This window comes from Variovorax sp. GW821-FHT09B05 (genome assembly GCF_059418265.1).
This window is the reverse complement of sequence record NZ_JBWKPN010000001.1, coordinates 284,638-397,368: the sequence shown is the minus strand read 5'-3', so window position 1 is coordinate 397,368 and position 112,731 is coordinate 284,638. Positions and strand designations below refer to the sequence as shown.

Below are 112,731 nucleotides of genomic sequence, written 5' to 3'. Positions count from 1 at the left end.
CAGGCCGTCGGTGGTGCCGCCGTAGGGCATGACCAGGCCCGCGGCGCTGACGGAGGTCACGCTGCCCGGCCGCAGCACCACCGTGGTGTCGTCCGTGGCCTTTTCGTTCAGCGGCGCCCCCAGCGGCGACGGACTGTCGTTGATGGTGATGGTGCCCAGCGGCGCGCGCAGCGTGCCGCCCTGGTCCACCGTGCCGGCGCGCAGCAGCAGCTTGCCGAACACCGAGGCCGGCATCGGCGCGTCCTGCCCGCTGGAGCGAAGGGTCAGCGTGCGCCGCGAATCGAGTTGCTCGATCGGGTTGCCGAATGCGTTCGGCACGGTGATGCGCCCCGCGAGGATGGTCGCGCTGGCCCCGCTCATCGGATAGAGCTGCGCCGACTCGATGGCGATGTCGCCGCTCGCGTACAGCCGGGTGTTGCCCAGCCGCACGTCGCCCGATGCCTTCAGGTTCAGGCTGGCGAAACCCGGCAGGTCCACGGGTCGAGACGGCACGTTCAGCAAGCCCCCGCCGTCGCCCTGGATCCCGCCCGTGCCCGAGAGCAGGGTGTCGTAGAGGTCGATCAGCGAGGCCTCGATGGTCAGCGCGCTGGTGCCGCTGACGCTCGACGCCATGAGCGCGCCGTCCTTGTTGATCAGCCCGGGCGAATAGAAGCCGACCGAGCCGGCCCATGGCTGGTCGTCGGGACGGATCGGGTAGCCGCCGTCCAGGCGCACATAGGGCGCGCGCAGGTTCACGCGGGCGTCGGGCGTGGCGGCGTCCACGGTGTAGACGCCGCCCTTGAGATTCAGGCTGCGGCCCAGCGACAGGTCGATGTCGCCCTGGAACACGAACAGGTCCTGCGTTCCCAGGGTCAGGGCGTCGAAGCCGCCGGCGACGACCTGGTCCATGCCCAGCCGCGTGTCGCCGACGGCGAGGCTGCGGTCGGCCTGGCCCGGTGCCAGCTCGGCGGGCAGGCGGCTGCCGGGGCGGACCTGCGTCAGCGTGATGTCGTGCATGTGCTGCACCGCCTCGGGCAAGGTGCCGGTGGCGTCGTAGTCGGCGCCGCTGTAGGCGCGGCCGTCCATGAGGAGCGTCAGCGCGCCGCCGGCCGCGCCGGCGCCGCCGGCCCGGGCGCGCAGGTCGCCGTCGATGTAGATGCCCGTGTTCGACTCCAGCGCGATGCTGCCGCCCGCGCCGGCCAGCACGGTCGGTTGCGCGATCGCGCCGGGGCCGCTGCCCGCGGCCAGGTCGACCGTCGCCTGCGCACCGGAGGCATCGAGCAGCGCCCCGGCACGGATGACGACAAAGTCGTCGGTGGGCCCGAGCGTGATCGAACCGCCATCGGGCGCGACGCCGTAGGCGCGGCCTTCGCTGTCGTGCGCCACGTAGGCGCGCGCCGCGGCATCGAGCACCGCATGCTCGCCGACCCAGATCGACCGGCCATCGACGAAGCTGCTGGCCGCGCCGTGGAAGAACGGGTAGCGCGTGTTCACCGCGATCGCGCCGCCCCAGGCGTTCACGCGGCCCTCGAGCGTGACCTGGCCGCCGCTGCTCAAGAGCGAGATGGACCGGCCGGGATCGACCGACAGCGTGGAGCCCTCGCCCAGCACGATCGGCGAACTCGCGTCGTACGCGGAGCCGGCGAGCAGCACCAGGTCGGCGCCGAGGCGCTGGGCGAGCCGTGCGCTGTCGGGATGTTCCTCGTACAGCGGCGGGGTCCAGCGCTGCAGGGCCTGCGCGGGGTCGGTGCCGGTGGCCGGCGCCTGCCGGCTGCCGTCCCAGCGGTAGACCGGCATGGCCACCTCCAGCGTCGCGCCGGCGGGCAGCGTCACGCCGTCATGGCCGTGGATCTCGTAGTGGGAGAAGCCGCTCTCGAACAGCGCGCCGCGCAGCGTCAGCACCGGCTTGACCGCCACGTCGACCGGCAGCGTCGTACCGGGCTGCAGCAGCGTGCCGGCCGCGATCACCAGCGGCTGCGCGACGATGGCGCCGGCCGCATACACCGTCGTCACCGGCTTGACCTGGATGCCGTCGGGAAAGGCATCGGCCGCCACCGTGACCGTGGCGCTGCCCGCGAGGTTGAGGGCCGTCATGACCGCACCCTTGGGCACGCGCGTGCCCGGTCCCGCGAAGAAAGGCGCGGTGCTGAACTGCGCCGAAGCCACGCCCGGCGGAATCACCCAGTCCGCCGCCAGCGTCAGCGGGCTCTGCGCGGAAATGATCGGCACCAGGGGGCCGCCGATCTTCTGCCCCGGCGCGACCCGGGTCACGGTCGCGGAGAAGCCGAACGGGATCGCGCTGCCCGCCTCGACCAGGTAGTCGTTGGCCAGCCGCAGTCCCGCGGACGAGGCCTGGCCCGCCGGCAGCGTTCCATCGCTGCCCACGGGCGCCAGGCCCAGGCCGATCGCCTGCGCGGCCTCGATGGTCAGCGTGCCGCCGCCGTTCACGCCATAGGCGCGCACCTCGCCGTCCACGCGCAGCAGGCCGCCCGGCCCGGCCGCGGCCGCGTTCACCACGTAGCCCGCGGCCAGCGTGACGTCGCCGCCCGTGCCGCCTTGCAGGCTGCCGTCGGCGCGCAGGATCGCGCCCGACGAGACGTCGATGACGCCGCCGGCCTGCAGCGTCACGTCGCCCGTGTTGCGCACGGCCACCGTCCCGCCGTCGAGGTAAGGCAGGGAGCGCCGATCGTCCGCGTCCTGCTGCAGGTTGCTCCAGATGCCGCGCGCGTCCAGCGTGACGCCGCCGCCGATGACGACGCTGGGCGTGGTGCCCGCGGGCGCGCCCAGCTGGGCATCGCTCGAGATGCCGTTCTCCGGCGACACCATGGGCACCACGTCGCCCAGGAGGATGCGGCCCGAGCGCGCCGTCAGGCCGGCATCGACCTTGACGGTGGGCGCGTACAGCGCGATCTGTCCGCCGGGCGTCACGGCGAGCGCGGCCTGCACCGCGATGTCCTCCTTCGCGCTGCCCACGATGGCGCCGAGGCCCATGCGCGTCAGTCCGTCCGCGTCCAGCCGCAGCGTGCCCTGCGGGTCGGCGGCCGCGCCGTCCGGCTCGGCGTCGAACACGATGTGCGCCAGCGTCGGCGTGAGGTTGTGGAACAGGCCGACGGGGCCGTTCTTCGCATCGGTGTTGAGCGCCGAGTCGTAGCGGCCCAGGATCAGCTGGCCGGCATGCGCCACCGCGTTGTGCGACTGGTCGTAGCCGTCCTCCAGCCCCGCATCGGCCTTCTGCGCCTGGCGTGGGCCCTGGAAGGCATCGGCCGTGATGTCGCCGCCGAGCGTCGCGGCGCTGGTGGCAATCACCAGCCGGCCCGCGTCGCGGCCGACCGTGTAGCCGCTCTCGAGCCGCTGCTGCGGGCCGATCAGCGGGTTGTAGAAGAAGCCCGTGGCCTTGTCGCCCCAGCGCTTGTGCTCGTCCTCGAAGCCCTTGTACAGGCCCGTGTAGCTCAGGTCCGCCGGCGCTTTCGACACCTCGTACAGGCGCCCGTCCGCGCCCTTGAGCCAGCTCTGGCGGATCGTGCCGGTCTGCACGTCGAGCGTGCCGCCCGACAGGTTGATGTTCGAGCCGCGCTGCGTGGCCACCTCGCCGCCCGTGAAGCTCACGCTGCCGCCCTGCGCGGACCATTCGCCGATGCCGTGGCCCTGCAGGCCCAGATAGCCGCCGACCTCGAGCAGGCCGCCCGCCGTGTACCAGCGCTCCTTGTCGTAGCCGCCCACGCCGGCGGCCACGTGAACCAGCTGGCGGCGGTCGATCCACACATTGGCGTTGTTGAGCCAGGTGGTGTCGCGGTTGAGCGGCGCATCGCGCTGCTCGTTGCCCTGGATGTTGATCTCGATGTTGTTCGAGGCCATCGCCACCTGCACGCCGACCGCGCCCGAGACATCGAGCCGCGCGCCGTCGGCCACCGTGCTGCGGCCGCCCGCCGCTCCGCTGCTGACCGCGAGCTGGCCGCCCGTGGCCAGCGTGGTGGAGCCGCCCTCGAACAGCACGCCGCCGCCCGAGACGATCTCGATGCGCGACTGGTCGCGCCGGTCGTCCTGCAGCGACAGGTTGTCGAACACGCCCTGCGCTGTGGTCCGGCGCGCGAAATCCAGCTTGGCCGATTCGGCGATCAGGGCATCGCGCTGGCTGTCGAGCGCGGTGCGGCCGTTCTGGTCGTCGAGCAGGATCGCGTTGAGCGCCTTCTGCGTGACGGTGATGCTGCTGTCCTTGTCCGAGGCCGAGGCCAGCAGATGGATGGTGCCGCGCGTGTCGACCGTGGTGGTGGCCACCGCGACGCCGTCCTGCACCACCTTGCGGCCCGTCAGCGTGATGTCGCCCTCGGGCGCTCGCAGCAGGCCGCGGTTGGTGACGGTGCCGGCCGTGCTGCCGGCATCGAACAGCGGCGCCACTTCGTTGCCGCGCGTGGTCGAGGACTGGTTGGCATCGGTGCCCTGCCCCGCGCGAACCACGAAGGCATCGCCCGCGGCGAGCTGCACCTGTCCGCGCGGCGTGGTGAGGGTGCCGGCGTTGTCGACCTCGGCGCCCAGCAGCAAGGCATAGCCGCCGCCGCGCGTGACCGAGGCGGGCGTGCGGGTCGTGAGCTGCGCGCCCGCTTCCACCTTCACGGCCCCCAGTGCCTCGGTGAAGCTCGGCGTGTAGGCGCCGCTGGCCTGTTCGCTGTAGATGCCGCGTGCCTTGAACTGCTCGTCGCCGATCTTCGCTGCGGCCGCCACGAGGTTGCGCGTGTCGGTCTGGCTCGAGCCGCTGAACACGATGCCGTTGCGGTTCGCGATCAGCACCGTGCCGTCGCCCTTGATCTGCCCCTGGATCTGCGAAGGCCGCGCCTGCGGATCGTTGATGCGGTTGAGCACCGCCCAGTCGGCCTGCTGCCTGAAATCGACCGTGGTGCGCTTGCCGACGTTGAAGCTCTCCCAGTTGAGGATCGCGCGGTCGCCGGTCTGCTGGATCGTGACCGTGGTGCGGCCATCGCCGCCTTGCGATTGCACGGGTGCCTGGGCATTGAGCCAGCCCGCGGTCAGCGAATTCGTGTCGACCTTCAAGCCGCCATCGGCCAGGCCATCGGGCACCGACGAAGGATCGTCCAGCGCCGCCTGCCGCGCGGCCGCCTGCGCGGCCTGCTGCGCCGCGATCGCCTGCGCCGCGAGGTTCAGGTTGCCGATCGAGCGCTGCAGCTGCTCGCTGGCGCGCTGCTGCTGGGCCTGCGGGCTCGTGAGGTTCGACGCCGGCGTGCCGTTGGGCAGGCGACCGGTCGCGATGGCGATGTTCTGCGCCATGTTCTTCTGCGCCATCCAGCCCGCGCTGAAGGCGCGCTGCGCATGGGCCGGCGGCGCGACCGCGGAGGCGGCGCCCGCCAGCGCGAGGGCCATGGCCTGCGCCAGCGGCGAAATGCGGAAGTTCCTCGTTCGCACCACGGCCGGCTGGCGGCTGCGGTGTCCCTCGTGTGTGTTCATCTGGCGCCCGATAAGAAATGCAATGCACTGGCATGGCTGGAATCCATGCCTCTCACAGGACAGACCGGGCAACGCAAACAAAACCGCTAACTTTCTCAAACCTGATCGGACGCGGGGGCCAATCAAGCTGTCACACGACTCAGCTAAGCAGCAGCACGCCACCCGGCAGGGCCCGCGCGCGCAGGTCGTACGAACGCTGGATCTGCACCAGCACGGTGTCGAGCGCGGCGATGGCGAAACGCCCGTTCACCGCGCGCTCCGAGAGGCCGCGCGCCAGCAGCAGCACGCGGCCCGGCCGGTAGCGGTTGATCTCGGCGATCACGCGCGACAGCGGCGTCTGGCGGAACACCAGCACGCCGGTGCGCCAGGCCGAGGCGTCGGCATCGCGGATCGCCTCGGGCGCACCGATCGAGCCCGCGTCGTACACCAGCTGCTGGCGCGGCTGCAGCACCTGCGTTCCCATCGCGTGCGCGACGCGCACGCTGCCCTCGACGCAGCTGACGCAGGCGCTGCCGTCGAGGTAGCGCACCTCGAAGCGTCCCGCCTGCGCCTCGACGCGGCCCGCGCCGGCCGTGACGCTGAAGCCCGGACCCGCCGCGGACAGGTCCACCGCCGTCTCGCCCTCGATCAGCGCGATGCCCACCGTGCGGCCGTCGCGCATGCGGCGCTGCACGCTGGTCTGCGTGTTGAGCACCAGGTCGACGCCCTCGGACAGCGCCACCGTGCGCTGCTCGCCGGTGGCGGTGCGGAAGTCGGCATTCCATTCGCCCAGCGCGGGCCACAGCCCGAGCGGCGGGTACACGGCCAGCGCCACACCCGCCGCGCCGGCGGCACCGACGGCCGCGCCCAGGAAGGCGCGGCGCGGCAGCGCGGGACTGCGCGCGGGCTGGCCCGAGGCCTGGCGGTGCGCGGCCAGCAAGGCGGGATGCTCCGACATCATCTGGCCGATGGCGGGGTCCAGCGCCTTCCACAGGCGCCGCGCCTCCGCGAAGGCCTGCGCATGCACGGGGCTCGCGGCCTGCCAGCGGCGCAACCCTTCTAGATCGCGCTGCGTGGCCGCGCCGGAGGTGAGCCGGCGCAGCCAGGCCTGCGCTTCGCGCTGCGGCTGATCGGCGGGGCCGGACTCGGCGGGAATGTTCATATCCATAAGACGGCCAGGCGCGCGGCGAACCGCGTTTTATTTTTCATGCGAAGCCTTCGGTGCGAGCGCGCGCCCCATGCGGGCGGCGCAGAAGTCGTGCGCATCCTTGAGTTCCTTCTCGACCGTGCGCAGCGAAATGCCCAGCCGCGCCGCGACCTCGCGCTGAGGCAGGTGTTCCCAGCGCACCATCACCAGCACCTGGCGCCGGCGCGCGGGCATGCGCGCGATGAGCGCGGCGAGCGCCGCCATCTCGGAGCGGTCCTCCGCGATCTGCGCCGGGCCGGGCGCGGGGTCGGGCGCCTCGTCGAGCAGCGCCTCGATCTCCTCGGCGCTGGCCAGCCGGCCCTGCCGGCCGAGCTGGTCGTAGGCCAGGTTGACCGCCACGCGCAGCAGGTAGGAGGCCGGGTCGCGCACGCCGTCGATGTCGTCGCGGCTTTCGAGGCGCAGCCAGGTGTCCTGCAGCGCGTCGCCGGCCTGCTCGGCATTGCCGAGCCGCCGCGCGAGCCGCTGCTTGAGCTCGTCGTAGCGCGAGACCAGGAAGTTGCGCAGCGCCGGCAGCGCGTTCTCGGGCACGCTCATCGATCGGGCCCTGCGTGCCGCCCGGGGCACTCGAGCCCGGGTGTCTGCGCGCGCGGCAGGATCAGCATCGTCAATGGCTGCGCCATCTCGGGCGGCGGCGCGCGGTCGATGCGCACCTGGCGCAGCGTTTCCAGGATCGCGCCGTCGCGCGCGCGGTCGCCGCTGGTGTGCAGCAGGAAGGCATTGGCGATGCGCCCGCTGCCGTCGACCACGAAGCGCATCGCCGCGCGGTAGCCGCCGGGCAAGGTGCGCGGATTGCCGCAGAAGGCCTCCCAGATGCGCGTCTGCACCAGGCCGTCGTAGCCGGGCTGCGTGTCTGCCGGCGCGGCATTGGAGGCCATCGCGCGCTCGCGCGAGGCCGCCTCATCGGGCAGCGGCTTGAGCACGAAGGCGGCGCCGGGCCCGGTGCCCGCGTAGTCGGCGACCAGGCCCGTGCCCTGCAGCAGCAAGGCGAGCGCCTCGGCCGGCGTGAGCACGGCCTGCACCGGCGAGGCGTCGCGCCCCGCCACCAGTTCGGCATCGAAGAACACTGGCAGGCCGGTGCGCAGCCCGTACTGCTCCAGCGCCGCGGTCAGCGGCTGCCGCGCGATGTCGAAGCGCATCGCCTCGGCCTGCGCGCGCGCGCTCACGGCCGCAAAGGCCATGCACGCCGCGAGCACGCAGCTTGCCAGGGAGGAAGGAAGAGGAGGTGCATGCCGCATGAAATCGATACGCCCGGCGAAGGCCGCCGCCCGGGGGGCATGTCGAGGCGGATGCTAGGAATGCTTCGTGACGTTCAGATGACGGCGCGCGTCGCGGCCGGCCCTTCGCGGCCGGGGTTTTGAGGCCCTCGGGTAAAATCCGCCCTGGGTGGCATGCCGTTTCGGGCATTCCAGGATTTGCGCAGGTCGGGCCGCCTCGCGGTTTCGCCTCGTCGAGGAATCCCATGTCCCACACCCCGATCCAGTGGATCGCCGCGGCCATCTTTGCCGTCGCCCTGCTCCACACCTTCAGCGCCAGGCAGTTCGAGCGCCTCTCCCACCGCCATCCACGCCATGCCGGCCTGTTCCACCTGCTCGGCGAGGTCGAGGTCGTGTTCGGCTTCTGGGCCATCGTGCTGGTCGTGTCGATGGCGCTGTTCGCCGGCGGCGGCACCGCGCTCGACTATGCCGAGTCGCGCAACTACACCGAGCCGCTGTTCGTCTTCGTGGTGATGGTGATCGCGGCCTCGCGGCCCGTGCTGCGCACGGCGATGTCGCTGGTCGACACGCTCGCGCGCATCGCGCCCGTGCCCACGCCGGTCGCGCGCGCATGGCTCGGTCTCGCGGCGGTGCCGCTGCTCGGCTCGCTGATCACCGAGCCCGCCGCCATGACCATCGCCGCGCTGATGCTCGCGCCGCAGATCTTCCGCCCGCGCGTGCCGGAGGCCGTGAAGTACCTGGCGCTGGGCGTGCTGTTCGTCAACATCTCGATCGGCGGCACGCTGACCTCCTATGCCGCGCCACCGGTGCTGATGGTGGCGACCACCTGGCAATGGGACAGCGCCTTCATGCTCGCCACCTTCGGCTGGAAGGCCGCGATCGCGGTGCTGTTGAACGCCACCGTCTCGACCTATGTACTGCGCAAGCACCTGCAGCCCGCGGCGGGCGACGAGGGCGCCGCGCCCGAAGCGCGCGTTCCGCTGCCGGTGGTCGCGGTGCACCTGGGCCTGCTCGCGGGCGTGGTGCTGTTCGCCCACCATCCGGTGGTGTTCCTCGGCCTGTTCCTGATGTTCCTCGGCTTCGCCCAAGCCTACGAGCGCCACCAGAGCCCGCCGATCCTCAAGGAGGCGCTGCTCGTGGGCTTCTTCCTCGCCGGCCTGGTGGTGCTGGGCGGCATGCAGCAATGGTGGCTGCAGCCCATCGTCTCGGCGCTCGCGCCGGTCGCGCTGTTCCTCGGCGCCCTGGGCCTTACCGCCATCACCGACAACGCCGCCCTCACCTACCTGGGCTCGCTGATCGTCGGCATCTCCGACGAATCGAAGTACATGTTGGTGGCGGGCGCCGTGGCCGGAGGCGGCCTGACGGTGATCGCCAACGCGCCCAATCCCGCGGGCGTGGCGCTGCTCAAGCGCGGCTTCGCCGACGAGACGATTGGCGCGGGCGGGCTGCTGCTGGGGGCGCTGGGGCCGACCGCCGTGGCGGCGGCGGCGTTCCTGTTCCTGTGAGGCCTCGGCGCCCTCAGCGCATGACGAAGGGATTGCCCGTCGCCGCGCCGCTGTTGATCCACACCGACTTGGTCTGCAGGTACTCGCGGACCGCGTCGATGCCGTTCTCGCGGCCCAGGCCCGAGTCCTTGTAGCCGCCGAACGGGGCCATGAAGCTCACGGCGCGGTAGGTGTTGATCCACACCGTGCCGGCCTGCAGCTTCTCGAACATGCGCATGGCGCGGCCGATGTCCTGCGTCCACACCGCCGCGGCCAGGCCGAAGCGCACGTCGTTGGCGATGCGCAGGGCATCGGCCTCGTCCTCGAAGCGGATCACCGACAGCACGGGGCCGAACACCTCCTCCTGGGCGATGCGCATGTGGTTGCGCACGCCCGTGAAGATGGTGGGCTGCACGAACCAGCCCGTACCGCATTCGGGGGCCGTGCCCTTGGCGCCGCCCAGCACGGCGGTCGCGCCCTCGGCGCGCGCGATGTCGATGTACTCGAGCACCTTGCGGTACTGCGGCGGCGTGGTGATCGGGCCGACCTGCGTCTCGGCGCTCATCGGGTCGCCCATGCGCGCGGTGCGCGCCACCGCCAGCAGGCGTTCGACGAAGGCGTCGTGGATGCTGTCCTGCACCAGCAGGCGCGAGCCGGCGATGCAGGTCTGGCCGGTGGCGGCGAAGATGCCCGAGATCGCGCCGAACGCGGCCTGCTCGAGGTCGGCGTCCTCGAACACCACGTTGGGCGACTTGCCGCCCAGCTCCATGGCCGTGTGCTTCAAGAGGCGCCCGGCCCGCTCGTTGATCAGGCGGCCGGTCGAATCCGAGCCCGTGAAGCTGATCTTGGCCACCAGCGGATGCTCGACCAGCGGCGTGCCGACCTCGGCGCCGAAGCCCGTCACCACGTTGAACACGCCCGCGGGAAAGCCGGCCTCCTCGAACAGCTGCGCGAACTCGAGCGTCGAGGCCGAGGTGAACTCCGAGGGCTTGGCCACCACGGTGCAGCCCGCGGCCAGCGCCGGCGCGAGCTTCCAGGCCAGCAGCAGCAGCGGCGAGTTCCAGGGAGTGATGGCGGCCACCACGCCCACGGGCTCGTGGCGCGTGAACGCGAAGTAGCCCTTCTTGTCGAGCGGCAGCGTGCTGCCCTGCACCTTGTCGGCCAGGCCGCCGTAGTAATAGAACCACTGCGGGAGGTAGTCGAGCTGCCCGCGCATTTCCGCGAGCAGCTTGCCGTTGTCGCGGACCTCGGTGGCGGCCAGCCGGGCCGCGTCGCGCGCGATCAGGTCGCCGAGCCTGCGCATCAGCGCGCCGCGCTGCGTCGCGGTCAGTTCCGACCAGGGCCCGCTGGTCAGCGCCTGGTGCGCGGCGCGCACGGCCCGGTCGACGTCCTGCGCGTCGCCGCGCGGGATCTGCGCCCAGCTCTCGCCGGTGAAGGGGTTCTGGGTCTCGAACCAGGTGCCGCCGTGGGGCTCGCAGGCTTCGCCCCCGATGTGCAATGAATAGCGTTGCATGGCGTGCCCGTCAGAAGGGCTGGAAACCCAGCGCGGCGCGGAAGCGATTCTTGATGTAAGAGCCGTCGCGCGGCGGCAGCGCGCGCGGCGGCTCGTTGGCATCGATGAACACCTGCGCGAAGGTGGTCTGCCGGCGCGCGTTGATGCGCTCGGCCAGGTCCTCGCAGGCCTCGGTGCTGTCGACCGAGAACGCATCGGCGATGCCGAAACCCCTGGCCACCGCCACCAGGTCGGCGCCCAGGCTCGAGTGGCTGCGCTGCATGCCGGTCTCGCCGAAATGGCCGTTGTCGAGCATCACGATGCTGAGGTTCTTCGGCTGCTTGACGCCGATGGTGCCGAGGCTGCCGATGCCCATGAGCTGCTCGCCGTCGCCGGTGATGACGACCACCGACTTGTCGCGCTGCGCCAGCGCCAGGCCCAGGCCCAGCGAGGCGGCGCCGCCCATGGCGCCCCACAGGTAGTAGTTGCGCTCGCGGTCGCCGCTGGCGAACACGTCGTAGGAGGCCGAGCCCAGGCCCGTGACGATCAGGGCATCGGGAATGGCGGCGATCAGCCTGGCCACGAATTCGCGGCGGTCGGCGCGCTGCGCCGGGGTCTTGGTGTTCATCACTTGCGCTCCCACTTCTTGCGGCCGATCAGTTCCTGTCCCAGCAGCACGGCGACCTTCTCGCCGGCCTCGAAGGCGGCATCGAAGCCCGCGCTGACGATCTCCTCGACCTCCTCGGGCTTCGAGGCGCGCAGCACATGGATGCCCATGAGCTCGAGCGCGGCCTGCGTGGCCTTGCCCATCGGGCCTTGCCAGGGATTGAACTCGGCGTATTCGCCGCGCATGGTCACGAGCGTGAAGAACGGGAAGTCCGCAGCCTGCAGCAGCGAGAACATGTTCACGCAGTTGCCCACGCCGCTGCTCTGCATCAGCAGCACGGCGCGCTGGCCGCCGAGCCAGGCGCCGCTCACCAGCGCCACGCCCTCCTCCTCGGTGGTCAGCACCACGTCCTCGATGTCGGGGTCGGCGATGGCGCTGCGGATCACGTGCGAATGGCCGGCGTCGGGCACGTAGGCGATCTGCCTGACGCCGCCCGCCTTGAGCACGCGGAAGGCGGCCTGCTGCCAGTCGGGCGCGGGCTGGGTGGTCTGGTTCATGAATCGGGGTGGGTTGGTGAAAGTGCCAGAAATCATAGAATTTGATGCCTGAGAATGTGAAATAGAAATTCGAGATTCCACGATCACGTTTGTGCATGGAGGCAGCCACATGGACCTGAAGCAACTGCGCGCCTTTCTCACGGTGGCCGAGACCGGCAACGTCACGCGCGCGGCCGAGGTGCTGCACCTCGTGCAGCCCGCGGTGTCGCGGCAGATCCGCCTGCTCGAGGAGGACATCGGCGCGCCCCTGTTCGAGCGCGAGCGCCACGGCATGGTGCTGACCGATGCGGGGCTGGCGCTCGTCGGCTATGCGCGCCGCGCGCTGCTCGAGCTGGACCGGGCCCGGGCCGAGATTGGCACCGTCGACAACAGCATCGGCGGGCTGGTGACCTTGGGGCTGCTGCCGAGCACCATCGACATCCTCTCGAGCCCGCTGGTGGCGACGCTGGCGGCCGACTACCCGGGCATCCGCGTGCGCATCGCGATGGGCTACGCGGGCACGCTGCTGCGCTGGCTCGAATCGGGCGAGGTCGATGCCGCGCTGCTCTATGGCGCGGAGCGCTCGCCCAACATCCAGACCACGCCGCTGATCGAGGAGGCGCTGTGGGTCATCGGCCCGAAGAGCAGCAAGCTGCGGCCCGACCGACCGGTGGCGCTGGCCGAGCTCGCGGGCCACAAGCTGGTGCTGCCGAGCGCGCCGCACGGCATCCGCACGCTGGTCGAGCATGCCTGCGCCGTGGCCCAGGTGACGCTCGACCTGTCGGCCGAGACCAACGCGCTGAGCGTGCAGCGAAGCCTGGTGCTCGGTGGCCATGGCCTGACCATCCTGCCGCCGATCGCGGTCGCGGAGGACCTGCGCACGCAGAAGCTCAGGGGCGCGCCGCTGGCCGATCCGGGCATCCGCCGGACCATCGTGCTGGCGCTGCCCGTCAACCGGCCGATCGCGCGCCATGTGCGCTGCGCGGTCGATGTGCTCACGCAGGAGGCGCGGCGCGCGATCGATGCCGGTGCCTGGCCCGAGGGGCGCTGGCTCGGCGCCTGAGGCGCGCTATGCCAGCACGACGCCGCTGATCAGGTTCTCGGCCATCAAGCGGCTCGGCAGGCTGCCCGGCGGCCGGGCCATCTCCTGCAGGAACCGGCTTCTCGGCGGCGCTTCCAGGCGCACCAGCCGGATCGCCTCCGCCGGGTCCACGGCCTGGAAGCGCAGCCCGTCGCCGGGCCGAAGCTGCGACAGGCCATCGAGGTCGCAGGACAGGACGGTGGCGATCTTCGGATAGCCGCCCGTGGTCTGGTGGTCGGCCAGCAGCACCGAGGCCACGCCGTCGCCACCGACCTGTATCGAGCCGCGCACGATCGGCTCGGAGGGAATGGACAGGGCATCCTTCAAAGCCAGTGCCGGCCCCGCGAGGCGCATGCCCATGCGGTCGCGGGCGGGTGTGACGGAGAAGCCCGCTTCGAGGAAAGCGGCTACGGAGGCGGTCTCGAAGCTGTCGGTCTGCGGCCCCAGCACGACGCGAACGAGCGAGCGCGGACCGGCCAGCGCGGGCGCTATGCGGTCGCCCTCGCGCTCCTCCACGACCCGCGTGTTGCGCAGCACGATCTCGGCACCGGGCACCAGGCCGCCGCCGCCGAGGCCCGAGGTCGAGTGCGTGGCGCTGTGCCCGGCCCAATGCCCGCACACGGGCTCGCCGCAGAAGGCCAGATAGGCCCAACTGCCCCAGCGGCCCGGGCGGATCGACAGCGTGTCGCCCGCGCGCAGCGTTCGCACGCACCACGAACCCGTCGCCGCGCCCGAATGGCGGACCTGGAACTCGCCGCCGGCGATGCCGCAGCTCACCTCGCCCGCCTCGCACAGCAACTCCAGCCCGCCCAGCGAGATCTCGATCGCGGTGGCATCCGCCGGGTTTCCGAGCGCGACATGGGCCGCGGCATGCGCGAGCCGGTCCATCGGGCCCGAGGCGGGCACACCGAAGCGCAGCATGCCCGGTCGGCCGCCGTCCTGGTACGTGACCAGCGGGCCGCAGGCGCGCACGCGCAGCCTGGCCTCAGCCATGGGTTTCGTTCTCCAGCCTTGCCTCGTACTGCGCGCGATCGATGCGCTTGAACTTCACGTGGTCTCCCACGCCGAAGAGAAAGGGCGCGCCCTCGTCGCGCGTCAGGATGCGCGTGGGCGAGCGGCCGACGATCGACCAGCCCGTGGGCATCCGCAACGTGGTGACGAGGCACTGCGGCCCCGCGATCAGCACGCTGCCCGCGGCGATGTCGCGCAGGGCCGAGGGCTTGCGCGGCATCTGGATCTCCGTCGGCACGCCCGACATGTAGGCATAACCCGGCGCGAAGCCGTACATGCGCACCCGATAGTCGCCCCGCAGGTGGAGATCGATCACCGCGTCGATGCCCAGGCCACAAGCCCGTGCCACCGCTTCGAGGTCGGGCGCGAAGTCGTCGTCGTAGCAGACCTCGACCTCGCGCGCTTCTCCCGCCGGCAGGCCGGCCGGCGGATCGCGCTGCAGCGTCTCGGCCGCCTCCCGGATCCGCGCGTGATCGGTGACCAGGGGATCGAAGACGACCAGCAGGCTGACGAAGGCCGGGATGCATTCGAGCAGGCCCTCGGGCGGCGCATGGGCCAGGGCCCGGTCGAGCGCGAGCACCGCGGCGTTGGCCGGGTCGGCGATCGTGTCGCCGAAGGACACCAGCAGCGAGTGGTCCGCGACCGGTGTGTAGCGCGGCCATTCGGGGTTCGGCATCGGCGTCCCTACGGCTGGTCGAGGAACGAGGCCAGCACGATCCCTTCGGCCGCCAGCCGCTTGCGGATATGCCGCGCCATCTCGACCGATTCGGCGTTGTCGCCATGGACGCAGACCGAGTCGGCCTTCAACGCGATCGGCGCCGCGCCCTGCACCGGCATCTTCCCGGTTCGCACGAAGCCGATCAGCCGGTCCGCGGCTGCCTCGGCGTCGTGCAGGACCGCGCCCGGCTGGCCGCGCGGCACCAGCTGGCCATTGGGCTGGTAGGCGCGGTCGGCGAAGATCTCCGAGAAGGCGCGCAGACCCTGCGCGCGCGCGGCCTGCTCGAGGCAGGTGCCCGAGATGGCGAGGACCGCGAGCGCGGGGTCGACCTTCTCGAGCGCGGCGACGATGGCCTGGGCCACGCCCATGTCCGCGGCCGCGAGATTGCCGAGCGCGCCATGCGGCTTGACGTAGCGCACCTCGGTGCCCGCGAGCCGGGCCATCGCCACCAGCGCCCCGACCTGCGCCGCGACCATGCGGCCGATCTCGGCGGGCGGCATCGGGATCACGCGCCGTCCGAAGCCCTCGCGGTCGTTGTAGCCCGGATGGGCACCGACGTTCACGCCGCGCTCCGCCGCCAGACGCAGGGTGCGGTACATGGTTTCCGCATCGCCCGCATGGCCGCCGCAGGCGATGTTGGCGCTGGTCACGCAGTCGAGGATCCGCGCGTCGTCGCCCATCGCCCACGGGCCGTAGCCCTCGCCCAGGTCGGAATTCAGATCGATCCGCATGGCCCGCTCCTCGCTGCTATTTGCCCGGATGGTGGGTCGCCCGCGTGAGCAGCGTGACGCCCGCGCCCTCGGCGCTGTCGTAGTAGGTGAAGCCCGTGCGGTTCGCGCGGCGCCCGCGCATCAGCACCGGCAGGCCCAGCGCGGTGGCCTGCGCCTGCGCGGCATCGGCGTCGGGCACCTCGAAGCCGACGTGGAACACGCCCTCGCCCTTGCTGTCCAGGTGCAGCCGCTGCGGCGTCGGCTCGTCGCCGGGCTGGCACAGCTGGAGCTGCACGCTGGGCAGGTTGCACACGCGGTACTTGAGTGCGAGGAAGCCGGGCTTGCTGGGCGCCTCGAGCTCCTCGTACTCGGCCAGCGGCGGGTATTCGGTCCAGGGGCCGATGCCGATCGACTCGTAGTAGGCCTGCGTCCGGTCGATGTCGTGCACCACGATGCAGAGGTGATGCAGCTTGGCGAAGGGATGCGTCATCGCTCAGCCCTTGACCGGGACCACGTAGTTCAGCACGCGCCGGCCGCCGTCCACGTACATGGTCTCGCCCGTGATGTAGGAGGCATCGTCGCTCGCCAGGAAGGCGACCACCGAGGCGATCTCGGAGGGCTGGCCATAGCGGCCCAGCGGCGTGCGCGAGAGGATGGCATGGTTGCCCGCGCTCTGCACGAAGGCGCCGGCCACCATGTCGGTCATGATGGTCCCGGGCCCGACGCCGACCACGCGGATGCCGTGCGGCGCGAAGGCCACCGCGGCGGTCGAGGTCACCTGGTTCATGCCGCCCTTGGAGATCGCGTACGGCGCGACATTGGGATTGGCCAGCCCCGAGTTGATCGAGGACATGTTGATGATCACCCCGCCCTTGCCGCGCGCGACCATCTCGCGGCCCGCCGCCTGGGTGCCGTAGAAGGCGCCCTTGAGATTGACGTCGAGCACCCGGTCGAGCATCTCCTCGGTGACGTCGAGGAACTCCACCACCGGCGCGATGCCGGCGTTGTTCACCATGATGTCGAGGGTGCCGAAATGCCGGACCGCCGCCTCGACCAGGCCCACCACCTCGCTCTTCTTCGACACGTCGGCGCGTACCGCGAAGACGTTGGCCGCCGGGCCGATCTCGGCGGCCGTCTTCTCGAGGGTCTGCGCATCGATGTCCGACACGACCACCTTCGCGCCCTCGGCCAGAAGCCGCTCCGCCGTCGCGCGCCCGATGCCGCGCGCGGCGCCCGTCACCACTGCCACCTTGCCTGCCAGTCTCATGGCGATCTCCTTTTCAGTAAACGATGGATTCGAACAAGGGCGTGGCGCTGCGGATGCGCGCCCAGCCCAGGGGACTCATGTCGATGCTGCGGAACGCGCCCGTCGTGATCAACTCGGCCACGCCGCGGCCGACCGCCGGCGCGTGCATCACGCCATGGCCCGAGAAGCCGGTCGCGAAGATCAGGTTGCCGAGCTCGTCATGCGGGCCGACCACGCCGTTGTGGTCGAGCGTGTTGACTTCGTAGTGCCCGGCCCAGGCGCGTTGCAGCCGCAGTTCCTCCATGGCCGGGATGCGCTTGGCGAGCAGGGGCCAGAACAGCGACTCCATCAGGTCGTGGTGCGGCTCGAAGTCGCCGTCGGCGTCCCCGTCGCTCTCGGCCGGGGGCTGGATGCCGCCGATGAAGCCCTCCCCTTCGGGCCGGACCCAGATGCCGCTCGAATCGAACAGCATCGGAAGCTCGCTCGCCTTGAACGGCGTCTTGAACGAGAACACGGTGCGCTTCTTCGGCACCACCGGCAGCGCAATGTCCAGCAAGGCGGCCAGGCGGCCAGAGAGCGCGCCCGCGGCCAGCACGCAGAAGTCGCAGGCCAGCACCTCGCCGTTCGACAGCTCGACGCCGGTCACGCGCGCGCCACCGGTGCGGAAGCCGCAGGCCGTCGCCTCCACGTAGTCCACGCCGAGCCGCCGCGCCGCGCGGCGCACCTCCGACAGCAGGCTCCAGGCATCGAACCAGCCTTCGTGCTGCACGCCCAGCGTTCCGATGCCGACGTCGCCGAAGTCCACGCCCGGATAGCGCGCGGCCAGCTCGTCGGGATCGAGCACCCGGATGTCGGCGCCATGGCTGCGCTGCATGCGCACGGCCTCCAGCCGCTGCGTGACCTGGTCGTGGCCGCCGAGGATCAGGTAGCCGCGCTCGCGGTAGCCGATGTCGGCCTGGTCGCCGAACACGGCCTTGATGTCGCGGAACATCCGGGCGCCGTACAGGCTCATCCGGATGTTCGCGGCCGTGCCGAACTGGGTGCGTATCGAGGCCGCGGACAGCGCCGTCGACGAGAACTGGTACGAGGCATCCTTCTCGACCACGGTGATCGGGCCCGCGAAGCCGGCCTGGCGCAGCGACCAGGCGCAGAAGCTGCCGATGATGGCGCCGCCGACGATGACGACGCGGGGTGTGTTGGAAGAGGACATGCGGGTTTCCTGCACAAGGGCGGTCAAGCGCCGGACGACGCCGCGAAGGCCGATGCCGAGGCCTCGAAGCTCTGCCCGGCGCGCGGATTCCACTGCACGCCCGAGCGCGCCACCACGCCCGGCTTGAGCCGCTGCGATTCGTCGTAGTCGCCCCAGGGATGGAAGAACAGCGGCTCGATGTGCTCGATGCCGCGCAGGCGCTCGGCATGGGCATCGAGGCAGGCCTGGCGCTCCTGCGGCGACAGCCGCGCGGGCATCCAGGCGGCGAAGGGCGGCAGCACCGTGAAGCCGGTATAGGCCAGGATGCCGTTGTGGATCGGCCAGAGCACGTGATGGAGATCGCCGTCGATGCCGTTCGGCTCGTAGAGCGTGGAGGCGGTGCCCGTAGTGATGCTGAGCATCGCGCGCTTGCCCCTGAAATGCCCGGTCTCGTACTTGCGCCCCGCCGAGTAGGCGAAGCCGCGGCTCAGCACGCGGTCGACCCAGCCCTTGAGGATGGCGGGCATCGAGAACCACCAGAGCGGAAACTGCAGCAGCACGAAGTCGGCGGCCGCCAGCCTGGCCTGCTCGGCCGCCACCGCGGGGTGCTGCGTGTCGGCCGCGAAGGCATGCTCCTGCTCTCGCGAGAGATCCAGGTAGTCGGCGTTCGCGCGCCCGCCCTCGAAATCTGCGGGGCCCAGCGCCGGGTTCCAGCCCATGCGGTAGAGATCGCTGACGACCACCGAATGGCCCATGCGCTCGAGCTCGCGGACCGCGGCGTCCTTCAGTGCGCCGTTGAACGATGCGGGTTCGGGGTGGGCATAAACGATCAGGCAGTTCATGCCGCGAATTCTGAGCGCCGGGCTCAGGCGCAGCTAGAACGTACGGCGCACCGGGTTGCGGTTTTCTGCATAGTCGCGGCGCGAGGCGCGGTACTGCGCCGGCGTCATGTTCGTCGCCACCTTGAACTGGCGCGAGAAGGCGCTGTGGTCGGCATAGCCGCAGGCGGCCGACACCTCCGTGATCGAGGCCGGCGTCTCCTCGAGCAGCTGGCAGGCCTTGTCGATGCGCTTCTTCATCAGCAACTGCTTGGGCGTCACGTGGAAGACCTCGAGCACCAGGCGCGCCAGCGTGTCCATCGACACCGAGGCATGGGCGGCCGCCTCGGCGATCAGCACCGGTCCGTCGAGGCCGGCGTCGATGAAATCGAGGAAGCGCCGCAGCCGCCGGTAGCTGTGGTGGCGCTCGTTGGGGCGCGGCAGGTCGCGCGACAGCCCGGCCAGGCCGACGATGCGCCCATCGGCATCGAGCAGCGGGAACTTGGAGCTCAGGCACCAGTAGCGGTCGCCGCGCCAGGTCTGGTACATGCGCAGCAGCTCGCGCATCGGCCGGCCGCTGTCGATGACCTCGAGGTCCTGCGCCACCGTGCTCAGGCCGCTGGCCGGGAACAGCTGGTCCGCGGTCTTGCCCACCACGCTCTCGCCGTCCTGGAGGCCGGCGCGGTCGATCAGCGTCTGGTTGGCCCAGAGATAGCGGCCCTGCTGGTCCTTGACGTAGAACAGCACGTCGGGCAGCCGGTCGAACAGGGTTTCGATCAGCCCGGGCGTGCGCGTGAGCCACGCCTGCACCTGTTCGTCGAGTCGCATGATGCGTTCCGGCCCGGCGAGGTTCAGGGCGAGGGCCGGAACCGGCTGCCCAGGCTGTAGCGCGAGGCCGGGTTCAGGCAGCGCACCCAGGTCACGGGCACCTCGCGCAGCCAGGTGCGCCGCGTCAGCTGCAGGCAGGGCTCGGTGGGCTTCATCTCGAGGATGCGCGCCTGCTCCGCCGTCGGCATGACGGCATCGACCACGTGCTCCACCAGATCGGCCTGCACCAGCGAGAGCAGGTATTCGCCCGGCGTGATGTCCGAGAAGTCCTGGTCGAGGAAGGCCGGCGCCATCTTCGGGTTGACGTAGCGGTCCTCGAGCTGCACGGGCACGCCGTTCTCGAGGTGCACGCTCTGCAGCCGGAAGATCGACTGCCCCGGCAGCATGTTGAGCCAGGCCGCGATGTCGGGCGCGGCCGCCACCCGCTCGCGCGACAGGCCGCGCCACCGGTGCTCGTGGCCGCGGGCCCGGATCTCGCTCGCGATGTTGGCGATCTGCAGCAGCGTGGACTGCGGCTTCTTCTCCGCCACGAAGGTGCCGACCCCCGCCACGCGCACGATCCGGCCCGCGTTCGCGAGCTCGCGCAGCGCCTTGTTGACGGTCATGCGCGAGACGCCGAACTGCGTGACCAGCTCCAGCTCCGAAGGCAGCCTCTGGCCCGGCTGCCAGGTGCCGTCGAGGATGCCCTGCGTCACATGGGCCTTGATTCGCTCGTGCAGGGTCGTCGTCATTCCCTCGAGCATGCCACGGCCGCCCTCGTCGCCCGGAGCGTCGGAGCGCGGCCGGCGGCCGGCACCACGATCGCTCATCTAGATGCGCTTCGCCTCTCGGATGCTGCGCAGGAAGGAACGGGTCCGGTCCTGCTGCGGCTCGCCGAAGATCTGTTCGGGCGGTCCCTCCTCGCAGACGACGCCGTCGCACAGGAAGCAGACCTTGGACGAGACCTCGCGCGCGAAGCCCATCTCGTGCGTGGCCAGCAGCATGGTCATGCCTTCGTTGGCGAGGTCGCGCACGATGTTGAGCACTTCCGACACCAGCTCGGGATCGAGCGCCGAGGTGATCTCGTCGAGCAGCAGCACCATCGGGTCCATGGCCAGCGCGCGCACGATCGCCACGCGCTGCTGCTGGCCGCCCGACATGCGGTCGGGATACTCCCTGGCCTTGTGCGCGAGGCTGAAGCGCTTGAGCAGCGCCATCGCGCGGTCCTCGGCCTCCTCCCTCGACTGCTTGAGCACCTGGATCGGCGCCAGCGTCACGTTCTGCAGCACGGTCATGTGCGGGAACAGGTTGTAGCCCTGGAACACGATGCCGATGTCGCGCCGCAGCGAGTTGACGTCGACGCCCGGCCCGGTGATGCGGTCGCCGTGCACGCGGATCTCGCCCGCGTCGATGGGCTCCAGCCCGTTGATGCAGCGCAGCAGCGTCGACTTGCCGGAGCCCGAGGGACCGATCAGGCTCACCACCTGGTGCTCCTCGACCGCCATCGCCAGCCGGTTGAGCACCGGCAGCTCGCCGTAGGACTTCGAAATTTCCCTGATCTCGATGAAGGACATGTGTGGGGACTCGGTTTATGCGTTGCCAGCGCGCATGCGGGCGCGATCGCGGCGGGCCATGCGCTCCACGAAGCGCGTCTGCGGGATGGAGATGACGATGAAGAGCAGCGCGACGGTGGTCGCGGCCGACAGGTTGTAGTAGTTGGAGGCCACGATCATCGATTGGTTGAAGGAGTCGACCACCCCGACCACGTTGACCAGCGCGGTGTCCTTCTGCAGCGCGATGAAGGCATTGAGCAGCGGCGGGATGATCTGGCGCACGCCCTGGGGCACGACCACGAAGCGCAGCGTCTGCATGTGCGACAGCCCCAGCGAGCGCGAAGCGGCCGTCTGGCTCCAGTGCACGCTCTGGATGCCCGCGCGGTAGATCTCGGCCACGTAGGCACCGACCGTCAGGGTCAGCGCGATCACCACATAGGTCGTGAGCGACAGGTCCTTGAGGATGGGCACGCCCGTCAACGGCAGGCCGAAGCCGACCAGGTAGATCACCAGCACCGCGGGGATCGAGCGGAACACGTCGACGTAGGCGGTGGCGATGAAGCGCAGCGGCTTGCCGGCCGCCCCGGGCGCGAACATGGCGAGCGCCACGATCAATCCCCAGACCAGCACCAGCACCTCGGCGATCAGGAAGATCTTCACGTTGACCCAGAACGCATCGAGGACCAGCGGGAAGGTCTTCACGATCAGCGGCACCAGGAAGAAGGTCTTGGCGACCGCCTGGTTGTTGGCCAGCAGGAACTGGAAGCCCAGCACCACGATGAACTGCGCCAGCGTGTGGCCGAGCGCGATCCAGCTCTGCACGTAGGCGTCGGAGCGCTCGATGCGCGCCGCCACGATGTCCATGCGCAGCGCCGCCGCGCGCACGCCACGGCAGCGCTGGAAGGCGCGCCACAGCGGCCGGACCACGGCCAGCGACGCGAGCGCGAGGACCCCGGCCCCGGCCGTGATCCACCAGCCGTCCCAGGCGCTGCCCCGCAGGGCCTCGCGCAGGGACTGCAGGGTGTACCAGCTGGCCGCGACGACCAGGATCACGCCCGCCAGCGCGAAGAGGAAGAGCATCAGCGGCACCTTCGGCATGCCTCCGATGTTCAGGCGGCGCTCCTGCCCCGCGACGGGCGAAGGCAGGCCGGCGGACTGCTGCGTTGCACTGTTCATGGTCGGATCTCGGTCTCAGGGATTGAAGACGGGCACTTTGGTGGGATCGGCGCCGAGGCTGGGCGTCAGGTACTGGTTCGCCAGGCGCGCGAAGGTGCCGTCGCGCTTCATCTCGTCGATCAGCTTGTTGAAGGTCGCCATGTTCTGCGAGTCCTTGTTGACGAGGCCGCCCCAGCGCTCGCCCGTGTCGTAGCGGCCGACCACCTCGAACAGGCCGTTCGACTGCTTGGCGCGCGCCAGCAGGTTGGGCGTGTCGTAGAGCACGGCATCGACCTGGCCGGCCGCCAGCGCCGCGTACATCGCAGCCGCCTCGGCGAAGACCTTGGGCTGTTCCACCGGCTTGACGTTGTCGGCGAGGTAGCCAAGGATGGTCGTGCCCTGCTTCACGCCCAGGCGCAGCTTCTTGATGCTCTCCTTGTCGACCTTGACGCCGGCCTTCACGAGGATGCCCTGGTCCGAGCTGAAGTACGGCTCGGTGAAGTTCACCACCTTCTTGCGCTCGTCGGTGATGGTGATCTGGCTCAGCGCGATGTCGAAGCCCTGCGCCTGGCCGGTGAGGATCTGCGCGAACGAGCGGTTCACCACCACCACCTTGTCGAGGCCGGCGCGGTAGGCCATGTTGGCGGCCATGCAGTATTCGAAGCCGTCCTTGATGGTGTCGATCGAGTCGCCGTTCCACCAGCCCGGCGAGGGCAGCACGGGCCGCACGGACAGCGCGCCCGGCACCACGGTCTCGAGCTTCACCGAGCCGCGCTGGCCCGTGACTTCGCACTTGCCGTAGTCCGGTGCCGCGGAAGCCGCGAACGAGGCGGCGCTCACGAGGAGGGCCGCGAGTGCCGAGGCGATCGGCCTGGCGTGGGAGGTGGTTCGCTGGCGCTGGGGGGATGTCATGTCGGGGCTCCGTTGGGTTGGTTGGAATCGAGGGGAAAAAGCGGTCCGGGTGGCGAGAGATGCGTGGTGTTCAGGGCGTGACTTCGATGCGGTGGTCTTGAATGATCCGGCCCCAGCGGGTGGTCTCCTTGTCGATGCCGGCCTGGAACTCGGCCGAGGACATCGGCAGGTAGATCAGGCCCTGCGCGGCCAGCAGCTTCTGGATCTCCGGGGTCTGCGCGGCATCGCCATAGGCCTTGTATAGCTTCGCGACGATCGCGGCCGGCGTGCGCGCCGGCGCGATCAGCGCATACCAGGACAGCACCGGATCATCGAGCAGGCCGAGCTCCTTGAGCGTCGGCACCTCGGGGAACTGCGCGACGCGCTCGGCCGTGGTGACGGCCAGCGGCCGCAGCTTGCCGGCCTTGATGAAGGGCTGCAGGCTCGACAGCGTGTCGAAGGTGGCGTGCACGTCGCCCGCGATGACCGCGGGCAGGGCTTCGTTGGTGCCCTTGTAGGGCACGTGGACGATCTGGATGCCGGCCTTGGCGTTCACCAGCTCGAAGGTCAGGTGCGCGGGGCTGCCGAGTCCGACCGAGGCGAAGTTGTAGGCGCCGGGCTTCGCACGCGCCGCCTCGACCAGGTCGCGCGCCGACTTGAACTGCGAGGTGACCGGCACCACCAGCACCAGCGGCGAGGCGGCGAACATCGCGATCGGCAGCAGGTCCTTCTTCACGTCGTAGGGCATCTGCTTGTAGAGCACCGGATGGATCGTCAGCGGCCCGAGGTTGCCCATGCCGACGGTGTAGCCGTCGGGCGCGGAGCGCGCCACGTCCGACACGCCGATGCGGCCCGCGGCACCGGGCTTGAAGTCCAGCACCACCGGCTGCCCCAGCGCCTGCCCGACGCGGTCGTTGAACGCGCGGGCGATGGTGTCGTTGAGTCCGCCGGGCGGCCAGGGCACCACGAAACGGATCGGCCGGCTCGGCCAGTCCTGCGCCGAAGCCGCGCCGGCCGTGCAGACCAGGAACGCCACGGCCAGCCATCGCATCCATCGATTCATAGAAACCTCTCGAGAACTCATGCAGGTTGCAGAAGGCAGCACTCCTTGGCGAAGGAGTCCTGCAGCGAAGAGAAAGACCGAGAGCCCGGGCCCGCGCGGGCATCGGGCGGCGCGGTGCTGCTTCAGACCGGCAGCGCCGCCGCGGGCTGCGCGATGCCGCCGTGCGGCTTGCCCGAACCGACATCGCCCCACAGCACCGCATGGTCGGGCGGCAGCGCGCGCGAATTGGGCACCGACAGCCACAGCCGCATGAGCATGCGGTCCTCGCCGGTCTGCACGTTGTCCTTGAAGGCCGTGCGGCCGTGGTAGATCACGTGGTTGTTGAGCAGCTGGATGTCGCCGGGTGCGAAGCGCATCTCGAAGCATTCCTCCTCGGCCACCGCCATCAACAGCTGGATGGCTTCGTGCTCGGCCTCGCCGAGCTTGCGCACGTCGGGCAGCATCTGCGCATTCTCGATGTAGGTCAGCGAGAAATGGCTCGTGAGCTTGCCATCGCGCACGCCGAAGATCGGCAGGTCGTAGGCCACGTGCTCGCCACCGGCCTCCTCGCCGAAGCGGCTGCGCGGAATCGGCCTGCACAGCAGTGCATGCAGATCGGGCCGGCGCTCGAGGATGCGGTTGTAGACGGTCGCGCTGCTCGCGAGCTTGCTGACGCCGCCTTCGGAGGCCTGGCGCACGCACAGCAGCCCGACCACGTCGCAGCGGTCGGTGTGGAAGCGCAGCTGTCCCGGCGACAGCGTGCGCGCGCCCGAGGACAGGAACTGCTTGCCGTGCTCGTCGACGGTCGCGCCGTAGAGCTTGGCGCCCACGCCCATCCCCTCGTCCTTGATCTCGCGCATCACCTCGCCGCGGTAATTCTGGTACATCGGCGTGCCCAGGTGCGCGCCCAGCGCGTACCAGATCCGGCGCAGCTGCTCCTGCTGGTAGCGCCCGACCTCGAGGCCGCGGATCTTGACCATGCCCGAGCCGTTCTCGAGCTCCTCGCGCACCTCGTCGAAGAAGGCCTTGGCATCGGGCAGCGGGAAGTTCTGGCGGTCGATCCCGCGCCAGTCGAGGCCCTCGGTCTTTTGCAACGCAGTATCGATTTGATCCAGAACGACGGCGGGAAACTGTTTGACCCACCGATGGTTTTGGCCCATCTCGGCGCCCGACCAAACGCAGGCGCCGCTCAGATAACTCGACTCGGACATGAACTCTCCAGAAAGATGATTGGGCTTTGTCTACTGATGTATAGACAGGTACAGATGTTAGGCAGCCATTCGCTTCCACCGCAACGGGCACGAGGGCAAATCAAGGGGAAATACCTACAAATGGCTCCATGATTGAATTCAGGATTGGATCCAATGTGGGGCGCAAAGCACACATTCGGCGCCTGGTAGGCCCCCTCCGGACTTCGGAAAAACGGCGAGCAAGAAGCGTTCCAGATTGGATCCAATCCAGGATCTAGGTTTTAACCGCTGCGGCCGCCGCCGGCTATACAGGATGTCCCGGGCACCCCCGCCCAAGGGATCCGAAATGGGATCTTCCGTAGAATCCCCCGCAGTTCATGGCGACGACAACAAGGGAGTTCGAATGGTGGCCCAGGCACCGACCGGCGAGCAGATCCTCTCGGCCGATTCCGTCACGGAATCCTTGCGGCAACTGATCCTGAGCGGCGAACTGGGGATCGGCGTGCAACTCAAGCAGCAGGCGCTGGCCGAGCGCTTCGGCGTCAGCCGCATCCCGGTGCGCGAGGCCCTCAAGCGGCTGGAGGCCGAGGGCCTGATCGAGCACCGCGCCCACGCGGGCTCGACCGTGGCATCGCAGTCGATCAAGGACCTGGTCGAGGCGCTCGACATCCGCATCGCGCTCGAGACCCGCGCGCTCAAGCTCGCGATCCCGCACCTGCGCCCCGCGCACCACCGCGCCGCGCGCGAGATCATCGCGCGCTACGACGGCAGCGAATCGCCGCAGGAATGGGCCGACCTGAACCTCGAGTTCCACCTGACGCTCTATCGCCCCTGCGGGCGCGACAAGCTGCTCAAGATGATCGAGGAGAGCGTGCGCGGCATCGCGCGCCACCTGCGGGCGCTGCAGTCGCACAAGGTGGGGCGCAAGTCCTCGCAGTCCGAGCATTCGCAGATCCTCAAGGCCTGCATCGCCAAGAACATCCCGCTGGCGGTGGAACTGCTCGAGAAGCACATCGAGCACACGCAGGCGGCGCTGCAGGAATAGGCGCCCGCGGCGCGGTCCCGGTGGCCGGCGCGATGTAGCGCTAAAGTTCCGCGCCATGAATCTGCGTCAAATCGAAGTGTTCCGCGCCATCATGGCCACCGGCTCCGTGAGCGATGCCGCCCGCCTGCTGCATGTGTCCGTTCCCGCCGTGAGCCGGGTGCTCTCGCACACCGAAACCCAGCTCAACTTTCCGCTCTTCATGCGCATCAAGGGCCGGCTGTCGCCCACGGCCGAGGCGCGGCGCCTGTACCACGAGGTCGAGGACGTCTACCAGGGCGTGCAGCGCATCAGCGACCTCTCGCACGAACTCATGGCGCGCCGCTCGGGCCTGATCAGCGTGGTGTCGAGCCCGGGCATCGGCCACATGCTGGTGCCGATGGCGATCGCGCACTACCACCAGGCCAATCCCGAGACGCGCGTGCACTTCAAGTGCCTCAACCAGGACCTGCTGCGCGAGCGCCTGCTGAGCCGGCACTTCGACCTCGGCATCTCGCTCGAGGCGGTGGACCATCCGAACCTCATCACGATGCCGGTCGCGCGCTGCCGCATCGTGTGCATCTGCCCGCACACGCATCCGCTGGCCGCGCGCAACGCGGTCGGCGCGCAGGACCTGCTGCCCTACGACCTGATGTCGTACCCGCGCGGCACGCCCTTCGGCGAGCTGGTGCGCCACTTCTTCGCGTCGCTCGACGAGGCCCCGCGCACCATGCTCGAGGTGGGCTCGCCGCAGAACGCCTGCGCGCTCACGCACCTGGGCGCGGGCATCGCGCTGGTCGACGAGTTCTCGCTGCAGGCCTGGCCCGACGCGCGCTTTCGCATCCTGCCGGTGGAGGGCATCGAGCCGCTGGTCGCGCACCTCGTGCACCTGCGCACCGACCCGCTCTCGCCGGCCGCCGAAGCCTTCGTGCGCACCCTGCGCAGCGTGCTGATGCAGCGCGGACTCGCCGCGCCGCAAGCGCAGGAAGACTGATCGCCGCCTCGGTCCGGCCCGGCGCCCGAGACCAGGGAATGCCCCAATAGCATGCGCTTCGCACCGCATATAAGCACGCCAAAACATGGCGCACCAGCCCGGGGCCAGGTGTTAACCAGCGCGTAAGGACGCCGCACAAAGCATCAATCGACGCCGCTTTTCTCGCTCGAAATAATTCGTCGCATCGCCACCGCACACCACCGCGGTGCAGTTCGCTCCCCGCGAACCCCGCCGTTTTGATCGCGACTATTTCTGGAGAAAAGCCCATGTTCCGTCACCTCAAGTCCCTGCTGGCGCCGCTGGCCTTCGCCCTCATCGCAGGTGCCGCCGGCACCGCCGCCGCCCAGCCCGCGCCGCTGCGCACCGGCGTCGATCCCAACTTCCCGCCGCATGCCTTCCCCAAGCTCAGCGGCGGCTACCAGGGCTTCAACGTCGAGCTCGGCGAGGAGATCGCCAAGCGCCTCGGCCGCCGCATCGAGATCGAGGGCGCGCAGTACTCGGCGCTGATCCCGGCGCTCAACGCGGGCAAGTTCGACTTCCTGATGGCGCCGACCACGGTGTCGCCCGAGCGTGCGAAGTCGGTGCTGTTCACCGAGGGCTACCTCGAGAACAACTTCACGCTGGTCGTGAAGAAGGAGCGCAACGACATCCAGCGCCTGGAAGACCTCAAGGGCAAGACCATCGCCGTGAACAAGGGCTCGGGCCCCGAGGAATGGGCGCGCAACAACCAGGCGCAGTACGGCTACGAGATCGCCGTCTACGGCACCAACGCCGACGCGGTGCAGGCCGTGATCTCGGGCCGCGGCGACGCCAACCTCGCGGGCGTCACGCCCTCGGCCTGGGCCGTGAAGAGCGCGCCGGCGATCAAGACCACCTTCGTCATCAAGACCGGCTCGGTCTGGGCCATTCCGTTCCGCATCGACGACAAGGCCGGGCGCGACCAGGTGAGCAACGTGCTCAAGTGCATGAAGCTCGACGGCTCGCTGCAGAAGCTGCACACGAAGTGGTTCGGCGCCGAGCCCGCGGCCGACTCGGCCACGGTGGTCTCGCCGGCCGGCCACGGCATCCCGGGCCTGTTCGGCTACGAGGCCACGAGCGCCAAGCCGGTCTGCAAGTAAGCGCGCCCCTGCCCTTCCCGTCCACCCCGTCCCCCATCAGCCGAGCATCGCCGTGACGTCTTCCCCGCTCCTGCAAGTCCGCAACCTGCACAAATCCTTTGGCAGCGTTCCCGTGCTCAATGGCATCGACCTCGATGTGCAGGCGGGCGAGCTGGTCTCGGTGATCGGCCCCTCGGGCTCGGGCAAGAGCACGCTGCTGCGCTGCTGCAACCGCATGGAGGACGCGAGCCGCGGCGAGGTGCGCGTGGAAGGCCACGACATCTATGCGCGCGGCGCCAACCTGAACCGGCTGCGCGAGCGCGTGGGCATGGTGTTCCAGGCCTTCAACCTCTATCCGCACCTCGACGTGCTGGGCAACGTGACGCTGGCGCTGCGCAAGGTCAAGAAGATGGCGCGCGACGCGGCCGAGCACAGCGCCATGGAGGCGCTCGCGCGCGTCGGCATGGAGCACAAGGCGCGCGTGCGCCCCACCCAGCTGTCGGGCGGCCAGCAGCAGCGCGTGGGCATCGCGCGCTCGATCGCGCTGAAGCCCGCGCTGGTGCTGTTCGACGAGCCGACCAGCGCGCTCGACCCCGAGATGGTCGGCGGCGTGCTGCAGGTGATGCGTGAGCTGCGCGCCGACGGCATGACCATGGTGGTGGTGACGCACGAGATGGGCTTCGCCAAGGCGGCATCCGACCGCGTGGTGTTCATGGACGGCGGCGCCATCGTCGAGCAGGGCTCGCCCGCGCAGGTGTTCGAGGCGCCGGTGCATGCGCGCACCGCGGCTTTCATCGCCAGCATCGGCAGCCGCGCGCTCTGAGCGACCGACCGGAAGCGCCGCATGCAGTTCGACAAGCTCGTCTTCACCTTCTTCAACGGCGACATCGCCGCGCGCTACCTGCCCCAGGTGCTGGACGGCGCGCGCGTGACGATCGAGCTGGGCCTGGCCGTGATCGCCGCCGGCCTGGCGCTGGGCATCGTGCTGGCCTACCTGCGCAGCCTGCCGGTGCGCGGGCTGCCGCTGCTGGTGTCGACGCTGGTCGACATCCTGCGCGCGCTGCCGCCGCTGGTGCTGATCATCCTGTTCTATTACGCGCTGCCCTTCCTCGGCCTGTCGCTCGGTGCCTTCGCCTCGACCTGGCTGGCCCTGACGCTGGTGCTCGCGGCCTTCTCCGAGGAGGTGTTCTGGGCCGGCATCGAGTCGCAGCCGCGCGGCGTGATGGAGGCCGCGCGCTCCACCGGCCTGAGCCACACGCAGGCCATGGTGCACGTGCTGCTGCCGCAGTCGTGCCGGCTGATGGTGGCGCCGCTGACCAACCGCGTGATCGCCATTACCAAGGGCACGGCCTACGGCTCGGTGGCCGCGCTCAACGAGATCCTGAACCAGGCCACCTCGGCCACCAGCTTCGCGGGCAATCCCACGCCGCTGATGATGGGCGCGCTGGGCTACCTCGTGATCTTCCTGCCCGTGGTGGTCGCCGGGCGCTACATCGAGCGGCGCCACGGCGCGGGCCGCCACTGACGCCGCCGAACGGAGCCCTCCATGGAACTCATCCTCCAGTACTTCTTCAACCTCGGCGTGGTGCGCGAGGTCGGTCCCTACATCCTGCAGGGCCTGCTCAACACGCTGCTGCTGTCAGCCTGGGTGATCCCGCTCGGGCTGGCGGCCGGCATGGTGCTGGCTTTGGCCGGCTTCGTGATCCGCAACCGGCTGGTGCGCGCGCTGCTCGTTGTCTACATCGACTTCTTCCGCGCCTTCCCGCCGCTGGTGCTGCTGATCTTCCTCTATACCGGCCTGCCCTACCTCGGCATGGAGCTCTCGCCCATGGCCTGCGTGGCGCTGGGCTTCATGCTCAACAACTCGAGCTACTTCGGCGAGATCCTGCGCGCGGGCCTGGAGTCGGTGCCGCGCGGCCAGCGCGAGGCCGCGCTGTCCACCGGCATGGGCCGCCCGGCCAGCCTGCTGTTCGTGGAGATCCCGCAGGCGGTGCGCAACGTGTTCCCCGACCTCGTGAGCAACATGATCGAGGTGGTGAAGCTCACCACCATCGCCAGCGTGGTGTCGGTGCCCGAGATGCTGTATGCCGCGCGCTCCGCGCAATCGATGCTCTACAACCCCACGCCCATCGTGCTGGCCGCGCTGATCTATCTCGCGCTGCTGTGGCCGCTGGTCGTGCTGCTGGGGCGGCTGGAGAAACGCCAGCGCCGCCCGAATCCCAAGGCCGCCTGAGGCGCCTGACCCCTACAACCACCAACGCTGATTGAGGAAGCAATGATGACAAGCAAACGTACCCTGGGCCTGGCCGTCGCCCAGATGGGCCCGGTACACCTGGCGGACACCCGCGAGGCGGTCGTGCGCCGCATGGTCGAGCTGATGCGCGACGCCAAGGGCCGCGGTGCCGAGATGGTCGTGTTCCCCGAGCTCGCGCTCACCACCTTCTTTCCGCGCTACTGGATGGACGAGGCCGAGGCCGAGGCCCGCTTCTTCGAGCCGGCCATGCCCAATGCGCAGGTGCAGCCGCTGTTCGACGAGGCGAAGGCGCTCGGCCTGGGCTTCTACCTCGGCTATGCCGAACTGACGCCCGAGGGCACGCGCTACAACACCGCGATCATCGTGGACCGCGCGGGCGCCATCGTCGGCAAGTACCGCAAGATCCACCTGCCCGGCCATTCCGAGCACAAGCCCGAGGCGCCGTTCCAGCACCTGGAGAAGAAGTTCTTCGAGGTCGGCGACCTGGGCTTCCGCGTCTTCGACACCATGGGCACGCGCTTCGGCATGTGCCTGTGCAACGACCGGCGCTGGCCCGAGACCTATCGCGTGATGGCGCTGCAGAGCGCCGAGGTGGTGGTGCTGGGCTACAACACGCCCTCGCTCAACATCCACTGGAACGAGCCGGTGCACCTGCGCACCACCACGCACCTGGTGTCGCTGCAGGCCAATGCCTACCAGAACGGCATCTGGGTGGCCGCGGCCGCCAAGTGCGGCTCGGAGGACGGCCACCACATGATCGGCAGCTCGGCCATCGTCGCGCCCACGGGCGAGATCGTGGCGCGCTCGCTCACGGAAGAGGACGAGGTGATCTGCGTGAAGGCCGACATGTCGCTGGGCGAATACTTCCGCCAGCACGTGTTCAACTTCGCCAAGCACCGCCGCCCCGAGCACTACCGCCTGATCGTCGAGCGCACGGGCGCGGGCGAGCCGCTGGTCTGAACGCGCGCACGGAACCCCTCATGGACACCACCATCGCTTCGCTGATCGGCGAAGAACCCTTCGACCTCACGATCCGCGGCGGGCGCATCGTCACCGACGGCCGCGTGGTCGAGGGCGACCTCGGCGTGCGCGACGGCCGCATCGCCGCCATCGGCGGCTCGCTGCCGCCGGGCCGCCGCGACGTCGACGCCACCGGCCGCTGGGTGCTGCCCGGCGGCATCGACAGCCACTGCCACGTCGAGCAGCGCTCGGGCATGGGCATGATGTGCGCCGACGACTTCTACTCGGCCACCGTGTCGGCCGCCTTCGGCGGCACCACCACCATCCTGCCCTTCGCGGCGCAGCACCGCGAGATGTCGGTGCCCGAGGTGCTGGCCGACTACAGCCGGCGCGCGGCCGAGAAGGCGGTGATCGACTACGGCTTCCACCTGATCCTGGCCAACCCCGACGACGCCACGCTCTCGACCGACCTGCCCGCGGCCATCCGCGACGGCATCACCTCGCTCAAGGTCTACATGACCTACGACCGCATGAAGCTCGAGGACTACCAGTTGCTCGAGGTGCTCGCGCTGGCGCGGGCCGAGGGCGCGCTGGTGATGGTGCATGCCGAGAACAACGACATGATCCGCTGGATCGCGCAGCGCCTGATCGACCGCGGCCACACCGCGCCCAAGTTCCATGGCGTGGCGCACGATCCGCTGGCCGAGACCGAGGCCACTTACCGCGCCATCGCACTCGCGCGGCTGGTCGACGTGCCGCTGCTGCTGGTGCACGTGGCTGGCGGCGACACGGTGGAAGTGATCCGCCAGGCCCAGACCCTGGGCGCCAACGTGCTGGCCGAGAGCTGCCCGCAGTACCTGTTCCTGACGGCGGACGACATGGACCGCCCGGGCCTGGAAGGCGCGATGTTCTGCTGCTCGCCGCCCGCGCGCGATGCCGATGCGCAGGAAGCCATCTGGCGTGGCCTGATCGACGGCACCCTGGCCACCTATTCGTCGGACCACGCGCCCTACCGCTTCGACGAGACCGGCAAGCTGCCCAAGGGCGACGCCACCACCTTCAAGGAAATGGCCAACGGCGTGCCCGGCATCGAGCTGCGCCTGCCGCTGCTGTTCAGCGAAGGCTTCCTCAAGGGGCGCATCGACATCCACCAGTTCGTGGCGCTCACCGCCACCAACCACGCGAGGCTCTACGGCCTGGCACCGCGCAAGGGCGCGATCGCGCTGGGCGCGGACGCCGACATCGCGGTGTGGAACGCCGAGCGCGAGACCACCATCAGCGCCGCCATGCTGCACGACAACGCCGGCTACACGCCCTACGAGGGCCGGACCATCCAGGGCTGGCCCGAGGTGGTCGTGAGCCGCGGCCGCGTGGTGATCGAGGACGGCGCGCTGCATGCCGAGCGCGGCAGCGGCCAGTACCTGCGCCGCGGCGCACCGGACCTCACGCGCCGCGCACCGGTGGCACCCGCGCAGCGCCCGCATGGCCATGTGCTGAAGGCGCTGATCGGCCTCGGGGAGGAGAAGGCATGAACACCGCCGCCAATCCGCCGCGCGTGCGCGTGCTGAACCCGAACAGCAGCGTCTCGGTGACCGAGGCCGTGGCACGCGCCTTCCGCGCCACCGTGCCGCCCGCGCAATGCGACTTCGATTGCGTCACGGCGCACGAGGGCCCGCAGGGCATCGTCACGCAGGACGACTTCGAGCTGGGCGCGCGCCTCGCGGCCGACGACGTGGCCGCGCATGCCGCCGAGGCCGATGCCTTCGTGCTGGCCTGCTTCAGCGACCCCGGCATCGCCGTCGCGCGCATGCGCAGCGAGCGCCCGGTCGTCGGCCTGGGCGAAGCCGGCATGCGTGCCGCCATGGCGCGCGGCGAGCGTGTGGGCGTGATCGCCATTGCCAGTGCCGCCATCCCGCGCCACCTGCGCTACTGGGAGGCACTGGGCGTGCGCGAGCGCGTCGTGGCGGAACGGCCGCTCGACCTGCCGGTGCACCTGTCGGGCGACGCCGCCCATGCGCTGGCGCCGATGATCGCGGCGGCGCGCCTGCTGGTCGACGAGGACGGCGCCGACGTCGTGCTGCTCGGCTGCGCCGGCATGGCCGAGCTGCGCGCCCCGCTCGAAGCCGCGGTGGGCGTGCCCGTGATCGACCCCTGCGAGGCGGCGGCCGAACTCTCGGCCCGGCTCGCGCGGGCCTGGCGCGACGGAGCCGCCACGTGATCGACGCCGCACCGCGGCGGCTGGGCGTGCTCGGCGGCATGGGTCCGCTGGCCGGCGCCGCCTTCGCGCTGCGCATGGTGCAGCTCACGCCGGCCGACAACGACCAGCAGCACATCCCCGTGCTGCTGTGCAACGACCCCGCCATTCCCGACCGCTCCTCGGCCTTCCTCGGCCAGGGGCCGAGCCCGCTGCCCGGCATGCTGCGCGGCATCGACACGCTGGTGGCCGGCGGCGCCGACTGCATCGCCATTCCCTGCAACACCGCCCACCTGTGGTTCGACGAGCTGCAGGCCGCCAGTCCGACGCGGCTGCTGCACATCGTCGAGGCCGTGGTGGCGGACCTGCGCCGCCAGGGCGTGACCGAGGGCAAGGTCGGCATCCTGGGCACGCCCGCGACCATCGCGATGGGGCTCTACCAGCGCCACCTGCGCGACGCCGGCTACGAGACCATCGAGCCTTCGCCCGAGGAGGTGCAGCGCCTGTGCGTGCCCGCGATCGCGGCCGTGAAGGCCAACCGCATCGACGAGGCTTTCGCGCCCGCGGCCGAAGGCATTCGCGCGCTCGCGCGGCAAGGCGCGCGCGCGGTGGTGCTCGGGTGCACCGAGCTGCCGCTGGCCGTTCCGGCGGCGCGGCGCGGCGAGTTCGATGTGGTGCTGACCGATTCGATCGATGCGCTGGCGCGCGAAGCCATCGGGCTGATGCGGCCCGCCGATGCGTCGGCTCACGCGTCCATGTCGCGCAGGTAGACCGGCAGATCCATCACGGGCGGCCGGCGCGGACCGGACCGGTCAGCCGGCCGCGCGACTGCCCACCAGCACCGGCGCGGCGCGATAGCGATCCGGGAACACCTTCTTGAGGTTCTCGATCTTGGGCAGGTCGTTGAAGACGATGTACGGTTGCGAGGGATTGCGCGTCAGGTAGTCCTGGTGATAGGCCTCCGCCGGGAAGAAGCGCTTCTCCATCTCGATGGTCGTGACGATCGGTTGGCCGAAACTCTTGAGCTGCCCGAGCTGTTCGATGTAGGCCTTGGCGACACGGGCCTGCTCCGCGTTCTGCGCGAAGATGGTCGAGCGGTACTGGGTCCCGCGATCGGGGCCCTGCCGGTTCAGCTCGGTCGGGTCGTGGGCCACCGAGAAATAGATCTGCAGGATGCGTCCGTAGCTGATCTGCCGGGGGTCGTAGGTGATGGCGACCGCTTCGGCATGGCCGGTTCTTCCGGTGCCGACCATCTCGTACTGCGCGGATTTCTCGTCGCCGCCGGCGTAGCCGGACACCGCGTTGACGACGCCCTTCACATGCTGGTACACGCCCTGGACGCCCCAGAAGCAACCGCCGGCGATGACCGCGACCTCGGTGGCCGCGGTCGGGGCGGCGGCATCGACCGTGGGCGCGGGAATCACGATGGCGCTTTCGGCGGCCAGGCTGGGCACCAGCCTGAAGGCGGCCAGGCCGGCCAGCCCGGCGGCGGCCCACAACGCGGCACGGCGCGACAGGGAGCGACCGGAGGACGCGGGCTCGATGGGTGTCGGGGAATCGTTCATGGGACGGGACCTTTCGTTGATGGGCGTGCGGTCGTGCGGCACGAGCCGGGCGGGCGCGCCTGTTCCTAGTTCGAACGCATCGCGCCCTCGGTTACACCGCGTCGCGAACGAACCGGCAAGCGACCGGCATCGGTGAACCCCGCAAAAGAAAAGTTCGAGCGCATGGAATAAGCGGTGCGCGGCGGCGTCTACGTCCGCAACAACCCTCCATTTAGAGGACTCCCGATGCTGACGACGATTCCCTCCCGCTTGCGGCGCCCTCGCGCGCTGTTCTTCGGTGCCGCGGCGCTGGCCTGCGCGGCCGTGGCCTTGGGCGCATGGCATGCGCCGCCGTCCGGCAAGGGCGGCGATGCCGGCCTCATGGCCCGGCTGATGGACGTCTGCACTTCGCGCGACCCCGCGCAGGCAGGCTTCGCCGCCGAGAACGACGCGGCCATGGCCCGGATGATGGCCGGCATGGACATCAAGTCCTCCGGCGACGTGGACCGCGACTTCGCCGAGATGATGATCGCGCACCACCAGGGCGCGATCGACATGGCGCAGGCCGAGCTGCGCCACGGCAGCAACGAGCAGCTGCGTCGCATCGCGCAGGAAATCATCGTCGAGCAGCAGCAGGAGATCGCCGCGATGCGGCTGGCGCTCGACCAGCCGCTGCCGCCCTCCATGCCCGCGCCCACGCAGCCCGCGCGCCCGTAGGCGCCGCCAGGTCCACCTTCACTTTCCTTCGAGCACCAGAACACCATGAAGAACCGCCCCTCTCCCCTCTTCCCCATCTTCCCCCGCTGGCTGACGGCCATGGCGCTGCTGGCCTCGGCCGCCTGCGCGCAGGCCGGCCAGGCGCCGCGTGCCGCCGCGGAGGCCGACATCGTGATGAGCCACCGCGACCGCGTCTATGCGGCCGAGCAGTTCTCCAACACGGTGTCGGTCACCGATCCCGTGGACAACAAGCTGCTGGGCGTGATCCGCCTCGGCGATCCCGCGCCCGGCAACTTCAGCCCGCTGTACCGCGGCCAGGTGCTGGTGCACGGCATGGGCTTCTCGCCCGACCACCGCACGCTCGCGGTGGTGTCGATCGGCTCGAACTCGGTGAGCTTCATCGACACCGCGACCAATGCGGTGAAGCACACCACCTACGTGGGCCGCTCGCCGCACGAGGCCTTCTACACGCCCGACGGCAAGGAGGTGTGGGTCACGGTGCGCGGCGAGAGCCATGTGGCGGTGCTCGACGCCGCCACCTTCGAGGAGAAGACGCGCATCGCCACGCCCAACGGTCCGGGCATGCAGATCTTTTCGCCCGACGGGAAGTACGGCTACATCTGCTCCTCGTTCAATCCCGAGACCGTGGTGATCGACACGGCCAGCAAGCAGGTGGTGGGCCGCGTGAAGCAGGACAGCCCGTTCTGCCCCAACATCGCCGCCACGCCCGACGGCAGGCAGGTCTGGTTCACGCTCAAGGACATCGGCCGCACGATGGTGTTCGACGCGAAGCCGCCGTTCGCGCCGATCAAGGCCTTCGACACCGGGCCGATCACCAACCACGTCAACTTCGCCACCACCGCCAAGGGCAGCTTCGCCTATGTCACCGTGGGCGGCCTCAACCAGGTCAAGGTGTTCCGCACCGACGACTTCTCGCAGGTGGCGACCATTCCCGTCGGCAAGCTGCCGCATGGCGTGTGGCCCTCGGGCGACGGCAAGCGCATCTACGTGGGACTCGAGAACGCCGATGCGCTGGCCGCGATCGACACGGCCACCCACACCGTGGTCGCGAACGTGCCCATCGGCCAGGCGCCGCAGGCGATCGCCTATGTGCCGAACGCGGTGCCGGCCGACGCGGGCGACGGCACGCAGGGCCTGCAGCCGCCGGGACTGGCCGGCCAGGTCGCCCACCTCTCGCTGGTGCCGGCCGGACCGCGCAAGGAAGCAACCCCGGCCGGCGCGCCGACCAGCGTCGCGCTCTTCGACCAGGGCCTGCTGCAGGTGCTGCAGGCCTCGGCGACGGGCCTGGAGCCGAAGCAGCCCTATGTGCTCGCGCTGGCCGACAAGCCCGATGGCAGCGGCACGCTGCAGCCGCTCGCCAGCTTCATGACCAACCCGGCGGGCGCCGCCATCGTGAATGCCATCGGGCCGATCCGCCAGCAGGTGAAGGGCGGCCCCGCGGGCGATACTCGGCGCTACCTGGTGATCGCGCCGCAGGTCGGCGGCAAGCCCTCGGCCCCGGTGCAGATCCAGGACCTTTGATGGCATCGGGCCTTCCCCTGACCCAGCAGCGCCGCGCGCATCCATGAGCGACCTGATCCTGCTCGTCGAGCCGATGATTCCCGCCTTGCGGCGCTATGCGCGCGCGCTGCTGCGGGATCGCGAATCGGCCGACGAACTGGTGCAGGACTGCCTCGAGCGCGTGATCGCGCGCTGGGCCCAGCGGCGCGAGGCCGAGGACACGCGGTCCTGGGTCTTCGCAATCCTGCACAACCTCGCGGTGCAGCGCATGCGCCAGCAGTCGCGCCGGGGCCTGCACCTGGCCATCGACGAGATCGACAAGATCGACGAAGAGGCGCTGGGCGTGCCTGCGCAGCAGGAGCATCGCGTGCGGCACCACGAACTGATGCGCGCGCTCGACGGCCTCTCGGAAGAGCAGCGCGCGGTGCTGCTGCTGGTCGCCGTGGAGGACCTGTCCTATGCCGAGGCCGCCGCGGCGCTCGGCATTCCGGTGGGCACCGTCATGTCGCGCCTGGCCCGCGCGCGCCAGCGGCTGCATCGCATGCTCGACGGTGTCGAGGCCATGGCACCGGCCGATCCGTCGCATGCCGAGCCTGCGGCACGCCCTCACCTGCGGAGACTCAAATGAACGTCGATCCACCCGACGCCCGACCCATCCTCGAAGAAGACCTGCATGCCTACGTCGATGGCGTGCTCGACCCGCGCCGCCATGACCAGGTGCGGGCGTATTTGCGGCAGCACGCCGATGTCGCCCACGAGGTCGAGGCCCATGCACGGCACCGGCGCGCGCTGCGCGAAGCGCTGGCCCCCATTGCCGAGGAACCGCTGCCGCCCGGGTTGAACCTCGCGCGCATGGTGGCCGAGCACGATCGGCAGGAAGCGCAGGCACGGCGCGAGCCCGCGCGGCGATGGCCGTGGGGCATGGCGGCCGCGCTGGTGCTCGCGCTCGGCGTCGGCGGCGGCGCCGGATGGTCGCTGCGTGGCGTGCAGGCCCCCGAGGGAAGCGGCATCTTCGCGCTGGGGCGCGAGGCGGCGCGCGGCTACGACGTCTACGCATCGGATGCCACGCGCCCCGTGGAGATGGGACCGTCCCAGCGCGCGGAGCTCGTCAGCTGGGTCTCGTCGCGGCTGGGACGGCAGGTCGCGATCCCCGACCTTTCGGCCGCGGGCTACGGCTTCGTGGGTGGTCGCCTGGTCATGACCGAGCATGGCCCGGCCGGCCTCTTCATCTACCAGGACGCGCAGGCCACGCGGCTCTCGCTGATGGTGCGGCCGATGGCCGTCGACCAGGACACGCCGACGATGAAGCGGATCGACGGCCCGCACACCGGCTATGCCTGGGCCGACCGCGGGCTGGGCTACGGCGTGGTGGGGGCGAACGAGGCCCGCGTGCTGCATCCGCTGGCCGACGAGATGCGGCGCCAGATCGGCGAGGAGCTCAAGGGGTAGGTCCACGGCAAGCGGCCGGCCCGTCGAGCCGGATGCCGGGGGCGTAACCTTTTGCCCCGGGCAACCGAACTAGCCTTCGAAGCGGCGGCGTTGCGCCAAGCTGGCGTCTCGCGCGTGCTTCGTTATATTCAACAGTACATATCGATGGCCGCCATCCGCCCCATCGTCCAGGAGTTGTCATGACCCATCGTTCGGATCGTCGTTTCTTCCTCGGTGCTTCGGCTTCGACGCTCGGGGCCGCGGTGGCCGCCGCCTGGGGCTGGCGCTCCGGTGCCGCGCAGGCCGCGGAGCCCGGCAAGTTCGAGGTCACCCGGACCGACGCCGAATGGCGCAAGCTGCTCACGCGGAACCAGTACGCGGTGCTGCGGCAGGACGGCACCGAGCGGCCTTACAGCAGCCCGCTCAACGACGAACATCGCGAGGGCCGCTTCGCCTGCGCGGGCTGTGCGCTCGATCTCTTCTCCTCGAAGACGAAGTTCGACAGCAAGACCGGCTGGCCCAGCTTCTGGCAGCCGTTGCCGAACGCCGTCGGCGAGACGAGCGACAGCTCCCACGGCATGACCCGCACGGCGGTGCATTGCCGCCGTTGCGGCGGGCACCTGGGCCATGTCTTCAACGACGGCCCCCAGCCCACGGGCCTGCGCTATTGCATGAACGGCCTGGCCATGAAGTTCGCGCCCGGCGCCGCCTGATTCCGATCCCGCGCACCCGGGCCTTCCACCATGCTGCTGTTCGTCGTCGCCTATCTGGGCGGGGTCCTGACCATCCTGAGCCCCTGCATCCTGCCGGTGCTGCCCTTCGTGTTCGCGCGTGGCGACCGGCCCTTCATGAAGAACGGGCTGCCGCTGCTGATCGGCATGGCCCTGACCTTCGCGGCCGTGGCCTCGCTGGCCGCGGTCGGCGGCGGCTGGGCCGTGGAGGCGAACCAGTACGGGCGCGTCGTGGCGATCGTGCTGATGGCACTGTTCGGGCTGGCGCTGCTGCTGCCGGGGCTGTCCGAGCGCCTCGCGCGGCCGCTCGTGGGCTGGGGCGAGCGGCTGTCCGCCTCGGCCGAAACCACCGGTGCGGGCGGATCGCCGCGCTCCGCCTTCGGCACGTCGCTGCTGCTCGGCGTGGCCACGGGCCTGCTGTGGGCGCCTTGTGCCGGCCCCATCCTCGGACTGGTGCTGACCGGCGCGGCACTGGGTGGCGCCAGTGTCCGGACCTCGCTGCTGCTGCTGGCCTACGCGGCGGGCGCGGCCACCTCGTTGGCCGGTGCGCTGCTGGTGGGCGGACGGCTGTTCAAGGCCATGAAGCGGTCGCTGGGCGCGGGCGAATGGATCCGCCGCGGCATCGGCGCGGCCCTGCTGTGCGGCGTGGCGGCCATCGCGCTGGGGCTGGACACCGGCGTGCTGGCGCAGCTCTCGCTGGCGGGAACCGCCTCGGTCGAACAGGCGCTGATCGACAAGGTGCGGCCCAGGGATGAATCGCCGCTGGTGACGACCGACCCCGATTCCACCGTGATGATGGCGCCCGGCAACGCCATGATGGCCGCCAATACCGCGATGCGGGCCGAGAGCGGCGGCGCCGCGGCGCTGCCGGTCGAAGACCAGGCCCCCGCGCTCGACGGCGCCGTGCAATGGCTCAACTCGCCACCCCTGCGCATGGAGCCCCTGCGCGGCAAGGTGGTGCTGATCGACTTCTGGACCTACTCCTGCATCAACTGTCTGCGCGCCCTGCCCTATGTGCGCGCATGGGCCGAGAAGTACAAGGACAAGGGCCTAGTGGTGATCGGCGTGCATGCGCCGGAGTTCGCTTTCGAGAAGAAGCTCGACAACGTGCGCAAGGCCGTGAAGGACCTGCAGCTCGACTATCCGGTGGCGGTCGACAACGACTATGCGATCTGGCGCGCCTTCAGGAACGAGTACTGGCCCGCGCACTACTTCATCGACGCGCAAGGGCGCATCCGCCATCACCACTTCGGCGAAGGCGCCTACGACGAGTCGGAGCAGGTCATCCGGCAGCTGCTGGCCGAGGCGGGACAAGGCGCGATGCCCGCCGAGCTCGTCAAGGTCGAGGCGCAAGGCGCGCAGGCCGCGGCGGACGCCGCGAACCTGCGATCGCCCGAGACCTACATCGGCTACGAACGCGCCGAGAACTTCGTCTCGCCCGGCGGCCCGGTCCGCGGCAAGGCGCACGGCTACACGGCGCCGTCCCGGCTCGAGGCCAACCAGTGGGCGCTCGGCGGCCGCTGGACCGTGGGCGGGCAAAGCGCCGTGCTCGACAAGGCACGGGGGCGCATCGCCTACCGCTTCCATGCGCGCGACCTGCACCTCGTGCTCGGATCGACGACGCCGGGGCATCCCGTGCGCATCAAGGTGACCCTCGACGGCAAGCCGCCCGGAGACGACCACGGCATCGACATCGATGCACAAGGCAATGGGGTGGTCGACGGCCAGCGCCTCTACCAGCTGGTGCGGCAGCGCGGCGCGGTGGCGGATCGGCGCTTCGAGATCGAGTTTCTCGATTCGGGCGTGGAGGCCTTCGCGTTCACCTTCGGTTGATCGCGCGCTAGTCCCAGATCGCCGCGTTCACCAGATAGTCGGGCAGCGTCCGGGCGGCCAGCACGAGCAGGCCGAAATCCGCATCGTCGAGTTTCTGCGGCGCGGTGTCGAAGTGGCTCAGCGTTCCGACGACCCGCGCATCGAGCAGCGTCAGAGCGACCGCGTGGTAGGCCCGGATCATTCCCTGGTAGGGACTGCCGTCGAGCAGCGCCTCCTGGGAGGAGTCCTCGACGTGGAGGAAGGCGTCGCGCAGCACGAACCGGCAGAAGCTGTCCGCCAGCGGAAACACGGCGAAGCGTTCGGGCCGTGGTTGCTCCAGCTTGTCGATCAGCAGCACGTTCCTGACCTGATCGCCGTCGACCTTGAAGATGGCGGTGAAGCGATGCGGAACCGCCGCATTCAGGGCCCGCAGTGCATGCTCGAAGGCCTGCGCCTGGATCAGCGACAGGACCGAATCCGCGGTGGCTTCGAGTCGTTGCCTGGGTGGCGTGGGCAAGGTGGGCATCATCGGCTGGGGCGCTAGCAGATGGCTTCGTGCACCGCTTCGTCCGCGATGAGCAGGTCCTTGTAGAAGGCGCCGAACGGGCGTGTCGGATGCGCGATCTGGATCTCCAGCACCCAGAGTCCCGGACCGCGCCCGGCCGCGGGGATCGCAGGCGGGAAGTCGCCCACACGGTGTTCGTGGAGGCCCAGGTTGAGGCGCCATCCTCTCGCCTGCGCACGCTGCGTCGCGTAGGCATACAGCGCCTCGCCGTCGAGGCCCTCGGTGCACAGGCGCGAACTCACTTCCTGCCAGATCGCGCGCACGGTTCTCGCGCAGTCTTCCATCTGGGGATCGCCGCCGACCACGAAGGTCTCGCCGGCGTCGCCCTCATGGCCTTCCCACACCGGGCCGATGTCGATGAAGAAGATGTCCTGTTCGCCGAGCACGCGAGCCGGGTCGGACGCGTCCCTGGCGGTCTTGAGCGTGTCCTCGCCGAAGCGGATCGCGACCGGATGCCAGTTGCGTTCCATCTCCAGCGCCTGCAGCGTCGCCGCCGCCAGGGCCGTGGCTCGCGCATGCGTCATGCCAGGCCGGATGCCGGATGCGATCTGCCGGACCGCGCGCTGCGACAGGGAGCGAGCGCGTCGCAGGGCCGCCAATGGCAACCCTGCCTCGGTGACGGCGGATCGGAGCAGTTCGGGAAGCATCATGGTCATCGGCGGTATCCGTCTGCCTGGATCGAGGCAATCGCTGTATCTTACAAAATACAGCGATGCCCGATCCCGCCCCGCCGGCGATGCACCTGCCCTAGATGTAGCAGTTCTTCAGGATGATCGCGCGACCGGCCGTGCTGCCCACGTAGGCGATGAAGGCGTCGACCGCGGCATTGGTCGAGCCGGCGCGGCCGCGTATCGCCACGGCGTCCTGCAGCAGGCGGTCATGCGGCGGGTTGCCGTTCACCGTGGCCGGCGTGTACTCGAAGTAGGTGCCGGTCAGCGGCGTGCGGATGGCGCCGGTGCTGCTGTCGCACAGCTGCGACTTGGCGACGAAGCCGATGTTGGGATAGGTCGTGGCGCTGGTGCTCGCGTTCACCGCCGTGTAGGTGGTGCCGATGGTCGTGTACTGCGCGAACTTGGCGTCGTAGGCACCGCCCGGGTAGGTGATGGCGTTGACCCGGCTCAGCACCTGCTGGGCCGCGGTGCCGTACGGCGCGGTGACCGGGTTGGCGATCGCGACCTGGCCGTTCGCATAGGCGTAGCTCGCGGGATTGGTGAAGCCGCTCGAGCCGCTGGTGCTCACGTTCGGGCCGTACTTGGACCACAGGATCAGCTTGCCCTCGGCATAGCGGAACGGCACCTGCACCACGGTGGGATGGCCGGTGCGCAGGGCCGCCGGCGTGGTGTCGTCGGCCGCGAAGAACAGGTCATAGGGCGTGGTGCCGCCGGGCGCGGCCAGCGCGGTGTTGATCGCCGTCTGGAAATCGCCCGTCGCGCCATAGGTCACGGTGAAGCTGCTGCCCGAGAACGGCAGGCCCGAGGCGCCGAAGGCGTTGACGAGCTGGACCATCGCGCCCTGGAAATTCGCGGCCACCGCCACGGTGATCGACTGCGCCCAGGTGGCGGACGAACCCAGCATCAGCACCGATGCCGAAACGCTCAGGGTAATTTTTCTGATCGAAAGCTTTTTCACGTTATCTCCTCGAAGAATTGGATGAATGACTGCCTGTGAATCTTTCTCGCTATATAGGCTTGCATATAGGTTGCATAGCATTCGGGTAATGCATAGGCATTGAATTGAAGGCTCTGGCGACTGGAAATCGTCCTATGGCGCGAAAAAAATCACGGACGCTATACTCTCAAAAATATAACGAGACAGGTGAACAAATGAAGAAGACCACGAAAAAATACACTGGCCATGTTCCCGAATTGAGTTCGAAAGTATGCGCGGCCATTTACGCGTTGCTTTGTTCTTATTCATCCATCGCCACGGCCGCGCCGCAGGGCGGCACGGTCACCAGCGGCAGCGCCACCATCGGCCAGGCGGGCAGCGTGACCCGCATCGACCAGAGCACGCAACGCGCGAGCATCAACTGGCAGGGCTTCGGCATCGCCGCCGGCGAAACCGTCAATTTCAACCAGCCCAATGCCTCGGCGATCACGCTCAATCGCGTGGTCGGCAACGAACGCAGCGTGATCGAGGGCGCGCTCAATGCCAATGGCAAGGTCTTCCTGATCAACTCCAACGGCGTGCTGTTCACCCGCGGCAGCAGCGTGAACACGGCCGGCCTCGTGGCCAGCACGCTGAACCTCAGCGACGCGGACTTCAATGCCGGGCGCTATGTGTTCAGCGGCAATGGCGGCAGCGGTTCGGTCATCAACATGGGCACGCTCACCGCGGCCCAGGGCGGCTATGTCGCGTTGCTCGGGCGCTCGGTGTCGAACCAGGGCGTGATCGTCGCCACCAAGGGCACGGTGGCGCTGGGCAGCGGCGAGAAGATCAGCCTCAACTTCAACGGCGATTCGCTCGTGAGCCTCAGCATCGACGAAGGCGCGCTCGGTGCGCTGGTCGAGAACAAGGGCGCCATCCAGGCCGACGGCGGCACGGTGATCCTCACCGCGAAGGCCGCCGACGAGCTGCTGGGCAGCCAGGTCAACAACACGGGCATCGTGCAGGCGCGAACGATGGACGATCTCAAGGGCCGCATCGCCTTGCGCGCCGATGGCGGCACGGCCAACGTGGGCGGAACGCTCGATGCCTCCTCGCCCGCGACCAGCGGCGGCGGAACCGTCGAGACCTCGGGCCGCAGCGTGCGCGTGGCGGACGACGCCGTGGTCACGACCAAGGCCGCGAACGGCGACACCGGCACGTGGACGCTGGCTTCCGATGCCTTCACCGTCGGTGCGGGCGCGAACATCAGCGGCGCCCAGCTCGGCAGGCAGCTGGGCAGCAACAACGTGGTGATTTCATCGACGGGCGGGAACGGCACCGATGGTCACCTCTACGTCGGCCAAGGCGTGAACTGGTCGGCCAACACCGCGCTCACGCTGAGCGCGGCCAACGACGTGCGCATCGATGCGCCGATCACGGCGACGGGCGCGCGCGCGGGGCTGAAGCTCAACTACGGTGGCGACTACCGCATCGACATGAGCCAGGGCGCGTCTGTCACGCTGAGCGGCGCCAATGCGACGCTCGCGATGAACGGGCAGGCCTACACGCTGATCCACAGCATGAGCGACCTGGAGAAGATCGACGATGTGGGCGGTGATGCGACGGGCCGCTATGCGCTCGCGGGCAATCTCGATGCATCGGGCAAGACCTACGGCAGCGCGTTGGTGTCCTCGCTCTCGGGCACGCTGGCGGGCCTGGGCCACACCATCAGCAACCTGACGATCCTGGAGCCGGTGCACAACGACTACCTGCAAACGCCGGTGGGCCTGATCGGCACGGCGCAGGTCGGCAGCACGATCCGCGACATCGGCCTGATCGGCGTCGACGTCAGCGGCTACGGCCGGGTCGGCGGACTGGTCGGGGAAAACTTCGGCGGTGGCATCAGCCAGGCCTACGTCACGGGGTCGGTGCAGGGCGTCGTCAACGTGGGCGGCCTGGTGGGATACAACGGGACCAGCTTCAACCCCGACACCGGGGAGTTCATCGTCGGCAACGGCATCATCTCGGACTCCTTTTCGACCGCTGCCGTGAGCGCATCGACACGCTACACGGGCGGCTTCAGCTACATCGGCGGACTGGTGGGCAGGAACTTCGGCGCGACCTACAAGATTCTTCGCTCCAGCGCCACCGGCAACGTCTCGGTGGTCACCGACACCAGCTCCGGCCTGCTCAACGGAAACATCGGCGGGCTGGTCGGCGGCAACATCAACGGCACCATCGCCGACTCCCATGCCACGGGCAACGTGTCGGTGTCGGACAACACGAGCTCCGTCGGCGGCCTCGTCGGCATCAACAGCGGTGCCACCGCATCCCTGACCAACAGCTACGCCACGGGCAACGTGACGGGCGGAGACTCCAACGTCGGCGGGCTGGCCGGGCAAAACCTCGGGGGCGCCAGCATCGTCGACTCCTACGCCAGCGGCAACGTGAGAGGCGGCGCGAGCAACGCCTCGCAGAACATCGGCGGCCTGGTGGGCTGGAACAACGGCAGCACCATCTTGGGATCGCATGCGAGCGGTACCGTGACGGCGTTCGGCGCTTCGGTGGGCGGACTGGTCGGTAGCAACGGAGGTCCCGACGCGAAGATCACCAACTCCTATGCCACCGGCAATGTGAATGGCGGACCTGTCAGCCAGGGTGTGGGCGGCTTGGCGGGTTCGAACAGCGGCACCATCTCCGGATCGCACGCCTCGGGCGACGTGAGGGGCGAGATCGCGGGCGGCCTGGTCGGCGGCAACTCGGGCCTCATCACGAACTCCTTCTCGAGCGGCAACGTGTTCGGTTCCTATGCCGCGGGTGGCCTGGTGGGGCAGATGGACGGTGGCTCGGTCCTCAATTCGCGCGCCAGCGGCAACGTGACGGGCGGCGCCGATTACGACTTCACCGGCGGGCTGGTGGGCCGCATGCAGGATGGCAACGTCGACAACTCGCATGCCACCGGGTCGGTCATCCACGGCAACGACACCACGGGCCGCCTGATCGGAAACAACACGGGCACGGGCACCATCACCAACAGCACCTACCGCGATGCGGCGGCCGAAGCAGCGGCGCAAGCTGCAGCCGAAGCGGCGGCCCGCGCAGCCGCGGCGGCACAAGCCGCGGCGGAAGCAGCCGCCCGTGCATCGAGCGAGGCCGCGGCGCAGGCCGCCGCCGAAGCGCAGGCGGCCGCCGTCGCCGCCGCGCAAGCCGCAGCACGCGCCGCGGCGCTGCAGGAGCGCGCGCAAACGGGTTCGCGTCTCGCGGCCGCCGCGACCTCGGAGGCCCAGCGCCAGCCGGAACGCCCCGCCGTCCAGACCACGGCGAGCCTCACGCAACGGGCCGCGGCATTGGCCGACAACATCGTCTTCGCCGACCGGCGCAGCTTCTCCGCCAACGTGGAACGCATCGAGATCGACGGCAAGGTGTTCGAACTCGAGGACGAAGGCGCCAAGGCGCCCGCTGCGCAGCCGTCGACGCCGCGCTGACATCGCCGCCCCGCGGCGGGACGGCCTGGCCGATCCCGCCTCCCCCTTCTCCTCCTCGTTCCCGTTGCGACATGAATCCCCTTCGTCCCGTCTCGTCCTCACGCCGGGCGCATCCCGCGCTCGCCGCCTTCTCGGTGCTCTGCACGCTCGCCACCAGTGGCCATGCCCAGGTGGCGCCCATTCCCAACTACGGCAGCGGCGATGCGCTGCGCGAAGCCCAGCCGCCGCGCCCGCCGGGCACCACGAGCCAGCCGCCCGCGCCGGTGATCGTGGAACAGCCCGAGCGGCCGCTGGCCCTGCCGGCCGGCGAGACGCTGACGGTGCGCGAGTTCAAGGTCGAGGGCGCCGACGAGATTCCGCCCGCCGAGCTGCAGGCCGCGCTCGATCCCTACCGCGGCCGCGCGCTGTCGATGGCCGAGATCGAGCAGGCCGCGGGCCGGATCACGGCGCTGCTGCGCGACCGCGGCTATCTGGTGGCACGCGCCTACGTGCCGCGGCAGGACGCGAGCGCCGGCACGCTGACGATCCGGGTCCTGATCGGCAGTTACGGCAAGCTCACGCTCAAGAACCGCTCGCTGGTGCGCGACGCGACCGTGGCCGATGCGTTCGCGCCCTTGCAGGCGGGCCAGCCGGTTTCCCGCGCCCAGCTCGAGCGCGCGATGCTGCTGGTCGGCGACATGCCCGGCGCCACCCTGCCCCGCCTCACGATCTCGCCGGGCGAAGCCCCGGGCAGCTCGGACTTCGATGCCGAGGTGGGTGAAGGCAAGCGCCTCGCGGGCTATGCACTGGTCGACAACCAGGGCTCGCTCTACACGGGCAAGAACCGTCTGAGCGCGGGACTCGACATCAACTCGCCCTTCGGCATCGCCGACCGGCTGAGCCTCAACCTGATGGGCACCGAGGGCGGCGGCCTCGACAACGGCCGCGTGGCCTACGGCTTTCCGCTGACCGCCAGCGGCCTGCGGCTGGAGCTTGCCGCCGCGCGCACCACCTATCACCTGGGCGGCGACTACGACGACCTCGAGGCCAAAGGCCGCGCGCGCACGGTCGAGGCCACCTTGAGCTATCCGCTGCTGCGCAGCCGCGAGCAGAACCTGTCGCTGAGCCTGAACCTCGCGCAGCGCCATCTGCGCGACGAGGTGGGCGCGGTCGAGAGCGTCGACCGCAAGACCACCAAGGTCGCGACCTTCGCCGTGCAGCACGAGCGCTGGAGCCAGTTGCTGGGCCGGCCGGGTTACACCAGCGTCGTCGCCGGATTCAGCTACGGCCACCTCGACATCGACAACCCCGCGCAGGCGGCGCTCAACCGCGCCGGCGCCAACACGGCCGGCGACTTCGCGCACCTGAACCTGCGGCTCGCCGCCAACGTGGAATTCGCCAAGGGCTGGACCGCGAGCAGCGCACTGAGCCTGCAGAAGGCGCTGCGCAACAAGAACCTTGACGGCAGCGAGCAAATGAGCATCTCGGGGCCCAACGGGGTGAAGGCGTACCGCGAATGGGTGAGCGGCGACAACGGCTACCTGCTCAACGCCGAGGTGCGCTACGCACTGCCGGCGCCCGAGGGGCTCACGCATTCGGTGGGCGTCTTCGCCGACCTCGGCCGCGCCTGGCTGCAAAACGCCGACTACACGACGCGCAACGGCGTGCGCCTGTCGGACGTGGGCGTGGGCTACCAGGCCCGCTACGGCGCGCTGTTCGGGCGGCTGCAGGTCGCGCGTGCCATCGGCGCGCGGCCGCAGGAGATCGCGCGCGAGGGCCGCACGCGCGTGCTGGTACAGGCCGGCGTGCTGTTCTGAAGAACCGACGAGGAGCACGGAATGAACATGAACTGGCTCGCCGGCGCCATCGACTACGGCGTCATCGGATTGCTGGTGGTGCTGAGCGTCTTCGTGGTCGCGATCGGCATCGAACGCGCCTGGCTCTACAGCCGCATCGACACCCACGCGATCCGCGACATCAAGTCGCTCGAACTGGTGCTCACGCGCAAGCTCTTCGTCATCGCCTCGGTGGCGAGCAATGCGCCCTACCTGGGCCTGCTGGGCACGGTGTTCGGGATCATGCTGACCTTCTACAACATGGGTCAGGACGCCTCCATCGACACCGGCAAGATCATGGTCGGCCTCGCGCTCGCGCTGAAGGCCACGGCCGTGGGACTCGGGGTGGCGCTGGTGTCGGTGGTGCTCTACAACACGCTGCTGCGCAAGGTGCAGGTGTTGATCCTCGAATGGGAGATCGCGCGTGACCGAAAAGCCGATTGATAGCATGAACATGCTCCCCTTCGTCGACATCATGCTGGTGCTGCTCACCATCGTGCTGACGACCTCGAGCTTCATCGCGAGCGGGCGGATTCCGGTCAACCTGCCGCAGGCCAGCGCGAGCCCCGCGGACACCTCGCAGACGCAGACCATCGTGATCGATGCGGCGGGCACGATCCACTTCGGCGGCGAGGCCCTGAACGCCGACACGCTGAAGACCCGGCTCGCGGCGATGGACAAGCAGACGCCCTTCCTGCTGCGCGCCGACCGCACGGTGCAGCTGCAGCGCTTCATCGACGTGGCCGATGTGCTGAAGCAGCTGGGCTTCGCCAAGGTGGCCGTGCAGACGGAACCGACGACGCGATGAGGTTCGCGATCGGCCTCGGCCTCTCGGTGCTGCTGCATGCGGCACTGGTGCTGCCGTGGCTGGTGCGCGCGCGGCCCGAGGCGCCGCCGCTGTTGCGCGAGCAACTGGTGGTGGACCTGCTGGGCATGGTGAGCAACCGCCAGGTCGAGCAGCAGCAGGTGGCACGGCCTGCCGAGCCGCCCCCTCCCACACTGCCGCCGAAGCCGGTGGCCCGGAAGGAGGTCCGCGAGCGGCCGCAGGCGCCGCGCCAGGCCGCGCCGAGCCCGGTGCAGGTGGCGCGCGCCGAAGAGCCCGTGCGAGCCTCGCCGGAGCCGCCGACGCAGACGCCCGTGGCCGCGCCGCCGCCGGTCGCGAATGCCGCCGAGGAAGACCGCATGCAGCAGACCGTGCGCGCACGCGACGACGGCGCCGATGCCCTGCGCAAATACCTCGCGGGGCTGCGCAAGGCGATCCAGGGCAAGCTGGTCTACCCGGCCGAGGCGCGCGAGGCCGGCTATGTGGGTGCGCCGACGATCCGCTTCACGCTGACCGAGGAAGGCAACATCCTCTCGGGCTCGCTCGCGGTGGCGAAGAGCAGCGGCTATCCGGTGCTCGACGAGAGCGCGATGCGGGCGGCGCAGGCCGGTGCGCCGTTCGAGAAGCCGCCGCGGCGGATGGAGGTGGCGATCGCTATCGGGTTCGTTCAGGAACGGCAGTGATTCTTGGCTTGCTGTTCAGGGCGCGTGCACAGGACAGCGGGTACTTCCCTCCGCGAATGTCCCCCGGCCTTCGGCCTCCTCCTTGATTTCGCTGCGGGAAGCACCCGCTGCCCTGTGCACGGGGGGCGCTCGGGTTGTGCGGCCGGTTCTTTGGTTCCGGGATATTGAATGGGCTGCAACGGGCCATTGCAGAGATGCCAATTCCCAGCGGACGATGTTCCGCTCATGATCGGTCTCCGCCGCCTTCGCGGCACCTCACCGACCCTAGACACCATGGCCCACCAGGACATCGCCGGCATCCGTATCCCCGACAGCAGGCTCGCGCGCGAGCTGACCCAGTTCATCCGCGATACCGAAAGCGACCTGCTCTTTCACCACTCGGCCCGCGTCTACTGCTGGGGCGTGCTGGCGGGCGATCGCAAGGGCTTGAAGTACGACCCCGAGCTGCTCTACGTTGCATCGATGTTCCACGACATCGGCCTCACCGCGCGCTACCAGACCAGCCAGCTGCGCTTCGAGGTGGACGGCGCGAACGCCGCGCGCGATTTCCTGCAAGGGCACGGCATTTCCGAGCGCGACATCGAGACGGTGTGGAATGCGGTCGCGCTGCACACGACGCCGGGCATCCCCCAGTTCATGCGCGCGGAGATCGCTCTCGTGCAGGCGGGTGCCGGCATGGACGTGGCCGGTCGTGGCTACGACGACTACAGCGACGCGCAGCGCGAGGCGGTCGTGCGCGCCTTTCCGCGCGAGGCCGATTTCAAGCACGGCATCATCGAGGCCTTCTACCAGGGGCTCAAGCATCGTCCCGACAGCACCTTCGGCACCTTCAACGACGATGTGCTGGCGCACAAGGATCCGCATTTCCATCGCGCGGACATGTGCAGCATCATCCATGCGTCGAAGTGGCATGGCTGAACCGGCCTTCCCCGGTTCCTTGCCCGCTCGCCGCGCTACGGCCTGACCGACCCCGCCGCCGCCGGCTTCTGGAAGCCGTCGGTCAAGGTTCCGAGGAACGCCACCAGGTCGTCCACCTCCTGCTCGGTCATCGCCGGCGCGGCGCCGCGCTTTCGCACGATCGGCAGCGTGGGATCGATGTTGGCCCGGTAGAGCGCCGGCAGGTCGTCGTAGATGCGCACGCGGCCGTTCGCCGCCTTCGGATAGAACCGCTCGGGGTCGGTGTCGCGCCTGTTGTAGAACTCGACCACGTCGCGCAGCGAGCGGAAGACGCCGTTGTGGAAGAACACGCTGCGGGTCGCGACGTTGCGCAGGGTCGGGGTCTTGAACATGCCGCAGTACTGCGGCGTGGCGGACGGCGAATGGCCCGTGGCGGTGGCCTGGCACAGGCCCAGGTCGTACCAGGCGGGGTCGGCATTGGCGGGCAGGCGCGGGTTGCGGGGCGGCGCGACCGCCTCGAACGAATAGTCCGTGAACGGCGCGATGCTGCCGCCGTTGGCGTTGCCGCTCAGGTGGCAGGCGATGCAGTTGCCTTTCTCGGCATCGTTGAACAGGCGCAGGCCGCGCACCTCCTGGGCCGTCATGTAGTTGCCCTTGTTCGTCCGGTAGAGGTCGAACTTGCTGGTATAGGGATGGAAGTCCGGATCTTCGAGCTGGTAGCGCTGCAGCGCTAGCTGCGCGTTGGCGAAGGCCCGCTCCGGGTCGTCGAAGGCCTGGGCACCGAAGGCCTGCCTGAACAGGTCGGCATAGGGCCCGGCCTTCAGTTTCGACACCACGTCCGCGGCGCTGGAGTTGGCCATCTCGTTGGCGGCGAGCAGCGGCACGGCGGATTGCTCCGCCAGCGAGGCGGCGCGGCCGTCCCAGGTGAGGCCGCCGCCCGGACCGGGCGGCGAGGCACCGTCCGGATTCGGCGCCAGGTCGGAATACGGCGGGGTGTATTCCTTGTAGCGCAGCGAAGGCACCGCGCGCGTGCCGGACATCGAGAGCGCCGGGCCGCCGAGCTGCGCGGCCAGGTCGTTGGGCGGGCCATGGGCATGCGCGGGGCTGTGGCACGAGGCGCAGGACATCCGGCCGGAGCCGGAGAGGCGCTGGTCGAAGAACATCCTCGCGCCGACCTGGGCCGCGACGCTCAGCGCCGCCGTGCCGGCCTCCGCCGCGGAAGCGCTCGTGGCGGCGGAGGCACCGGCCGCGGACGGCGGCGGGCCGCCCGCGGGCTCGCTGCCGCCGCAGGCGCCGAGCAGCGCGAGCGCGGCAGCGGCGAACAGCCGGCGCAGCGCCACGCCCGCCGTCTTCGGCTTCGTCTCGGCCACGCGTCGCGCTCTGCCTACTTCAGCGAGAAGACACCCGTCATCGGATGCACCGCGTCCCAGTGCGTGTCGATGCTGCCGGCGTACTCGGGCAGTTCGAGCAGGTGGTCCCGGATGTAGGCCTCGGTGTACTTCGAGCGGTTCATGTAGCTCTCGGGCTGGCCGGGGTCGGCCAGCGCGAACATGTCCTGCAGCGTGCGCACGAACGCGATGTGGCTGTAGGGCTCGTCGTCGACCTTGCCCGAGGGCGCGCCGTCCTGGTTGGTCAGCAGGCCGAAGATCACCGGGCCGTTGCCGTGGTTGCCCTGGCCGTAGTTCGCGATCGGCACCGGCACGCTCGACTTGCCGCCCTCGCCCAGCGGCCCGCCGACGGCCTTGCCCGGGTTCCAGCCGCAGCAGCCCGAGGGGCCGACGTAGCCGCCGCTGCCTTCGTCGAAGGTCACGATGATGCCGATGCGGCGCGCCTTGTTCTTCCATAGCGACGAGGCCTGAATCTTCCGGATCAGCTTGTCGGTGTAGTCGTCGCCGCGCTTGAGGATGCCGGGGCCCGGCGAGCAGTCGGTGGCGACCTTCGTGCCCGTCACGTCCTTCACGGTCTGGTCGTGCATGTCGTCGCAGAGATCGGGCACGAGGTAGTTCACGGCCGCGACGTCGCCGCTGTTCAGGTCGGTGCCCAGCTGGTCGAGGTCGTAGCCGGCCGGCGTGTTCGGGCTGGCCGCGAAGGCGGCGTCCCACTGGCCGCCGCCCATGGTGCGCTGCGACGGCATGAACGAGGGATCGTTGCGCACGTCGTCGAAGGCCAGCGTCGGGTTGTGGCGCGGCGCGTACATGCCGGGGTACGGCAGCATCAGCGTCGGGTCGTTGTTGTCGCGGGCGACCACGGTCGGATCGCCATGGCTGTTGCCGCGCGGGTCCATGCCCGGGTTCATCGATTCGCTGTAGACGTGGTAGCCCAGGCCCGCGTTGCGCAGCGACTTGAAGATCGAGCGCGCGTTCTTGATGTTGTGCGAGACGCCGTCGCCGGGGTTGGTGCACGCGCCCTGCCCGTTGGGGACGGCATCGGTCGGCGTGTTCAGCGTGTCGCCCGCGGGCACGCACCACCACGAATCGTCGCCGGCCACGCCCCAGTCGTCCGCGCCGCCCAGCGAGATGTAGTTGGGCTCGGAGGGATGGCCGGTCGAGTGGTAGTTGGTGGCCTTCGCGCCCGCGTTCAGGAAGGCGGTGATCTTCGGCGTCGAGGCACCGCCGTCGATCTTGGTGTTGGTCTCGTTCTCGAGCAGGATGACGAACAGGTTGTCGAAGCGCGGGATGCCCTCGAGTGCGAACGCGTCCTGCTCGGCCTGCTTCAGATCCACCTTCTTGCCGGTGGTGCTCGACACGTCGCCGCGCGCCAGCATCGTGCTGGCCAGCGCGAAGCGGGTGGCGAGCTGATTCGCCTCGCCCAGCAGCGCCGTCCTGCCGGCACCGTCGGGCAGCGCCGTGTAGTCGCCGGTGACCTGCGCGGCCGTCACGCCCAGGCGCTGCGCAATGCTCGCCACCACGGCGGACTCGGCACCGCCGGCCTCGATCTGCCGCACCACCTCGGTGGTGAGCGGGCTGATCACGCCCGCCAGGTCGGCGGGCGCGCGCAGCACCATCGCCTGCGCCGTCCGGCCCGGGCCGGTGCGCGGATCGTCGTAGGCGGTGCCCGCGCCGATCGTCGCGAGCAGCGCGCTGCCGGCCGGCGCATTCATGCCGAAGGCGCCCTGGGCGTCGGTCTTCGCGCTGACTTCGCCGTCGTCGCAGACCGCGTTGGCATTGACGTCGGCGCAGACGGTCGCACCCGCGTACTTGCCGACGACCAGGCCCTTGTAGGGCACGGTCGCGGCCGCCGGTGCATCGCTGCCGCCCCCGCCGAAGGGCAGGAAGGCGCCGCCGTTGCCACCGCCGCCGCCGCAGGCCGCCAGCGTCAGCGCGGCGACCAGGGTGGCGATGCCTGCCAGCACGGGCGAAAGGCGTCCGCGCGGTGCCCATGCCTGCCGCGGGGAGGCGGCGTGGAACGGGTTCATCTCTTGATTGCGATAGGTCATGGTGCTTGCTTACTCTTCGAGCCAGACGCCGACGAAGTTGCGCGTGTTGCCGGCGCTGACCAGCCCGTGCTCGATCAGCGCATAGCGCAGCTGTCCGGTGCGGGTGGCGTACAGGTAGGGAACGATCCAGTCGCCATGGAGGCCCGCGGGCGAGGCCTGCTTGAGCGTGCTGGTGACGGGGATGGTGTTCGAGGCGCCGGTGCGCGCGTCGAAGATGGTCTCGTTGCCCGAGCCGTCGATGCTCAGGCTCGAATGCATGGCGGGCGTGCTCGCGCTGCCGTCGCGCAGGCAGTCTTCGTAATAGGCGGTGAACTTGTGGCCGGCCAGCTGCGTGCCGTCGACGACGAAGGGACCGCCGGCGAACACATGGGTCGACTTCGTCGCCGCATTGCCCGCGCCGGGATTGGGCGTGCCCTCGCCCGCCACCGCTTCGCAGGTCTCGATGAAGCCGGGCATCACGATCTGGTCGCCGTTCATCACCGCGCCGATGGTCGTGCCGAAGCTCGGCGTGCCGCCGACCGACATCGCGCCGTCGTTGGCCACGTCGGTCGTCAGGGTCGCGTAGTCGGTGCCGTCGATCGCGAGCTTGCCCGTGGACTGGTTCGGCTGGAAGGTCAGCGTTGCCGCCTTGCCGGCCACCGTGGTGTCGAGGTATTGGTAGCTGGTGTAGGCACGCGTCTGGGTCTGCGTGCTCACGGCCTGCGTGGGCGTGTCGGTGGGTGGGGTCGTGGTGTCGTCGGGCGGTGGGCTGGCGCCTTGCGCCGGGGGTGTATCGCTGGGAGGTGGCAGCAGTGCCAGCCGGGGCCCGTCGCCCCCGCCGCCACCGCATGCCGCAAGTGCCAATGTGGCCATCAGTCCAACGGCAAAGTGGGTTGCCTTGAGTCGCATTTCTTCTTCCGGTTCTTCGACATGCGCCGAGGGACCGCACAGGGCGCGGGTCCACCGGCAGGGATCGCGGCAGGCCGGTCGTCGGCCGGCCGTCCCGAGCCGGGGGCAGTCTAGGAATGGGAGAAGTCGGACGGGTTACAAAAACGCCGTGGAACGCGTTGTCCGGCGATCGCTAATTCGCCTCTAACGATCGCTCATTCGGCGCTAAGCAAAGGCACGATGCCGGCCTCGGCCCAGGCCGGCGCGCAACGCCAGCTAGTCGGACCGCTGAACGAGGCGTGGCACGAGAAGACCGTGCCGATCGACCGCTATGACCGCACCGGGTCGACGATGAACGTGCACTTCCTGCCCGGCAACGAGGTTCGGCTGGTCATCAGCAATTCCGACGCCTATGTGCCCGACTATCCGGGCCCGCGCGGGCCCCGGAAACCCGCGGGCTTCAAGTTTTGAGAAGGCATGAACGAGGCGGGTCGCGCAGCAACGCCATGAAGGGCCCCGCAATGATCCGCCCCGCCCTTGGCTTGAGCCTGCTCGGTCCCGCGTTGGCGTTCGCCGGCACGCCCCTGCCTTGCGATCTGGGCGCGCCCGGCACGCCGCGGGTCGTCGAGGTCCTGCGTACCGATGCTATCGCGAGCTCCCACGTCTACCACCTTCGCGAGGGCAAGGCGTCCGTGCGGCCGCTGTTCGACGGCGAGGCCGAGGACTCGCGCGGTTCGGAGGTCCGCATCCGCTGTGCCGGCCGGACGCGCCGCGCGCTGGTGGTGATGGGGGATTTCATGTCGGCCGGCTATCCGCGCGGCATGGTCATGGTCCACGACGCGGCCGGACAGCGCTTCCAGCGTTTCGATTTCGCCGAGCGCCATGCGCCGCGCTGGTTGTACCTGGGCAAGACCGAAACCATGCTGGTGTTCCCGCCCGGTGGCCGGCTCGAGACGGCGCATCGCTATCTGATCCAGCGCTTCGTCGACGGCGACAAGCCGGGCGGCACCGAAGCGATCGACAGCGTTCGGCCGAACGCCAAGGGCTACGAAGTGATCGAACTGGGGCGCTAATTCGACGCCTTCACGCTGGCTGGAGGGCGCCTCTTTCGGCATGCACCCGATCGTCCTCGTTTCGATGGCGTGGTTCTTTCATGCCGCGGCGCGCCCTCCTCTCACGCCCGCGCCCACTGCTGCTGCACGGCCCCCGCCCCCTGGTGGCTCGCGAGCTTCGCGTACACGCCCTGCCGCCTCAGCAGCTCGTCGTGCGTGCCGGCTTCCGCCAGCGTGCCGTTCTCCAGCACCAGGATCAGGTCGGCATCGCGGATGGTCGACAGCCGGTGCGCGATCACGAGCGTGGTCCGGTGCCGCATCAGCGCATCGAGCGCGCCGCGCACCTGCAGCTCCGACAGCGTGTCCAGGTGCGAGGTGGCCTCGTCGAGGATCAGCACCGGCGCGTTCTTGAGGAATGCGCGCGCGATCGAGATGCGCTGGCGCTGGCCGCCCGACAACTGCATGCCGCGTTCGCCGACGCGCGTGGCCAGGCCCTCGGGCAGGGTGCGCACGAAGTCCGTCAGCGCGGCACGGTCCAGCGCCAGCGCCAGTTCCTCGCCGCTGGCATCGGGGCGTGCCAGGCGGATGTTGGCCTCGAGCGTGTCGTTGAACAGGTAGGTGTCCTGCGACACCAGCGCGACGCGTTCGCGCAGGCCGTCGAGCCGCAGTTCGCGCACGTCCACGCCGTCGAGCTTCACGCTGCCCTGGCGCGGATCCCAGAAGCGCAGCAGCAGGCTCGCCACGGTGCTCTTGCCGGCGCCCGAAGCGCCGACCACGGCCACGGTAGCGCCGGCCGGCACCTCGAAGCCGAGCGCATGCAGGGTGTCCTGCGCTTTGCCCGGATAGGCGAAGCAGACGCGCTCGAAGGCCAGCGACAGGCCGTGGGTGGCCGTCGGCGGCGGCAGCGGGCCGTCGACCACGGGCTCGGGCTCGCTCTCGACCACGTGCAGGCGACGGGTCGCGGCGATGGTGTCGGCGAGCTGGCGGCTGACCTGCGAGATCTCCGACACCGGCAGGAAGGTGGCCAGCGCGATCAACACCAGCAGCGGCAGCATGCCGGCCGGCAAGGCACCGCTCGCGACCTGCAGCGCGCCGACCACGGCCACGGCCAGGCCGCCGAGGCCCATCGCGATCTCGAACCAGGCGGTCTGGCGCGACAGGTCGTTCAGGATGTCCAGGCGCCGCGCGCGGCTGCGGTCCGCCACCTCGAGGAACTGCGCGCGGCGCCGGCCCGTGGCCTGGAAGGCTGTCAGGTCGGCCAGGCCCTGAATGGTCTCGGCGGTATGGGCGCTCATCTCGCCCAGCGCATGGCGGGCGCGGTCGCCGAGCGCATCGACCTGGCGGCGGCCCCGTATCGGCGACACCAGCGCATAGGCCAGGAACGGCAGCAGCGCCAGCGCCACGGGCCAGCTGTAGAGCGCGAGGAAGCCCAGCACCGACAGCGGCACCAGCACCGAGACGATGGCCGGCGCGATGGTGTGGGCGTAGAAGTACTCGACCATCTCCACGTCGTGCGTGGCCAGCGCGACCAGGTCGCCCGAGCGGCGCTGCAGCAGGTAGGCCGGCGCGAGCCGCTCGAGCTTGTCGTAGAGCTTGACGCGCATGTCGGCCAGCAGCTGGTAGGCCATGGCGTGTGCCAGCCACGACTCGAGCCAGTGGAACAGCGCGGCCAGCGGCGCCGCGACCAGCAGGCCGACGATCAGCGCCGAGGTGTCGCGGCCGTCGCGGATCGCGGCCACCACCAGCGCGCTGAGCACGCCGACGCCGATGAAGGCCGCGACGCGCGCCACGCCCAGCAGGATGGTGGCGATCAGCGTGCCGCGCCAGGGCCGCACCACCGACAGCAAGGTGGCGAGCGTGGCCTTCCAGCCGACCTTCTCGGCGTCGGCATCGAGCGGGCGCAGCGCGGGGCCGCGATCGCCCTCCTCTTCCGTGGCCATGCGCCGCGACGATGCGGCATGCGGCTCGAGGGGCGCGGGCGCCGCGCCGGCCAGGCCTACGGCCTGTTCGTGCATCAGGCGGTGGTAAAGGCCCCGCTGCTGCATCAGCACCGCATGCCGGCCCTCTTCGACCACGCGCCCCTGATCGAGCACCAGGCAGCGGTCGGCACCGATGATGCTGGCCAGGCGGTGCGCGAGGATCAGCGTGGTGCGCCCGACCATCAGGCGGTCCAGCGCCTGCTGGATCAGCGCCTCGTTCTCGGTGTCGACCGAGGACAGCGCCTCGTCGAGGATCAGGATCGGCGCGTCGCGCAGCAGGGCACGCGCGATCGCCACGCGCTGGCGCTGGCCGCCCGAGAGCTGCAGGCCGCGCTCGCCGACCTGGGTGGCGTAGCCCTGCGGCAGCGCCATGATGAAGTCGTCGATGTTGGCGGCCCGGGCCGCGGCGCGCACCTGCTCGTGGGTGGCATCGGGCCGCCCCAGGCGCAGGTTGTCGTCGAGCGTGCCGTGGAACAGCGTGATGTCCTGGCTCACCAGCGCCATGTGGCCCAGCAGGGTCTGCGTGGCCAGGCCGTTGACGTCGTGGCCGCCGACGCGCACCGTGCCCGACTGCGGCACGAACTCGCGCAGCAGCAGCCGCACGATGGTGGACTTGCCGGCCCCGCTCGGGCCCACGATGCCCACGCGCTCGCCGGCCGCGATGCGGAACGACAGGCCCTGGTGGGCCGCGCGCTGCGGCGAGTAGGAGAAGGCCACGGCGTCGAATTCGATGGTGGGCGCGAGATGCGCGGGCCCGGCGGCGTTCGGCGTCGTTTCGGGCGAGGCCGTCGGCGCTTGCGCATCCATCAGCGCGTGGATGCTGGCCGCGGCCGATTGGCCCAGCATGCCCCGGTGCAGCACGGAACGCAGCTCGCGCAGCGGACGGAAGATCTCGGTGCCGGCCATCAGCACGATCAGCAGGGCCTCCACGCTCATGTCGCCGGCCGTCACGCGCCAGGCGCCCAGGGTCAGTGCCAGCGCGGCGCCCAGCGCCACGCCGAGGTCGCTGATGCCGCGCGTCAGCAGACTCACCGACAGCACCCAGAAGGTGTTGTCCGAGAGCTTGCGCGCGCGGGCCGCGAGGCGCTCGCCCCAGGTCTTGCCCTGGCCGTAGGCCTTCAGCGTGGGCAGGCCCTGCACGGCATCGAGGAACTCCTCGCCGAACGCATTGAGCGAGCGGGTGCGCGCCAGGCTCGCGCGGCTGTCGAGCATGTGGACGGCCATCGGCCCGAACAGCGCGAACAGCGCCGCGACCAGGAAGACGAGCGCGGTCGGAACGTCCCAGAAGGCGATGACCGCGAAGATGGCGAACGGCGCCGCGGCCGCGATCACGACCTGCGGCAGGTACTGGCCGAAGAAGGTCTGCAGCTGTTCCACGCCATCGACCACCGTCAGCATCACGCCGCCGGTGCGCTGGTTGGCGAACCAGGCCGGGCCCAGCGCCACGATGCGGTCGTACAGCCGCGCGCGCAGCGCCTGCTGCACCTCGGCCGAGGCGCGGTTGGCCTGCACCGTGCGCAGATGGTCGAACAGCGCGCGCAGCAGCACCATCGCGCCCGCGCAGGCCGCCGGCGCGATCCAGTCGCCGCGGGGCGCGCCGTCGAACACGCGCGCCAGCAGCTGGCCGAGGAACACATAGCGCGCGATGCCGGCCGCCAGCGCCAGCAGGCCGAGCACGATGCCCCCCGCCATCTGCAGGCGCAGGCCCGCTGTCAATTGCCAAAGTCGAATATCGAAATACATGGTGGTGCGATCGGTTCTTCCTGTAAGGCCGTCATCGTCATGCATCGCGCGGTGTGGCGAAAGCGATGGTTTTTCAATCCTGGGTTGAGATAGATTGCACCCTTTGCCGCTCCACCCTCCCCCATGCCACCACTGGCTGCCTTGCGCGCCTTCGAAGCCGTCGCCCGACTGGGCAGCCTGAGCCGCGCCGCGTCCGAACTCCATGTGACGAAGAGCGCCATCAGCCACCAGCTGCGCGCACTCGAGGAAGATCTCGGCGTGACCCTGCTGCATCGCGGCGGCACGGTGCGCCGCGCGCGCACCACCGAGGCCGGCGCCGCGCTGCTGGTGTCGGTGCAACAGGCCTTGACCCTGCTCGAGACCGCCTGCCGCGACACGCGCGCCGGTGCCCATGGCCGGCGGCGCAACAGCCTCAACATCTCGGCCAACCCGTCGCTGGCGGCGCTGTGGCTGGCGCCGCGGATCGGGCGCTTTATCGAGCTGCATCCCGACATCGACATCCAGCTGTTCCTGCACGCCAGCCAGGACCCCGCATGGGACGCGCAGGACATCGACCTCGCGTTCCTGCACGTGCGCGCGCTGGGACCGCACCTCGCGGCACCGGGCGACATCCCGCTGATGACCGAGACCGTGGTGCCGGTGTGCAGCCCCGCGCTGGTCGAGCCCGCCGAGCGCGACGACCCGCGCGTGTTCGCGCGCCACCGCTGGCTCGAGGAGAAGCACATCGACAGCCCCGAAACCGACTGGCGCACCTGGCGTCCCCGGCTGGGCCTGCCCGACGGCGCGGGCCACGACCCGCTGGTGCTCAGCGGCCTGAGCACCGTGGTGGCGGCCGCCGCCGCGGGCGTGGGCATCGCGCTGGGGCGTGCACCGCTGGTCGACGAGGAACTGGCGCGCGGCCGGCTGGTGGCGCTGACGCCGGGCCTGCGCATGGCCGGCTCATGGGGCTACGTGATGCGCGTGCGTGCCAACCGGCCGATGGATGCGTCGCTGCCGACGCTGGTCGAGTTCCTCGCCGAGGAGGGGCGGCGCGCTCCTGCGTGGTGAGGCCGGGCGGCGGCGCGATCCACCGCGTCGGATGCGACATCAGGACTTCTGATCCTCCACAAGGAATCGCACGACCCTCTGCATGAGCTTCCCGACCTCCTCCTTGTTCATCTTCGGATTGCCGACGGCCCGGAACACCAGGCCGTCGGACAGGGCAACGATCACGTCGATGGTCGCTTCCAGCTCGGCCGCGGAGAGGCCGCGTGACGACGGAATCGCCTTGACGACGCCTTCGATCTTTTCGTGGATCGCTCGATCGGCGCGCTGGAAGAACTTCGCCACGCTCCTGTTCCGGGCGGACTCGGCCAGGATCTCGAGTTCGAGGGGCACGTAACGGGGGTCGGTGCGCGTGCGCACCGCATGGCTCATCTCCTCGACCAGCGCATCGGCGGGGCCCGCGACCCGGCTGCGCTCCTCGATATGGGACAGGTGCTCGAAGGCACGTCCCAGGTTCTGCTGGATCAACGCATGAATGATGGCTTCCTTGTTCTGGAAGTAGTGATAGATGTGGCCCGGGCTCATGCCGGCGACTTCGGAGATCTTCTGGATGCTCGTGCCGTGGAAGCCGTTTTGGCTGAAGCAGACCGCGGCGGCTTCCAGGACCTGGGCGCGGCGGTTCTGGCCGGCTTCGGCTTCATTGGGGTGGATGATTTTTTTTCCTGCCATTTGAACGATCCCGGGAGACCCGGCTGCGATGGTCGATGCCGCTTTGCCAGGCCCGCGGGCTGGCGCTTCTCGCGGGCATCTTAGACGGCGAGGTGCTGCCGCGAAGCCGTCGCAAGCCCGGCCATCCCTGTGCGAACGAAGCCGGGCCTCCAGACCCTCTGCGGCGAGAAACCCTGGCGAAGGTAGTGCCACAGCGACGTCGCTTCGCCATCTTTAGAATGATCATTCTAAGATCTGCCTCTGCTGTCTTCATGCGCCCTCCCGATCACCGGAAGGGGCGCACACACCGGGCAATGCCACAGGGAGAAAAAAAAGTGAACCAAGTCATCGTCGTTCGCGCGACCGGGGGACCGGAGGTCCTCGAGTTCGGGCAGGCACCCATGGCCGAACCTGGCCCCTCGCAGGTGCGCGTGAGACAGACCGCGATCGGCGTCAATTTCAGTGACACCCTCCGGCGCGCGGGCGTTCTCCCCGCGCCGATGCCGTTCGTGCCCGGCACCGAGGGCGTCGGCGTGGTCGTCGCGGTCGGCGCGGAGGTCACGGACATCGCGCCGGGCGACCGCGTCGCCTACCGCAGCGCCAGCGGAACCTATGCGCAGGAGTGCCTGGTGCAGGCGGACCATGTCATTGCCGTGCCCGACGACATCGACGATCGGCAGGTCGCCGCCATCCTGTCCAAGGGCTTGTCCGCCTGGTGCCTGCTGTTCAAGGCGCGGCCGATCGCGGCGGGCGACACCCTCCTCTATCACGGCGCCACGGGCGGCGTGGGGCATATCGCATGCCGATGGGCCAGGTCGCTCGGCGCGCGCGTGATCGGCACGGTCGGTTCGGCCGGCAAGATGGCCGTGGCCCGCGCCAACGGTTGCGACGAGGTCATCGACTACAGCGAGGAAGATTTCGTGGCCCGGGTGCTCGAATTGACGGCGGGCCAGGGCGTCGATGTCGTGTACGACGGCGTCGGCAAGAAGACATTCCTGCCGTCGCTCGATTGCCTGCGGCCGTTGGGATCGATGGTGAGCTTCGGCTTCAGTTCGGGCCCGACGCCGCCCGTCGATGCCAGCCTCCTGATGGCCAAGGGTTCGCTGTTCCTCACGGGGCTGTCGTCCTCCCACTACCTGATGACCCGCGAAGCCTTGCTGGCGGGCGCCGACGCGCTGTTCGACGCGTTCAGGTCGGGCCGCATCACCGCCGCCATCGATCGCAGCTACCCGCTGAAGAACGCCGCCGCGGCCCACCGCGCCATCGCGGCGCGCGAAGTCATGGGCTCGGTCGTTCTCATTCCTTGACGCGCGGACAGCTTCAATCACGACAGTGGAAGGACACGGACCCATGGCCATCGGCATCATTGGAGCGGGCAGGATCGGAAAGGCGCTCGCGGCGCAATTCACGCGGGCCGGCTACGAGGTCGTCCTCGCCAACAGCCGGGGGCCGGATTCGCTGGCCGACCTCGTCGGGCAGCTCGGCCCCAGGGCACGCGCGGGCACGGCAGCCGAGGCCGCCGCCGAACCGACGGTGGTCCTCGCACTCCGGTGGAGCCATCTTCCCGAGGCCCTGCCGACCCTGGGATCGCTGGCCGGAAAAATCGTCATCGACACCAGCAACCCGTACCTGGAGAGGAACGGCCAGCTCGTCGTCGCCGACCTTCGTGGCCGCAGCTCGAGCGAGATCGTGGCGGATCTCGTTCCGGGCGCCAGGCTGGTCAAGGCCTTCAACACGCTGCCGGCGGCACTGCTCGCGGAAGACCCGCAACAGCAGGGCGGGCGACGCGTGATCTTCGTGTCGGGCGATCACGTGGATGCGAATGCGCAGGTGGCGTCGATGATCGCCACCGTGGGTTGGGTGTCGATCGAGCTCGGGGGCTTGTCGACCGGCGGCAGGCTGCAGCAAGGGCGCGGTCCGTTCTCCGGCCTCGATCTGCTGCGTCGAGGCTGAGGGCCGCCGACATTCAGATGTGTTGTCGGCGAGCCAGTGTCCCCAGCCGCCGAACCCCCTCCTCGATCCGCTCGCTCCAGCTCCAGCCGGCGCTCAGTCGCAGGCAGTTGCGAAAGCGCCGGCTCGCCGAGAAGACATCGCCCGGCGCGAAGCAGATGCCGAGCTCGAGCGCCGCGTCGAACAGCGCGCGCGAGTCGAAGCCGCGCGGCAGTTCGACCCACAGCGCGAAGCCTCCGGCGGGCCGGCTGACGCGTGTCTCGGCCGGAAAGCTGGCCTCGATGGCGCGGGTCAGTTGCCGCAGGTTCTCTTCGAGCAGGCGGCGCAGCCGGCGCATGTGCGCGTCGTAGGCGCCGCTGGCCAGGAAGTCGGCGAGCGCGACCTGCGGCAGCACCGGGCTGCAGAGGCTGAAGGCGAGCTTGCGGTCGACCACCTGCTGCGCGTACTTGCCGGGCGCGATCCAGCCCACGCGGTAGCCGGGCGCGAGGCTTTTCGAGAACGAGCTGCAGTAGAGGATGTTCGCGCCGCCGTCGAGCGCGATGAAGGGCGTGGGCCGTTCGCGCGCGAAGTGGATGTCGCCGTAGACGTCGTCCTCGATCAGCGGCACGTCGTGCCGCGCGAGCAAGGCCAGCAGCTCGCGCTTGCGTGCATCGGGCATCGAAACGCCCAGCGGATTGCTGAAGCTCGACGACAGCAGGCAGGCCGCCACCGGGCCGGCGTCGAGCAGCCGAGCGAAGGCCTCGATGTGGATGCCCTCGACGGGATCGGTGGGCAGCTCCAGCACCTTGAGGCCGAGCACCTCGAGCGTGTGGAGAAAGCCGAAGTAGGTGGGCGACTCCACCGCGATGGTGTCGCCGGGCCTGGCGACGGCGCTCAGCGCGAGCGTGAAGGCTTCGGTGCAGCCGTTGGTGATGACCACGTCGTCGGGCGACAGCGCATGCCCGATGCGCATCGCGCGCCGCGAGATCTCGCGGCGCAGCCGCGGGTCGCCGCGCGGCGTGCCGTAGACGTTGTGGCGATCGCCATGCTGGCGCGCGGCACGCGCGAGCGCGAGGTCGAGCCGGTGGGAGCGCAGCAGGGCCGCGTCGGGCACCGCGCAGCCCAACGGCACGAGCGCCGGGTTGGAGGCGTGCTCGAGCAGGGCCGCGACGGCGCCGCTGATCGACACGGTCGAAGCCTTCGAACGCAGGCGCGAGGCCGAGGGCAGCGCCAGCGTTCCGCCCTGCGTGGCGGCGACGTAGAAGCCCGACTGCGGCCGCGCGACCAGCACGCCGCGGTCTTCGAGCAGGCGGTAGGCCTGCAGCACCGTCGAGATGCTGATGCCGTGCTGCTCGCTGACGGCGCGCACCGACGGCAGGCGCTCGCCGGGCGCGAGCGTGCCGTTGTCGATCGTGTCGACGATGAGTTCCGCGAGCTGCTCGTAGCGATGGGGAGCGGGCGCGCTGCCGGCCGCTTGCCTGTTGCGCTGAAGGGTGCCTGTGTTCATGGGGAGCTCGTGCATGACGAGGTTCGATTGTGGGCGAACCGGCTTCCGAAGGCACGCAAACTGTACTGGTCCGAATTCGCGGAAATTGTGGCTGTTCCGATGGCCCGGCGATCACTAGCATGGCCCGTATTCCCTGCTGCCCGACACGCCCCGGGCGCTGGATGACCCTCCCACCTGGGCGACCTGGAAACGAATGACAGTGCTTGAACACGAAGCCCCCGCGGCGGCGCAGCCCGAGTGGCGCGGCCGCTTTCCCTACAACGAGATCATTTCCCTGCTCGACGTGAACCGGCCGTTCAACCTGGCCGAGAGCACCTCGCAGGACCTGACGGTCGGCGACGTGCTCGACATGGCCGGGCTCGAGACCTTGCGCGGCCTGAAGCTGGGCTATGGCCGCTCGGCCGGCTCGGTCGAACTGCGCGAGGAGATCGCCAAGGCCTGCGGCGTGCCCGCCGAGCAGATCGTCACCACCCAGGGCACGGCGCTCGGGCTGTTCCTGCTGGCCTTCGAGGTCTGCCGGCCCGGCGACGAAGCGGTGCTCGTGACGCCCTGCTTTCCGCCGAGCCGCGACTGCCTGCGCGGCGCGGGTGTCACCGTGCGCGAGGTCGGGCTGCGCTTCGAGAACGGCTACCGGCTCGACCTGGACGCGATCGCGGCCAGCCTGTCGCCGAAGACGAGGCTCGTGAGTCTCGCCTCGCCGCAGAACCCCAGCGGCGTGCGCACGCCGCGCGCCGCCATCGAGCAACTGCTCGCGCTGCTGCAGAGCCAGGCGCCGCAGGCCCTCCTGTTCATCGACGAGACCTACCGCGAGGCCGGCTACGGCGACGAGGCCGTGCCCGAAAGCCTGGCCGCGCTGCATCCGCGCATCGTCACGGGCGCCTCGGTGTCGAAGGCGCTGGGCGCGCCGGGCCTGCGCACCGGTTGGCTCACGGTGCCCGACGCGGACCTGCGCGCGCGGCTGGTCGTGGCCAAGATGAACACCGTGATCTCGGGCTCGGTGCTCGACGAGGCACTGGCCACCGCGCTGCTGCGCCATCGCGAACCCGTGCTCGCGCCGCGCCGCCGGCTGCTCGCCGAAGGCCTCGCGGCACTGGCGGCCTGGTGCGAGGCCGAGCGCGAGCGCATCGAATGGATCCGCCCGGACGGCGGCGCGCTGTGCTGCCTGCGCCTGCGCGCCGATCGCTTCGACGACAACGCGGTCGCGCGCTTCTGGCAACTGCTGCCGGGGCATGAATTGCAATTGGCCTCGGGCGCATGGTTCGGCGAGAGCGAGCGCGTCTTTCGCCTGGGCTTCGGCTACCTGCCGCCCGACCGCCTGGCCCCCGCGCTGTCGGCCCTGTCGACGGTGCTGGACGCTGCTGCGAAGTGAATCCACGAAACTGACCCACGCAACGACGTCCCCCTGGAGCCCCGCATGAAACAACCCCATCGCTACACCGTGGTCGACGTCTTCACAGCCACGCCGCTGGCCGGCAATCCCGTGGCCGTGGTGTTCGACGCCGACGGCCTGGACACCGAGGCCATGCAGGCCATCGCGCGCTGGACCAATCTCTCGGAAACCACCTTCTTGTTGCCGCCCACCGTGCCCGAGGCCGACTATCGCCTGCGCATCTTCACGCCGCGCAACGAACTGCCCTTCGCGGGCCATCCGACCCTGGGCAGCGCGCATGCCTTCCTCGAAGCCAAACGCGGCACGCTGCGCGACGGCGGCCGGCTGGTGCAGCAGTGCGGTGTCGGCCTCGTCGACGTGACGGTGGAGGACGGCCCCGAGGGCCGCGAACTGGCCTTCGCCCTGCCCTCCGCGCGACTGGCGCCGCTGGCGGCCGACGACCTCGCGGAGCTCGGGCGCATCCTGGGCCGCCAGCCGAACCCCGAGGCCGCGCCGGCCATCGTGGACGTGGGCCCGCGCTGGGTCGTGCTGCCGCTGGCCGACGCGGCCACGGTGATCGACCTGCAGCCCGACTTCGCGCGGCTCGCGGCCTTCGAGCGCCGTCTCGGCGTGACCGGCCTCATCGTGTACGGCCGCTATGCGCAAGGCGAGGTGGCGATGGAGGTCCGGGCCTTCGCGCCCTCGAGCGGGGTCGAGGAAGACCCCGTCTGCGGCAGCGGCAATGCCAGTGCGGCGGCCTTCCAGTGGGAACGCGGCCTGCTGCCGCCCGACGGCATCGCCTACGTGGCCGCGCAGGGGCGCTGCGTGGGACGCGATGGGCGCGTGAAGGTGCGCGTCGATGCCCACGGCAAGGTGCGCGTGGGCGGTGCCTGCGTGAGCTGCGTGGAAGGCACGCTCGCGCTGTAGCCCTGGCTGGCGCGCCGTCCAGCGGATTGACGCGTCCTGCGTCGATGAGCACCGCGGAGCACGTGCCTGGAAATTTCCAGGCTGCGGAGCGGATTTTTAATTGAATTAGCGCCCGCTAATGGTTCTAAGGATTGGCTTGGAGAATTAATCGTATTACGCGGTTTTGTTTTTCGACGCGACCAATAAATATGAATGAATGAATAGGATCTCGGCTGTCTGCAATTGGCTTTGCAGGCAATTTCCTGTTTTCATTCTTAAGGTAAACAATGTCGAAGAAAATCATCTCTCGCTTCGCTGCGATCGCAACCGTCGCCGCCATGTCGCAGGCGGCCCTGGCTGCCGACGGCCAGATCAACTTCACCGGCGAAATCACGGACAGCATCTGCTCCCTGACGCCCGACAGCCAGAACCTGACCGTGCCGCTGGGCAAGGTGAGCCGCACCGCGTTTCCGACCGTGGGAACGGGTTCCACCCCGGCCAAGTTCACCCTGAACCTGGCCGATTGCCCCGCGGGCAGCAACAAGGCCAAGGTGACCTTCTCGGGCACGGCCGACAGCCGCAACGTGGATCTGGTGGCGATCGATGGCTCCGGCACCGGAACGCCGGCGGCCCAGGGTGTGGGCATCCAGATCGGCGACTGGGAAGGCCAGAAGATTGCGCTGGGCTCGGCCTCGCGCGAATACGCCCTGGCCCAAGGCACGAACAAACTGCAATTCCAGGCGCGCTATGTCTCGACCTTGCCGCTGACGGGCGGTTCCCCGGCCGATCCCGTGCTCAAGTCGGGCCCGGCCAATGGCACCGCGCAATTCACGGTGGCCTATAACTAATTAGGCACCACGGCATGAGGCCCTCGCGGCCTCATGCCGTCATGGGCGCGCTGTCCCGCGGTGCAATGCCGCGCTCTTTTCGCGCCTTCGTCTTCCGTTGATTTTTTTCCTTTGGGGCGCCTCTACCGGCGCGTCGGAGTGCTTGCGCGCGCGCGTCGTCGACGTGGGTCGCGCCGAGGAACAGATATGTGCAGCAATGAACGAATTCGGTGGGCGCTCGGCATCCTGGCGATGCTCTGCCTCCAGGGGCCGGCGAGCGCCAGCGTGATGCTTTCCGGCACGCGCGTGATCCTCCACGAGACGCAGCGCGAAACCTCCCTGCCGATGAAGAACACCGGGACCTCGCCCTATGTGGTCCAGGCCTGGGTCGATGCCGGCGACGGCAGGAGCAAGACCCCGCTGGTCGTCACGCCGCCGCTGTCGCGGCTCGATCCCGGCAAGGAAAACCTGCTGCGCATCATGCGTGTCGGCGGCGAGCTTCCGGCCGATCGCGAGTCGGCGTTCTGGCTCAACGTCAAGGAGATTCCCCAGACGCCGAATCAGGAGAACGTGCTGCAGGTGGCGATACGCAGCCGGCTCAAGCTGTTCTACCGGCCCACGGGCCTTCCGGGCTCGGCCACGGAGGCGCGTGCGCTGCTCAAGTGGACGGTGAGCGCACCGGCACAAGGCCAGGGCGCGGTGCTGAAGGTCGGCAATGCGAGCGCCTTCCACGTCACCCTGCTGAAGCTGACGGTCAACCAGGGGCAGGGCCCCGAAGGGAAGGACCAGGAGGAACTCGACGCGGGCATGGTGCCGCCGTTCGGCGAGCTGAGCTTTCCGATCCAGACGCTGAAGGCGCCGCGCGCCGTGCAGATCAACTTCACCACGATCAACGACTACGGCAGCGAATCGCCCGAGGAGTTCGTCAAGGTGCCCAAGGGCGCCGAACCCGTGCCCTTGAAGGCCGAGCCGGCTCGCGCGCCCGCGGCTTCGTCCAGCGGCGGTGCGCAGCGCTGAGACCATGACACGCACTCATCCCCTGCGGGTGCGCGCGCGCGTGCCCTTTCGCCTCGGCCTGTGCGCCGCCGTGCTCGGCGCGTGGGGCGCTCCCGTCATCGCGCAGCAGTTCGCCGCGTCGTCCTTCAATCCGAGCTTCCTTGGCGTGGGTGGCGACCAGCAGAATGCCGACCTGTCGCTCTTCGCCTTCGGCAATCGGGTGCTGCCGGGCTCGTACACCGTCGACGTCTCGCTCAACGAGCGACGCGCCGGGCAGGCCACGATCCGTTTCGACGCCAAGGAGGGTAGGAACGACGCCGAGCCCTGCCTCACGCGCGCCATGCTCGATGCATGGGGCGTCAACGTGGCGGTGTTCCCGGCCTTGATGGCGCTGGCCGACGAGGCCTGCGTCGATCTGGGCGCGGCCATTCCCGAAGCCTCCTTCGGCTACGACGTCGACAAGATGCACCTGCGCATCGACATCCCGCAGGCGGCGATGAAGCGCTCGGCGCGCGGGGCCGTGGACCCCGGCATGTGGGACCGGGGCATCACGGCCGGGATGCTCGACTACCAGGTCAACGTCGCCCGCTACGGTGGCGACGCCTACCGTCGCAGCGCCGATCCCTTCGCCACGCCGCGCAGCGTGTTCGACGGCAACCCCTTCCCCGGGCCCGACAGGCAGCCTCGGCGCGACACCCTGTTCGTCGGCTTGCGCGGCGGCTTCAACCTCGGCGATTGGCGCTTTCGCCATTTCTCGACCTACAACCGCGGCATCGATGGCGCGGGCCGATGGCAGGCCGTCAACACCTATGCCCAGCGCGACCTGTTGCCGCTCCAGGCGCAATTGCTGATCGGCGATGGCAGCACGCCCGGCAACCTGTTCGACAGCATTGCGTTTCGCGGCGTGCAACTGGCCACCAACGAATCGATGCTGCCCGACAGCCAGCAGGGCTACGCCCCCACCATCCGCGGCATTGCACAGACCCATGCGCGCATCACGGTGCGGCAGAACGGCTACACCATCTACAGCACCTTCGTGGCGCCGGGCGCCTTCGTGATCGACGACCTCTATCCCACGGCCTCGAGCGGCGACCTCGAGGTGAGCATCGTCGAGGCCGATGGCCGGGAGACCCGCTACATCCAGGCGTTCTCCGCGGTGCCCACGCTGCTGCGCGAAGGCACATGGCGCTATTCGGCCACGCTCGGCAAGTACCGCAGCGCTCGCGGCCAGAGCTTGTCCTTCTCGCCCGACTTCCGCGATGGCGGTCTGTCGTTGCTGCGGGCCTGGCAGCGGTCATCGCGTGCCGAACCGACCTTCGCGCAAGGCACGGTGGCACGTGGCCTGGGCAACGGCTACAGCGTCTACGGCGGACTGATCGCCTCGGGGCGCTACCTGTCGGCGATGGCGGGCGTGGGCAAGAACATGCGCGCCTTCGGTGCCGTGTCCGCCGACCTGTCGGCCGCGCGTGCCTCGGTGTCGACGCCGCTGCTGGCCGAGCAGCACTACAACGGCCAATCGGTGCGGTTCCTGTACGCCAAGGCCTTCGATGCGGGAACCACCGTGCGCGTGGCGGGCTATCGCTATTCGACCAGCGGCTACCGCACTTTCCAGGAGGCCGCGGACATGCAGGGACTGGACCCGCTGGAACGTCTCCACAACCGCCGCAACGAACTGCGGCTGGAGTTGTCGCAACGTCTGGGCGACCGGGGCTCGGTGTTCGCCTCGGCGCGTCAGCAAAGCTATTGGGGAACCGGCGCCAAGGACAGCCTGGTGCAGATGGGCTACTCGGGCAGCTTCAAGCAGTTCGGCTACAGCATCCACTACAACCGCAGCACCAGCCAGGGTCGTGCGCCGAACAACCAGATCATGTTCACGTTGAGCGTTCCGCTCGGCGGCTCCGCGGCCAGCGTCCAGTATTCGGTATCGCACGAGCGCAACGGCGGCACCAGCCAGCAGGCCAGCGTGTTCGGCACCGCGCTCGAGGACGCCCGCCTCACCTACAACCTGTCGGGAAACCGCATCGAAGCCCAGGGGTCGACCAGCCATGCGAGCCTCAGCTACCTGTCGCGAATCGGGCGTTTCGAGGGCGGGATTTCGCAGAATTCCGGCCATCGGCAAGCCACCTTCGGCATGGCGGGCGGGCTGCTGTTGCATGGCGATGGCCTGACCCTGGCGCAACCGCTGGGCGACACCATCGCCCTGGTGCATCTGCCCAAGGCCTCGGGCGTGGGCATCGAATCGCAACCCGGCGTGGCGACCGACGGCGCAGGCATCGCCGTCGTCTCCAATCTTTCGCCCTATCGGATCAACCGCCTGGCCGTGCGCACGCAGGACCTCGGCGACACCGTGGAAGTCCGCAACGCCGCGACCGAGGTTGTGCCCACGCGCGGTGCCGTGGTGCGCGCGACCTTCGAGACCGCGGTGGGCCATCGGCTGATGCTGACGCTGACGCGGGGCAACGGAGAGCCCATGCCCTTCGGTTCGCGCATCGAGAACGAAGCGGGCCAGGAGATGGGCATCGTCGGTCCCGATGGCCAGGCCTTCGTCAGCGGGGCCGAGCCGGCCGGGACGCTGACGGTGATCTGGGGACGCCGCACGGGCGACCGATGCAGCGTGTCCTACGCGCTGCCCGAAGAAACCAGTCCGCCGCCGATCCGCGAGATCGCGGGACAGTGCGACGCGGACATCAACGCCGAGAGGAAAACAGAATGAGAAATTGGCATCGTCGATCCGACCATCGAGCGGCGGCCATTGGGTGGAAGGTGTCGCGCCTCGTGCTGCTCCTCGCCACGCTGTGGCTGGCGGGCATGCAGGGCGCATGGGCGGCGTGCGTGCGTTACCCAGGCGCCTACGAACACATCGTCTACATGAACATGGGAAATGTCTACGTTCCCGACGGACTGGCGGTCGGAGGAACCATCAAGACGCAAAGCTTTCCCATCTGGGTCAGCGGCACCGGCGATCTCATGTTCAATTGCCGGGGCGGCGGTTATGTCCACGGAACGGTGCTGCAGGGCTCGCCCGTACCGGGCTTCTTCAACGTCTACTCCACGCAAGTGCAGGGCATCGGCATCCGGCTCTCGCGCGTCGTTGACGGCTCCTTTCTCGTCTACTACCCGCACACCATGGTAACCCCCAGTGGCACCGGTCAACTGGCTGCGGGCACGTCGTTCCAGGTGGAGTTGATCAAGACGGCCGACAGCACCGGCAGCGGCTCGCTGGCAGGCGGAACCTACACCCGCTACTACGGCGATGGCGAGCCTTACTGGTCGGCGTTGACGACCATTCTCTCGGGGGATGTCAGCGGCATCACGATCATCACGCCGTCGTGCTCCGTCGATGCGGGTTCGCGCAACATCCCGGTGGAATTCGGGCGCGTGTCGCTCAGCAACTTCAAGGGGATGGACTCCACGACGGGCGATCGAAGGTTCAGCATCAAGCTCCGGTGCCAGGCGAATCCGAACCTGCAGAAATGGGTGGACCTGCGCATGGATGCGACGCAGGACCCGTCGAACCGGCAGGGGGTGCTGAGGATCACGCAGGGCGGCGCGGGCATTGCGACGGGCGTGGGCATCCAGCTCCTGGGTGGCGATGCCCAGCCGGTGCGCTTCGGCAAGGGCATGCAGGTCGGCCCGATGAAGAACGGCAGCTACGACGTGCCCTACACGGCCCGCTACTACCAGACCGCCGCGAGGATCCGGCCGGGCCGCGCCGACGGCACCGCGACCTTCACGCTCGAATACCGCTGAGACAGTCGGCGTTCGTCGCGTGGGCAGCGCGCCTTCGGGTGGCGCCTGCCCACGCGCTGCTTTCGGGCCCAGCGCGGCGGCGATGGAGAAGCGCCCCGGGCGCTACGAAGTGAATGGCGAGCCCAGCACGACCAGGCGATAGCCGATCCCGTAGATCGTGAGGAGCTGAACCCCCCTGTGCGGCCCGAGTTCGAGCTTCTTGCGCAGGCGCGTCATGTGCACGTCGAGCACGCGCGAGCCGGGATTGGCGAGCCGATCGAAAAGCCGGGTTTCGATCTCTTCGCGGGTGATGACCTTGCCGAGGTTCTCGAACAGGATGAGCGCGATGTCGAACTCGCGCGGCTGAAGGCGGACCTCCTCGCCATCGACCATCACGATGCGCCGCAATCGCTTGAAGTAGTAGCCGCCGCAGACCAGGTCCTGCTCGGCCGGCAGATCGACGGGGGCCTGCTTTCGCGATTGCAGCAATTGCAGTCGCATCGACAGCTCCGCGCCATTGACGGGCGCGGTGACGAACTCGATGCGTTCGCTGTTGAGCGGTTCGTCGTTGAAGGTGGAGGCCACGTTCATCGCATCGCGCGATATGACGACCAGGACCGGCAGTTTCACCATGCCGCGCAAGCTGGCCCAGCGTCGCTGGTTCCATGCCTTGTCCGCGCATGCGACCAGGGCATCGTACCGACGCCCCAGGGAGATCGAATCCCACAGGGCCTGCACCGAATCGAACGCGGCCGAGGTGAAACCCTGCGAATCCAGCGCGGTGCGCAAGGGACCGCGCTCATGGTCGTCGCCGAAGATCAGGGCCAGGGAGGAAATGGATTGGAGCGTGGACGGCTTCGTGTTCTTGCTCGACGTCATGGTGCACGGCCCTCCACACCTCGCATGGAGCGCTCGCTGCGTACGCTCGGCAGGTCGGCGGGCTCGCGACATGCGCCCTCACCTGATCTTGCTGCTGATTCCCTCATCCCCTGCCCCGCGCGGCTTCGGCCGCTTATGTCTGTTTATAAAAAGTGAAATTTAAAAAATGAGAGTGAATACTCATTTCCATCGCAATGCATTATCAATCTTGAGTCTGGATGGGGTGAGCTCCGGATAAGGATTTTGTGGATTTCTTGTGATTATGAACTATATAAATGATCGATATGAGGGAAATTATATTCTCTCAAAAGCTAATTTGCTGAATCTATATTAACAATTGCGAGCGTACAAGTGCATGTGGAATTAAGGGGTTTATTTAAATTTTGTTTTCATTCGCGCGAAGAACATTTGCAAATGCTTCGAGTTGCGAATGAGTTGATAACTTGTCGGAATCGGCCGCCGGTCTCGAGGCAGCGGGCGGACGATCCGTTGCTCGCGGGTCAGTCGTGCGCCCGCGGCCGCCGGCCGGTGCCCACGCCGGCGGTCGGCACCAAAGGCAGGCCCAGCCGCGCGGCCGTCTCTTCCTGCACCGCCATCGCACGCTCGAAGCCTGCGCGCGCACTCAGCCGCGACCAGTACGCGCCCACCGCCGGACCGAAGCGCTCGTGCAGCCCCAGCACGCGCGCCAGCATCAGGGCGTAGCCGAGCGAGATGTCGGCGGCCGTGAAGCGGCCGGCGCAGGCGAAGTCCTGCGTCTCGAGCAGCTGCTCGATCGTCCGCAGGCGGCCGTGGAAGAACTGCGCATAGTCCTGCGCGGCCTGGGGCAGCCGGCGCTCTGGCGGCTCGAGCGTGCCGTAGCGCAGCACCAGGGCCTGCGGAAAGGTCAGCGAGGCCTCGCCGAAGTGCAGCCAGTTGAGGTACTGCGCATAGCCGGCCTCGTCGCGTTCCACGTTCAGCGGCGTCGGCGCATGCAGGCTGGCCAGGTACTGGCAGATCGCCACCGACTCGTTCATGCGGATCTCGCCATCGACCAGCAACGGCACCGTGCCCTGCGGATGGATCGCGAGGTAGTCGCGCTGCAGCACGCGCGGCGGAAACGGCAGCATCTCCAGCCGGTACGGCGTGCCCAGTTCCTCGAGCATCCAGAGAACGCGGAACGAGCGGGCATTCGCGCAGTGGTAGAGCGTGATCATCGGTTGCGGGCCTCGACGCCGGGAGTGGGCCCGCCGATGGTCGCTCGCAGCGTGCCGGCGCGCCTTGCGTCGATTGGCTGAATTGCCGCGCGCCGCCATGCCAGCCAGTCTGCGCAAGCGCCGCCCCGCCCGGCGCGCATAGCCTGCGCATCCCGCGATCGAGCGATCGCGATTCCGGAGCGTACATGCCTTCCCTCAGATCCAAGACCCTCTTCGTCACCGGTGCGAGCCGCGGCATCGGCAAGGCCATCGCGCTGCGGGCCGCGCGCGACGGCGCCAACATCGTGGTCGCCGCCAAGACCGCGACGGCCGACCCGCGCCTGCCGGGCACCATCCACAGCGCCGCCGAGGAGATCGTCGCGGCCGGCGGCCAGGCGCTCGCGGTGGTGGTCGATGTGCGCGACGAGGCCCAGGTCCGCGCGGCAGTCGATGCCGCCGTGGCGCGCTTCGGCGGCATCGACATCCTGGTCAACAACGCCAGCGCGATCCATCTCGAGACGGTGGAGCGCACGCCGATGAAGCGCTATGACCTGATGTTCGAGATCAATGCGCGCGGCAGCTACCTCTGCGCGCAGGCCTGCCTGCCGCACCTCGAGAAGGCCGCCAATCCGCACATCCTGACCCTGTCGCCGCCGCTGGACCTGAACCCCAAGTGGTTCGCGCGCCATGCGGCCTACACCACCTCGAAATACGCGATGAGCATGCTGAGCCGCGGCCTGGCCGAGGAACTGCGCGAACGCGGCATCGCGAGCAATTCGCTGTGGCCACGCACCGTGATCGCCACCAGCGCGCTGCGCATCGCGGCGCCCGAGGTGGCGGGCCAGGCGCGCGTGCCGGCCATCATGGCCGACGCCGCCTGGCACATCCTGACCCGGCCGAGCCGCGAGCTCACGGGCCAGCTGCTGCTCGACGAGCAAGTGCTGCGCGAGGCCGGCGTGACCGACTTCGCGCCCTACCTCGTGACGCCGGGCGTCGAGCCGCTGATCGACTTCTTCGTGGAACCGTGACCTCTTCGCTTCGCCCCCCTTCAGGAGACCCTCGCATGCAGACCATCGACCCCGAACGCGCGGCCATCGCGCGCGTGTCCCTCGCCGACATCGTGCGCCGCGGCGCCCGCCGCCATCCCGGCAAGACCGCCGTGATCCAGGGCGAGCGGCGCATCAGCTTCGCCGAACTCGACGCGGGCAGCGAGCGCGTCGGCGAGGCGCTGCGCGACCAGGGATTCACGGGCCACCGCATCGCGACCCTGTGCCTCAACTCGATCGAGCACCTGAGCGCGATCCAGGCCATCCACAAGTCGGGCAATGTCTGGGTGCCGGTCAACGTGCAGCTCGACGCGGCCGCGATCGAGCACGTGCTGAGCCATGCCGAGGTCGGCGCCGTCTTCATCGACGCGCCGCTGCTCGCGGTGCCGGCGCTGCGCGCGCTGATCGAGCGCCTGGGCCTGTTGACGGTGGTGATCGGTGGCACGCAACCCGCGCCAGAGGGCACCCTGCCCTTCGACGCGCTGGCCTCGCGCGCGCCCACGCAGCCGCTGGGCGCGCCGGGCGGCGACGACGAACTCGCGCTGATCATGTACACCAGCGGCACCACCGGCAAGCAGAAGGGCGTGATGCATTCGCACCGCTCGGTGCACGGCGCGCTGCTGAGCTGCGCGCAGAGCTTCGAGGCCACCGAGCACGACGTGGTCGGCTCGGTGCTGCCGCTGTTCCATTGCGCGCAGCACACCATCAGCATGGGCGCGCTGCTGACCGGCGCCACGATCTGGCTGGCCAGCGGCTTCGATCCCGCGGCCATGCTGGCGGCGATCGAGCGCGAGCGCATCAGCTGGCTGTCGTGCCTGCCGATGATGTACGACGCGCTGATGAAGCATCCGCAGCGCCCGACCACCGATCTGTCGTCGCTGCGCCTGTGCATGTACGGCCTGGCGCCGATACCGAAGAACCTGCTCGCGCAGATCCGCAGCGAGATGTGCGCCGACGTGCGCCTGGGCACCGGCCAGACCGAGATGTACCCGCCGACCATGGTCTACCGCGCGAGCGACCATCCCGGCAAGGACGGCAACTGCTGGGGCATGTCGGTGGCGGGCGTCGAGACCGCGGTGATGGACGACGACGGCCGGCTGCTCGGGCCGGGCGAGATCGGCGAGATCGTCCATCGCGGTCCCAACGTCTTCCTCGGCTATCTCAAGGACCCCGAGGCGACGGCCGCGGCGCGCCGCTTCGGCTGGCACCACACGGGCGACATCGGCATGTTCGAGGCCGACGGGCAGATGCTGTTCCTCGACCGCAAGAAGGACATGATCAAGTCCGGCGGCGAGAACGTCTCGAGCATCAAGCTCGAGGCGGTGCTGCTGGCCCATCCCGCGGTGGGTGCCGCGGCCGTGGTGGGCCTGCCGCATCCGCACTGGGGCGAGGCGGTCGCGGCCTTCGTGGTGCGGCGCCCCGCCGCCGAAGCCTGCGGCGAGGACGAGCTGCTGGCCTTCTGCCGCGAGCGCCTGGGCCGCTTCGAGGTGCCGAAGTCGATCCGCTTCGTCGACGCGCTGCCGATGACGCCGACGGGCAAGGTGCAGAAGTTCCAGCTGCGCAGCGGGCACCTGGAGCTGTTCGCGGCGGGGCAGGGATAGCACCGCCATTCTCGTGTTCATCTATCGGACAAAGCCATGGTTTCGGGAAAGGGGTGCGCGAACAATCGATCGCATCGACGACCCGAGGCGGGATCGCGGGACACCGGTCCCGCGCCCGAAAGACCATGTTCTTCTACTTTCCCGACAACTACCGCTGGTCCCTTGCCGTGCTGCGCGCCATCGCCGCGGGCGGCCTGTTCGGCGAGATCGACTGGGCCTGCTCCCGGCTGAAGGACGCGGCGCGCGTGCAGCCCTCGGGCGACGTCGAGGCCTGGCATGGCGCCTGGAGCGAGCTCGGGCGCCAGCTCGAGCAGTCGGCCGCCGACGCGCTGGCGCGCGGCCACCGCGTGAGCGCCAGCGACTTCTCGCTGCGCGCCTCGGTCTACCACCAGTGGGCCGAGGGGCTGCTCGACCCCGACGACCCGCGCGCTGAGCAGGCCTATGCGAAGCACCTGTCGTGCTTCGCGAGCTTCGCCCGGCATCGCGATCCGGCGATCGAACTGGTCGACATCCCGTTCGAGGGCAGCGTGATCCCGGCCTACCTGGTGCCCGCCGTGGGGCGCGAGGGGCCGGGGCCGGTGGCGCTGCTGTCGGACGGCCTCGACGCGAACAAGGAGGAGATGTTCTACGTGGCGCAGAACCTCGCGCGGCGCGGCATCTCCACCCTCGCCTTCGACGGCCCGGGCCAGGGCTCGGCGCTGCGCGTGCACGGCCTGACCGCGCGCCACGACTTCGAGCGGCCGGTGACGGCCTGCGTCGACTGGCTGGTGCGCCGCGCCGACGTGGACCCCGCGCGCATCGGGCTGGTGGCCGCGAGCTGGGGCGGCTACTACGCGCCGCGCGCCGTGGCCTTCGAGAAGCGCATCAGGGCCTGCGCCGTGATGGGCGCGGTCTTCGACACCCATGCCTGCATGGTGCGGCGCGTGGGCTACGTGCCGGGCCAGGGCGCCACGCAGCTGGGCAACAGCGCGCCGCTGGGCACCACGGGCAAGCAGATCCTGCGCATCCTCGGCGTGCCGGACTGGGAGCGCGCGTTCCGCAAGCTCGAGGACTTCCGCCTCGAGGGCGTGGCCGCGCGCATCGACTGCGACCTGTTCATCGTGCATGGCGCCAACGACCGCCATGCCCCGCCCTCCGAGGCGCAGCGGCTGCTCGACGCGGTGAGCTCGCGCCACAAGCAACTGCGCGTGTTCACCGAGGAGGAAGGCGGCGCGGCGCACGTGAACCTCGACCGGCCCGAGCCCGCGCTGAGCCTGGTGTGCGACTGGATGGCCGAGCGCCTGGCGGCGGGAGAATGCACATGACCGCGGCCGACCCGAGCTGGATCGGCCACCAGGTGCGCGACGAGGTGAGCACGCTGCGCCTGCAGCGCCCGCAGGCCGGCAACCGGCTGACCAACGACATGGCGCTGGCGCTGGCCGACGCGCTCGATGCGGCGCACGCCAGCCGCGTGATCGTGCTCGAGGCCGAGGGCCCGGACTTCTGCCTGGGCCGCGAGATGGCGCCGCCCACGCCCGGCGCCGGCGTCAATGCGGCCGACGTGCTGCGTGACGACGCCGCGCCGATCCAGCGGCTGTACGAGGCCTTCGGCCGCTGCCGCGCGCCGGTGCTGGGCCTGGTGGCCGGGCGTGCCTGGGGCATCGGCATGGTGTTGGCGGCGCGCTGCGATCTCACGTTGTGCGCGCGCGACGGCAGCTTCGCGCTGCGCGAGCTCGAGCGCGGCATCCCGCCCTGCATCGCGATGGCGCCGCTGCTCGACCGCATGCCGGCCAAGGCGCTCGCGCACCTGGTCTTCGGCGCCGAACCCATCGATGCCGAGGCGGCGCTGGCCGCGGGCATCGTCGGGCGCGTGGTCGACGGCGGCAGCCTGCGCGCCGAAGGCGAGGCGCTGGTGCGGCGGCTGCTGTCCTTTCCGGCGCCGGCCGTGCAGGCCGTCAAGCAGTTCCTCGCGAGCGCGCCGCGCCATCACGAAGCCAACGCCGTGCTCCACGGCGCGAGCCTGCTGGCCAACGTGCTCGGTTCGCGCTGAACGGCGGCGCCGGAGCGGCGCGGTCGACCATCACAAGAAGGAGACATCGCCATGCGGATTCCATTCCTCGCGTCTTTCACGCCCTTCGCGCCCCTGGTGGCGGCCTTCACGCTCGCGCTCGCCTGCGGGTCCGCCTCCGCCGCCTACCCCGACAAGCCGGTGCGCGTGATCGTGGGCTTTCCGGCCGGCAGCACCGGCGACCTGATCGTGCGCATCCTCGGCCCGCGCCTGTCGCAGGGCTTGGGCCAGCCCGTGATCGTGGAGAACCGGCCCGGTGCCGGCAGCAGCATCGCCGCCGAGGCCGTGGCCCATGCCGCGCCGGATGGCCACACGCTGCTGCTGAGCACCACCGCGAACGTCATCAATCCCAGCCTGTATCCAAACCTGCGCTTCAGCTTCGTCAAGGACCTGGCGCCGGTGAGCCTGCTGGCCGAGGCGCCCTCGGTGCTGATCGCGCGCGCCGACCTTCCCGCGCGCACGGTGAAGGACCTGATCGCCGCGGCCGCCGCGGCGCCCGGCAAGTTCAGCTACGGTTCCTCGGGCAACGGCACCTTCACCCATCTCTATGGCGAGGCCTTCAACCAGGCGACCCAGGTGCAGCTGACCCATGTGCCCTACAAGGGCAGCGCCCAGGCGCTGACCGACGTGGTCGCGGGCCGCGTGGACCTGGCCTTCACGCCCGCGGCGCCGGTGCTGGCACAGATCCAGGCCGGGCGGGTCAAGGCGCTGGCGGTGATCGGCCGGCAGCGCATGGCGGCCCTGCCGCAGGTGCCGACCTTCGCCGAGGCGGGCATCGCCGACTTCGACGCCGCCCTGTGGTTCGGCCTGCATGCGCCCGCGGGCACGCCGGGCGCCGTGGTCGACCGGCTGGCGGCCGAGCTGCGCAAGGTGCTGGCCGATCCCGAGGTGCGCCGGCAACTCAACGACCAGACCGTCGAGCCGATCGCCGGCACGCCGGCCCAGTTCGCGGGCATCATCGCGAGCGAATCGGCGCGATGGGCCAAGGTGATCGCCACCGCGGGCATCAAGGTCGATTGAAGCCACCCCCCATTCCCCGGCACGAAGGAGACACACATGACACTGGGCCACGAGATCCGGGGCCACGGCCCGCAGCGCGTGATGGTCCTGCACGGCTGGTTCGGCGACCACCACGCCTGGGCGCCGACCTATGCGCTGCTCGACGAGCAGGCCTTCACCTACGCCTTTCCCGACTACCGCGGCTATGGCGCCTCGCGCGCCATCGAGGGCCGGCACACGATCGCGGAGATCGCGGCCGACGCCCTCGCGCTGGCCGATGCGCTGGGCTGGGAGTGCTTCTCGCTGCTGGGCCACTCGATGGGCGGCATGGTGGCGCAGCAGGTCGCGATCGATGCGCCCGAGCGCATCGCGGCCGCGGTCTGCGTGACGCCGGTGCCGGCCTCGGGCGTGCCGCTGCCACCGGAGGTCGCGGCGCTGTTCGCCGCGGCCGGCACGGACGAGCGCGCCGCGTTGGGCGTGATCGATGCCTCGCTGGGTTCGCGCCTCACGCCCGCCTTGGCGCGCGGCATCCTCGCGCACCAGCGCGCCACGTCCGAGCCCGGCGCCTTCGCGGACTACTTCCAGGCCTTCTCGGCCACCGATTTCTCGGACCGCGCGGCCGCGTTGCGCGCGCCGCTGCTGGTGCTGGTGGGCGAACACGACGGGGGCGTGTCGCCCGACTTCGTGCGGGCCACCTTTCCGCGCCTGTACCCGCATGCGCGGATCGAGACGCTGCCGAATGCCGGGCACTACCCGATGCTCGAGACGCCGGCCTACCTGGTGACGCGCTGCGAGGCCTTCCTGCGCGAGCACGGCGGCTGAAGCGCCAGTCGCGCCCTTTTCAGGCCTTGCGCTTGCGCAGCAGGATCTCCACCGACTGCGTGGCTTCGCGCAGCATGCCGGCCACCTGCGCGATGCGGCGCTGGCCCAGGCGCTGCGAGAGCGCGGCGACGCTCAGCGCACCGATGGCCTGCCCCATCGAATCGCGAAAGGGCACGCCGACCGCCTTCACGCCCAGGCTCACGCGGTTCTGGATCACGGCGGCGCCCAGGGCGCGTGCCTCCTCGCAGGCCTGCGCCAGGTCCTGCGTCGACAGCTTGCCGAAGGCGGCCAGGCTGGGCCCCACCCGTTCGATGATGTGGGCGCGCTCCTCGTCGCCGATGGCCGAGAGGATCGCCAGCCCGCCCGCGCCCACGCCCAGCGGTCGCCGGCTGCCGACCTCGAGCACCAGCGCGCGGATCGGGAAGGCGCCTTCGCGGCGGTGCATGCAGACCGCGTCGAAGCTGCTGCGCACCACCAGGTAGACGGTGTCGCCGGTCTCGCGGGCCAGCATGTCCATCGCGGGTTCGCAGAGGTCGCGGATGTCGTGCATGGTCGAGCCGGCCACGCCGAGTTCGAAGGCCAGCGGCCCGAGCTTGTAGCGGCGCAGCTCCTCGTTGAAGACCGCGAGCCGCTCCGCGGCGAGCTGGCCCAGGATGCGGTGCACCGACGGATGCGGAATCTGCGACTTCTCCGACAGCTCGGTCAGCGCCAGCCCGCGCGAGCCCGCGGTGGCCAGCAGCTTGAGGATCGCCACGCCGCGTTTGAGCGAGCCGGCATCGGAGGGCGTTTTCATGTTCGATTGATGGACAAACGACTGGTTCGAGGCGAGCCATTAGAAAACAATTCCCGCTCGTGTCCCCTTCGTGTCCCGTCTATCGGACAGCACTCGCAGCGGGTTCATCCATCGACAACGCCCCACCACCGAGGACCTCCATGAAGACAACAGCGCCGCGCGGGAGCCGCCGATGAATGCCGCCGCCACCCCCTTGGCCGGCCGGATCGCGGTCGTCACCGGCGGCAGCAGCGGCATCGGCGCCGCCTGCGTGCGCGCGCTGGCGGACGCGGGCGCGACCGTGGTCATCGGCTACAACGAAGGCGCCGAGCGTGCACGCGCGCTGCGCGAGGAGTTGCCGGGCGCCGACCACGGCACCCTGCGCATTCCGCTGACCGATGCCGCGGCGCACGCGGCCATGGCCGGCGCGCTGCAGCAGCGCTTCGGCCGCGTCGACGTGCTGGTGAACTCGGCCGGCTTCACGCAGCGCATCGCGCACGGCGATCTCGAGGCGCTGCCGCCCGCGCTGTTCGAGCAGATCCTCGCCGCCAACGTCGGCGGCCCCTACGCCATCACGCGCGCGCTGATGCCGCTGCTCCAGGCCTCGGCCGACGCGGCGGTGATCAACGTGTCCTCGGTCTCCGCCTTCACGGGGCTGGGCAGCAACCTCGCCTACTGCGCGGCCAAGGCGGCGCTCGACACGCTGACCGTGTCGATGGCGCGCGCCTTCGCGCCGGTGCGCTTCGTCGCCGTCTCGCCCGCGGCGGTCGACACCGGCTTCGTGCAGGGCCGCAACCGCGAGGAGCTGCAGAAGAAGGCCGCCACCACGCCGCTGGGCCGCATCGTGACCCCGCAGGACGTGGCGCTCGCCGTGCTGGGTTGCGTGACGCACCTGCGCACGGCCACCGGCACGCGGATCGTCATCGATGGAGGCCACAGCCTGTGAAGGGCGGGACCGCTGCCATGCTCGTCGAACAACGCACCTACACCACCCACCCCGGCCAGTGGCGCGCCTACCTGTCGCTGTACGAGGCCAAGGGGCTGGCGATCCAGCGCCGCATCCTCGGGCGCATGGTCGGCTACTACCGCACGGAGACCGGCCCGCTCAACCAGGTGATTCACATGTGGGCCTACCTCGACATGAACGAGCGCGCCGAGCGGCGCGAGCGGCTGATGGCCGATCCGGGATGGCAGGCCTACGTGGTGGAGATGCTGCCGTTGCTGCAGAGCCAGGAATCGAAGATCCTGCTGCCGGCCGCCTTCTTCACGCCCCAGTGGCAGGAGTCGCCATGAACGCGCGCACGGGCGAGACCGCAACGGTGCCCGGCTACCAGAGCGGATTCGGCAACCAGTTCGCCAGCGAGGCGCTGCCCGGCGCGTTGCCGGTGGGCCGCAACTCGCCGCAGCAGGCGCCGCTGGGCCTGTATGCCGAGCTGCTGTCGGGCACGGCTTTCACCGCGCCGCGCGATCGCAACCTGCGCACCTGGATGTACCGCCGGCGTCCCAGTGCCATGCACGAGGCCTTCGCGCGCATCGACGACGGCGACTGGCGCAGCGGCCCGTTCACCGAGGTGGAGACGCCGGCCAACCGGCTGCGCTGGAATCCCTGGCCGATGCCGGCGCGGGCCACGGACTTCATCGACGGCATCGTGACCATCGCGGGCAATGGCGAGCCGCATGCGCAGGCCGGTTCGGCGGTGCACGTCTACCGCGCCAACCGCTCGATGGCCGGGCGCTACCTCGTGAACTCCGACGGCGAGCTGCTGCTCGTGCCGCAGCAGGGCGCGCTGCGGCTGCACACCGAGCTCGGACGCCTGCAGGTCGCGCCCGGCGAGATCGCGCTGCTGCCGCGCGGCATGCGCTTTCGCGTCGAGCTGCCCGACGGCGAGGCGCGCGGCTATGCCTGCGAGAACTACGGCGCGCCGTTCCGCCTGCCCGAGCTGGGGCCGATCGGATCGAATGGCCTCGCCAATGCGCGCGACTTCCTGGCGCCCGTGGCGGCCTTCGAAGAGGACGCCGGCCCGGTGCGCATCGTCAACCGCTTCATGGGCCACCTGTGGGAAGGCACGCAGGCCGGCACGCCGCTCGACGTGGTCGCATGGCACGGCAACCTCGTGCCCTGCAAGTACGACCTGGCGCGCTTCATGGCCATCGGCACCATCAGCTTCGACCATCCCGATCCGTCGATCTACACGGTGCTGACCTCGGGCAGCGACACGCCGGGCGTGGCCAACTGCGACTTCGTGATCTTCCCGCCGCGCTGGCTGGTGGCGGAAGACACCTTCCGCCCGCCCTGGTTCCACCGCAACGTGATGAGCGAGCTGATGGGCCTGGTGCGCGGCGTCTACGACGCGAAGGCCGAGGGCTTCGTGCCCGGCGGTGTGAGCCTGCACAACTGCATGCTGCCGCACGGCCCCGATGCCGCCACCTTCGAGCGGGCCAGCACCGCCGCGCTCGCGCCGCACCGGCTCGACGACACGCTGGCCTTCATGTTCGAGAGCCGCCACGTGTTCCGGCCCACGGCGCGGGCGCTCGCCGCGGACAACCTGCAGCCCGGCTACGACGCCGTGTGGCGCGGCTTCCAGCCCGCGCGCGCCTGATTCGAGGAGACAACGAAACCATGACCACCGCCATCGCCAACCGGCGCGAACTGCTCGCCCTGGCCGCCGCTTTCGCGCTGCTGCCCCCTGCCCGTGCACAGGGCGCCTACCCCACGCGCCCGCTCCAGCTGACCCATGGCTTCGGCGCGGGCGGCAATGCCGACATCGTGTCGCGGCTGCTCGCGCAGAAGATGCAGGACGGGCTCGGGCAGCCGGTGGTCGTCGAGATCAAGAGCGGTGCCGGTGGCCTGATCGCCACCGACTTCGTGGCCAAGGCCCGGCCCGACGGCTACAACCTCGCCATGCTCACGGGCGCGCACACGGTGTCGGCCGCGCTGCGCCGCAAGCTGCCCTACGACCCGGTGAACGACTTCGCCTTCGTCTCGACCGTGACCAGCTTTCCCTTCGTCATCGCGGTGCGCGCCGAGCACAAGGCCCGCGACCTGGCCGAGCTGCTCGCGAGCGCGCGGCAGGCGCCGGGACAGGTCAGCTTCACCTCGGTGGGCGTGGGCTCGACCCAGCACATGGTCGGCGAACTGCTGGGCGTGAGCGCGGGCGCGAAGCTGCTGCACGTGCCCTACCGCGGCGGCGGCGCGCCGGTGCAGGCGGTGATCGGCGGTGACGTCGACATCCTCGCCGACACGCTGACGGTGGCGACGCCGCACATCCAGTCGGGCCGGCTGCGCGCGCTGGCGGTCACCAGCGCGCAGGCTTGGCCGTCGATGCCGGAGCTGCCCACGGTCGCGAGCGTGCTGCCGGGCTTCGAGATCCGCTCCTGGCTGGGGCTCGCGGCGCCGCGCGGCACGCCGGGGCCGGTGGTCGACCTGCTCGCGGCCCAGGTGCGCTCGGCCCTCGAGGCGCCCTCGGTCGTGGCCGCGCTGGCCGCGCTCGGCAGCGAGCCCGCGCCCTCCTCGCCGGCCCGCATGAAGGCCATGGTCGAGCAGGAGATCCGGCGCTGGAGCGAGGTGGTCGCCAAGGCCGGCATTCCGCCGCAGTGAGCGCCGCCGGCCGAATGCCGGCTTAACGCTTCCCTAACGATGGGGCGCTACGGTACTGTCGCGTTGGCGAACCAACGGGAGCCCTGCGTGCGCACACTGCTTGTGGAAGACGACGAGATGATCGGCAAGAGCCTGGTCCGCGGCCTGGAGCGCTCGGGCTGGGCCGTGGACTGGGTGCGCGACGGCCTGCTCGCGCAGAGCGCGATGGCCGATGGCGACTACAACTGCGTGCTGCTCGACCTGGGCCTGCCCGAGGCCGACGGCATCGAGGTGCTGCGCCGCGCGCGCAGCCTCCGGGACGACACGCCGGTGCTGATCCTGACGGCGCGCGCGGCCCTGGGCCAGCGCATCGAGGGGCTGGACCTCGGGGCCGACGACTACCTGACCAAGCCCTTCGAGCTGCCCGAGCTGCTGGCGCGCATGCGCGCGATCACGCGGCGGCGCCATGGCGCCTCGAACTCCATCGTGGGCAGCGGCAACGTGCAGCTCGACCTCACGACCCGCGAGGTGCTCTACAAGGGCACGCGCGAGACGCTCACCGCGCGCGAGTTCGCGCTGATGCACGCCATGCTCGAGCGGCCCGGCGCCATCCTCTCGCGCGAGCAGCTCGAGAGCCGCATCTACGGCTGGGGCGAGGAAGTGATGAGCAACGCGGTCGACGTGATCATCCACAACATGCGCCGCAAGCTCGGTGCCGACACCATCCGCAACGTGCGCGGGCTCGGCTGGCGCATCGTGGATTCATGAGCGCCATGAGCGCCGTGAGCGCCACCCCGACGCGCCCCTGGTACTCGCCGGGCTCGCTGCGCAACAAGCTGCTGCTGTGGCTGGTGCTGGTGCACGTGGCCGCGGCCCTCGGCGTGGCCTGGTTCACCTACACCAGCTACGACCGGCTGATCGTCACCTTCAAGGACGACCAGATGCAGATGCTGGCCGAGTCCTATGCCGGCAAGGAGAACCTGCCGGTGCTCAAGCCCACCGACGAGGCCACGCTCTACAGCCGCGGCAGCTTCGTGATCCAGGTCTGGAGCGCCGACGGCCGGCTGCTGGCCAGTTCCCGGCCGCAGCTCGCGATCGGCCTGCAGCCTCGGCCGGGGCTGCACACCGTGCGCCTCGCGCCGGGCGACACCGGCATCTGGCGCGTCTATGCCACCGACCCGGGCGCGGACGGCGGGAACTTCCGCGTGCAGGTGATCCAGAACGGCGGCTTCGTGCGCACGCTGGTCGAGCGGCGCGCGCTGCAGTCGGCCATGCCGATCGCGCTGCTGCTGCCGCTGTCGCTGGCCGTGCTGTGGCTGGTGGTGTGGACCTCGGCGCGCCAGCTGCGCCGCGTGGCGCTCGACGTGGCGGCGAAGGACGAGCGCAGCCTGTCGGCGCTGTCGGTGTCCCACGTGCCCGACGAGATCGCGCCGCTGGTGCAGGCCTTCAACAGCCTGCTCGGGCGGCTGCGCCAGGCCTTCGCCGCGCAGCGGCGCTTCGTGCAGGACGCGGCGCACGAGCTGCGGACGCCGATCGCGGCGCTGGGGCTGCAGCTCGACAACATGCGCGCCGAGGTGCCCGGCGAGAGCGCCGAGGAGCACTACCTGCAGCTCAAGGGCGGCGTGACGCGCGCGCAGCACCTGATCGAGCAGCTGCTGCGCATGTCGCAGCAGGAAGGCGGCGATCCGCTCGAGGCGGCGCTGCCGCAGGACGCCGCCTCGGCGGTGCGCGACAGCATCGCGCGCCTCATGGTGATCGCCGATCGGCGCCGCATCGACATCGGCTTCGACGGTCGCACCAGCGCCACCGTGACCGCGCCTCCCACCGAGTTGCTGAGCCTGTTCGACAACCTGATCGACAACGCGCTGCGGCATGCGCCCGAAGGCAGCGTGGTCGACGTGCTGCTGCACGTGGTCGACGGGCGGCCGGTGCTGGACGTGATCGACCATGGGCCGGGCATTCCGCCCGAGGCGCTGGCGCGCGTGTTCGATCGCTTCTACCGCGTGCCGGGCACCGCGGCCGAGGGCAGCGGCCTGGGCCTGGCGATCGCGCAGATGGCCGCGCAACGCAACGGCATGCGCATCGAGCTCATCAACCGCGGCGACGACGAGGGGCGGGTGCGCGGCCTGATCGCGCGGGTGCACCTGCCTTCGCCTTAACGCTGGGTTAACTCTCGCATAAAGAACGCATAAAGCACGATTTCTACAGTGAGCCCAGCCCGAACGTGCCCCGGCCCGTTCGGATTCCTTCCCCCTCCAGGAGCTCACTGCCATGCGAACCCTTTCCAGACTGCTCTGCACCCTGACCCTCGTCGCCGCCGCCTTCGCGGCCCAGGCCGAAAGCTACGACGGCGTCCACCAGGGCGCCAACCTGCTCGACCGCGACGCGGTCGCGGCGCAGGCCGTTGCCACGGCGCGCGCGCCCGACCAGAACGTGGTGCGCGGCTCGCGCGGCGCCGATCCGTTGGTCTCGACGCTGTCGCGGGAGTCGGTGCGCCAGGCGGCCGTCGCGGCGGCCCATGCGCCCGACCAGAACGTCAATGCCGGCTCGCGCGTGAACAGCGTGGTGGTGCCGACCATGTCGCGTGCCAAGGCCCAGGCCCTGGCCGCGCCCGACACCCGCCTGTGAACCGGTGCCGCCCATGGACGACGTCGACACCCCCTCGGGCCCCACGCGCCGCAGCCTGCTGATCGGCGGCGCCGCTGGCGTGGCGGCCGCCTCGCTGCCGATCGCCGGCCAGGCCGCGGACGATGCGGCCACCGCACCGGTCGGCGCGCCGGTCGATGCCGCGGGCCTGACGCGCATCACGTTGCAGGTCAACGGGCAGCCCCGGCCGCTCGCCATCGATGCGCGTGTCTCGCTGCTCGACGCGCTGCGCGAGCACCTGCGGCTCACCGGCTCGAAGAAGGGCTGTGACCACGGCCAGTGCGGCGCCTGCACGGTGCTGGTGAACGGGCGGCGCATCAACAGCTGCCTCACGCTCGCCGTGATGCACGAGGGCGACGCGGTGACGACCATCGAAGGCCTGGGCGCGCCGCCGAGGCTGCATGCGATGCAGGCCGCCTTCGTCAAGCACGACGGCTTCCAGTGCGGCTACTGCACGCCGGGCCAGATCTGCTCGGCCGTCGGCATGCTCGCGGAACTGCGCGGCGGCATGCCGAGCCACGTCACCGCTGATCTGACGGGCCGCCCCTCGCTCAGCGACGAGGAACTGCGCGAGCGCATGAGCGGCAACATCTGCCGCTGCGCGGCCTATCCCAACATCGTCGCGGCCATCCGCGAGGTGGCGGGAGCTGCGGCATGAGGGCCTTCAGCTACGAGCGGCCGTCGAGCCCGGCCGAGGCGGCCGCCGCCGTGCAGCGCCATCCGGGCGCGAAGTTCATCGCGGGCGGCACCAACCTGCTCGACCTGATGAAGCTTGACGTGGAGCATCCGCCGCACCTGGTCGATGTGAACCGGCTCGGGCTCGACCGCATCGAGACCACGGCCGACGGCGGCCTGCGCATCGGCGCGCTGGTGCGCAACAGCGACCTCGCGGCTGACGCCCGCGTGCGGCGCGAGCATCCGCTGCTCGCGCGCGCCCTGCTCTCGGGCGCCAGCGCGCAGTTGCGCAACAAGGCCACCACGGCCGGCAACCTGCTGCAGCGCACGCGCTGCTTCTACTTCTACGACACCACCAAGCCCTGCAACAAGCGCGTACCCGGCAGCGGCTGCGCGGCGCTGGGCGGCTTCAACCGCATCCACGCGATCCTGGGCGCGAGCGAGCACTGCATCGCGGTGCACCCTTCCGACATGGCGGTGGCGATGCGCGCGCTCGAGGCCCGCGTCGACACCGTCGCGGCCGATGGCCGCACGCGAAGGATCCCGATCGCCGAGCTGCACCGGCTGCCCGGCGAGACGCCGCAGGTCGAGACCGCGCTCGCGCCCGACGAGCTGATCACCGGCGTGCTGCTGCCGCCGCCCGTGGGCGGGCGGCAGCTCTACCGCAAGGTGCGCGACCGGGCTTCGTATGCCTTCGCGCTGGTCTCGGTGGCCGCGGTGGTCGTGCGCGAGGGCGGCACGGTGACACAGGTGCGCCTCGCCTTCGGTGGCCTCGCAGCCAGGCCCTGGCGCAACGAGGCGGCGGAACGGCGGCTGGTGGGCACCGACGGCGGGCCCGCGGCCTGCCGCGCGGCCGCCGATGCGCTGCTGGACGGCGCGCGTGGCCACGGCCACAACGATTTCAAGATCCCGCTGCTGCGCCGCACGTTGGCTGCGACGCTGGCGCAGGCGATGGACCGGACCTGAACCGAACCGAGGAGCACCGCCATGCAATTCACCACCGCCGCCGGGCCCGGCCCACTCGACCGCGAGCGCATCGTCGGCCGGCCGCTCGACCGCATCGACGGTCCGGCCAAGGTCAGCGGACAGGCGCGCTACAGCTACGAGTACCACGAGGAGGTGGCGGGCGCGGCCTATGGCTGGATCGTGCTGGCCGGCATCGCCAAGGGCCGCATCGCGCGCATCGACACCCGCGAAGCGCGGCAGGCGCCGGGCGTGCTGCTGGTCTACACCCACGAAAACGTGCCGCGCCAGGTGCCGCGAGGGCGCGCCAACCTGGTCTCGCAGCTCTCGGGCCCCGAGGTGCAGCACCACGGCCAGGCCGTGGCCTTCGTGGTCGCCGAGACGCTGGAGCAGGCGCGCGCGGCCGCGTGCCTGGTCCGCATCGACTACGAGGCCGGCGCCGGCCGCTTCGACCTCGAGGCCGCGCGGGCCACGGCGGTGAAGCCCGGCGACGACCCCAGCGCCGGCAGCGAGAGCGCGGCCGACACGGCCGTCGGCGACTTCGAGGGCGCCTACGCCGCCGCGCCGGTGCAGGTCGATCAGCGCTACGACACGCCCGACCAGCATCCCGCGATGATGGAACCGCAGGCCACCATCGCGCGCTGGGACGGCGATGCGCTGACGCTTTACACCTCGCACCAGATGGCCAACTGGGCCGCGAGCGACGTGGCGGCGATGGTCGAGCTGCCGGTCGAGAAGGTGCGCGTGATCGCGGCCTTCGTGGGCGGCGGCTTCGGCTCCAAGCTGCGCACCCATGCCGACGCCGTGCTCTCGGCCTTCGCGGCGCGCGAACTGCGGCGGCCCGTGAAGACGGCGCTGGCGCGCGAGCAGCTGCTCAACCACACGACGCGGCGCGCCGCGACCATCCAGCGCGTGCGCCTGGGCGCCACGCCGGACGGGCGGCTCACCGCGATCGGGCACGAGACCTGGACCAGCAACCTGCCGGGCCGCAGCTACTACGAGGGCGCGTCGCGCCAGACCCGGCTGCTCTATGCGGCGCCGAACCGCATGACGGCGCACCGGCTCGCCGCGCTCGACCTGCCCGAGGCCGCGGCGATGCGCGCGCCCGCCACCGCGAGCGGCCAATTGGCCTTCGAGGTGGCGCTCGACGAGCTGGCCGAGAAGCTGGGCATGGACCCGGTGCAGCTGCGCATCCTCAACGACAGCCCCTGCGATCCCGAGCGCGGCCCGGGCCGGCCCTACTCGGGCCGCAAGCTGGTCGAGTGCCTGCGCGAAGGCGCGAGCCGCTTCGGCTGGGCGCGCCGCGACCCCGTGCCGGGCCGGGTGCGCGACGGCCGCTGGCTGGTCGGCATGGGCGTGGCGAGTGCGATCCATCACCACTCGGTGCGCTCCTCGAGCGCGCGGCTGCGGCTCGATGCCCGCGGCCGGCTGAGCATCGAGACCTCGATGACCGACATCGGCACCGGCACCTACACCGTGCTGGCGCAGATCGCCGCGGAGATGACCGGCATCCCGATGGACCGCATCGGCGTGCGGCTCGGCGACACGGCCCTGCCACCGGGCGCCGGATCAATCGCCTCGATCGGCGCCTCGAGCGCGGGCGCCGCGGTGCTCGACGGTTGCGAGCAACTGCGCGCCGCTCTGCTGCAGCGCGCGGGCTTCGAGGCGGCGGGTGCGCGCTTCGAGGCCGGCCGCGTCGTGAGCGGCCGCCGTTCGCACGAGCTCGGCGAACTGGCGGGCGCCGAGGGCCTGAGCGTGCTCGGCAGCGTCGAGCCCGGCGACCTGCACCGCCGCTATGCGCAGGCGGCGTTCGGTGCCCACTTCTGCGAGGTCGGCGTGGACATCGACACCGGCGAGACCCGCGTGCGCCGCATGCTCGGCGTGTTCGCGGCCGGGCGCATCCTCAACATGAAGACCGCGCGCAACCAGGCCATCGGCGGCATGGTGTTCGGCGTGGGGGCGGCGCTGACCGAGGAGGCCATCGTCGATGCGCGCCACGGCTACTTCGTCAACCACGACATGGCCGAGTACCTGGTGCCGGTGCATGCCGACATTCCCGCCATCGACGCGATCTACCTGCAGGACTCGGACGAACTCGCGAGCCCGATCAAGACCAAGGGCGTGGGCGAGCTCGGCACCTGCGGCTCGGGCGCGGCCGTGGCCAATGCGATCCACAACGCGACCGGCCTGCGCGTGCGCAGCTACCCGATCACGCTCGACAAGCTGCTGCCGGGGCTGCCGATGCGTGCTTGAATGCCGCATCGTCGCTCTCCAGCGCCCGGCCATGTCCTTCCTCTTCTTCGAACCTCGGCGTCGCTTCTGGCCGACCGTGCTCGTGCTGGCCGGCCTGGCGCTCGGCGGCTGCGCGAGCCTGCCGGCCGACGACGGGCCGCGCAGCGTCACGACCTCGCTGCCGGCCGAGGGCGCGCTCACGCCGCTCGATCGCATCGCAGCGGCCTCGATGGCCGATGCGCCCGCGGATGCCAGCGGCTTCCGCCTGATGCTGGGCCTGGCCAGCATGGACACGCGGCTGGCCCTGCTGCGCGGCGCGCGGCGCTCGCTCGACCTGCAGTACTACCACCTGCACGACGACGCCACCGGCCGGCTGGTGCTGCGCGAACTGCGCGACGCGGCCCGGCGCGGCGTGCGGGTGCGGCTGCTGGTCGACGATCTCTACACCGAGGACATCGCGGCGCTGCTCGACGGGCTGGGTGCGTATCCGAATGCCGAGGTGCGCATCTTCAACCCCTTCCCCACGCGCGGCGGCCTCGCGACCCGCTTCGGGATGGCGCTGTTCGACTTCGATCGCGTGAACCGGCGCATGCACAACAAGCTGTTCGTGGCCGACGGCGTGCTGGCCGTGGCGGGCGGGCGCAACCTCGGCGACGTGTATTTCATGCGCGATGCCGACTCGAACTTCTTCGACTACGACGTGCTGGTCGCGGGCGCCGCGGTGCCGCAGATGGCGAGCCTGTTCGACGAATACTGGAACGCGCCGCAGGTCCGAACCGCGGCCTCGGTGCTGCGGCCCGTCGATGCGCCGGAACCACTGCGAAGCGCCTTCGACGCGCGCGTGGACGGCCCCGACACGCCCGAGCCGGTGCCGTTTCGCACGGTCGACCCGCTGGGGCGCGTGACGCTCGGCGACGAGCTGCAGGCGGGCCGCGTGCGGCTCGCGTTCGGCACCGCGCAGGCCTTTGCCGATGCGCCCGCCAAGGCCTGGGGCCGCTCGGAAACGCGGCGGCTCGCGAGCGGCGCGCTGATCGACACCAGCCGCCGCCTGCTCGGCGAGGCCGCGCAGCAGGCACGCAGCGAGATCCTCACCGCGTCGCCCTACTTCGTGCCCGGCGCGGCGGCGCTCGAGGGCATGCGCCGCAACGCGGCGCGCGGCATCCGCCAGACCCTGATCACCAACTCGCTGGCCGCCACCGACGAACCGGTGGTCCACACCGGCTACCGCCGCTACCGCGCCGCGCTGCTGCGCAACGGGATGCAGATCCACGAGATCCATCCGAACGCCGGCCGCGCCCTGTTCGTGGGCCGCATCGGCGAAGGCGCGCAGGTGCGGCTGCACACCAAGGCCATGATCGTCGACCGCCGGCGGCTGTTCCTGGGCTCGGTCAACATGGACCCGCGCTCCGATGCGCTGAACACCGAGTTCGGGCTGCTGATCGACTGCCCCGCGCTGGCCGAGGAGGCGCACGGCTTCTTCGAGCAGCTGATGACGTATTCGGCGTACCAGCTGCGACTCGCAGGCGACGGCGGGGACGCGCTCGAATGGTGGCGCACCGACGGGCCCGCGCCGGTGCGGGTGACGGACAGCGAACCCGGTGCCGATGCCTGGATGCGGCTCAAGCTGCAGTGGCAGTCGCTGGTGATTCCCGAATCGATGCTGTAGGGGCCGCGTTACGTGTAGCGGCGCTCGAGGGCATCCCATTCGGGCTTGCCCACCAGCCTCTGGCGCTCGGCGAACGGAGCGACCAGCGCGGGATCTTCCTCGAGCCGCCTCGCATCGCGCAACACCGTGAGCGCCTTCTGCATGCCGACCACGGCGCCCTGCAGCGCGGCGTTCGCATACAGCACGAGGCCATAGCCCATGCCGCCGAGGTCCTCGGCGCCGAAGACGGGCGTCTTGCCGCCGATCACCATGTTCATGAGCTGCGGCCGGTCGAGGCGCTGCGGCAAGGCGCGGATCTGCTCGGCGCTGGTGACCGCCTCGACGAACAGGATGTCGGCGCCGGCCTCGGCGAACTGCTGCGCGCGCTCGATCGCGGCTTCGAAGCCCAGCACGGCACAGGCGTCGGTGCGCGCGAGGATCAGCAGGTCGGGGTCCTGCCGCGCATCGACGGCCGCCTTGATCTTGCTCACGGCCTCCTCCGTCGAGATGACGGCCTTGCCCTCGAAGTGGCCGCAGCGCTTGGGCGCGATCTGGTCCTCGAGCTGGATGCAGTCGGCGCCCGCGCGCTCGAGGGTGCGCACCGCATGGCGCACGTTGAGCGCGTTGCCGAAGCCGGTGTCGGCATCGACGATCAGCGGCACGCGCACCGCATCGCGGATGCGCGCCGTGTGGTCGGCCATCTCGGCCAGGCCCACGAAGCCCTGGTCCGGCAGGCCGAACCACATGTTGGTGACGCCGGCGCCGGTGATGTAGATCGCCTCGAAGCCCAGGTCCTCGACGACGCGGGCCGACAGGGCATTGAAGGCGCCCGGAACGATGACGCCGCGGCGGGCCTGCGCCAGGGCGCGCAGTTGTTGTTTGGTATTCATGGATCGGCTGGAAGGAAAAGGAAGGAGAACCTGCGGTGCGCTCACTTCTCCTGCATCCGGGCCGCCTTGACGATCTCGCCCAGGCGCTTGCGCTCGGCATCGGTGAACTTCACGAACTCCTGGCGCGTGCCGCCCACGGGCTCGATGCCCAGGCCCTGGAGCTTGGCCACGGTGGCGGGATCGCGCATGGCCTTGTCGACGGCGGCGGCGAGCTTGTCCAGGATGTCGTTGGGCGTGCCGCGCGGCGCATGCAGGCCGGCCCAGTGCGCGATCTGCAGCTCGGGGAAGCCCTGCTCGACGGCCGTGGGCAGTTGCGGGTAGGCCGAGATGCGCTGGGTCCAGGTGGTGGCCAGCGGCTTGAACTTGCCCTCGCCCCGGATGTGCGGCAGCGCGATGATGCTGGCCTCGGAGGTGCCCTCGACCTGCCCGCCCAGCACGGCGGTCGTGCTCTCCGAGCCGCTCTTGTACGGCACGGCCTGCAGCTTCGCACCGTACTTCACGTTGAGCATCTCGGCCACGAAGTGCGGCGTGCTGCCGGTGCCCGCGGTCGCGAAGTTGAAGCCCGCGCCCTTCTTCGAGGCCTCGACGAAGTCGCGCAGGTTGTCGTACGGGGCCGACTTGGGCACCACGATCACCGAGGGCGCCAGGCCGATCATGACCACGGGCACCAGGTCCTCGTCCTTGAACGGCAGAGACTTCTTGATCATGCTGTTGGAGATCACGCCCGCGGCGCTGATCAGGAAGGTGTAGCCGTCGGGCGCGCTGCGCGCCACCAGGTCGGCGCCGAGCGAGCCGCCCGCGCCGGGACGGTTGTCGATGATGACCGGCTGGCCCAGCACCTTGGCCGCCCCTTCGGCCGCCGAACGCGCCAGCAGGTCGTTGGCGCCGCCCGCCGCGAACGGCACGACGAAGCGGATGGACTTGGCGGGCCAGGCCTGGGCCTGCGCGGCCAGGGGCAAAGCGCACGCCAGCGCGGCGGCGGTCGTGCAGGCGATGGTGGAAAGGCGATGGAAGTGCACGGAGGTCTCCTGGTTTTTCAGCTTGGAACCGGGGTTTGCGCAAGCGCTGTGCCATCGGTCCGAGGGGCGCGCCCCTCGTTGCCAAGTCATTGATTCGAAAGGAATTCGCGCTGCCTCGGCGGGCGCTCGTCCGGGTTTGGATTTCAATCTGATTTCATGAATGAGACAATGAAATCCATTGAAATGAATACATTGCCCGCCGCCCCGAGCCCTCATTCCCCCGCCACGCCGCGGCCGCTGCACATCGTGGCCGTGGCCCGCCACCGCCTGGGCCGCGTGCTGGCGCGGCTGATACCGGAGGTGGCCGGGCAGGCGCAGGTCGAGCTGGTCGGGCAGGCCTTCGACGATGCCGTGGCGGCCGTGCGCGCGCTGCATGCCCGGCGCCCCGTCGACGCGGTGGTGGCCGCGGGCGCCAGCGGCGAATGGCTGCGCCGGCACCTGGACATTCCGGTGGCCATCGTGGAGGTGCGCGGCTTCGACCTGATGCGCGCATTGGCCGCGGCGCGCGCCCTCTCGCCGCGCGTGGGCCTGGTGTCGTTCGACGGTCCGTCGGAGCACCTGGCGCAGCTCGATGCCCTGTTCGGCATGGGCATTGCGCAGTTCAGCTACCGCGGCGCGGAGGACGCGCCGGCCTGCGTGGAGGCCCTGCGCGCCGCCGGCATCGAGGCCGTGGTGTCGCCCGGGCTGGTGGCCGACCTGGCCGAGCAGGCCGGCATCGCCAGCGTGCTGATGTACTCCGAGGACGCCGTGCGCCAGGCGCTGCAGGACGCCCTCCACCTGGCGCGCCACGGCCATGCCGAGCGCGCGCGCCATGAGCGGCTCGGCACCATCCTCGGCCAGTTGCAGGACGGCGTGGTCGCGGTCGACCTGCGCCAGCGCATCGAGGCGCTGAACCCGGCCATGGCGCAGCTGCTCGGTGCTTCCGTGGCGGAACTGGTCGGCCGCGTGCTGAGCGAGGTCGAGCCCGTGCTGGACCTCGGCGCCACCTTGTGCCTGGGCGAAGCCCCGGTCGAGGAGGTGCTGCAGATCGGCATGCGCACGCTGGTCGTGCGGCGCGCGCCCATCGTCGAGAGCGGCGAGGTCACCGGCGCGCTGCTGGTGTGCCGCGACCCCGCCGTGATCCAGCGCGCCGACCGCCACCTGCGCGCCAACCAGCGGCAACGCGGCGCGCCCACGCGCTACCGGATCGAGGCCTTCGCGGGCGACAGCGCCGCGGCACGGCGCGTGCGCGAGCTGGCGCGGCAGTGCGCGGCCAGCGACGCCACCGTGCTCATCGTCGGCGAGAGCGGCACCGGCAAGGAGCTGGTGGCCCAGGGCATCCACAGCGCGAGCCGGCGCGCCACCCAGCCCTTCCTGGCCGTGAACTGCGCGGCGCTGGGAGAGAGCCTGCTCGAAAGCGAACTGTTCGGCCACGAGGAAGGCGCCTTCACCGGCGCGCGGCGCGGCGGCAAGACCGGCCTGATCGAGGCCGCCCACACGGGCACCCTGTTCCTCGACGAGATCGGGGACATGCCCCTGGCGCTGCAGACGCGGTTGCTGCGCGTGCTGCAGGAGCGGGAGGTGCTGCGCGTGGGCGCCACCGCGGCGGTGCCGGTCGACCTGCGCGTGATCGCGGCCACCCATGCCGACCTGGCGGCCCAAGTGGAGCGTGGCCTGTTCCGGCGCGATCTGTACTACCGGCTCGCGGTGCTGCGCATCGAGACGCCACCGCTGCGCGAACGCGGCGCCGATATCGCGCCCCTGGCCGCCGGCCTGATGGCGCGCCGCGCGCCCGCGGCGGGTGTGCCCGCGGACCAGGCGTCGGCCTGGCTCGCCGCCTTGCTGGAGCTGGCCGCGGGCTACGGCTGGCCCGGCAATGTGCGCGAACTGGAGAACCTCGTCGAGCGCCTGCTGGCCTGCCACGGCTACCTGGCGCCCGAGGGCCGCTTGGACCGCGCCCGGCTGCTCGAGGTGTTCGCCGAATGCACGCAGGCGCGCCCGGCGCCCGCGCGCGATCGCCTGCTCAAGGGCGCGCGCACGGCCGCGGAGCGGCAACGGGTGCGCGAGGTGCTGCAGTCGGTCCAGGGCGATCAGGACCAGGCCTGCGCCATTCTCGGCATCAGCCGATCGACGCTGTGGCGGCGGTTGCGCGACGAGGGGCCGAAGGCCTAGGCGGCCTTCCTCGAGCGGGGCCGCACGGCCGCTGTCCGATAATCGCGTTGCCGCGCAACTGGCGAACGGATGGAGCACCATCGGGGAGCGCGGCCATCGTCACGCCGATCGCCTGGGCATGTCTGTCGTCTTTTCAGGAGTTCCGACGATGAGTGTCCGCATGCCCGCGCCGCACCGGCGCATCCTTTCGCTTCCCCGGCTTTCGCCCTTCCGCTCCGGAGGTGCGCGATGACCTGCATCCTGCTCGACGGCAAGTCGGTCGCCACCGCGAACGAGGAGGCACTGCGGCAGCGGGTCTTCGCACTGAAGGCGAGGAACGGCGAACGCACCCCCATCCTCGCGACCCTCCTGGTCGGCGACGATCCCTCGTCCGCGACCTACGTGCGGATGAAAGGCAATGCCTGCCGCCGCGTCGGCATGGATTCGCGCGTCGTGACGCTCGATGCGCGCGCGACGACCGCGGACGTGCTGCGCGAGATCGATGCGCTGAACGCCGACAAACAGGTGCACGGCATCCTGCTGCAGCATCCCGTTCCCGCGCAGGTGGACGAGCGACAGTGCTTCGACCGCATCGCCATCCGCAAGGACGTGGACGGCGTCACCAGCCATGGCTTCGGCCGGATGGCATTGGGCCAGCCCGCCTTCGGCTCGGCGACGCCCGCGGGCATCATGCGGCTGCTCGCGCACTACGGCATCGACGTCGCCGGCAAGCGCGCGGTGGTGGTCGGCCGCAGCCCGATCCTCGGCAAGCCGCTGGCGATGATGCTGCTGAACGCCGATGCGACGGTGACCGTGTGCCACTCGAAGACCGCGAAGCTCGCCGACGAGGTGCGGCGCGCCGAGGTGATCGTCGGCGCCGTCGGCCGGCCGCGCTTCATCCGCGGCGACTGGATCCGCGACGGCGCCATCGTCATCGATGCCGGCTACCACGAGGGTGGCGTCGGCGACATCGAGACCGAGGGGCTGTTCGCGCGCTGCGCGGCGCTCACGCCGGTGCCGGGCGGCGTGGGGCCGATGACGATCTCGACGCTGATCTCGCAGACGCTGGAGGCGGCGGAGCGCGTGGCCTAGCCGTGCCGCTCGGCGCGCTCGTCTTGCGCGCCGCGAATGATCTGGTGCAGCGTTCGCAGCAGCACCTCCGGCTGCACAGGCTTGAACATCACGACCAGCCCGCTAGCATAGGCCGCGCGCACGCGCTCGGGATCGGTATCGCCCGTGACGAGGATCGTGGGCACGCGGCGGCCGGCGAGCCGGCGCAGTTCCGCGGTCGCCTCGATGCCGTCCTGCGGATCGGCGAGCCGGAAGTCGATGAGGAAGGCGTCGAAGCCGTCGGGCGTGGCGCGCACCTGCGCGCTGGCATCGGCGAGTCGGCAAGTGATCTCGATGCGCTCGCAGTAGGGCGCGAGCCACATGCGCACCGCCTCGCCCACCGGCTGCTCGTCGTCGAGCAGCAGCACGCGCGGCGGCACCAGCGGCAGTTCGGTGGTGTCGATCTGCGCGGCATCGGGCATGGCCGCGGGCGCGATGGGCAAGGCGGTGGGCACGGGCGGGCGGCGCGGCAGGTCGACCCAGAACACGCTGCCGTGGCCGAGCCGCGAGCGCACGCCGATCTCGCCGCCGAGCAGGTCCACCAGCCGCTTGACGATGGCCAGCCCGATGCCCAGGCCGCGCGCGACGTCGCGCTGCGGGTTGTCGACCTGGTAGAACTCGTCGAACACATGGGGCAGGTGCTCGGGCGCGATGCCCAGGCCGGTGTCCCACACGGCCAGCCGCAGGCGGTCGCCGCGCGGCCGCGCGCTCACGAGGATGCCGCCCTGGCGCGTGTACTTGAGCGCGTTGTCGACGAAGTTGGTCAGCACGCGCAACAGCAGGTCACCATCGGTCTGCAGCCATTCGGGCGCGGTGTGGAAGCGCAGCGCGAGGCCGGCCTGCTGGGTGCGCGGCTCGAAGATCTGCGACAGCCGCAGGAACAGCGGGTCCACCGCCATCCGTACCGGCTGCGGCACCACGGTGCCGGCATCGATCTTGGAGATGTCGAGCATCGCGTTGAGCAGGCCGCTCACCGCATCGGTGGCCTGCACCACGCGGCCGGCCACGGGCGCCAGCGGATGGTCGGCCAGGTCGCGCTCGAGCGAGCGCGAGAACAGCGCCAGCGCATGCACCGGCTGGCGCAGGTCGTGGCTGGCCGAGGCGAAGAAGCGGCTGCGCTCGCGGTTGAGCCGCTGCAGCTCGAAGGACTGGCGCAGCAGCTGTTCGCTCAGCAGTTCCTTGTCGATCTGGTCGGACAGGCTGCGCCGGATCAGCTGGTGCTGCGACAGCGCGTAGCGCGCCATCGAGCCGCCGAACAGCAGCCCGACCACGCAGGTGAACCAGCCATCGGTGCCGCCCATCCAGGCGAAGCGCGTGACCACGCCCAGCGTGAGCGGAATCGTGACCACGGGCACCATCGCGCGCCAGGTGGCGATCACCGGCACCGAGCCCATCAGCACCGCGAACATGCCCAGCAGCAGGATCAGGATGCGCATCGGCGACTCGGTGCCCGGCGGCATCAGCGCCCAGGGCGCCAGCGTCCACATCGACATGTAGGCGCCCAGCGGCAGCATGAAGCGCCAGGCGCCATCGGGCTGGCGCAGCGTGAACTCGGGCTCGGGATAGAGGCGCGCGTTCCAGCGCATGAACACCAGCCGCAGGCACAGCAGCGTGCAGATCACGATGCCCCATGCCAGCGCGCCGAAGCCGCGCGTCATCCCGAAGAACACGCCGGCCATCGCGATCGCCGAGGCCAGCGCCGTCAGCACCGTGGGCGGGCCCATCACGAACATGCGGCGCAGCAGGCGTTCGCGGACCAGTTGGGCGTGGGAGTCGGCGGGCCCGGGCACGGGGCCCGACGGGGTGGAGGTGGCGCCCGGCGTACGCATGGGCGGCAGTGTAAGGGCCGTTCCAGCGCGTCCGGCCGCTGGAAACGCGGTGCTAGACTGCCTCTTCCCGCTCCAAGACCTTGGCGGGCCGAATCCCGACGCGGAGCAGACGGCCTCGCAGAAGTGCATCACAAGCCAGGGTTGCGTTTCACCACTGCGACAGCGCTCGAACGAGCGCGACGAAGGACCTCCATGAACGCGATCAAGGAAGCACGCCGGCTCATCACGGCCGACCCGAACAGCGAGGAGTCCCTGACCCTGGCACGGCTGGTCCTGGCGCTGGAATCGGATGTCGATTTCTCCCTGGCCAGCCTCTATGCGCTGAAGCTCAAGAGCTTCGATCTGGCCCTCGACATCCTCAAGGAGTGGCGGCTCGACCGCTACTACGTGCAGAAGGGCAAGCTGCTCGACGTGTCGTACCAGGCGCACGTGCTGGCATCGCACTGAGCGGGGGCGCCGCGGCGGCGAAGCGGCGGGTATTGCAACATCGGTGCATTCGTTGCGCTGTTCGATCGCAGCCTCGGCACCACCCCCGCGCAGTACCTGCACGGCGCGTGAAGCAGCACATGGCATCGACGCGGCCATACTCGCGGCATATGGAAATGTGACGCCAAAAGGTATTTCCGAATATGAGAGGGCATGCCTACGATGCCCGCATGACAAGAAGAGACAAGCCGCAGGAGCCCCCTGCACCTCGGTGGACCGCGAAACGCCGCACGGCCCTGCTGCTCGCGGCGGGCCTGCTGTTCGGCACGGCCTGCGCCGCCGCGCCGCAGGTCTTGACCATCATCGTGCCCGCGCCGCCCGGCGGCCCCATCGACCGCGTCGCGCGGCTGCTCGCTCCCGAACTCGCGGCCGCTCTCGGCCATCCCGTGCTGGTCGACAACCGCCTGGGCGCCGCCGGCAAGATCGGCGTGCAGGCGGCCCTGCGCGCACCGCGCGACGGCCGCACGCTGATCGCGGTCTCGCCCTCCATCGCCTCGGTCAACCCGGTGCTCGACAAGGCGCCCGGCTATGACCCGCTGAACGACTTCGATGCGTTGGGCATCGTGGCGGCCAATGCCGGCGTGGTGGCCGTGCGCGCCGACCTGCCGGTGGCCGACATGGCCGAGCTGGTGCGCTATGCGAAGGCGCATCCGGGCGAGTTGACCTACGGCTCCTTCGGCATCGGAACCAGCCTGCACCTGCAGAGCGAGGAGCTGCTGCGCACGCTCGGCATCGACGCGCGGCACATCCCCTACAAGGGCGAGGCGCAGGCGATGAATGCGCTGGCGGGCGGCGAAGTGGACCTGATGCTCTACGCCACCGCGCCCATCGTCCCGCTCGTGCAGAGCGGTCGCGTGCGCGCGCTGGCGGCCACGTCCTCGCAACGCTGGGCGATGCTGCCCGAGGTGCCGAGCTACGCCGAAACCGGCGTGCCGGCCTTGCGCAGCTACCAGTACCACTCCTGGGTCGGTCTGGTGCTGCCCAGCGGCACGTCGGCGGCGGCGCGGCGCGAAGTCCTGCAGGCCTGGCAGCGCGCGCTGGCCAGCCCGAAGCTGCGCCAGTCCTTGATCGCGCAGGGCTTCGAGCCTGCCTCGGGCGATCCCGTGGAAATGCAGCGCACCATCGCCGCCGAGATCGCGCGCCACCGCGCGCTGCTCGCGAGCGGCCGCATCAAGCTCGATTGAGCGGCCCGGCCTTCGCAAGATCCATGACGGAGAGGCGCGCGATGGGTTCGATCAGCCGATCACGGCTTGCGCGCCTTCGGCGACTTCTTTGCCGGCGCGACCTCCAGCCCCGTGATGCCGTTGAGGAACAGCTGCGTCGCGATCGGTGCCATCTGGTCGTAGGAGAAGCGGCCCCCGGGCTTGAACCAGGTGAACATCCAGTTGAGCATGCCGAACAGGAACATCGTCAGCAGCTTGTGCAGCTGCGAGGCGTGCAGGTCGGGGCGCGTGGCGGCGATGGCGTCGGCGAACACCCGCACCACCGTGCGCTCCTTGTCGAGCACGCGCGCCTGCGCCTCGGGCGCGAGGAAGCGCACATCCTCGGTGAGCACGCGGTGCTCGTGCTGCGCCTCGGCGTACTCGGCCATGAAGGCCTCGATCAGCTCGGGCAGCCGCTCGTCGGGCGCGAGCTGCAGCGCTTCCACGCCCGTGACGATGTCGACCAGGCGCGACACATGGCCGTCGGCGATATGAAGCAGCACCTCGGCCTTGTCCTTGAAGTGGTGGTAGAGGCCGGGCTTGGACAGGTGGCTGGCCTCGGCGATCTCGTTCATCGACGTCGCCGCATAGCCCTTGCGGGCGAACAGCTCGGCGGCGGCCTTGGCGATCAGGCTGCGCTGGTCGTTGGGGCGGGAGGAAGCGGTGTCAACGGTCATGGATGGCAATGAGGGGCTGCGCGTGAGGCCACGCGGTCCGCGATCTTAGGGGTTAGTCCCGAGCCTTTGCCGCTTGCCCGTGTCCGCGCTGCTGCGTTAGCCTTGCGCGGCTTCCAAACCGACCGGTCGGTTGGTTTTCTGATCGATCCACATCGGCCGGACGACGAAGCCCATCGAGCGAGATCCGCCGGCCATCCGGCACCCATCAAAATATCGGAGACAACCATGCGCGACGAGAAGTGTGTGAACCGTGCCCTGCTGTCGGCGGGCCTGCTGATGGCCGCCGGCCTGGCCCTGCAGGGCTGCGGGGGTGGCGGCGGAGGCGGCGGCGGCTTCCTCCCGATTCCGGCGCCCGCCCCCGCACCAGCCGCGCCGCCGCCCGCGGGTCCGTCGGGCCCCAGCGTCGAGCAGCTCAAGAGCACCTGCAACGGCCTCAAGGGACAGGTGCTGGCGGGCGTCACGGTCACGCAGACCGCGCGCTTCGAAGCCAAGACGGCGGTCAACGCCTCGGGCTTCTGCCAGGTGCTGGGCACGCGCGCCCCCTTCCTCGACATCGAGATCGACGTGCCCGACAACTGGACCGGCCGCTACTGGCAACAAGGTGGCGGTGGCTTCGACGGACGCATCGCCTCGGCGGTGACCAAGGACGGTGGCGGCGCGGTGACGGCGGTCGATCCCACGCTCGCGCTGAAGGGCGCGGTGTATGCGGCCTCGAATGGCGGCAACCGCGCGAGCGTGCCCGCGCAGGCCGCGCCCGGCGTCTGGGCCAGCGGCACGCCCGAGGGCCAGCAATCGGCGACCGACTATGCCTATGCCGCGGTGGGCACCACGGTGCGCTTCGGCAAGGCCGTCGCGCAGGCCTTCTTCGGCAAGGCGCCGACGCACAGCTACTTCAACGGCTGCTCCAACGGCGGACGCAATGCCTACATCGCCGCGCAGCGCTGGCCGCAGGAGTTCGACGGCATCGTCGCGGGCTGCGAGACCATGGACATGGCGGGCCAGACCGGTGCCTGGCTGCGCGCGGCCTCGCTGACCGGCACGCCCGCGGCGCTGAGCCCCGCGCAGACCGGCGCGGCCTATGCGGCCGCACTGTCGGCCTGCGATGCGCTCGACGGCGCCAGCGACAACCTGATCGGCAATCCGCAGGCCTGCAGCTTCGATCCGGCCGTGCTGCAGTGTGGCATGGCGGGCGCGAGCAGCGATCCGGCCCTCTGCCTGAGCGCCGCGCAGGTGGGCACGCTGCAGTCCTTCCTGTCGCCGCTCAAGCTCTCGAACGGCTCGACCGTGCTCTCGGGCTATTCGTGGGGCAACGGCCTCGGGCTCGGCTGGGGCGGACTCGGCGGCGGCTTCGCGCTGCTCGCGAGCGGCGACCCCGCCTGGCTCACGCCGGCCAAGCAGGCCGGCTTCCAGCTCGAGACCGACTACTACATGCTCGGCGCGGGCCTGGCGCGCATCGGTGCCGACCACGACAAGGCCGCCATCGCCAGCTACGTGGCCTCGGGCCGCAAGCTGATCTCCTGGCACGCCGGCAGCGACGCGCTGCTGTCGCCGAACGACCACTACCGCAACTGGACCACCATGACGGGCATCGCGAAGTCGCTGGGGCTCGCCGACCCGAACAGCGCCACGCGCTTCTTCATCGTTCCCGGCGGCGGGCATGGCGCGGGCGGCAGCCTGCAGGAAGTGGACTGGGCCTCGGCCATCATGGGCTGGGTGGAGAACGCCGACGCGCCCACGCAGCTGACCTACAGCTTCACCAGCGGCGGCACGGCCCGCAGCATGCCCGCCTGCCAGTACCCCAAGTACCCGAAGTACAAGGGCTCGGGCGACGCGAACGTGGCGGCGAGCTACAGCTGCAGCTGAGGGCCGCGGCATCGCGCGGGCGCCGCGTGCACGCGCGGTGTTCTCGTACCATCGATGCATGAGCATCGAAGCGAAAGCCGCCTCCCCTTCCCTCGTCGACATCGGCGTCAACTTCCATTCGGGCCAGTTGGCGTCGATCACCGCGCCGCTGCTGGCGCGCGCCAAGGCCGCGGGCGTGGCGCAGATCCTGGCCACGGGCACCTCGCTCGCCTCGAGCCTGCGCGCGCTCGAGCTGGCGCGGGCGCATCGGGGCGTGGTCTTCGCGACCGCGGGCGTGCATCCGCATGACGCGAAGTCCTTCGACGCCGCCACCTTCGAGCAGCTGGCAGAACTCTGGCGCTGCCCCGAGGTCGTGGCGGTCGGCGAATGCGGCCTCGACTACAACCGCAACTTCTCGACGCCCGAGGCGCAGCGCGCGGCCTTCGACCGGCAGCTCTCGATGGCCGCGCAGACCGGCAAGCCGCTGTTCCTGCACTGCCGCGATGCCTTCGCCGATTTCCACGACATGCTCGCGCCCGTGGTGGCCGATGGCGCGCACGGCGTGGTGCACTGCTTCACCGGCGACCGCGCCGAAGCCGAGGCCTTTCTCGCGATGGGCCTCGACATCGGCATCACGGGCTGGGTGACGGACCTGCAGCGCGGCCAGGCCTTGCGCGCGGCCATCCCGGCCATTCCGCTGGACCGGCTGCACCTCGAGACCGATGCGCCCTACCTGCTGCCGAAGAACGCGGGCCTGCGCGGCAAGCCGAACGAACCGGCGTACCTGCCTTGGGTTGCCGCGGGCGTGGCCGAACTGCTCGAACGCGATGTCGCCGAGGTCATCGCGGCCTGCAGCGCCAACAGCCGGCGGCTGTTCGGACTCCCACCCGTCGAGGTCGCCGCATGAGCACGTCGAAGAAGATCACGATCGAGGTCGATGCCGAGCTGCGCGTGTCGGGCCTGATCGACGCGGCCGACGATGCACGCTTCGCCCTCGTGCTTGCGCACGGCGCGGGCGCGGGCATGACGCACGCGTTCATGGAGGCCGTGGCGCAGGGCCTCGCCGAGCGCCGCATCGCCTGCCTGCGCTACCAGTTCCCGTACATGGAGCGCGGTTCGAAGCGGCCCGATGCGCCGCCGCTCGCGCATGCCACGGTGCGCGCGGCCGTGGCCAGCGCTGCCGCGCATTTCCAGGGACTGCCCCTGTTCGCGGGCGGCAAGTCCTTCGGCGGGCGCATGACCTCGCAGGCCCAGGCGCTGGGCCTGCTGCCCGAGGTGACCGGGCTGGTCTTCCTCGGCTTTCCGCTGCACGCGGCCGGCAAGCCCTCGATCGATCGCGCGGCGCACCTGCACGAGGTCGACGTGCCGATGCTGTTCGTGCACGGCGCGCAGGACAAGCTCGCGGAACCGCCCTGCTTCGCGCAAGTCATCGATTCGCTCGGTGACTGGGCGAGCGTCGACGAATACGCGGCGGCCGACCATGGCTTTCACGTGCCGAAGAAATCGGGGCTGACGGACGCGCAGGTGATCGACCGGATGCTCGATCACGTGTCAGTGTGGATGCAGGCCTGGCTGCTGCCCTGAGCCCGGCTCAGCGCAGCGTGCGGCAGAAGCGGTCGATGCGCCGGCAGGCCATGTCGAGCGATGCGTCGTCGAGCGCATAGGCGATGCGGAAGTACGGCGCCAGTCCGAAGGCCGCGCCGTGGACCACGCCCACATCCGCCTCGTCGAGCAGCGCGAGCGCAAGGTCCTCGTCGCTGGCCAGCACGGTACCGGCCGCGGTCGTCCGGCCGATCAGTGCCTCGCACGAGACGAAGGCATAGAAGGCGCCCGACGGCCTGTCGCAGCGCAGGCCCGGCGTGGCGTTCAGCGCCGCGACCAGCAGATCGCGGCGCCGCTCGAAGGCGGCGCGCGAACGCGCGATGAAGTCCTGCGGTCCGTTCAGCGCCGCGAGCGCCGCATGCTGCGAGATCGAACTGGCCCCCGAGGTCTGCTGGCCCTGCAGCTTCTCCATGGCATCGAGCAGCCAGCGCGGGCCGGTGCCGAAGCCGATGCGCCATCCGGTCATGGCATAGGCCTTCGACACGCCGTTCATCGTCAGCGTGCGCGCGGCGAGGCGGGGTTCGGCCTGGGCCAGCGTGTGGAAGGCCAGCCCGTCGAAGACCAGGTGCTCGTAGATGTCGTCGGCCAGCACCAGCACCTGGGGATGGCGCAGCAGCACCTCGGCGAGCGCGCGCAGTTCCGCGAGCGTGTACACGGCGCCCGTCGGATTGCTCGGCGAGTTGAGGATCAACCACCGGGTGCGCGGCGTGATTGCGGCCTCCAGCGCTTCGGGCCCGAGCTTGAACCCGGACTCGCCTCCGCAGGGCACCACGATCGGCCTGGCGCCGCACAGCTGCACGATCTCGGGGTAGCTGACCCAGTAAGGCGCCGGCACGATCACCTCGTCGCCGAGGTTCAAGGTCGCCGCGAGCGCGTTGAAGATCACCTGCTTGCCGCCCGAGCAGACGATCGTGTCCTGCCAGCCGACGTCCAGGCCGTTCTCGCGTCGGAACTTGGCCGCGACGGCCTCCCGCAGCGCGCGCAGGCCCGCGACCTGCGTGTAGCGCGTATGGCCCTCGCGGATGGCCGCCACGGCCGCGTCGCCGATGTGCGCGGGCGTGTCGAAGTCGGGCTCGCCGGCCGACAGCGAGACGATGCTGGCACCGCCCGCGCGTCGCGCCGCCACCCGGTCCATCATCCTGTAGGTCGCGGAGGGCTGCGCGGCCTCGAGGTGGACGTTCAATCGGGCGGCCGATGCCACTGCGGTGTCGTTGCTCATGGCGCCTTCCGCTGCAGCGTGTGGTAGCCCATCGCCGCGCGCGCCTCGCCGAGCGTCTTGCCTTGCTCGATCCAGGCGCGGATCTGCGACTCGGCGGTCTCGATCCTGCGCGCGAGTTCCGCGACCTCGCGGGCCCGCGCGCGCGGCACCGCCAGCACGCCGTTCGCGTCCGCCACCACGATGTCGCGCGCGACCACGCGGGCCTGCCCGACGGACACGGGAACGTTCACGCCCTCGACCTGCACGCGGTCCTTGCCGGTGCGCATGAAGCGCCCGCGCGTGAACAACGGGTAGCCGTCGTTCAATGCCTTCGACACGTCGCGGCAGACGCCGTCGATCACGGTGGCGGCGATCCTTCGCCGGCCCGCGTACTGGGTCATGATGTCGCCCCAGACCGTGCAGTCGGTGCGTCCGCCGTTGTCGATGACGAGCACGTCGCCCTCGGCCACGTCGTCGATGAAGTCGCCGACCGAGCCCGCGGGCGTGCTGGCCGGAACGTACTTCACCGTGAAGGCGGGCCCCACGGTCACGCCGGCGTAGTCGGCCAGCGGCACGAGGCCGAAGCAGTGGCCCGGCAGGCCGAGCTTGTCCATGGCGTCCGAAACGCCGGGGGTGTCGAGGCCTTCGAACAGGGCCACGAGGTCCTTGTCTTCTTGTTGCATGGGAATGGCTTTCACTGGGAGTGTGGTGATGGATGTCAGAGGCCGTGCGCCGACAGGGTCCGGTCGAGCCAGCCCTGTTCGACGCGCCCGGTGGCGATCTCCGCCTTGATCGCGTCCTCGGTCCGGGCGGTCTGCGCGACGGCCGCGAGCAGGCGCTCCCCGTCCGCGGGATCGAAGCAGACCACGCCGTCCTCGTCGCCGACCACCACGTCGCCCGGATGCACCACCTGCCCGCCGACGCAGACGTCGCGGTTCATGGAGCCGGGGCCGAACTTGTAGGGCCCGCGATGCGTGCTGCTGCGTGCGTGGCACGGGAAGTCGGCCTCGAAGAAGGCGCGCGTGTCGCGGATCGCGCCGTCGATCACGAAGCCCGCGCAGCCGCGCTGCATGGCGTAGAGCATGATCAGCTCGCCGACCAGCGCGTTGTGGGGATCGCCCGCGCCATCGATCACGAGCACATGGCCGGGCTCTATGTCCTTGAGCGCGCGATAGATCAGCAGGTTGTCGCCGGGCCGCGCCTTGATCGTGAAGGCGGTGCCGACCAGCTTGCGCGCGCGGTGGAAGCGCTGCAGGCCGACGATGCCCGACAGGCGCCGCAGGTTGTCGCTGAGGTGCGGCGTGACGACGTCCCGCAGCGCGGCGGTCAGCGCCTCGGGCGCCAGTTTCGGGATGGGCCCGATGTCGAAGTTGGAAAAGGTCACGGTGTGCTCGTTGGGTGTGGTGGTCTATCGCGCGGCCGCGTAGCTTTCCATCGGCAGGTCGTTGGGGTCCTGCCAGAGCTTCTGCAGCGCGGCGGGCGGTGCCATGTTCAGCCGTACGTTGCGCGGCGGAATGGGTTCGGCGTACCACTTGTCCCACAGCGTCTTCATCTCGCCCGAACGCATCATGTCGCGCAGGGTCCGGTCGGCCAGCGCCTTGAGCGGCGCGTCGTCCTTGCTCAGCATGATCGCCAGCGGCTCGGTGTTGAGCACCTCGCCCACCACGGCGAAGTCGGCCGGATTCCTCGCATTGGCGATCGACGCATTGAGCAGCCCCGCGTCGATCACCCAGGCGTCGGCCTTGCCCGATTCGAGGATCAGGAAGCTCTCGGCGTGGTCCTTGCCGAGGATCTCGTTGAACTTCAGGCCGGTGGCGCGGCTGTTGCGGCGCAGATGCTGGACCGAGGTCGTGCCCGTGGTCGCCACCACGGTCCTGCCTTCGAGGTCCTTGATCGAGCGGATGCCCGAGCTGGCGCGCACCGCCATGCGCACTTCCTCGATGTAGGTGGTGAGCGTGAAGGCGACGTCCTGCTGGCGGGCCTGGTTGTTGGTGGTGGAGCCGCACTCGAGGTCGACCGCGCCGTTCTTCACCAGCGGCACGCGGTTCTGCGAGGTCACGACCTGGTAGCGGACCTCGAGCTTCTGCAGGTTCAGCCGTGTCTTGATCGCGGCGACGATCCGCTGGCAGATGTCGACCTGGAAGCCCACGGCCTGGTCGCTGCCCAGCACATAGGACATCGGCAGCGAGCTGTCGCGCACGCCGAGCGTGACCACGCCCGTGCCGCGGATGCGCTCGAGGGTCTGGGCCGGCGCTTCGGCGGCGCTGCCCAGCGCGAGCGCGGCCGCCAGGAGGATTGCGATTTTTCTCATGGAGTACCTCGGAGGACTGGACGATGCGGATCGGTCTATCGCGCCTCGGCGGGCTGGCGCTCTTCCATCACCGCCGCGAAGTGCCTGTCGTGCATGGCCTCGGCCACCGACTGGCCGGCGCGGATCCGAGCCACCATGCCGGCCTGCTTCGCGGCGGTGCGTTCCGCGATGTCGAGGATCTCGTCGATGCGCGCGGCCGAAACGAACACGCAGCCGCAGCGATCGGCGATCACGAAGTCGTCCTGCGCGACCTCGACGCCCGCGACCTTCACGGGCGCGCCCGAGCCCGTCTGCACCAGGCGGTTGCGGGCACTGACCATGGTCACGCCGCGGCCGTACACCGGGTAGCCGATGGCCTCGCTGCCCTCGATGTCGCGGCTGAAGCCATCGATCACCGTGCCGCGGATGTGCTTCATCGTGGCGGCATTGGCGACGATGTCGCCCCAGCACGAGACGCCCTCGATGCCGCCGGCGATCACGAGGATCCGGTCGTCGCCGCGGCTCTCGGCGATCACGCTGGTGATGGGGTGCACCGTCAGGCCGCCGCTGGCCTGCTTGGGCGCCAACTGGATGGTGGAGGCGCGGCCGACGATCGTCGGGCACTGCCACAGCGGACGCAGGCCCACGGTGGCGCCGGGCAGTTCGAGGAAGTCCAGCGCGTCGGACACGGTGTTGGTGTCCAGGTCGGCGAGACGGGAGAGTCGTTGGGCGTCGGTGGTCATGGTCTTTCAGAGGCTGGTGGCGCCGAGGGAGGCGATCGGGTCCGTCATGGCGTTCACGGGTGCAAGGGAAAGCCGATGTTCCGGGGCCGGGTGCGATACGTCCATTCGCAAGAAGGGAAGAACTTGATACGCTCGGCCTATCGATGATCAACTTCCGCCTGCTCCGCCATCTCTACCTTTTCTCGGTGGTCGCCGAGGAACTTCATTTCCGGCGCGCCGCGGCGCGGCTCGGCATGTCGCAGCCGCCGCTGACCGAGCAGATCCAGGTGCTGGAGGCCGCGCTCAAGGTCCGGCTCTTCGAGCGCTCGAGCAAGGGCGTGCAGCTCACGCCCGAGGGCGCGGCCATCCTGCCGGCCGTGAAGAAGCTGGTGTTCCAGATGGACCGCGTGGAGGTCTCGGTGCAGGAGGCGCTGCGCGGCCGCGGGCGCATGCTCACCATCGGCGCCATCACCACGGCCATGGCCAGCCCCCTGCCCGCGGTGATCGAGCAGTTGAAGGCCGAGGTGCCGGATGCGAGCATCTCGGTGATCGAGATCGACAGTGCCGAGGCGCTGGTCGCGCTCGACGAGGGCGTGATCGATGTGGCCTTCGCGCGCATCGAGGGCGACGCGGGGCAAGGGGTGCAGGCGCGGCCGCTGCGCACCGAGCGCCTCGGCGTCGCCCTGCCCGCGTGGCACAGGCTGGCCGCGCGCAAGACCATCGCGCTGCGCGAGCTGGCGGACGAGGAATTCATCATGTTCCCGCGCGCGGTGAGCCCGAGCTTCTTCGACGGCATCGTCGCGGCCTGCCGCGCGCACGGCTTCACGCCGCGCATCCTGCACGAATCGCGCTCGGTCACCTCGCAGATCGCCATGGTCGGCTGCAGCCAGGGCATCGCGCTGGTGCCGCTGGGGCTGCAGGAGCTCGGCGGCGAGCGGGTCGCGATCAAGCCCTTGAAGGAACAAGTCGACGTCGTGACCATCGCGGTCGCATGGAGCGCGAGGACGCAGGATCCGATGGTCGAGCGCATCGTCGCCATTGCCGCCGCGCTGGGCGCGGGCGGCGGGGCGCGGAAGTCCGTGGCGAGAAAGTAGGCGAGGCCGCCGCTACCTGGCGACGATCACCACCAGCAC

Annotated in this window: 104 protein-coding genes and 1 riboswitch (2 of these 105 cut by a window edge); of the genes, 60 read left to right on the top strand and 44 right to left on the bottom strand. The window is 70.2% G+C overall.

The features are described from left to right. From AC07RM_RS01655 to AC07RM_RS01640, 4 genes are all read right to left on the bottom strand, one after another. Nucleotides 1-5,436: the start of a filamentous hemagglutinin family protein gene (locus AC07RM_RS01655; RefSeq protein WP_495332479.1), read on the bottom strand. It extends 7,146 nt beyond the left edge of the window; only the first 5,436 of its 12,582 coding nucleotides appear in the window; its start codon is at nt 5,434-5,436; its stop codon lies off the left edge, out of view. A 139-nt stretch (nt 5,437-5,575) separates the two neighbouring features. Further along, entirely contained in the window at nt 5,576-6,577 is a 1,002-nt protein-coding gene (locus AC07RM_RS01650; RefSeq protein ID WP_495332477.1) for a FecR family protein, read from the bottom strand. 36 nt (nt 6,578-6,613) lie between these two features. After that, nucleotides 6,614-7,156 (bottom strand): RNA polymerase sigma factor, encoded by a 543-nt coding sequence (locus tag AC07RM_RS01645; RefSeq protein WP_093349591.1) that lies wholly within the window; start codon nt 7,154-7,156, stop codon nt 6,614-6,616. Next, a complete protein-coding gene (locus AC07RM_RS01640) occupies nt 7,153-7,800 on the bottom strand; it encodes a TonB C-terminal domain-containing protein (protein WP_495332475.1) in 648 nt (215 codons plus the stop codon). Before AC07RM_RS01640 ends, AC07RM_RS01645 begins: the two co-directional genes overlap by 4 nt. Nucleotides 7,801-8,081: 281 nt before the next feature. On the opposite strand from AC07RM_RS01640, the gene AC07RM_RS01635 reads away from it, so the two are divergent. Further along, on the top strand, nt 8,082-9,341 hold the full coding sequence (locus AC07RM_RS01635; RefSeq protein WP_495332473.1) for a putative Na+/H+ antiporter: 1,260 nt from the start codon (nt 8,082-8,084) through the stop codon (nt 9,339-9,341). Between the two features lie 13 nt (nt 9,342-9,354). Here the strand turns inward: AC07RM_RS01635 and AC07RM_RS01630 are convergent, their stop codons facing one another. From AC07RM_RS01630 to AC07RM_RS01620, 3 genes are read right to left on the bottom strand one after another with little or no spacing between them, the layout of a single operon-like run. Further along, entirely contained in the window at nt 9,355-10,833 is a 1,479-nt protein-coding gene (locus tag AC07RM_RS01630) for an aldehyde dehydrogenase (RefSeq protein WP_495332471.1), read from the bottom strand. 10 nt (nt 10,834-10,843) lie between these two features. Next, a complete protein-coding gene (locus AC07RM_RS01625) occupies nt 10,844-11,440 on the bottom strand; it encodes a thiamine pyrophosphate-dependent enzyme (RefSeq protein ID WP_495332469.1) in 597 nt (198 codons plus the stop codon). After that, nucleotides 11,440-11,976, bottom strand: a complete 537-nt coding sequence (locus AC07RM_RS01620; protein WP_495332467.1) for a phosphonopyruvate decarboxylase — start codon at nt 11,974-11,976, stop codon at nt 11,440-11,442. The genes AC07RM_RS01625 and AC07RM_RS01620 overlap by 1 nt, the downstream gene beginning before the upstream one ends. A gap of 109 nt (nt 11,977-12,085) precedes the next feature. Between AC07RM_RS01620 and AC07RM_RS01615 the strand changes: the two genes are divergently transcribed. Beyond that, nucleotides 12,086-13,018, top strand: a complete 933-nt coding sequence (locus AC07RM_RS01615) for a LysR family transcriptional regulator (protein WP_490876086.1) — start codon at nt 12,086-12,088, stop codon at nt 13,016-13,018. A 6-nt stretch (nt 13,019-13,024) separates the two neighbouring features. Here the strand turns inward: AC07RM_RS01615 and AC07RM_RS01610 are convergent, their stop codons facing one another. The 14 genes from AC07RM_RS01610 to AC07RM_RS01545 all read right to left on the bottom strand — a co-directional run bounded on the left by AC07RM_RS01610 (nt 13,025) and on the right by AC07RM_RS01545 (nt 25,270). Then, nucleotides 13,025-14,029 (bottom strand): 5-oxoprolinase subunit C family protein, encoded by a 1,005-nt coding sequence (locus AC07RM_RS01610; protein WP_495332465.1) that lies wholly within the window; start codon nt 14,027-14,029, stop codon nt 13,025-13,027. Further along, on the bottom strand, nt 14,022-14,723 hold the full coding sequence (locus AC07RM_RS01605) for a 5-oxoprolinase subunit B family protein (protein ID WP_495332464.1): 702 nt from the start codon (nt 14,721-14,723) through the stop codon (nt 14,022-14,024). The genes AC07RM_RS01610 and AC07RM_RS01605 overlap by 8 nt, the downstream gene beginning before the upstream one ends. Nucleotides 14,724-14,731: 8 nt before the next feature. Continuing rightward, on the bottom strand, nt 14,732-15,496 hold the full coding sequence (locus AC07RM_RS01600) for a LamB/YcsF family protein (protein ID WP_495332462.1): 765 nt from the start codon (nt 15,494-15,496) through the stop codon (nt 14,732-14,734). 16 nt (nt 15,497-15,512) lie between these two features. Next, nucleotides 15,513-15,965 (bottom strand): VOC family protein, encoded by a 453-nt coding sequence (locus tag AC07RM_RS01595; RefSeq protein WP_208507629.1) that lies wholly within the window; start codon nt 15,963-15,965, stop codon nt 15,513-15,515. Between the two features lie 3 nt (nt 15,966-15,968). Continuing rightward, nucleotides 15,969-16,742 carry an SDR family NAD(P)-dependent oxidoreductase gene (locus tag AC07RM_RS01590; protein WP_203207251.1) on the bottom strand — a complete coding sequence of 258 codons (774 nt, stop codon included), beginning with the start codon at nt 16,740-16,742 and terminating at the stop codon, nt 15,969-15,971. Between the two features lie 13 nt (nt 16,743-16,755). Then, complete coding sequence (locus AC07RM_RS01585) at nt 16,756-17,931, bottom strand: NAD(P)/FAD-dependent oxidoreductase (RefSeq protein WP_495332459.1); 1,176 nt, start codon at nt 17,929-17,931, stop codon at nt 16,756-16,758. A gap of 23 nt (nt 17,932-17,954) precedes the next feature. After that, complete coding sequence (locus AC07RM_RS01580; RefSeq protein ID WP_495332457.1) at nt 17,955-18,752, bottom strand: NAD(P)H-dependent oxidoreductase; 798 nt, start codon at nt 18,750-18,752, stop codon at nt 17,955-17,957. Between the two features lie 33 nt (nt 18,753-18,785). Beyond that, nucleotides 18,786-19,556, bottom strand: a complete 771-nt coding sequence (locus AC07RM_RS01575; RefSeq protein ID WP_296794092.1) for an AraC family transcriptional regulator — start codon at nt 19,554-19,556, stop codon at nt 18,786-18,788. A gap of 23 nt (nt 19,557-19,579) precedes the next feature. Then, nucleotides 19,580-20,299, bottom strand: coding sequence for a histidine utilization transcriptional repressor HutC (gene hutC, locus AC07RM_RS01570; RefSeq protein ID WP_057593077.1), 720 nt, complete (start codon nt 20,297-20,299; stop codon nt 19,580-19,582). Nucleotides 20,300-20,365: 66 nt separating this feature from the next. Further along, nucleotides 20,366-21,109, bottom strand: a complete 744-nt coding sequence (locus AC07RM_RS01565) for an amino acid ABC transporter ATP-binding protein (RefSeq protein ID WP_495332455.1) — start codon at nt 21,107-21,109, stop codon at nt 20,366-20,368. Between the two features lie 15 nt (nt 21,110-21,124). Next, complete coding sequence (locus AC07RM_RS01560; protein ID WP_495332453.1) at nt 21,125-22,264, bottom strand: amino acid ABC transporter permease; 1,140 nt, start codon at nt 22,262-22,264, stop codon at nt 21,125-21,127. Nucleotides 22,265-22,279: 15 nt separating this feature from the next. Further along, nucleotides 22,280-23,155: an ABC transporter substrate-binding protein gene (locus tag AC07RM_RS01555; protein ID WP_431514086.1), complete on the bottom strand. Its 876-nt coding sequence runs from the start codon at nt 23,153-23,155 to the stop codon at nt 22,280-22,282. 70 nt (nt 23,156-23,225) lie between these two features. Next, nucleotides 23,226-24,185: a Bug family tripartite tricarboxylate transporter substrate binding protein gene (locus AC07RM_RS01550; protein ID WP_495332450.1), complete on the bottom strand. Its 960-nt coding sequence runs from the start codon at nt 24,183-24,185 to the stop codon at nt 23,226-23,228. 134 nt (nt 24,186-24,319) lie between these two features. Continuing rightward, on the bottom strand, nt 24,320-25,270 hold the full coding sequence (locus AC07RM_RS01545; RefSeq protein WP_495332448.1) for a TauD/TfdA family dioxygenase: 951 nt from the start codon (nt 25,268-25,270) through the stop codon (nt 24,320-24,322). A gap of 499 nt (nt 25,271-25,769) precedes the next feature. On the opposite strand from AC07RM_RS01545, the gene AC07RM_RS01540 reads away from it, so the two are divergent. The 10 genes from AC07RM_RS01540 to cuyB all read left to right on the top strand — a co-directional run bounded on the left by AC07RM_RS01540 (nt 25,770) and on the right by cuyB (nt 34,656). Continuing rightward, entirely contained in the window at nt 25,770-26,411 is a 642-nt protein-coding gene (locus tag AC07RM_RS01540; RefSeq protein ID WP_093349641.1) for a GntR family transcriptional regulator, read from the top strand. Nucleotides 26,412-26,466: 55 nt separating this feature from the next. After that, a complete protein-coding gene (locus AC07RM_RS01535; protein ID WP_093349644.1) occupies nt 26,467-27,381 on the top strand; it encodes a LysR family transcriptional regulator in 915 nt (304 codons plus the stop codon). Nucleotides 27,382-27,647: 266 nt separating this feature from the next. After that, entirely contained in the window at nt 27,648-28,499 is an 852-nt protein-coding gene (locus AC07RM_RS01530) for a transporter substrate-binding domain-containing protein (RefSeq protein ID WP_296782369.1), read from the top strand. Nucleotides 28,500-28,551: 52 nt separating this feature from the next. After that, nucleotides 28,552-29,301 (top strand): amino acid ABC transporter ATP-binding protein, encoded by a 750-nt coding sequence (locus tag AC07RM_RS01525; protein ID WP_093349649.1) that lies wholly within the window; start codon nt 28,552-28,554, stop codon nt 29,299-29,301. Between the two features lie 21 nt (nt 29,302-29,322). Beyond that, complete coding sequence (locus AC07RM_RS01520) at nt 29,323-30,003, top strand: amino acid ABC transporter permease (protein ID WP_093349652.1); 681 nt, start codon at nt 29,323-29,325, stop codon at nt 30,001-30,003. A 21-nt stretch (nt 30,004-30,024) separates the two neighbouring features. Next, a complete protein-coding gene (locus AC07RM_RS01515; RefSeq protein ID WP_057593062.1) occupies nt 30,025-30,711 on the top strand; it encodes an amino acid ABC transporter permease in 687 nt (228 codons plus the stop codon). A 45-nt stretch (nt 30,712-30,756) separates the two neighbouring features. Further along, nucleotides 30,757-31,692 (top strand): N-carbamoyl-D-amino-acid hydrolase, encoded by a 936-nt coding sequence (locus tag AC07RM_RS01510; RefSeq protein ID WP_296782365.1) that lies wholly within the window; start codon nt 30,757-30,759, stop codon nt 31,690-31,692. Between the two features lie 20 nt (nt 31,693-31,712). Next, entirely contained in the window at nt 31,713-33,224 is a 1,512-nt protein-coding gene (gene hydA, locus AC07RM_RS01505; RefSeq protein ID WP_495332446.1) for a dihydropyrimidinase, read from the top strand. Further along, nucleotides 33,221-33,910 (top strand): aspartate/glutamate racemase family protein, encoded by a 690-nt coding sequence (locus AC07RM_RS01500; RefSeq protein ID WP_495332444.1) that lies wholly within the window; start codon nt 33,221-33,223, stop codon nt 33,908-33,910. Before hydA ends, AC07RM_RS01500 begins: the two co-directional genes overlap by 4 nt. Then, complete coding sequence (gene cuyB / locus AC07RM_RS01495; RefSeq protein ID WP_495332442.1) at nt 33,907-34,656, top strand: cysteate racemase; 750 nt, start codon at nt 33,907-33,909, stop codon at nt 34,654-34,656. Before AC07RM_RS01500 ends, cuyB begins: the two co-directional genes overlap by 4 nt. Before the next feature lie 42 nt (nt 34,657-34,698). Here cuyB and msrA read toward each other — a convergent pair whose 3' ends face one another. Then, a complete protein-coding gene (gene msrA, locus AC07RM_RS01490) occupies nt 34,699-35,451 on the bottom strand; it encodes a peptide-methionine (S)-S-oxide reductase MsrA (protein ID WP_495332440.1) in 753 nt (250 codons plus the stop codon). 225 nt (nt 35,452-35,676) lie between these two features. Between msrA and AC07RM_RS01485 the strand changes: the two genes are divergently transcribed. From AC07RM_RS01485 to AC07RM_RS01460, 6 genes are all read left to right on the top strand, one after another. Beyond that, complete coding sequence (locus AC07RM_RS01485; RefSeq protein WP_495332438.1) at nt 35,677-36,147, top strand: DUF305 domain-containing protein; 471 nt, start codon at nt 35,677-35,679, stop codon at nt 36,145-36,147. 45 nt (nt 36,148-36,192) lie between these two features. Beyond that, nucleotides 36,193-37,689, top strand: coding sequence for a YncE family protein (locus AC07RM_RS01480; RefSeq protein WP_495332436.1), 1,497 nt, complete (start codon nt 36,193-36,195; stop codon nt 37,687-37,689). Nucleotides 37,690-37,732: 43 nt separating this feature from the next. Then, nucleotides 37,733-38,296 (top strand): sigma-70 family RNA polymerase sigma factor, encoded by a 564-nt coding sequence (locus AC07RM_RS01475; RefSeq protein ID WP_495332434.1) that lies wholly within the window; start codon nt 37,733-37,735, stop codon nt 38,294-38,296. Next, on the top strand, nt 38,293-39,117 hold the full coding sequence (locus AC07RM_RS01470; protein WP_495332432.1) for an anti-sigma factor family protein: 825 nt from the start codon (nt 38,293-38,295) through the stop codon (nt 39,115-39,117). Before AC07RM_RS01475 ends, AC07RM_RS01470 begins: the two co-directional genes overlap by 4 nt. 179 nt (nt 39,118-39,296) lie before the next feature. Next, a complete protein-coding gene (msrB, locus tag AC07RM_RS01465; protein ID WP_495332430.1) occupies nt 39,297-39,809 on the top strand; it encodes a peptide-methionine (R)-S-oxide reductase MsrB in 513 nt (170 codons plus the stop codon). A 30-nt stretch (nt 39,810-39,839) separates the two neighbouring features. Next, the gene (locus AC07RM_RS01460; protein WP_495332428.1) at nt 39,840-41,660 is read left to right on the top strand and encodes a cytochrome c biogenesis protein DipZ; all 1,821 of its coding nucleotides are present in this window, start codon (nt 39,840-39,842) and stop codon (nt 41,658-41,660) included. Between the two features lie 7 nt (nt 41,661-41,667). Here the strand turns inward: AC07RM_RS01460 and AC07RM_RS01455 are convergent, their stop codons facing one another. The 3 genes from AC07RM_RS01455 to AC07RM_RS01445 all read right to left on the bottom strand — a co-directional run bounded on the left by AC07RM_RS01455 (nt 41,668) and on the right by AC07RM_RS01445 (nt 43,779). Beyond that, on the bottom strand, nt 41,668-42,168 hold the full coding sequence (locus tag AC07RM_RS01455; protein WP_490878264.1) for a guanylate cyclase: 501 nt from the start codon (nt 42,166-42,168) through the stop codon (nt 41,668-41,670). Between the two features lie 11 nt (nt 42,169-42,179). Continuing rightward, a complete protein-coding gene (locus AC07RM_RS01450; RefSeq protein ID WP_495332425.1) occupies nt 42,180-42,860 on the bottom strand; it encodes a M24 family metallopeptidase in 681 nt (226 codons plus the stop codon). Nucleotides 42,861-42,951: 91 nt separating this feature from the next. Continuing rightward, nucleotides 42,952-43,779 (bottom strand): substrate-binding domain-containing protein, encoded by an 828-nt coding sequence (locus tag AC07RM_RS01445; RefSeq protein ID WP_495332423.1) that lies wholly within the window; start codon nt 43,777-43,779, stop codon nt 42,952-42,954. A gap of 323 nt (nt 43,780-44,102) precedes the next feature. On the opposite strand from AC07RM_RS01445, the gene AC07RM_RS01440 reads away from it, so the two are divergent. The 6 genes from AC07RM_RS01440 to AC07RM_RS01415 all read left to right on the top strand — a co-directional run bounded on the left by AC07RM_RS01440 (nt 44,103) and on the right by AC07RM_RS01415 (nt 51,514). Next, nucleotides 44,103-47,276 (top strand): GLUG motif-containing protein, encoded by a 3,174-nt coding sequence (locus AC07RM_RS01440; protein ID WP_495332422.1) that lies wholly within the window; start codon nt 44,103-44,105, stop codon nt 47,274-47,276. 71 nt (nt 47,277-47,347) lie between these two features. Next, nucleotides 47,348-49,072, top strand: coding sequence for a ShlB/FhaC/HecB family hemolysin secretion/activation protein (locus AC07RM_RS01435; protein ID WP_495332420.1), 1,725 nt, complete (start codon nt 47,348-47,350; stop codon nt 49,070-49,072). Between the two features lie 21 nt (nt 49,073-49,093). Beyond that, nucleotides 49,094-49,534 carry a TonB-system energizer ExbB gene (gene exbB, locus AC07RM_RS01430; RefSeq protein WP_093349691.1) on the top strand — a complete coding sequence of 147 codons (441 nt, stop codon included), beginning with the start codon at nt 49,094-49,096 and terminating at the stop codon, nt 49,532-49,534. A 4-nt stretch (nt 49,535-49,538) separates the two neighbouring features. Next, complete coding sequence (locus tag AC07RM_RS01425; RefSeq protein ID WP_218159418.1) at nt 49,539-49,898, top strand: ExbD/TolR family protein; 360 nt, start codon at nt 49,539-49,541, stop codon at nt 49,896-49,898. Further along, entirely contained in the window at nt 49,895-50,596 is a 702-nt protein-coding gene (locus tag AC07RM_RS01420; protein WP_495332418.1) for a TonB family protein, read from the top strand. Before AC07RM_RS01425 ends, AC07RM_RS01420 begins: the two co-directional genes overlap by 4 nt. Nucleotides 50,597-50,869: 273 nt before the next feature. Further along, a complete protein-coding gene (locus tag AC07RM_RS01415) occupies nt 50,870-51,514 on the top strand; it encodes an HD domain-containing protein (protein WP_495332416.1) in 645 nt (214 codons plus the stop codon). 35 nt (nt 51,515-51,549) lie between these two features. Here the strand turns inward: AC07RM_RS01415 and AC07RM_RS01410 are convergent, their stop codons facing one another. The 3 genes from AC07RM_RS01410 to AC07RM_RS01400 are packed head-to-tail and all read right to left on the bottom strand — an operon-like array spanning nt 51,550 to nt 55,625. Then, on the bottom strand, nt 51,550-52,863 hold the full coding sequence (locus AC07RM_RS01410; protein WP_495332414.1) for a cytochrome-c peroxidase: 1,314 nt from the start codon (nt 52,861-52,863) through the stop codon (nt 51,550-51,552). Between the two features lie 14 nt (nt 52,864-52,877). Beyond that, nucleotides 52,878-54,929: an alkaline phosphatase family protein gene (locus AC07RM_RS01405; protein WP_495332412.1), complete on the bottom strand. Its 2,052-nt coding sequence runs from the start codon at nt 54,927-54,929 to the stop codon at nt 52,878-52,880. A 9-nt stretch (nt 54,930-54,938) separates the two neighbouring features. Further along, the gene (locus AC07RM_RS01400; RefSeq protein ID WP_495332410.1) at nt 54,939-55,625 is read right to left on the bottom strand and encodes a hypothetical protein; all 687 of its coding nucleotides are present in this window, start codon (nt 55,623-55,625) and stop codon (nt 54,939-54,941) included. A gap of 411 nt (nt 55,626-56,036) precedes the next feature. Here AC07RM_RS01400 and AC07RM_RS01395 point away from each other — a divergent pair, with 411 nt between their 5' ends. Both AC07RM_RS01395 and AC07RM_RS01390 read left to right on the top strand, forming a co-directional pair. Then, on the top strand, nt 56,037-56,267 hold the full coding sequence (locus tag AC07RM_RS01395) for a DUF3304 domain-containing protein (protein WP_495332408.1): 231 nt from the start codon (nt 56,037-56,039) through the stop codon (nt 56,265-56,267). A 50-nt stretch (nt 56,268-56,317) separates the two neighbouring features. Beyond that, nucleotides 56,318-56,869, top strand: a complete 552-nt coding sequence (locus tag AC07RM_RS01390; protein ID WP_495332406.1) for a hypothetical protein — start codon at nt 56,318-56,320, stop codon at nt 56,867-56,869. A gap of 101 nt (nt 56,870-56,970) precedes the next feature. Here AC07RM_RS01390 and AC07RM_RS01385 read toward each other — a convergent pair whose 3' ends face one another. Next, the gene (locus AC07RM_RS01385) at nt 56,971-60,570 is read right to left on the bottom strand and encodes an ABC transporter ATP-binding protein/permease (protein WP_495332404.1); all 3,600 of its coding nucleotides are present in this window, start codon (nt 60,568-60,570) and stop codon (nt 56,971-56,973) included. A gap of 123 nt (nt 60,571-60,693) precedes the next feature. On the opposite strand from AC07RM_RS01385, the gene AC07RM_RS01380 reads away from it, so the two are divergent. Beyond that, entirely contained in the window at nt 60,694-61,617 is a 924-nt protein-coding gene (locus tag AC07RM_RS01380) for a LysR substrate-binding domain-containing protein (protein WP_495315327.1), read from the top strand. A gap of 39 nt (nt 61,618-61,656) precedes the next feature. Here the strand turns inward: AC07RM_RS01380 and AC07RM_RS01375 are convergent, their stop codons facing one another. Further along, complete coding sequence (locus tag AC07RM_RS01375; protein ID WP_495332402.1) at nt 61,657-62,283, bottom strand: TetR/AcrR family transcriptional regulator; 627 nt, start codon at nt 62,281-62,283, stop codon at nt 61,657-61,659. Between the two features lie 314 nt (nt 62,284-62,597). Between AC07RM_RS01375 and AC07RM_RS01370 the strand changes: the two genes are divergently transcribed. Together AC07RM_RS01370 and AC07RM_RS01365 are read left to right on the top strand one after the other, a co-directional pair. Beyond that, nucleotides 62,598-63,569, top strand: a complete 972-nt coding sequence (locus tag AC07RM_RS01370; RefSeq protein WP_495332400.1) for a quinone oxidoreductase family protein — start codon at nt 62,598-62,600, stop codon at nt 63,567-63,569. 43 nt (nt 63,570-63,612) lie between these two features. After that, a complete protein-coding gene (locus tag AC07RM_RS01365; RefSeq protein ID WP_495332398.1) occupies nt 63,613-64,215 on the top strand; it encodes an NADPH-dependent F420 reductase in 603 nt (200 codons plus the stop codon). 13 nt (nt 64,216-64,228) lie between these two features. On the opposite strand, the gene AC07RM_RS01360 is transcribed toward AC07RM_RS01365, so the two are convergent. Further along, nucleotides 64,229-65,698, bottom strand: a complete 1,470-nt coding sequence (locus tag AC07RM_RS01360) for an aminotransferase-like domain-containing protein (RefSeq protein ID WP_495332397.1) — start codon at nt 65,696-65,698, stop codon at nt 64,229-64,231. A 193-nt stretch (nt 65,699-65,891) separates the two neighbouring features. Here AC07RM_RS01360 and AC07RM_RS01355 point away from each other — a divergent pair, with 193 nt between their 5' ends. The 6 genes from AC07RM_RS01355 to AC07RM_RS01330 all read left to right on the top strand — a co-directional run bounded on the left by AC07RM_RS01355 (nt 65,892) and on the right by AC07RM_RS01330 (nt 73,546). Further along, complete coding sequence (locus tag AC07RM_RS01355; RefSeq protein ID WP_495332396.1) at nt 65,892-67,067, top strand: pyridoxal phosphate-dependent aminotransferase; 1,176 nt, start codon at nt 65,892-65,894, stop codon at nt 67,065-67,067. 45 nt (nt 67,068-67,112) lie between these two features. Continuing rightward, complete coding sequence (locus AC07RM_RS01350; RefSeq protein WP_495332394.1) at nt 67,113-67,994, top strand: PhzF family phenazine biosynthesis protein; 882 nt, start codon at nt 67,113-67,115, stop codon at nt 67,992-67,994. Between the two features lie 266 nt (nt 67,995-68,260). After that, nucleotides 68,261-68,821, top strand: coding sequence for a fimbrial protein (locus tag AC07RM_RS01345; protein WP_218159419.1), 561 nt, complete (start codon nt 68,261-68,263; stop codon nt 68,819-68,821). Nucleotides 68,822-69,088: 267 nt separating this feature from the next. Continuing rightward, the gene (locus AC07RM_RS01340; protein ID WP_495332392.1) at nt 69,089-69,817 is read left to right on the top strand and encodes a fimbrial biogenesis chaperone; all 729 of its coding nucleotides are present in this window, start codon (nt 69,089-69,091) and stop codon (nt 69,815-69,817) included. Between the two features lie 4 nt (nt 69,818-69,821). Beyond that, a complete protein-coding gene (locus AC07RM_RS01335; protein ID WP_495332390.1) occupies nt 69,822-72,509 on the top strand; it encodes a fimbria/pilus outer membrane usher protein in 2,688 nt (895 codons plus the stop codon). A 62-nt stretch (nt 72,510-72,571) separates the two neighbouring features. After that, nucleotides 72,572-73,546, top strand: coding sequence for a fimbrial protein (locus tag AC07RM_RS01330; protein ID WP_495332389.1), 975 nt, complete (start codon nt 72,572-72,574; stop codon nt 73,544-73,546). 102 nt (nt 73,547-73,648) lie between these two features. On the opposite strand, the gene AC07RM_RS01325 is transcribed toward AC07RM_RS01330, so the two are convergent. Beyond that, entirely contained in the window at nt 73,649-74,404 is a 756-nt protein-coding gene (locus tag AC07RM_RS01325) for a winged helix family transcriptional regulator (protein WP_177239475.1), read from the bottom strand. A 500-nt stretch (nt 74,405-74,904) separates the two neighbouring features. Continuing rightward, a complete protein-coding gene (locus AC07RM_RS01320) occupies nt 74,905-75,597 on the bottom strand; it encodes a glutathione S-transferase family protein (RefSeq protein WP_495332388.1) in 693 nt (230 codons plus the stop codon). Between the two features lie 185 nt (nt 75,598-75,782). On the opposite strand from AC07RM_RS01320, the gene AC07RM_RS01315 reads away from it, so the two are divergent. The 6 genes from AC07RM_RS01315 (at nt 75,783) to AC07RM_RS01290 (ending at nt 82,091) form a co-directional block, all read left to right on the top strand. Beyond that, nucleotides 75,783-76,604 carry an SDR family oxidoreductase gene (locus AC07RM_RS01315; RefSeq protein ID WP_057589825.1) on the top strand — a complete coding sequence of 274 codons (822 nt, stop codon included), beginning with the start codon at nt 75,783-75,785 and terminating at the stop codon, nt 76,602-76,604. A gap of 35 nt (nt 76,605-76,639) precedes the next feature. After that, nucleotides 76,640-78,223 (top strand): class I adenylate-forming enzyme family protein, encoded by a 1,584-nt coding sequence (locus AC07RM_RS01310; RefSeq protein ID WP_495332387.1) that lies wholly within the window; start codon nt 76,640-76,642, stop codon nt 78,221-78,223. A 125-nt stretch (nt 78,224-78,348) separates the two neighbouring features. After that, nucleotides 78,349-79,527, top strand: a complete 1,179-nt coding sequence (locus AC07RM_RS01305) for an alpha/beta hydrolase family protein (RefSeq protein WP_495332385.1) — start codon at nt 78,349-78,351, stop codon at nt 79,525-79,527. Then, nucleotides 79,524-80,252 carry an enoyl-CoA hydratase/isomerase family protein gene (locus tag AC07RM_RS01300; RefSeq protein ID WP_495332383.1) on the top strand — a complete coding sequence of 243 codons (729 nt, stop codon included), beginning with the start codon at nt 79,524-79,526 and terminating at the stop codon, nt 80,250-80,252. Before AC07RM_RS01305 ends, AC07RM_RS01300 begins: the two co-directional genes overlap by 4 nt. Before the next feature lie 51 nt (nt 80,253-80,303). Next, nucleotides 80,304-81,290 (top strand): Bug family tripartite tricarboxylate transporter substrate binding protein, encoded by a 987-nt coding sequence (locus AC07RM_RS01295; RefSeq protein ID WP_495332382.1) that lies wholly within the window; start codon nt 80,304-80,306, stop codon nt 81,288-81,290. A 36-nt stretch (nt 81,291-81,326) separates the two neighbouring features. Beyond that, nucleotides 81,327-82,091: an alpha/beta fold hydrolase gene (locus AC07RM_RS01290; RefSeq protein WP_495332380.1), complete on the top strand. Its 765-nt coding sequence runs from the start codon at nt 81,327-81,329 to the stop codon at nt 82,089-82,091. Between the two features lie 19 nt (nt 82,092-82,110). Here the strand turns inward: AC07RM_RS01290 and AC07RM_RS01285 are convergent, their stop codons facing one another. After that, a complete protein-coding gene (locus AC07RM_RS01285) occupies nt 82,111-82,884 on the bottom strand; it encodes an IclR family transcriptional regulator (RefSeq protein WP_495332378.1) in 774 nt (257 codons plus the stop codon). Nucleotides 82,885-83,056: 172 nt separating this feature from the next. Between AC07RM_RS01285 and AC07RM_RS01280 the strand changes: the two genes are divergently transcribed. From AC07RM_RS01280 to AC07RM_RS01230, 11 genes are all read left to right on the top strand, one after another. Then, nucleotides 83,057-83,809 (top strand): SDR family NAD(P)-dependent oxidoreductase, encoded by a 753-nt coding sequence (locus tag AC07RM_RS01280; protein ID WP_490879405.1) that lies wholly within the window; start codon nt 83,057-83,059, stop codon nt 83,807-83,809. Between the two features lie 17 nt (nt 83,810-83,826). Next, nucleotides 83,827-84,156 carry an NIPSNAP family protein gene (locus tag AC07RM_RS01275; protein WP_495332376.1) on the top strand — a complete coding sequence of 110 codons (330 nt, stop codon included), beginning with the start codon at nt 83,827-83,829 and terminating at the stop codon, nt 84,154-84,156. Continuing rightward, nucleotides 84,153-85,463 carry a homogentisate 1,2-dioxygenase gene (gene hmgA, locus AC07RM_RS01270; RefSeq protein ID WP_495332374.1) on the top strand — a complete coding sequence of 437 codons (1,311 nt, stop codon included), beginning with the start codon at nt 84,153-84,155 and terminating at the stop codon, nt 85,461-85,463. Before AC07RM_RS01275 ends, hmgA begins: the two co-directional genes overlap by 4 nt. A gap of 20 nt (nt 85,464-85,483) precedes the next feature. Continuing rightward, entirely contained in the window at nt 85,484-86,461 is a 978-nt protein-coding gene (locus tag AC07RM_RS01265; RefSeq protein WP_495332372.1) for a tripartite tricarboxylate transporter substrate binding protein, read from the top strand. Nucleotides 86,462-86,548: 87 nt separating this feature from the next. Next, complete coding sequence (locus tag AC07RM_RS01260; RefSeq protein WP_495332370.1) at nt 86,549-87,208, top strand: response regulator; 660 nt, start codon at nt 86,549-86,551, stop codon at nt 87,206-87,208. After that, complete coding sequence (locus tag AC07RM_RS01255) at nt 87,205-88,599, top strand: ATP-binding protein (protein WP_495332369.1); 1,395 nt, start codon at nt 87,205-87,207, stop codon at nt 88,597-88,599. Before AC07RM_RS01260 ends, AC07RM_RS01255 begins: the two co-directional genes overlap by 4 nt. Before the next feature lie 112 nt (nt 88,600-88,711). Next, nucleotides 88,712-89,068 (top strand): DUF4148 domain-containing protein, encoded by a 357-nt coding sequence (locus tag AC07RM_RS01250; RefSeq protein WP_495332367.1) that lies wholly within the window; start codon nt 88,712-88,714, stop codon nt 89,066-89,068. 13 nt (nt 89,069-89,081) lie between these two features. Further along, entirely contained in the window at nt 89,082-89,744 is a 663-nt protein-coding gene (gene paoA / locus AC07RM_RS01245) for an aldehyde dehydrogenase iron-sulfur subunit PaoA (protein ID WP_495332366.1), read from the top strand. Then, nucleotides 89,741-90,727: an FAD binding domain-containing protein gene (locus tag AC07RM_RS01240; RefSeq protein WP_495332364.1), complete on the top strand. Its 987-nt coding sequence runs from the start codon at nt 89,741-89,743 to the stop codon at nt 90,725-90,727. Before paoA ends, AC07RM_RS01240 begins: the two co-directional genes overlap by 4 nt. Before the next feature lie 21 nt (nt 90,728-90,748). After that, on the top strand, nt 90,749-92,977 hold the full coding sequence (locus AC07RM_RS01235) for a molybdopterin cofactor-binding domain-containing protein (RefSeq protein WP_495332362.1): 2,229 nt from the start codon (nt 90,749-90,751) through the stop codon (nt 92,975-92,977). Between the two features lie 31 nt (nt 92,978-93,008). Continuing rightward, nucleotides 93,009-94,622, top strand: coding sequence for a phospholipase D family protein (locus tag AC07RM_RS01230; protein WP_495332361.1), 1,614 nt, complete (start codon nt 93,009-93,011; stop codon nt 94,620-94,622). 8 nt (nt 94,623-94,630) lie between these two features. On the opposite strand, the gene AC07RM_RS01225 is transcribed toward AC07RM_RS01230, so the two are convergent. Both AC07RM_RS01225 and AC07RM_RS01220 read right to left on the bottom strand, forming a co-directional pair. Further along, on the bottom strand, nt 94,631-95,491 hold the full coding sequence (locus AC07RM_RS01225) for an isocitrate lyase/PEP mutase family protein (RefSeq protein ID WP_057589827.1): 861 nt from the start codon (nt 95,489-95,491) through the stop codon (nt 94,631-94,633). A 41-nt stretch (nt 95,492-95,532) separates the two neighbouring features. Further along, on the bottom strand, nt 95,533-96,486 hold the full coding sequence (locus tag AC07RM_RS01220; RefSeq protein ID WP_371268847.1) for a tripartite tricarboxylate transporter substrate binding protein: 954 nt from the start codon (nt 96,484-96,486) through the stop codon (nt 95,533-95,535). 180 nt (nt 96,487-96,666) lie between these two features. Here AC07RM_RS01220 and prpR point away from each other — a divergent pair, with 180 nt between their 5' ends. Together prpR and AC07RM_RS01210 are read left to right on the top strand one after the other, a co-directional pair. After that, complete coding sequence (gene prpR, locus AC07RM_RS01215) at nt 96,667-98,661, top strand: propionate catabolism operon regulatory protein PrpR (RefSeq protein WP_495332359.1); 1,995 nt, start codon at nt 96,667-96,669, stop codon at nt 98,659-98,661. 44 nt (nt 98,662-98,705) lie between these two features. Further along, nucleotides 98,706-98,786: riboswitch (ZMP/ZTP riboswitch) on the top strand. Nucleotides 98,787-98,889: 103 nt separating this feature from the next. Then, a complete protein-coding gene (locus tag AC07RM_RS01210; protein ID WP_495332357.1) occupies nt 98,890-99,732 on the top strand; it encodes a tetrahydrofolate dehydrogenase/cyclohydrolase catalytic domain-containing protein in 843 nt (280 codons plus the stop codon). Here AC07RM_RS01210 and AC07RM_RS01205 read toward each other — a convergent pair. Continuing rightward, nucleotides 99,729-101,579 carry a hybrid sensor histidine kinase/response regulator gene (locus tag AC07RM_RS01205; protein WP_495332355.1) on the bottom strand — a complete coding sequence of 617 codons (1,851 nt, stop codon included), beginning with the start codon at nt 101,577-101,579 and terminating at the stop codon, nt 99,729-99,731. The genes AC07RM_RS01210 and AC07RM_RS01205 overlap by 4 nt on opposite strands. 192 nt (nt 101,580-101,771) lie before the next feature. On the opposite strand from AC07RM_RS01205, the gene AC07RM_RS01200 reads away from it, so the two are divergent. Continuing rightward, nucleotides 101,772-102,026, top strand: a complete 255-nt coding sequence (locus AC07RM_RS01200) for a hypothetical protein (RefSeq protein WP_398491550.1) — start codon at nt 101,772-101,774, stop codon at nt 102,024-102,026. 209 nt (nt 102,027-102,235) lie between these two features. Beyond that, nucleotides 102,236-103,249 carry a Bug family tripartite tricarboxylate transporter substrate binding protein gene (locus tag AC07RM_RS01195; RefSeq protein ID WP_495332353.1) on the top strand — a complete coding sequence of 338 codons (1,014 nt, stop codon included), beginning with the start codon at nt 102,236-102,238 and terminating at the stop codon, nt 103,247-103,249. Between the two features lie 59 nt (nt 103,250-103,308). Here AC07RM_RS01195 and AC07RM_RS01190 read toward each other — a convergent pair whose 3' ends face one another. Further along, complete coding sequence (locus tag AC07RM_RS01190; RefSeq protein WP_495332351.1) at nt 103,309-103,944, bottom strand: TetR/AcrR family transcriptional regulator; 636 nt, start codon at nt 103,942-103,944, stop codon at nt 103,309-103,311. Nucleotides 103,945-104,169: 225 nt separating this feature from the next. Here AC07RM_RS01190 and AC07RM_RS01185 point away from each other — a divergent pair, with 225 nt between their 5' ends. The 3 genes from AC07RM_RS01185 to AC07RM_RS01175 are packed head-to-tail and all read left to right on the top strand — an operon-like array spanning nt 104,170 to nt 107,370. Beyond that, entirely contained in the window at nt 104,170-105,807 is a 1,638-nt protein-coding gene (locus tag AC07RM_RS01185) for a tannase/feruloyl esterase family alpha/beta hydrolase (RefSeq protein ID WP_495332349.1), read from the top strand. A gap of 58 nt (nt 105,808-105,865) precedes the next feature. Then, nucleotides 105,866-106,693 carry a TatD family hydrolase gene (locus AC07RM_RS01180; RefSeq protein ID WP_495332347.1) on the top strand — a complete coding sequence of 276 codons (828 nt, stop codon included), beginning with the start codon at nt 105,866-105,868 and terminating at the stop codon, nt 106,691-106,693. Further along, complete coding sequence (locus AC07RM_RS01175) at nt 106,690-107,370, top strand: alpha/beta hydrolase family protein (RefSeq protein WP_495332345.1); 681 nt, start codon at nt 106,690-106,692, stop codon at nt 107,368-107,370. Before AC07RM_RS01180 ends, AC07RM_RS01175 begins: the two co-directional genes overlap by 4 nt. 7 nt (nt 107,371-107,377) lie before the next feature. On the opposite strand, the gene AC07RM_RS01170 is transcribed toward AC07RM_RS01175, so the two are convergent. From AC07RM_RS01170 to AC07RM_RS01150, 5 genes are read right to left on the bottom strand one after another with little or no spacing between them, the layout of a single operon-like run. Then, entirely contained in the window at nt 107,378-108,607 is a 1,230-nt protein-coding gene (locus tag AC07RM_RS01170) for a pyridoxal phosphate-dependent aminotransferase (RefSeq protein ID WP_495332343.1), read from the bottom strand. Then, nucleotides 108,604-109,269 carry an RraA family protein gene (locus AC07RM_RS01165; RefSeq protein WP_495332341.1) on the bottom strand — a complete coding sequence of 222 codons (666 nt, stop codon included), beginning with the start codon at nt 109,267-109,269 and terminating at the stop codon, nt 108,604-108,606. Before AC07RM_RS01165 ends, AC07RM_RS01170 begins: the two co-directional genes overlap by 4 nt. Nucleotides 109,270-109,304: 35 nt before the next feature. Next, nucleotides 109,305-109,970 carry an RraA family protein gene (locus AC07RM_RS01160; protein ID WP_495332339.1) on the bottom strand — a complete coding sequence of 222 codons (666 nt, stop codon included), beginning with the start codon at nt 109,968-109,970 and terminating at the stop codon, nt 109,305-109,307. A 24-nt stretch (nt 109,971-109,994) separates the two neighbouring features. Further along, entirely contained in the window at nt 109,995-110,897 is a 903-nt protein-coding gene (locus tag AC07RM_RS01155) for an amino acid ABC transporter substrate-binding protein (protein WP_495332337.1), read from the bottom strand. Nucleotides 110,898-110,932: 35 nt separating this feature from the next. Beyond that, the gene (locus AC07RM_RS01150; RefSeq protein WP_495332335.1) at nt 110,933-111,619 is read right to left on the bottom strand and encodes an RraA family protein; all 687 of its coding nucleotides are present in this window, start codon (nt 111,617-111,619) and stop codon (nt 110,933-110,935) included. A 143-nt stretch (nt 111,620-111,762) separates the two neighbouring features. Between AC07RM_RS01150 and AC07RM_RS01145 the strand changes: the two genes are divergently transcribed. Then, nucleotides 111,763-112,692 (top strand): LysR family transcriptional regulator, encoded by a 930-nt coding sequence (locus tag AC07RM_RS01145; protein ID WP_495332333.1) that lies wholly within the window; start codon nt 111,763-111,765, stop codon nt 112,690-112,692. Between the two features lie 12 nt (nt 112,693-112,704). On the opposite strand, the gene AC07RM_RS01140 is transcribed toward AC07RM_RS01145, so the two are convergent. Further along, nucleotides 112,705-112,731 carry the 3' end of a helix-turn-helix domain-containing protein gene (locus AC07RM_RS01140; RefSeq protein WP_495332331.1) on the bottom strand. The gene runs 504 nt beyond the window's last position, so 27 of the gene's 531 nt are visible here — the last part of the coding sequence; its start codon lies beyond the right edge, outside the window — the gene reads right to left on this strand; the stop codon is at nt 112,705-112,707.

Bases quoted from the DNA above. Each gene is read 5' to 3' on its own strand.
- AC07RM_RS01310 (WP_495332387.1), top strand. From the start codon at position 76,640: ATGCAGACCATCGACCCCGAACGCGCGGCCATCGCGCGCGTGTCCCTC.
- AC07RM_RS01460 (WP_495332428.1), top strand. From the start codon at position 39,840: ATGCTGCTGTTCGTCGTCGCCTATCTGGGCGGGGTCCTGACCATCCTG.
- AC07RM_RS01455 (WP_490878264.1), bottom strand. From the start codon at position 42,168: ATGATGCCCACCTTGCCCACGCCACCCAGGCAACGACTCGAAGCCACC.
- AC07RM_RS01520 (WP_093349652.1), top strand. From the start codon at position 29,323: ATGCAGTTCGACAAGCTCGTCTTCACCTTCTTCAACGGCGACATCGCC.
- AC07RM_RS01315 (WP_057589825.1), top strand. From the start codon at position 75,783: ATGCCTTCCCTCAGATCCAAGACCCTCTTCGTCACCGGTGCGAGCCGC.
- AC07RM_RS01415 (WP_495332416.1), top strand. From the start codon at position 50,870: ATGGCCCACCAGGACATCGCCGGCATCCGTATCCCCGACAGCAGGCTC.
- AC07RM_RS01170 (WP_495332343.1), bottom strand. From the start codon at position 108,607: ATGAGCAACGACACCGCAGTGGCATCGGCCGCCCGATTGAACGTCCAC.
- AC07RM_RS01265 (WP_495332372.1), top strand. From the start codon at position 85,484: ATGACCACCGCCATCGCCAACCGGCGCGAACTGCTCGCCCTGGCCGCC.
- AC07RM_RS01515 (WP_057593062.1), top strand. From the start codon at position 30,025: ATGGAACTCATCCTCCAGTACTTCTTCAACCTCGGCGTGGTGCGCGAG.
- AC07RM_RS01365 (WP_495332398.1), top strand. From the start codon at position 63,613: ATGGCCATCGGCATCATTGGAGCGGGCAGGATCGGAAAGGCGCTCGCG.
- AC07RM_RS01530 (WP_296782369.1), top strand. From the start codon at position 27,648: ATGTTCCGTCACCTCAAGTCCCTGCTGGCGCCGCTGGCCTTCGCCCTC.
- AC07RM_RS01210 (WP_495332357.1), top strand. From the start codon at position 98,890: ATGACCTGCATCCTGCTCGACGGCAAGTCGGTCGCCACCGCGAACGAG.
- AC07RM_RS01630 (WP_495332471.1), bottom strand. From the start codon at position 10,833: ATGCAACGCTATTCATTGCACATCGGGGGCGAAGCCTGCGAGCCCCAC.
- AC07RM_RS01560 (WP_495332453.1), bottom strand. From the start codon at position 22,264: ATGAACAGTGCAACGCAGCAGTCCGCCGGCCTGCCTTCGCCCGTCGCG.
- AC07RM_RS01600 (WP_495332462.1), bottom strand. From the start codon at position 15,496: ATGCGGATCGATCTGAATTCCGACCTGGGCGAGGGCTACGGCCCGTGG.
- AC07RM_RS01450 (WP_495332425.1), bottom strand. From the start codon at position 42,860: ATGACCATGATGCTTCCCGAACTGCTCCGATCCGCCGTCACCGAGGCA.
- AC07RM_RS01205 (WP_495332355.1), bottom strand. From the start codon at position 101,579: ATGCGTACGCCGGGCGCCACCTCCACCCCGTCGGGCCCCGTGCCCGGG.
- AC07RM_RS01320 (WP_495332388.1), bottom strand. From the start codon at position 75,597: ATGATCACGCTCTACCACTGCGCGAATGCCCGCTCGTTCCGCGTTCTC.
- AC07RM_RS01175 (WP_495332345.1), top strand. From the start codon at position 106,690: ATGAGCACGTCGAAGAAGATCACGATCGAGGTCGATGCCGAGCTGCGC.
- AC07RM_RS01535 (WP_093349644.1), top strand. From the start codon at position 26,467: ATGAATCTGCGTCAAATCGAAGTGTTCCGCGCCATCATGGCCACCGGC.
- msrB (WP_495332430.1), top strand. From the start codon at position 39,297: ATGACCCATCGTTCGGATCGTCGTTTCTTCCTCGGTGCTTCGGCTTCG.
- AC07RM_RS01305 (WP_495332385.1), top strand. From the start codon at position 78,349: ATGTTCTTCTACTTTCCCGACAACTACCGCTGGTCCCTTGCCGTGCTG.
- AC07RM_RS01225 (WP_057589827.1), bottom strand. From the start codon at position 95,491: ATGAATACCAAACAACAACTGCGCGCCCTGGCGCAGGCCCGCCGCGGC.
- AC07RM_RS01155 (WP_495332337.1), bottom strand. From the start codon at position 110,897: ATGAGAAAAATCGCAATCCTCCTGGCGGCCGCGCTCGCGCTGGGCAGC.
- AC07RM_RS01390 (WP_495332406.1), top strand. From the start codon at position 56,318: ATGATCCGCCCCGCCCTTGGCTTGAGCCTGCTCGGTCCCGCGTTGGCG.
- hydA (WP_495332446.1), top strand. From the start codon at position 31,713: ATGGACACCACCATCGCTTCGCTGATCGGCGAAGAACCCTTCGACCTC.
- AC07RM_RS01290 (WP_495332380.1), top strand. From the start codon at position 81,327: ATGACACTGGGCCACGAGATCCGGGGCCACGGCCCGCAGCGCGTGATG.
- AC07RM_RS01235 (WP_495332362.1), top strand. From the start codon at position 90,749: ATGCAATTCACCACCGCCGCCGGGCCCGGCCCACTCGACCGCGAGCGC.
- AC07RM_RS01485 (WP_495332438.1), top strand. From the start codon at position 35,677: ATGCTGACGACGATTCCCTCCCGCTTGCGGCGCCCTCGCGCGCTGTTC.
- AC07RM_RS01145 (WP_495332333.1), top strand. From the start codon at position 111,763: ATGATCAACTTCCGCCTGCTCCGCCATCTCTACCTTTTCTCGGTGGTC.
- AC07RM_RS01650 (WP_495332477.1), bottom strand. From the start codon at position 6,577: ATGAACATTCCCGCCGAGTCCGGCCCCGCCGATCAGCCGCAGCGCGAA.
- paoA (WP_495332366.1), top strand. From the start codon at position 89,082: ATGGACGACGTCGACACCCCCTCGGGCCCCACGCGCCGCAGCCTGCTG.
- AC07RM_RS01350 (WP_495332394.1), top strand. From the start codon at position 67,113: ATGAAACAACCCCATCGCTACACCGTGGTCGACGTCTTCACAGCCACG.
- AC07RM_RS01510 (WP_296782365.1), top strand. From the start codon at position 30,757: ATGACAAGCAAACGTACCCTGGGCCTGGCCGTCGCCCAGATGGGCCCG.
- AC07RM_RS01325 (WP_177239475.1), bottom strand. From the start codon at position 74,404: ATGACGTCGAGCAAGAACACGAAGCCGTCCACGCTCCAATCCATTTCC.
- AC07RM_RS01595 (WP_208507629.1), bottom strand. From the start codon at position 15,965: ATGACGCATCCCTTCGCCAAGCTGCATCACCTCTGCATCGTGGTGCAC.
- AC07RM_RS01550 (WP_495332450.1), bottom strand. From the start codon at position 24,185: ATGCGATGGCTGGCCGTGGCGTTCCTGGTCTGCACGGCCGGCGCGGCT.
- AC07RM_RS01360 (WP_495332397.1), bottom strand. From the start codon at position 65,698: ATGAACACAGGCACCCTTCAGCGCAACAGGCAAGCGGCCGGCAGCGCG.
- AC07RM_RS01355 (WP_495332396.1), top strand. From the start codon at position 65,892: ATGACAGTGCTTGAACACGAAGCCCCCGCGGCGGCGCAGCCCGAGTGG.
- AC07RM_RS01590 (WP_203207251.1), bottom strand. From the start codon at position 16,742: ATGAGACTGGCAGGCAAGGTGGCAGTGGTGACGGGCGCCGCGCGCGGC.
- AC07RM_RS01230 (WP_495332361.1), top strand. From the start codon at position 93,009: ATGTCCTTCCTCTTCTTCGAACCTCGGCGTCGCTTCTGGCCGACCGTG.
- AC07RM_RS01620 (WP_495332467.1), bottom strand. From the start codon at position 11,976: ATGAACCAGACCACCCAGCCCGCGCCCGACTGGCAGCAGGCCGCCTTC.
- hmgA (WP_495332374.1), top strand. From the start codon at position 84,153: ATGAACGCGCGCACGGGCGAGACCGCAACGGTGCCCGGCTACCAGAGC.
- AC07RM_RS01625 (WP_495332469.1), bottom strand. From the start codon at position 11,440: ATGAACACCAAGACCCCGGCGCAGCGCGCCGACCGCCGCGAATTCGTG.
- AC07RM_RS01480 (WP_495332436.1), top strand. From the start codon at position 36,193: ATGAAGAACCGCCCCTCTCCCCTCTTCCCCATCTTCCCCCGCTGGCTG.
- AC07RM_RS01645 (WP_093349591.1), bottom strand. From the start codon at position 7,156: ATGAGCGTGCCCGAGAACGCGCTGCCGGCGCTGCGCAACTTCCTGGTC.
- AC07RM_RS01585 (WP_495332459.1), bottom strand. From the start codon at position 17,931: ATGTCCTCTTCCAACACACCCCGCGTCGTCATCGTCGGCGGCGCCATC.
- AC07RM_RS01435 (WP_495332420.1), top strand. From the start codon at position 47,348: ATGAATCCCCTTCGTCCCGTCTCGTCCTCACGCCGGGCGCATCCCGCG.
- prpR (WP_495332359.1), top strand. From the start codon at position 96,667: ATGAATGAGACAATGAAATCCATTGAAATGAATACATTGCCCGCCGCC.
- AC07RM_RS01185 (WP_495332349.1), top strand. From the start codon at position 104,170: ATGCGCGACGAGAAGTGTGTGAACCGTGCCCTGCTGTCGGCGGGCCTG.
- AC07RM_RS01200 (WP_398491550.1), top strand. From the start codon at position 101,772: ATGAACGCGATCAAGGAAGCACGCCGGCTCATCACGGCCGACCCGAAC.
- AC07RM_RS01565 (WP_495332455.1), bottom strand. From the start codon at position 21,109: ATGTCCTTCATCGAGATCAGGGAAATTTCGAAGTCCTACGGCGAGCTG.
- AC07RM_RS01540 (WP_093349641.1), top strand. From the start codon at position 25,770: ATGGTGGCCCAGGCACCGACCGGCGAGCAGATCCTCTCGGCCGATTCC.
- AC07RM_RS01340 (WP_495332392.1), top strand. From the start codon at position 69,089: ATGCTTTCCGGCACGCGCGTGATCCTCCACGAGACGCAGCGCGAAACC.
- AC07RM_RS01250 (WP_495332367.1), top strand. From the start codon at position 88,712: ATGCGAACCCTTTCCAGACTGCTCTGCACCCTGACCCTCGTCGCCGCC.
- AC07RM_RS01405 (WP_495332412.1), bottom strand. From the start codon at position 54,929: ATGACCTATCGCAATCAAGAGATGAACCCGTTCCACGCCGCCTCCCCG.
- AC07RM_RS01580 (WP_495332457.1), bottom strand. From the start codon at position 18,752: ATGAACTGCCTGATCGTTTATGCCCACCCCGAACCCGCATCGTTCAAC.
- AC07RM_RS01285 (WP_495332378.1), bottom strand. From the start codon at position 82,884: ATGAAAACGCCCTCCGATGCCGGCTCGCTCAAACGCGGCGTGGCGATC.
- AC07RM_RS01375 (WP_495332402.1), bottom strand. From the start codon at position 62,283: ATGGCAGGAAAAAAAATCATCCACCCCAATGAAGCCGAAGCCGGCCAG.
- AC07RM_RS01255 (WP_495332369.1), top strand. From the start codon at position 87,205: ATGAGCGCCATGAGCGCCGTGAGCGCCACCCCGACGCGCCCCTGGTAC.
- AC07RM_RS01150 (WP_495332335.1), bottom strand. From the start codon at position 111,619: ATGACCACCGACGCCCAACGACTCTCCCGTCTCGCCGACCTGGACACC.
- AC07RM_RS01575 (WP_296794092.1), bottom strand. From the start codon at position 19,556: ATGCGACTCGACGAACAGGTGCAGGCGTGGCTCACGCGCACGCCCGGG.
- AC07RM_RS01275 (WP_495332376.1), top strand. From the start codon at position 83,827: ATGCTCGTCGAACAACGCACCTACACCACCCACCCCGGCCAGTGGCGC.
- AC07RM_RS01190 (WP_495332351.1), bottom strand. From the start codon at position 103,944: ATGACCGTTGACACCGCTTCCTCCCGCCCCAACGACCAGCGCAGCCTG.
- AC07RM_RS01165 (WP_495332341.1), bottom strand. From the start codon at position 109,269: ATGCAACAAGAAGACAAGGACCTCGTGGCCCTGTTCGAAGGCCTCGAC.
- AC07RM_RS01180 (WP_495332347.1), top strand. From the start codon at position 105,866: ATGAGCATCGAAGCGAAAGCCGCCTCCCCTTCCCTCGTCGACATCGGC.
- AC07RM_RS01240 (WP_495332364.1), top strand. From the start codon at position 89,741: ATGAGGGCCTTCAGCTACGAGCGGCCGTCGAGCCCGGCCGAGGCGGCC.
- AC07RM_RS01300 (WP_495332383.1), top strand. From the start codon at position 79,524: ATGACCGCGGCCGACCCGAGCTGGATCGGCCACCAGGTGCGCGACGAG.
- AC07RM_RS01555 (WP_431514086.1), bottom strand. From the start codon at position 23,155: ATGACATCCCCCCAGCGCCAGCGAACCACCTCCCACGCCAGGCCGATC.
- AC07RM_RS01385 (WP_495332404.1), bottom strand. From the start codon at position 60,570: ATGTATTTCGATATTCGACTTTGGCAATTGACAGCGGGCCTGCGCCTG.
- AC07RM_RS01640 (WP_495332475.1), bottom strand. From the start codon at position 7,800: ATGGCCTTTGCGGCCGTGAGCGCGCGCGCGCAGGCCGAGGCGATGCGC.
- AC07RM_RS01635 (WP_495332473.1), top strand. From the start codon at position 8,082: ATGTCCCACACCCCGATCCAGTGGATCGCCGCGGCCATCTTTGCCGTC.
- AC07RM_RS01615 (WP_490876086.1), top strand. From the start codon at position 12,086: ATGGACCTGAAGCAACTGCGCGCCTTTCTCACGGTGGCCGAGACCGGC.
- AC07RM_RS01445 (WP_495332423.1), bottom strand. From the start codon at position 43,779: ATGCTGGGTTCGTCCGCCACCTGGGCGCAGTCGATCACCGTGGCGGTG.
- AC07RM_RS01610 (WP_495332465.1), bottom strand. From the start codon at position 14,029: ATGGCTGAGGCCAGGCTGCGCGTGCGCGCCTGCGGCCCGCTGGTCACG.
- AC07RM_RS01470 (WP_495332432.1), top strand. From the start codon at position 38,293: ATGAACGTCGATCCACCCGACGCCCGACCCATCCTCGAAGAAGACCTG.
- AC07RM_RS01425 (WP_218159418.1), top strand. From the start codon at position 49,539: ATGAACATGCTCCCCTTCGTCGACATCATGCTGGTGCTGCTCACCATC.
- AC07RM_RS01605 (WP_495332464.1), bottom strand. From the start codon at position 14,723: ATGCCGAACCCCGAATGGCCGCGCTACACACCGGTCGCGGACCACTCG.
- AC07RM_RS01295 (WP_495332382.1), top strand. From the start codon at position 80,304: ATGCGGATTCCATTCCTCGCGTCTTTCACGCCCTTCGCGCCCCTGGTG.
- AC07RM_RS01380 (WP_495315327.1), top strand. From the start codon at position 60,694: ATGCCACCACTGGCTGCCTTGCGCGCCTTCGAAGCCGTCGCCCGACTG.
- AC07RM_RS01500 (WP_495332444.1), top strand. From the start codon at position 33,221: ATGAACACCGCCGCCAATCCGCCGCGCGTGCGCGTGCTGAACCCGAAC.
- AC07RM_RS01345 (WP_218159419.1), top strand. From the start codon at position 68,261: ATGTCGAAGAAAATCATCTCTCGCTTCGCTGCGATCGCAACCGTCGCC.
- hutC (WP_057593077.1), bottom strand. From the start codon at position 20,299: ATGCTCGAGGGAATGACGACGACCCTGCACGAGCGAATCAAGGCCCAT.
- exbB (WP_093349691.1), top strand. From the start codon at position 49,094: ATGAACATGAACTGGCTCGCCGGCGCCATCGACTACGGCGTCATCGGA.
- AC07RM_RS01195 (WP_495332353.1), top strand. From the start codon at position 102,236: ATGACAAGAAGAGACAAGCCGCAGGAGCCCCCTGCACCTCGGTGGACC.
- AC07RM_RS01335 (WP_495332390.1), top strand. From the start codon at position 69,822: ATGACACGCACTCATCCCCTGCGGGTGCGCGCGCGCGTGCCCTTTCGC.
- AC07RM_RS01475 (WP_495332434.1), top strand. From the start codon at position 37,733: ATGAGCGACCTGATCCTGCTCGTCGAGCCGATGATTCCCGCCTTGCGG.
- AC07RM_RS01280 (WP_490879405.1), top strand. From the start codon at position 83,057: ATGAATGCCGCCGCCACCCCCTTGGCCGGCCGGATCGCGGTCGTCACC.
- AC07RM_RS01395 (WP_495332408.1), top strand. From the start codon at position 56,037: ATGCCGGCCTCGGCCCAGGCCGGCGCGCAACGCCAGCTAGTCGGACCG.
- AC07RM_RS01420 (WP_495332418.1), top strand. From the start codon at position 49,895: ATGAGGTTCGCGATCGGCCTCGGCCTCTCGGTGCTGCTGCATGCGGCA.
- msrA (WP_495332440.1), bottom strand. From the start codon at position 35,451: ATGAACGATTCCCCGACACCCATCGAGCCCGCGTCCTCCGGTCGCTCC.